Here is a 115,343-nt window from a genome sequence, read left to right as displayed (position 1 = left end):
GCCGGTGCAGAACGCCTGCCGGTCCGCCGCGCGCGCCTCGGACATGCCCGTGGCCGGGGCGAGCGAGGGGTGGCCGAGGGCGAGGCGGTGCAGGACGCCGAGCGGGAGGCGCTGCTCGTCGGCGTAGCAGACCGCGCTCAGCGCGAGGGCGCCCGCCGCGGCGGCGCGTTCGGCGACGGTGTCGGCGAGGGCGCTCTTGCCCAGGCCCGCGGCCGCCTCGATCAGAACGGTGCCGGAGGTGCCGGCCGCGCAGTCCGCGAGGGCCTGGTCCAAGGCGTCGAGCACCGCCGTCCTGCCAACGAACCTCATGGTCCCCCCGTTCCGGGCCGTAAAGGTCACCCCTGACGTCGGTCAGCGTGGTGGGGACCCCTACACGGGTGGTCGAGCCGGGCCGGAGGAGCGGTGGGGAGGGGGCCGGGGGTCGGCGCGCAGTACGCCCGCGTCGCGCAGCTCCTCCACCCAGAGCTCCAGGTCGGCGCGGGCGTTGGCGGGGTCGGTCGGCCACAGCGCGGCGAGCTGGCGGGCGGCCCGCGCGATGTCGCCGTCGCAGCGGCGCAGCGTGATCCACATCAGGGTGCCGGTGGGTGGGCAGCGCAGTCGGCGGTCCGGGCGGCCCGGGGTCCGCGTCACCAGCTCCAGGTATCCGTCGGCGTCGACCCGGACGCTGATCCCGGGCACCGGTCGCACACGCACACCCACCTCCCGACCACGGGCCGTCCCGGGCCCGCACCCGCCTCGCGCCGCGCGCCGGGGCCCGGCCCCCGGGAGACCGACACGGAAAGGAGCAGGAGAGCGGACGGCACCGGGGGTGGGGGGACCGGAGGGCGCGTACGGCGCGGCGGGCCTGACGCGGATATTCCGCCCTCATCGTCCTGCGGCGGATTCGCGGGAGGCAACACACCCGGCCCCCTACAACCCTGGCGCCCCCCACGCGCGGTAGGGGTGGCGCGCCCGTTTTGCCTGCACAACCCGGGTTGCGGGCCGGCCGAGCGGTGGGTTCCGGCCGGATGCGGGCGCGTGGGGGCCACCGATTCGGCCGGAATCGGCCCGGCGCACGGACCGCGTCGGCCGCGCGCCCGCGACCGTACGGGCGTGTGGCGCCGTGAGCTCGGGGGTGGAGCCGCTCTCCAACCGGGCTCCAGGGCCGTCGAGATGATGGGAGGCGCCGCCCGCCGTACGGTCCGGCGGGGGCCGAACGCGGAAGCAGAAGGGGGCGCCACGACGATGACACTGGCCCTGGGCACCGATCTGAGCGGGATGCTGCACCGACTGCTGACCCGCCACGCCCACCAGACGCGCAACAAGGAAGTCGCCCGCCGCCTGGTGGAGTCGGCCGGCGCGGGACGCTGCGACAGCGTGCTGGCCGAGGACGACCGCGTCACCGTGCGCGTGGCCGATCCGGACGGCGGCGAGCCGGCCTGGCGGCTGGTGGAACTGCGCTTCGACCCCGAGGGCAGGGTGGTGGAGCAGCGCGACTTCCCGCTGGCACGGCGTGGAGCGGCGGGCACGGAGCGGTCCCGCTAGCGGCCGGCGGACCGGCCCTCGGGGCCGCGCGGTCGTACGGCCCTGTGGATTGTCCGTGTGGCCGTGCCGCCGTCGGTGAAGCTCGCCGGGTGCCGGTGCCGGTGCCGGTGCCGGTGCGGGTGCGGGTGCGGAGTGTTCGGGGCGCGCGGGTTCAGCGGGTCGGCCAGCCGATGTCGTCCTCCGGCACCGGCACCGACAGCGACAGCGGTACGGGCGCGGCCGCGGACGACGGCACCGGCCCGGAAGCCGAAGCGGGCTCGGCTCCCGACGCGGACCCGGATGCGGACCCGGATGCGGGTCCAGACACGGGCCCGAGCGCCGGCCCCGACGCGGGGGCGGGCACGCGGCGCGGCTCGCCTGTCCCGGTGCCGCGATCGGCGTCGGGGTGGCGGGTGGGAAGCGGCTGCTGCATGGTCGGCTCCTGGACGCGGCTAACAGCGTGGCGGCGCGGTCGGCTTGACGCTCAAGACCTTGCCCGGATCCGCTCGAGGAACGTTCGTGGAATCCTCGCGCCCCGCTCGAACCGCGCGTGAACCGGCCCGGCTCCGGCGTCCCGCGAGCACGGCTCCGGCGCGGCTGCGGCCGGTCCGGGCACGCTGCGCGTTCCGCAGGCCATTGCCGTCAGAGAGCCAAGGTCAACTCCTCGGCCGCGGCCAGCACTTCCCCGTCGTACGCCGCCCGCGCCTCCGCGACGGACCGGCCGCGCTCGGCGCCGGGCCAGAAATGCGTGAGCAGCAGGCGCCTCGCCCCCGCGCGGGCGGCCCACCGGCCCGCCTGCGCCGCGCTGAGCAGATACGGGTCGGTGGCCGGACCTTGGAGGGTGACCCCCGCGATCAACAGGTCGGCCCCGGCCGCCAGTTCGCCGAGCGCGCGATCGGGGCCGGCGTCGCCGCTGTAGGCCAGGGTCAGTCCGGGAGCCGTCAACCGCACGCCCGCGTGCGGCACATGGTGGGGGAGCGGCCGCGAGTCCAGCCGGAACGGCCCCACCTCGTGGCTGCCCGGCAGCGGACGCGGGTCGAAGACGTCGCGCAGCCCTTCGGTCGGCTCCATAGCCTGCACCCGTACGAGCACGCCCGGCAGGCAGTACAGGGGCACGCGCCGATCCCGCTCCCCGCCGAACCGCAGCGCTCGACAGAGGGCGCTCAAGTCGGCGCAGTGATCGGGGTGTTCGTGCGTGATGACGACGGCGTCCAGCTCGCTCGCCGCGCGTAGGCACAGCAGCCGCGGCAGGGTGGCGTAGCCGAGGTCCAGGACCAGCCGGAAGCCGTCGGCCTCCAGCAGGAAGCCACTCGCCGCCCGCCCCGCTTCCGGCCAGGCGCCGCACGTACCCAGCAAGGTCAGCTCGCGCACCGGCGCATGGTCCCACACGCGGTGACCGGCGCTGGAGTCCGCGGTCGTGCGCTTCGGTGCGCCTGGATCGCGCAGCGCCGCCCCGCCCGCGGGGGACGCGGACGGGGCGGCGGGTTCGCGCCCGGTTCGGTGGGCGCGGATGGTCATGTCGGCCGTGCCGGACCGAGCCGGTCGCGGTCGGCCGTGCCGGACCCAGTAGGTGGTGGTCGCCGGACCGGAGCGGATCGGTCGGGATCGGCCCGTACCGGCCGGGTCAGGCCGACCGATGGTCGTTCAGGTGGTCCAGGCACAGCTCGTAGTGGTCCTCGGTGTGCGTGGCGTCCCAGCCCTCCGGGACGGCGGCCGAGGCCGGCCACAGGGCGCGGTGACCGGTCGCGTCGGCGACGACCACGAAGGTGGCGAACTCGTCGGCGAAGGGGTCGTCCTCCGCCGGGTGGTCCAGGACATGGAGGTTGCCGTCGGCGCTGACGCGGGCGGCGTGCCCCGTGCGCCACATGCGCGCGGTGTCCCCGTCGGGGCCGCCGAAGGGGTCGGGCAGGAAGCGCTCGCCGGTGGCTCCGGGGGCGTCGGCGTAGCCGCGGGCGACACCGGCGCCGGAGATGTAGAGGGCTCCGGTCGCGCCGGGGGCGACCGGGTGCAGGTGGGCGTCGAGGACGTAGGCGCGGTAGCCGGGTGCGGGCCGCACGGGGCCGCCGGGGGTGAGGTCGACGACGAGCCGGCCCTCGGGCCAGCCGCCGCTGACGGTCAGCGCGGTGTCCTCGGCGAGCGCGAGGGCGGCCAGGGCGCGCAGGACCTCGTCGCTGCCGCCCAGCACGGTGCTCGCCCCCGCCTCGCGCAGCCAGCGCAGGGTCTCCTGCGGCACGGTCAGGGTGAGGTCGTCCGCCGGGACGTGCACCCGGGCGCCGCTGACCAGGGCGGCGAGCAGGCCGAGGGCGTCCTCGGCGTCCGGGTAGCCCTCGACCAGCCAGGCGGCGTCGGCGGGCGGTGCGAGCAGGGCGGCGGCGACGCTCTCGGCGCCGATGACGACGGTGCCGTCCTCGCTGGGGGCGAGCACCACGGCGTCGTCGGGGTCGACCGGCCGCACCAGGTCGCTCTCCTCCACCGGCCAGCAACCGGCGGCCGGCAGTCGGTCGGCGGCCGCGTCGCGCACCAGGCGGGCGGCGCCGCGCACGGCGGGCAGGCGCAGGTCGGCGGTCTCGTCCAGCAGCAGGACGGCCGCACGGAGCGGTTCGAGGGTCTCCGGCAGCGGATCGGCGGGGTCGACGGGCAGCAGCGCGGCGCCGGTCTTGGCGACGGCGAGCGCGGCGACCGCGAACCCGGTGGGGTCGGACAGCGCGGTGACGACGGTGGTGCCGGGGCCGGCGTCGTGCGCGAGCAGGACATGGGCCAACAGGTCGGAGCGGGCGTCCAGTTCGGCGTAGTCCATGCCGGTGACGGCGGTCGAGCGGGGCGTGCGGGCTGCCTGCGCGGCGAAGAACCCGGCCGCGGTGCCGTCGGGCAGTGCGGCGCTCTCGCCCGCCCACACCCCGCCCCCGGCCTCCGCGGCGGCACGCAGCCGCAGCCGGCTCAGCGGGGCGGACGGATCGGTCAGGGCGGTCTCCAGTACGGCGGTGAGCCGGGCGGTGAAGGAGGCGGCGGCGTCCTCGCCGACGCCGCGGGTGCGGTAGGCGGTGTGCAGGGTGAGTCCGGCGGGGGCGCCGGTCGGCTCGTGGTGTTCGATCAGGGTCAGCGCCAGGTCGGCCGGGGGCACCGGCAGCCGGGGCGGCAGCGGGGTGATGTCCAGACCGGCCGCCTCGACGGTGCCGACCGGCTCCTGGAGGACCGCCAGTGCGACACCGCCGGGCAGTGCGAGGGCGGCCTCACCGTTGCGGTAGGCGCCCAGGTCCACGGCCCGCACCCGGCCCAGCAGCTCACCGAAGGCGGGGTCGCCGGTGGCGTCCACGGACAGCGCGAGCAGCCTGCCGTAGGGGCCGACCGCCTCGCGCAGGGAGGCCGTGTCACGGGCCGGGACGGGCGCGGCGACGGTGACCTCGTCGCCGGGGCCGAGCCGGGCCAGCAGCGCGGTCAGCGCGGCGTGCACCACCATGAACGCGCTCGCCCCGTGTCCGGCGGCGAACCGCACCAGCCGGTCGTGGACCGCCGCGTCCAGGCGGGTCTCCAGGTGGCCGTACGGGCTGTGCCCGGCGTGCGGCAGGGCACTGCCCGGCAGCGGGGTGGGCGGCAGGTCGCCGAAGACCGCGCGGCGCGCCGCGTCGAGCGCGGCGGGACGGCGGTGCGGGACGGAGCCCGCCATCCTGGCGGCGTAGGCGCGGGACAGCTCCGCGGCCAGCGGCAGCTGCGACCACAGATCGATCGTGTCGCCGGGCACGGCGAGCTCCAGCAGGTGCTCGCGGGCGCCCAGCACCCGCAGCCGGGTGCCCGCCGCGCCGAGCCGCGAGTTGCGCAGCGTCTCGTGGCGGCGCCCCAGGTCCTCCAGCGCCGCCTCCAGCGCCCGTACGTCCAGGGGGCCGCGCAGCCGCAGCGGCAGCAGCGCGCTGTCGGTGCCCGAGCCGCAGGGCCCCATCACCGCGACGGGTACGTCGCCGAAGAGCTCGGCGAACATCTGCGGGGTGGGCGCCTCCTCCAGCGCGCGGTCGCCCAGATCGACGCCGAGCACCTCGCGGGCCCGCTCCAGCAGCCGGCCCGCGTCCGCGGCCGGGCCGCCGAGGCGGAAGAAGTCGTCATCGGGGCCGACCTCGTGGCGGGGGAGCCGCAACACCTCGGCGAACAGGTCGCGGACGATCTCCTGCAAGGGGGTGCCGGGCTGGTTGCCCAAGATGGTGGACATGGGGATCGCTCCTTCGACCGCGCCTTCCGGCTTGGCAAAACCTTGCCAAGATGCTGGCAAGTTGTTCCTGAGGCTCCCTCACGAAGCACTGGAGTACGGATCGAAGCGCAGGTCGCGGCGTTGCCAGACGGCAGGCCGGGTAGCCCTCGGAGGGGCGCGCCGGTGGGGTGGGACGGGAGGGCGCCCGGGGCGCGACCGCGTCCGCCACGGTCGTAGGGCATCCCGTCGAGGCCATCCGTGCGGGGGAGTTGACCGCAAGCGGGTCCGGGCGGGCCCGGCGGATTGCAGCCTCGGGAACGCGCCGCGGTACGGAGGTGACGGGGGAGCGCGCACGACGGGAGGGCCTCGGAGGCGCGACGGGGCGCGATCGCTCCGGGAGAGGGCGGGGCGGCACTCGGGGTGTGGCGGCACTTGGGGCTTGGCGGCGCTCGGGGCTTGGCCGTTCGGGACGGCGCCCGGATCATGGCTGTTCGTCGGTCACGCGGGGCAGGCCGCGACCCGGTCGTCCCGCTGCGGCTCGACGACACTCCCGCCCGCCGATGCTGAGCGCGCTGAAGGCTCCGGCCCTGTACGGGCTGGGGGAGGAGGCGGTCCGGCGGGAACTGCCGACGGCGGCGGACGGCACCTCGGGACGCCGCCCGAGCGGCCCGGCTTCCCCGGTGACGGGATCGGAGGCGGGATCGGAGGCGGGGCGCGAGCGGCAACGGCGGCGGTGGTGGCCCGGGGCGGGGCATGCGCACGGGTGCGTCTCCGCGCCGACCGCGCGGCATCGGCGCGGGCGCACTGTCGCCGTGGTGGCCATGGACGGCCGCGGCGAGTGGGCAGGACCCGGCCCGGCCGCCGGGTACGCGCACCGGCTCTGCGGGGCGTACGAAGTCGTCCGGTGGGTGCGTGCGGAGGATCCGGCGCTTGTCCCCTACCAGGTGGCGCCGCCTCGGCACGCTGGATGGCCCTGCTGCCCCACCCACCCGCGAGCGACCCGGCCGACCTGGTCACCGGCGCCGCGGGGGTTGTCGGCCGTCCCGAAGCCCTCCACCGCTCCTTCGAGGCGGGGCCGGGCAGGGACTACGCCCACGCACCTGGTGGGCCGCCAACTACCTGGCGCGGGCCTGCGCTGCCCTCGGCCGGCCGGAGGAGGCGCGGGTGCCGGGAGAGGACCATCCAGGCGCGCGGCTCACCGAGCGTCTGCTCGACTCCCTGCCGGAGGCCGGCCTGGAGTCGAGCCGCTCGCGGGTGGTTCCCGCCGTGTCCGCGCCACCCGTGACCAGCGCGCGTCGGTCCTCGGGCCGGCGGGCAGACCGGTTCGGCCGGGGACGTGCAGGGTGCGGTAGACGCGGGTGAGGCGCCGTTCGACGGTGGAGAGCGCCAGGTTCAGCCGGGTGGCGATCTGGCGGTTGGTCAGGCCTTCGGCGGCGAGCTCGGCGATCTGCCGGTCGGGGCCGTCGAGCAGGTGCAGAGGCAGCCCGCCGTCGGCCGTGCCCGGCGTGCCCGGGACGGCGGTGGGGGCGGCCGGGGAGGTCCGGCGGCGGGCCCCCGGACCGTACGGCGCTCCCGTGGCGAACGCGGTGCCCGGCCCTTCGCCGGTGCTCGGCCCGCCGTCGGGGCCCGCCGCCGCGAGCAGCCGCAGGCACGCCTCCCGCACCTGCGGCCGGTGCCCGTCCGGGCCGGTCAGCTGGGCCTCGGCCAACTCGCGGGCCGCAGCGGTGCGGCCCAGCCGCAGCAGCGCCTCGGCGGCGTCGGTGCGCCACGGCAGCCAGACCGGCCGGTCCGCCTGCCACGCCGCGAGCAGGCGGCCCACCCGGCGGAAGTCCGCGAGCGCGGCCTGCGGCCGGCCGCCGGCGAGATGCGCCAGTCCTCGGGCGCGCAGGTGGTGGGCGGTGTACGCCCCGGCCGACCGTGTCCGCAGCGGTACTGACGCGGCGTGGCGGGCGGCCTCCTGGTGCTCGCCCAGTACGGTGCACGCCTCGACCAGGACCGCCACCGCCGCCGTACGCACACCGCCGGAGCCGCCGGAGCCGCGGGCGAAGCTGCCGGGTCCTCCAGGTCCTCCAGTTCCTCCGGGGCCGGTGAGCGGGCCGGGCGTTCCGAGTGCGTTCCCGGCCGACGCGGCGAGTGCGGCCGCGGCCCGCTTCTTCGCGGCGGTCGCGTCGCCGCCGCGCAGCAGCGCCTCGGCGTGCAGGGCCGTGAACACCGCCCGCCAGCCGGGCGCCTTCCTCGCGGCGGCCTGCCCGGCCAGCCGCCCGGCCGCCTCCGCCGCCTCACGCGGGCGGGCCGCGCAGATCAGGGTGCGCAGGGCCAGGGCGAGCGGGGCGAAGGTGTCGTCCGTGAGCGGCGCGGACCAGAGCAGCTCCACGCTCGCCTGCGGATCGGCGTCCAGTACCCCGTCCCAACCGTGTCCGCCGGCCGTGGCCCAACGGGCCGCCTCCTCGATACGCCCCTGCACGAGCAGGAGCGCGGCCAGCCGACCGCCCCAGCCGGAGTCCCCGCCGACGTCCGCGGTGGCCGAGGTACCTGGGGCGGCGGGGGTGACCGGGGTGTCCGTGCGATGGGTGCCGGTCAGCGCCCGCAGCCGGTGCAGAGCGGTGTCGGGGTCGCGGCGGGCGGCGATCTGAGCCAGCCGCAGGGCCGCCTCCGCGCGGCCGGCCCGGTCCGGGTCGACGGAGTGGGCGAGTTCCAGCAGCGCCTCGGCCTGCTGCGGACGGTGCGCGGCCAACAGCTCCTCGGCGGTGGCCCGCAGCAGGCCGGCGTCCCGCGCGCGGGCCGGGCGCCGTACGCCGACCGCGTGCGGCGTCAACAGGTGCGCGGCGACGACGGCGGCCGGAGCCCCGGCCGTGTGCAGGGCCCGTGCGGCTCGCCGGTGCAGCCGGGCGCACTCGGCGGCCGGGGCGTCCGCGAGGACGGTGGTCCGCACCGCGGGATGCGCGAACCGCAGACCCGTGAGCAGCCCGCAGGAGCGCAGCGCGACCAGGCCCGCCGCGGCCGTCTCCGGGGAGTCGGCCAGCAGACGGGCCAGCAGGGGTTCGGCGGCGTGCTCGTCCAGTACGGCCAGCGCCCGGCCCACGGCCACGGCGGCGGGCCCACTGGAACGCAGGCACGCGAGCACCGCGGCGGCGTAGCGCCCGCCCGGCGCAGGCGCAGGTGCCTGCGCCGGGACAGCGCCGTCGACCGCCGCCGCTCCCGGTCGGCGCTCGTTTTCGCGCAGTTCCTCCTCCAGGGCCCGCAACAGGCGCGGGTTGCCGCCGCTGAGGTGGTGCAGCCGGGCCTGATCTGCGGCGGGCCGGTCGGCCAGCGCGGCGCCGGACTCCTGCCGGGACAGCGGGGCGAGCCGGATCCGGCGCACATGGGTGCGGCGCAGCAACTCGTCCGCGAACACCGGTGTTCCGGCGTGCGCGGCGACGGTGGCGACCACCAGCACCGGGGCCGGATGGGCGTGCCCCACGACGTGCCGCAGCACGGCCAGGGACCGCGCGTCGGCGTGCTGCGCGTCGTCGACGCACACGACCACCGGGCCGTGCTGGGCGAGCGCGGTCAGCTCGGCACAGAAGATGCGGGCCGCCCGCCCCGCCGGGACGGTTCCGGCCGCGGCGGTGGCGGGCAGCGCGAACGCCGGTGCCTGGTCCAGGAGTTGGCGCAGCATGCCCAGGGGTGTGCGCCGGCCGGCCGGGGTGGCGGCGGCGGTGAGCACCAGCGCCCCGGCGTCCCGCGCCCGCTGGGCGACGGTGTCCAGGAGATGGGTCTTGCCGCAGCCGGCCGGGCCCTCGATCAGCACCGTGCGGGAACGCCCCACCGCACAGGTGGCGAGGAGCGTGTCCCGCACGCCGGCCACCGACATCCTGCCCGTCTCCGCCATTGCCGTCCTTCCGTCGCTGGCCCGTTGGTCCGGGCGCCAGCGTGGGAGCAACGGCTCTAAGGCAGGTCGAGCGGGAACGGAGGTGCCTCGCACGCGGGCCGGGGCACCCGCGAGAACGACCGAAGCCCTCACGCGGCCGCGGCGGCCGTGGAGGGCTTCTCGGGTCGAACGACCGGCTGCGGCAGGGAGGTTGCGCGCGCCGGGAGACAAAGTCAGACGGCCAGCGCGGACGGCCAGCCGATGCCGTCGGTGGAGGCGCCGCTCGCGGTGGTCCGGGTGGCGACCGTGGCGGAGGGCCAGCCGATGCCGTCGGTGGAGGCGGTGACGGCGGTGGGCCAGCCGATGCCGTCCGTGGAGGCGGTGACGGCGGTGGGCCAGCCGATGCCGTCGGTGGAGGCGGTGACGGCGGAGGGCCAGCCGATGCCGTCCGTGGAGACGGTGACGGCGGAGGGCCAACCGATCCCGTCCGTCGCGGCGTTGACCACGGACGGCCAGCCGATGCCGTCGGTGGAGGCGTCGACCGCCGTAGGCCAACCGATGCCGTCCGCGGCGGCGTTGACGGCGGTGGGCCACCCGATCCCGTCGGTCGACTCGGCGGAGGCGGAGGCGGAGGCGGAGGACGAGGTGGCCGTGGCGACCGCGCTCGGCCAGCCGATCGCGTCCGTCGTCGTGGCGGCGGAGGACGGCCAGCCGATGCTCTCGACCGCCGAGCCGGTGCCCCCCGCGGTGAGGGCGGCGGTGGCGACGACGGCGCTGACGGCGGCGATGCGGGCGATGTTCCTCATGGCGGGCTCCTCTGTGCCAGATTCGGCGGCCGCTGTTGGCAACCTCTTGCCAAGAAGGTTGGCAACGAATCCTCCAGTATTGGTCGGGAATTAGTTGAAATGTGCTCAACGGATGCGCCAGGAACCGTCCAGAGCGTGCGCGAAGAGAGGCCGCTTGCCAGCCGGAAAGCCGCGTTGAACTGCGGTTACGGCGAGTGCGGGCAGAGCCGAAAACGCTCTGGCAAAAGCTGGCAATCGCTTGAAGGCCAAGCCGGGAAAGGCCGAGTCGGCTGCCACCCGGTTTGCCAGGCAACGGACTTAAGGGCGACCTGAGCGCGCCGATGGCGGCATCCTGCTTCGCTCCTAGCCACGCTTGAGCAGGCACGGCAACCGTGGGAGCCCCGGCCGTCGGCCCAACGACCACGGAGGCGGTCTTGCTCGGTCATCCGGAACCCGCTGCCGATCCCGCTGCGCTCGGGCAGGCTCTCGCCCGCGCCCGGGAAGGGCAGGGATCCGTCGTGCTCGTCGGCGGCCCGCCCGGCTGTGCGGACCCGTCGCTGATGAAGGCGTACGCCCGTGCCGCAGGCGCCGTCCTGCTGGACGCGCCGGCCTCCCCGGCGGAGACCGGCATCCCCCTCGGGGTGGTGGGCCAGCTCTTCCAACGGGCAGCCGGCGCAGGCGTCTCCGGCGCGGTGGACGACGGCCTGCCCGCCGTGATCCGTCAGGAGGGCGCCCGACTCGCCGCCGCCACGAACGACGACGCAGCGGGCGAGGGCGGGGAGGTCGGGTTCGCGGTGCTGCACCGACTGCACGCGGCGCTGCTGCGGCTGAGCGAGTCCGCCCCGGTGCTGGTCGTCGTCGACGAGGCGCGCCACGCCGATGAGGCGTCCTTGCGCTTCCTGCTCTTCCTCGCCCGCCGGGTCCGCGAGGCGCGGGTGGTGGTCGTGCTCGCCGAGTCCGACGCCCACACCGCATCCGCCTCGACCGCGCCGGCCGGCTTCCACGCGGAACTGCTGCGTCTCCCGCACTGCGCGCACCTGCGGCTCGGTGCGCTGCCCCCGTACGCGGTGGCGGGCGCCCTGGCCGAGGTGCTGCCGCCCGCGCAGGCCGAGGTGCTGGCCGCGGACGCCCACCGCATCTCGGGCGGCAACCCCCTCCTCGTGCGCGCCCTGGCCCTGGACCACCTCGCGGGGCGCCCCGGGAACGCCGTGCCGTACGGCCGGGATGCCTCGTACGGCGACGAGGTGCCGTACGGCGACCAGGTGCCGTACGGCCAAGGGTCGTACGGCGGTCATCTGTCCTACGGCGATGAGCCGTTGCCGCACGACGACGGCTCACCCTCCCCTTCCGGCGACCCGGTCCTGGCCCCGGGCGAGCGGTTCCGCCTCGCCGTGACGGGGCTGCTGCGGCGCGGGGATCCGGCCGTGCTGCGGCTGGCGCAGGTGCTGGCGCTGGCCGGTGCGGACGCGCCCGCGGCGGTGCTGGGCCGGGCCGCCGTACTGCCCGCCCCGGCCGTGTCGCGGGCGCTGCACGCGCTGACGGAGGCCGGGCTGCTGCGCGGGGAGCGCTTCGGCCACCCGGAGATGGCACGTGCCCTGCGCGAGGACCTGTCCGCGGCGGAGACCGCCGAGCTGAGCCGGTCGGTCGCGCACCTGCTGTACGAGGAGGGCTGGCCGGCCGCGACGGTGGCCCGGCACCTGTTGGCCGCGGACACCGGACCCGTTGGCGAGGCCGAAACGGCCGGGTGGAGCGGCGAGCGGGTGGGGTGGGCGGCCGGGGTGCTGCGGGAGGCCGCGGAGGAGGCCGGCGCCCGCCACCGTCACGACCTGGCGCTCCGCTGTCTCGAGGCCGCCTGCGCGCTGGTCCCGGAGGAGCGCCGCGCCGCCCTGGAGGTGCGCGCGGCGGACGCCGCCTGGCACGTACGTCCGGCGGGCGTGGTACGTCATCTGCCCCGCCTGCTGCGGGCCGCGCAGGACGGACGGCTCGCCACGGGTGACACGACGGCGGTGGCGTGGCACCTGCTGTGGCACGGCCGCTTCGAGGAGGTGGCCGACCTGCTGACCGGCTGCCCCGGCACCGACCGGCGCACGGCGGACGAACTCGCCGTACTGCGACTGGCGCTCGCGACCGTGGGGCCCGAACCGCAGACCGTCGACCACCCGGCGCCCCGGACACCTCCCGGCGGGACCCTCGCACCCACCGCTCCCCTGACGGCCGGGACCACGACTCCCGCCCCACGCCGGCCCCCCGCGACCCCTGCCGGGGTCACGACATCCGTCCCGCGCCGGCCGACCCCGACACCTGCCGAGACCGCCACACTTACTCCGCCCCGGCCCACCGGGACCCCCGCGGCGACCGCTGTCGACCCAGCCCCCGCCGAGCCGCGCTCGCAGTGCCTCGCGGTCCTGGACGACGTGCTGCGGGATCGCATCGGGGCCGCCGAGGCGGAGGTGTCGGCCGGGCAGGCGCTGGAACGGGTCCGGCTCGGCGAGGGCGGAGCGGCGACCGCCGAGCCCGTGCTGTCCGCGCTGCTCGCCCTCGTCTACGCCGACCGTCCGCGAAGCGCCGACGCGTGGTGCGAGCGGTTGCTGGCGGACCCGGGGGTGACGGCCGGTCCCGCCTGGCGCGCCCGCCTGGAGGCGGTCCGGGCGGAGAGCGCGCTGCGCCGGGGCGACCTGCCCGCGGCCCGCCGCCTCGCGGGAAGCGCGCTCGGCCTGCTGCCGGAACCGGCGTGGGGGGTGGGCGCCGGTCTGGTGCTGGGTGCCGCGGTGCTGGCCGCCACCCACACCGGCCGACTCGACGAGGCGGCCGCGCTGCTGGCCAGGCCACTGCCCGAAGCGGTTCTGCGCTCCCGTTACGGGCTGCACTACCTCCACGCCCGTGGCCACCATCACCTGGCCGCCGGCCGCCCCTACGCGGCGTACGCCGACTTCGCCGCGTGCGGACAGCCCATGACCGCCCGAGGCATCGACGTGCCGGGCCTCGTGCCCTGGCGCACCGGAGCCGCGGAGGCGTCGCTGCGCCTGGGCGAGGACGACCGGGCGCGGCGGCTCGCCGCCGAGCAACTCGACCGGCTGGCGGGCCCGGCCGGGAAGGACCGGGCCCGCAGCCGCGGCCTCACCCTGCGGGTCCTGGCCGCGGCGAGCGAACCGGGCTGCCGCGTGGCCCTGCTCGGCGAGGCCGTCGACCTTCTGGATGACGACGGCGGCGGCGATCATCTCGAACTCGCCCGCGCACTGGCCGCCTTGAGCCATGCCCTCAACCGGGCCGGGCAGCTGGGCCGGGCCCGGATGGTGGCCCGCCGGGCCCACCGGGCGGCTCAGGAGTGCGAGGCCGCCGGGCTGTCGGAGGAGCTCCAGGCCGGCAAGGACGACCCGCGTCCGGCGGGCCCCGCCGCGTCCGGCGGCGACACCGCGCGCCTGAGCGACGCCGAACTCCGGGTGGCCGCGCTCGCCGCGCAGGGCATGACCAACCGGGAGATCGCGGGACGGCTGTTCGTCACCGTCAGCACCGTCGAACAGCACCTCACCCAGGTCTACCGCAAACTGAACGTCCGCCACCGCAAGGAGCTCCCCTACGACCTCAACACGGGCCTGCACGAACCGGCCTGAGGTCGAGCCGTCCTGAGGCCGAACCGGCTTGTGGCCGAACCGGCCTGAGGCCCGGGAAGGCCGATCCGTCCACGGTGGAACGGGAGTTGTCACGAACGGGCGAGGGCGCCCCGAGTGCTCATGTGCCGGTCCATTCGGGCGGCCGCTTCTCCACGAAGGCGCGGGGCCCCTCGATCGCGTCGAGGCTGTGCATGCGGCGCTCCTCCCACACGTAACGGGTGGCGAAGGCCTGTTCCAGGGGGAGGGCGGCGGACGTGGCCGCAGCCTCCTTCAGCGCGCGCAGCGACAGCGGGGCGCAGGCCAGCAGGTCGGCGAGCCATTCCTCCACGCGGTCGTCGAGCTGGGCGGCGGGGACGACGTCGTTGACGAGCCCGAGGTCGAACGCGCGGGGCGCGGTCATACGGCGGCCGGTGAGGAGGTAGCCCATGGCGGCGCGGTAGGGGGCCTGGCGGGTGAGGCGGAAGACGCCGCCGGCGCCCGCCATCAGGCCGAGGCGGGCCTCGGTGAGGGCGAACTCGGCGTGCTCGGCGGCCACGACGATGTCACAGGCCAGGGCGAGTTCGAAGCCGCCGCCCAGCGCGAGGCCGTTGACCCGGGCGACGAGCGGCTTGGCGAGGCGGAAGCGTTCGGTCAGCCGCGGCCAGCCGGGCTTGCCACGGCTGCCGAAGGTGGACGGTGCCGCGGTGCCGGCCTCGGTGCGGGCGACCAGCTCCTTGAGGTCCTGCCCGACGCTGAAGGCGCGTTCGCCCGCGCCGGTGAGGACGCCCACCCACAGGTCGTCGTCGGCTTCGAAGTCGTCCCAGACGGCGGCGAGTTCGCGGTGCATGCGCAGGTCCATCGCGTTCAGCACGCGCGGCCGGTCAAGGGTGATGCGGGCGACGCGGCCGTCCTTGACGTACCGCACGTGCCGCAAGTCGTCGAGCACGCCGGGTTCCTAATTCGTGAGTAGGCGGTTCCAGGCCGGCCCTGTGAGGGGCGGCCGGAAGGGTGGAGGGGTCAGAAGGGGTAGGGGCGGGCCTGCGCGCGCACCGTCAGCCACTGCCACTGGGTGAACTCGTCCCAGCTGTGCTCGGAGCCGAAGCGGGTGCCGTTGCCGGACGCGCCGCGCCCCCCGAACGGCACGTGCGCCTCGTCGTTGACCGTCTGGTCGTTGACGTGGACCAGGCCGGTGCGCAGCCGGCCGGCCAGCGCCAGGCCGCGTTCGGCGTTGCCCGTCTGGATCGCGGCGGACAGCCCGTACTCCGTGTCGTTGGCGACTGCCGCGGCCTCCTCGTCGTCGGCCACGACCGTGACCGGGGCGACGGGTCCGAAGATCTCCTCGCGGAACGCGGGCATGTCACGGGTGACGCCGGCCAGGACGGTCGGCCGGAAGAAGGTGCCGGTGCGGGTGCCGCCCGCCAGCAGGGTCGCGCCGGCGGCGAGCGTGCGGGCGACGATCGACTCGACCCGCTCGGCCTGGACGCCGTCGATGAGCGGTCCGAGGTCGGCGTCGGTGCGGAACGGGTCGCCCACGCGCAGCTGTTCGGCCCGTTTGGCGAGGCGTTCGAGGTAGGCGTCGGCGACGGCGGCGTGCACGATGTGCCGGCCGGCCGACATGCAGATCTGCCCGGAGTGGAAGAACGACGCCCACGCCCCCGCCGAGGCGGCGACGTCCAGATCGGCGTCGTCGAGGACGATCAGCGCGTTGTTGCCGCCCAGTTCGAGCGAGGCCCGCTTCAGCAGCCGCCCCGTCGTCTCGCCGACCGCCCGGCCGACCGCGGTGGAACCGGTGAACGCGATCATCGCCACGTCCTCGTCCGCGGCGAGCGCCGCACCCGGTTCGGCGTCGCCGGGCAGTACGTGCAGCACCCCGTCGGGCAGGCCCGCCTCCTCGAACAGGCGGGCGGCCACCCAGCCGCCGCTGACCGCGGTGTGCAGATCGGGCTTGAGGACCACGGCGTTGCCCAGCGCGAGCGCGGGCGCGACGGCCCGCATTCCCAGCAGCAGGGGTACGTTCCACGGGCTGATCACCCCGACCACGCCCAGAGGGACGCGTCGGCCGATGCTGTGCCGGCCGGGCTCGGAGGGCAGCAGACTGCCGTGCGGGCGCATCGGCAGCGCGGCCGCCGCCCACAACTCGTCGGTGACGGCGCCCACTTCGTAGGCGGCCTTGCCACGCACCGCGCCGCCCTCGCGGATCAGCCACTCCGCGACCTCGTCGGCGTGCGCCTCCAGCGTCTGCGCGGCGCGGCGCAGCACGGCGGCGCGCTCGGCCGGGGGCGTGTCGGCCCAGGCGGGCTGCGCGGCGGCCGCGGCGCTCGCCGCGGTCCGCACGTCGCCCGCGTCGGCGACACCTGTCTCGGCCAGCACCTCGCCGGTGGCGGCCTCGACGCTGTCGGCGCGGCCGCCCGCGGCAGGGCGCCAGCCGCGGCTGAACACCCGCCCGCGCAGGGCGCCGGGATCCACCAGAGGGGACATCGTTCGCTCTCCTTGGAACAGGCCGTGCGCAGGGCCACGGCGACTACGGTGCGGGCGGTCCGGGTGCGGGCGGGTGCGTATGCGGGCGGTGTGGCCGTGCCGCTCGACGGCCGCCGGGCGACAGCCGCCGAGCGGCACCCGCCGCACGGCACGGCCACCCGTCACCCGTGCCCGGTGATCGGCACGTCGACGAGCAACGGGCCGTCGGACACGACGGACTTGGCGAGGATCTCGGTCAGGTGGCCGGGGCTCGTGGCGCGGACGGCGTCGATGCCGAAGAAGCCGGCGGCCTTCGTGAAGTCCAGGCGTGGATGGTCCAGATCGAGGCCGAGGTAGCGGCCCTGACGGGTGGAGGCGCTGTCCCAGGAGTCGAGGGTCTCCTTCAGCGTGCGGTACTCGCCGTTGTTCATGACGACGAAGGTGACCGGCACGCCGTAGCGGGCGGCGCTCCACAGGCCCTGGAGGCCGAACAGGGAGCAGCCGTCGCCCAGGACGGCGACCACGGGCCGGTCGGGGTTGCCCAGCCGGCTGCCGATCGCGGCGCCGATGCCCCAGCCGAGACCGCCGCCCACGGTGTGCACATAGGAGTCGGGGCGTTCCAGGTCGAGGACCTGACGCAGCCGGATGCCGGTGGTGATGGCCTCCTCGACGACCACGGCGTCCCGCGGGAGCGCGCCGGCGACCGCGTGCGCGGCGGCCAGCGGGTCCAGGGGCGCCGGTCCGGCCGACGCCGCGCGGGCCGCCGTGAGGATCTCCGCGCGGCGCGCGGTGTGCGCCCGCCCGGCCCGTTCCCTCCGTTCGGCGGCCTCGGGCACGCGCCCGGCCAGCAGGCCGGTCAGCGCGGTGAGGGTGGCGGCCAGGCCGCCGTGCAGGCCGAGGTCGACGGGGAAGGTCCGGCCCAACTCAGCCGGGTCGGTGTCCAGTTGCAGCACCCGGACACCGGCCGGCAGGGGCGGTCCCGGGGTGTAGTGGTGGGCCATGAAGGCATGGGTGCCGATGATGAACACCACGTCGGCCTCGGCGAGTTGCTCGCGGATCCCGGAGTAGGTGGCGGGCAGCATCCCGGCGTGCAGGGGGTGGGTGGTCGGGAAGTCCACCCGGTCGTGCATCGGCTGGTGGTGCACGACCGCGCCGACCGCCTCGGCGAGCGCGACGAGTTCAGCCACCGCGCCGTCGCGGCCGACGCCGTCCCCGGCGACGATCGCCGGACGTGCCGCCGAGGCGAGCAGCGCCGCCGCCTCGTCGAGCCGGGTGGCGGCGCCGAGCGGGGCGCGCACCGAGCGGGCGGGCACCTCGACCGGGGTGTCCTCCTGGAGCAGGTCCATCGGCAGCGACAGGAACACCGGACCGGCCGGCGGCTGCTGGGCGAGCGCGAACGCGCGCCGCAGCAGCAGCGGCAGATCGTGGGCGTGCTGCACGTCGAAGGTGTGCTTGACCGCCGCCCGCGCGAGTCCGACCAGGTCGCCGGAGAGCATCGGGTCGGCGGCCAGATGACGACGGTCCTGCTGCCCGGCGGTGACCACCAGCGGGGTCCGCGAGCGGGACGCGTTGAGCAGTCCCACCAGGCCGTTGGCGAGTCCGGCGGCGATGTGCAGGCTGACGAAGGCCGGGCGGCGGGTGGCACGGGCGTAGCCGTCCGCCATCGCCACCACCGGGCCCTCGTGCACGCCGAGCACGTACGGGATGTCGCCGGCCGCCACCAGGGCGTCGGTGAAGGGCAGTTCACTGGTGCCGGGGTTGCCGAAGACGCGGTCGACGCCCTCGTCCCGCAGGATGTCCAGCACCGCGTCGACGGGCCTCATGCCACAGCCGCCCCGGCCGGCCGGGGACGGGCCTTGCCCGCGAAGCGGTGCACCTTGCCCAGCACGTCGTCGGCGTACAGACGTACCGCCTGCTGGAGGGCGAACTCCGCCATGTACAGGCGGAAGTGGCCGGGCGGCTCCTCCGCCAGGTTCAGCATCCGCTTGTTGCCCGGCACCGCGGGACCCGACAGCCGTACGGCCGCGCGCTCGGCGCTCTCGCCGACCTCGCTCGGGTCGACGACCTCGTCGAACAGCAGGTGTCCGTCGGGCTCGCTGGCGAAGATCCGCCGGCCCCACAGGATCACCTGGCGCGACACCCGGCCGTTGGCGATCCGGCCCAGCCGCAGGTTGCCCGCGCCGGGCACGATGCCCTCCTGCGCGGCGGGCAGGCTGAAGTAGCTGTCCGCCGCGCCCACCACGTGGTCGAAGGCGAGCAGCAGCTGCGCGCCGCCGCCGATGGCGAAGGTGTCCACCGCGGCGACCCACGGCTTGTCCGGGAGCTGCGGCGGCCAACTGGACGGGGCGTCGACCGACAGCCCGCGCAGCAGCTTGGCGATGTAGCCGGTCTCCCGGCGCAGCAGGAAGTCGACGTAGGAGATCAGCCCGTCGTGCAGATGGGCGAGGTTGATGCCGGCGCTGAAGACGCGCCGGCCCCGGTAGCGGGGGTGGTCCATCACGCAGCCGCGCACCAGGCCCGCCTTGACCTGCGGGTCGAGCAGGGCCAGGTCGACGGCCGTCTCCATGTCGGCGACGTGCTGGTTGTCCTCGGCGTTGAGGCAGTGCTTGTTGACGATGGTCAGCCGGGCGGTGCCGTTGGCGTCCCGCTCCACCTCCACCGCGTCCAGGTGCACGCGCCCCTCGCGCTGGAAGGACTCCAGCAGCTCCAGGGCGCGCGGGGTGGGCCGGCGCATGCTCTCCAGCAGGTGCTCGCCGACGGCCGGGACGCGGAGCAGCTCGTGGAAGAAGATGCCCTGGTCGATCTCCCGGCCCTCCTTGGACGCCTGCGGCCACCGCCGCTCCGCGTCCAGCTGCGCCGGGGTCGGCACCAGCCCGGGGAAGGCCTCCGCGGCGCCCGCGGCGAGCTCCTCGATCCGCAGCGGCAGGGTGCGGTCCGCGGTCAGCTCGTCGTAGACCCGCTCGGCGTGCCGCCGCAGGAACCACGCGCGCGCCCGCCGGGCGGCCTCGTGGGCCTGGGCGGCCCGCTGCTGCTGGCCCGGCTCGCGCTCGGGCGCGCTCGGCAGCCCGGCGAGCACCGCCTGCGTGGCGGCGGCCGCCTCCGCGACGACGGCGGCGTCCCGGCCCAGATCGGCGGCGGTGACGGAGGGCGAGGCGGTGGCGGAGGAGGAGGGCGAGGTGGTGGCAGAGGCCGTGCCGTGGGTGCCCGAAGGCGCGGTGCCGGGGAGGGGCGCGGCCGCGGTGGTGGTGGCGCCCGAGGCCGCGGTGGTGGCGGTCATCAGGCCGCGCTCCTCTCGCCCGCCCGGCCCTCCGCACGCTCACGGCGCAGCACCCGGTCGCACGCCGACAGGTGCGCCCCGAGGGACTCCTCGAAGCTCGTCGTCGTCGCGTCCAGCACCAGCCGGCGGCGGATCGCCAACTCCTTGCCCGCGACCTCGCCGGCCGCCTCGACGACCGTCTGCAGCGCGGCTGCCAGCTCCCCGGCGTCCACGACCTCGTCGACGATCCCGGTCGACAGCGCGCGCTCGGCGGGGATGTCCGCGCCGAACAGCGCGATCCGGCGGGTGGCGGCGGCGCCGGCCTGCTGCGCGAGCCGGTGCAGCAGCATCCCCGGCCACGGCTCGCCGCCGAGGAACGGCGGGCGGATCACCGTCTGCGGCGTGGCGATGCGGTAGTCCGCGGCCAGCAGCAGTTCCAGGGCCGGTCCGTCCACCGGGCCGTCGACGGCGGCGATCACCGCGGCGGGCAGGCGTTCCAGGCGGCGCAGCACCCGCTCCCACTTGTTCACGTCGTGCACCCCCGCCCCCTGCGGCCAGCCGCCGGGCACCTCCGGCAGCGCACCGCCGGCGAGCTTGAGGAGCACGACCGAACCGGGGGCGTCCTCCGCGCGGTCCGCCGCCTGGGTCAGCTGCCGCAGCGGCAGGGCGTCGGCCGAGGTGTCGAGATCGAGGACGATTGCGGCCCCGCCTGCGAGCTTGATGATGTCGGTGGTCACTTCGATGTTCTCGCTTTCCTTGTGAACCGCGCCGCACCGCGCCGAAAAACCATTCGCAGCGGCCGCGCCGGATCGCGTCAGTACCGGACGAGGGCCGTCTCTATCTGTGAGCCAGGTCCCATGGTCATGAAGATTCCGTGCTCGCCCCTGCGGGCGACGCCCTCCTCCAGCAGCCGCTGGTAGGAGAAAAGGAAGGAGCCGCTGGAGAGATTTCCGTAGTCCCGCAGCACGCTGATCGTGTGGCGCACGTCGTGCCGGGTGAGTCCGAGGTTGACGTTCACCGAGTCGATGACCTTCTTCCCGCCGGAGTGGACGATCCAGTGGGCGATGTCGCTGCGGCGCAGCCCGGTGCCCTCCAGCAGGCGGTCGATGACGATCTCGGCGTGCGCGCCCACGGCGTAGGGGACCTCGCGGTCGAGGAAGAAGCTGAACTTGCCCGCCTCGTCGTCCCAGTCGTAGCGCATCGCGTCGATCGCGTCGGCGATCATGTAGCTGGCGAACTTCAGCACCGTGGCGCCCGGTTGGGGCCGCTCGGGCTCACCGGCCACCATGGCCACCGCCGCCGCGCCGTCGCCGAAGAGGCTGTTGACGACCGCGGTGCGCATGGTGCCGTCGAAGACATAGGCGGCCGAGCAGGACTCCGAGCACACCATCATCGCCAGCCGGCCGGGGTTGGCGGCGGCCCAGTCGGCCGTCGCCGTCAGCCCGTTGAGGCCGGCGTTGCAGCCCATCCCGACCACGTCCAGGCGCCGGGTGTGCGGCGTCAGTCCCAGCTCCCGGATCAGTTTGGCGCTGAAGCCGGGGGTCAGGAAGCCGGTGGTGGTCACGCAGGCCAGATAGCCGATGTCCGCCCGCTTCGCGCCGATGTCGTCCAGGCACGTCAGCAGCGCCCGGGACCCCATGTCGACGCCCCAGCGGGCGTGCTTGGCGAGCAGCTCGCCCTGCGTCTCCATCCGCCGCCGGCCGTAGCCGTCCACCGGCGGGAGATTCAGGAAGCGCCGTTCGATCGCACTGTTCTGGAAGACGGAAATGATTTTCTCGTCCTCGATCCCGAAAGCGTCGAGAACGTCCTGCTGCGAATAGCTGTGCGGCGGGGTCGCCGTTCCGACACCGAGTATTCGAGGCTGCGGCGATACTGCCGTCGTCATGTGACGATCCCTTTCTGCACCGCGTGTACAGACTGGTCTGATGGTCGCACTGTGGAACATACATGGCGGCTCGCGGAATTCGCCACAATGGTTTTCCGTATCGCTTTACGGGTGCGGAACAGGGGTCGATAGGGGTTTTCCAGGGGAGGGAATTCCGGGGAGGGCGGGCCATGGTGGACGCGCGGAGGTGCGCCCGCGGATGCGCCCGCGGCGCGCGGGCCGTGACCGACGGCTCGGGCGGCTCCGGAGCGAGTGGCCGGGGAGGGGCGCGGGAGGCGGCGCGGGTGGCTCCGGTGGGCCGCCGGCCCGGGCTGTTGACTCCACCCGCGAAAGTGATAGAGTCTCTCAACATGAAAGGTCCTCTCGGAGTGAGAGTCCCTCTCGGTATACTGACGGGAAGAGGTGATGGACATGGGACTGCGTGAGGCCAACCGGCAGCGCGTGCAGAACGAGGTGCGCAGCCAGGCGCTGGCACTGTTCGTCGAGCACGGCTTCGAGGCGACCACCGTCGAGCAGATCGCCGCTGCCGCGGACATCTCCCCGGCCACCTTCTACCGCCACTTCCGCGGCAAGGAGGACGTCCTCTTCCACGAGGGCTACGACCCCTTCCTGGAGCAGACGTTCGCCGCCCGCCCGGCCGACGAGCCGCTCGCGCGCACCGTCCGCACCGTCTACGAGGAGTTCGCCGCCCGACTGCTGGCCGCCGACCACGCCACCCTGCTGCTGCGCCACCGGCTCATGAGCAGCGTGCCCGCGCTGCGCGACCGGCTGGCCAGGGAGGAACGCACCAACCTCGACCAACTGGTCAAGCTGCTCGCCGACCGCGTCGACCGCAGCCCGGACGACTTCGAGGTGCGGCTCGCCGCCGCCGCCGTCAACACCGCCTTCGCGCAGGCCGCCCAGCACTGGCTGGAGGGCGACTGCGCACCGGATCTGCCCGCGCTCGTCGGGCTCGCCATGGACCGCATCAAGGGAGCCCTGGAGCTTTAGCGCCCCTCGCGAAGGGAGTTCGCCCTCGCACCGGGAACTCGGCTCCCACACCGGGAGCTCCACCCCCGGAACGGGAGTCCGGACCCCACGCAGGGCGCTTGTCGGCCCCACTTCGGGGGGCGCGTGCGTACCGCCCGCACCACCCGCTCAAGTCGGGCTCAAGTCGTACGACAGTGACGTACGGGATGACCGAGTCATGCGCTCGGGGTGTGCCGCGCCCGCGGCACCGCCGGGTGCACAGCCGGCCCGCACCAGACGCATGCACCTGTCCGGCCCGCTTAAGCACTTTGGAGGCATCACCATGTACGCAGCCGTAGTCCACACCATCGGCGAGGCCCCGCGGTACGCGGAGTTCGAGGAGCCGACCGCCGGCGACGGCGAGGTCCTGATCGACGTGAGGGCCAGCGCCCTGACCAACCTGACCCGCATGGTCACCCGAGACCCCGACTACTCGGAGGGCCGCACCCCGCCGTTCGTCGCCGGTGTCGAGGGCGTCGGCACGCTGCCCGACGGCCGCCGGGTCGTCTTCGGCGCCCGCCGCGCCCCGTTCGGCTCGCTGGCCCAGCGCAGCGTCTCGCCGGGCATCCTGCTCTTCGACGTGCCGGACGAGGTCGACGACATCACCGCCGCCGCCCTGGTCAACCCGGCGCTGTCGTCCTGGCTGCCGCTCGCCTCCCATGTCCACCTGGAGCAGGGCGAGTCGGTGCTCGTGCTGGGCGCCACCGGCGTCGCCGGCCAGCTGGCCGTCCAGGTCGCCAAGGCCCTCGGCGCCTCCCGCGTCGTGGCCGCCGGCCGCAACGAGGACGTGCTGAAGGAACTGCTCAACCGCGGCGCCGACGCCATCGTGCCGATCGGCGGCAGCGACGAGGAGGTCGCCGCCGCCTACGCCGAGGCCATCGGCGGCGGCTTCAACGTCGTCCTCGACTACCTGTGGGGCCACCCGGCCGAGCAGTTCCTCGGCGCCCTGCCCCGCGAGCTCGTCGTCAAGTCCGGCGTGCGCTACGTCCAGATCGGCAACAGCGCCGGCCGGCTCGCCTCGCTCGACGGCAACGCGCTGCGCCGCACCGGCGTGAACATCATCAGCTCCGGCTCCCTGCCGGACCTGGACGAGGTCAAGGCGATCTGGGGCCGCATCATGAGCGAGTCCGCCGCCGGCAACCTGAAGATCGACGTGGTGACGGCCCCGATCACCGAGATCGACCAGCACTGGGACAAGGACGTCCCGGGCAAGCGGACCGTCATCACCATCTGACCCGCCGGAATCCCCCGCGGCGGGGCGTGAAGGGGCAGGCGGCATCCGTGCCGCCTACCCCGGCCTCGCCACGCCCCCCGCCGCCCTTCCCGGCCCCCTACGGCACCCCGCACTCCGCACCCGGCACCCCGCACCCCCCGCACCGGAAATGGAGGGGAGAGACCCCCCATGAACCAGCCCGTGATCGAGGCCGTGGGCCTCACCAAGACCTACGGCACGACCACCGTCCTCGACCACGTCGGTGTGGAGGTGCCCCGCGGCACCGTCCTCGGCCTGCTCGGCCACAACGGCGCCGGAAAGACCACCCTGGTCAACATCCTCACCACCACCCTGCCCGCGACCTCCGGCACCGCCCGCGTCGCCGGCCACGACGTCGCCGCCCGCCCCGCCGAGGTGCGCCGACGCATCGGCGTCACCGGCCAGTTCGCCTCCGTGGACGAGGGCCTCTCCGCGATCGACAACCTCGTCCTGATCGCCCGGCTGCTGGGCGCGGGCCGCCGCCAGGCCGCCGCCCGCGCCACCGAACTCGTCGAGCTGTTCGACCTCGTCCAGGCCGCCCGCAAACCCGCCCGCACCTACTCCGGCGGTATGCGCCGACGCCTGGACCTGGCCGCCGGACTCGTCGGCAACCCCGAGGTCATCTTCCTCGACGAGCCCACCACCGGCCTCGACCCGGCCGCCCGGCTCGGCCTGTGGGAGGTGATCGAGGACCACGTCCGCCAGGGCGCCACCGTCCTGCTGACCACCCAGTACCTCGAAGAGGCCGACCGGCTCGCCGACTCCATCACCCTGCTCTCCGCGGGCCGGGTCGTCGCCAGCGGCACCCCCGACGAACTGAAGTCCCGCGCCGGCAAGCGCTCCGTCACCGTCACCCTCGATGCCCCCGACCTGGTCCCCGCCGCCGTCGCCGCGCTGCGCGCCGCCCGCCTGGCCCCGGCCCACGACGAGCGCACGACCAGCGTCACCGTCCCCGTCGAGGCCGCCCGCGACGTCGCCACCGTCGTCCGCGCCCTGGACGAGCACGGCATCGACTTCACCGGCCTGTCGGTGGCCGAACCCACCCTCGACGACGTCTACCTCACCTACGCCCACCGCCCGTCGGCGGCCGCGGCCTGACCCATCGCGAAGGCGAGCCCATGACCACCACCGCCGCCGAACACCCCGCCACCACCGACGACATCGATGTCCCCCGCGGCCCGGAACGCTGGAGCGGCACCTCCGTCGCCTCCCAGATCGCCGTGCTCAGCGCCAAGTCGCTGCGCCGCCTGGTCACCGACCCCAAGCTGCTGCTGTTCAGCGTCCTTCAACCGCTGATCCTGCTCCTGCTGTTCGGGCAGATCTTCAACAGCATCTCCGACACCCCCGACTTCCCCAAGGGCGTCAGCTACATCGACTTCCTCGTCCCCGCCATCATGGTCAACACCGCGCTCCAGTCCGCGCTGATGTCCGGCACCGGACTCAACGAGGAGATCAAGAACGGCATGGTGGCCCGCTTCCGCACCCTGCCCATCTGGCTCGGCTCCGTCCTGTTCGCCCGCAGCGTCTTCGACCTCGCCCGCGGCGCCATCCGCCTGACCCTGATGGTCGCCCTCGCCGCCGCCCTGTTCGGCTTCTCGCCCGACGGCGGACCGCTCGGCGTCCTCGGCGCGTTCGGGCTGGCGCTGGCCATCGGCTGGGGACTGGGCTGGGTCTTCCTCGCCCTCGCCGTCTGGCTGCGCAACGGCGAGTCCATGCAGGCGGTCGGCTTCCTCGCGATGCTGCCGCTGATGTTCGCGTCCAACGCCTTCGTGCCCGTCGACGGACTGCCCGGCTGGCTCGGCGCCGTCGCCAAGGTCAACCCGATGACCTACGGTGTCCAGGCCGCCCGCGACCTCGCCCTCGGCAACCCGGCCGGCTACGACGCCCTCCTCGCCGTCGGCATCTCCTTCGCGATCGGCGCCCTGGCGATCCCGCTGGCCGTCCGCGGCTTCCGCCGCCCGGCCTGACCGTCGCAACACGCGCGCTCACGACTGCGGCCCCCAACCCGAACGGGTTGGGGGCCGCAGTCGTGTCACCGGCCCCGCGGCCGGCGGTCACCGGCACCGCGCCGGTGGGGAGTTCACGCCACCGACACCAGCCGGGAAGGCAACGGGGGAGCGTCGTCGTTGAGGTAGTTGCTCAGGCTGCGCAACTGCGCCTTCTGGTACGACGTCATCGGCAGCAGGCCGCCCACCACCCGCAGCAGTCCGGGCGGCAACGGCAGGTTGCGCCGCCCCATCATCGTGGCGATCGAGTGCATCTTGCGCATCCGCGGCCAGCGCAGCGCCTCGTACTGCCGCAGCGCCTGCGTCCCGCCCACACCGCGCTGGGCCAGCACCCGGCCCAGCACCCACGCGTCCTCGAGCGCCTGGCACAGGCCCATGCCCAGCCGCGGCGGCACCGCGTGCGCCGCGTCCCCGAGCAGGGTCACCGCACCGTCCGACCAGTTCTCCCGGACCCCGTGCAGGATGTGCGGGAAGACACCGACGTCCGCGTCGGTGATGGTCTCCAGCAGGGTCGGCATCGGAGTGGACGTCCAATGCCCGAACCGCTCCCGCAGGTTGGCCACCGCGGAGTCGCCCGGCCGGGCGGGGGAGCCGTCGGCACGCGGCGGCACCGTCTCGCCGTCCTTGAACGGCAGCTCGAACGCCCAGTAGATCTCCCCGCCGCCGACGGGGTGCACCACGCAGATGCCCTCCTTGCCGTACAGCGAGTGGATGCGCGAGCCGCCGGCGAACTCGTGCGGCAGCGCCGTGATGCCGTGCCAGGTCGCGTCGCCCAGATAGGCGGCCGGCTTCTCGCCGACCACCAGCCGCCGCACCGCCGAACGGTGCCCGTCCGCGCCCAGCACCACGTCGCCCTCGGCGCGGGTGCCGTCCTCGAACACCACAGCGGCACCGTCGGCGGACTGCTCCACCGCGACGGCCCGCTTGCCGAAACGCACCATCCCCTCGGGCAACTTGGCCGCCAGCAGCGCCAGCACGTGCCCGCGCTTGGTGACCAGGATCGGTGCGTCGAAGGCCCGCGCGAGGCGGGAGAGGTCCAGTCGCATCAGCCGGCTGTCGCCGTCCGCGACCAGGTCCAGGGTCTGCATCCGCGCGCCGTCGACGTCGTGGGCGCTGACGCCCAACTCGCCCAGGATTCCTGTGGCGTTGGGGTAGAGCAGCACGCCGTTGCCGTCCGTGCGCAGCCGGTCCGCTCCCTCGTACACCTCCACCTCGTGCCGCTGCGACAGTGTCACGGCCGCGGCCACACCGCCGACTCCTGCACCCACAATGATGATCTTCATGGAGTTTCTCCCTGGTTCCCTTCGGTCGTGAGCCCGCCGGTGAGCGCCCGCAGCCATTGCTCGGCCGCCTCGGCGGTGGAGTGCGAGAAGTCCTCGAGAATCGTGAAGTGGTTGCCCGGCACGTCCAGCCGTGCGTCGGCGAACTCCCAGTCGGCCCGCCAGTCGGCCGCCGCTGATCGGCGGGCGTCGGCCGGGGCGGCGGCCGCCGACTCGGTGTCATGGTGCTGGTCGCTCTCGGCCCCGCCGGGCGGGTCGCTCTCCGCGCCGAAGTGCTCCGACGCGCGGATCAGCAGAGTCGACGTGGCCAGCGCCTCCGGCTGCCAGCCCTCGAACACGCGGATGTAGCCGCCCATCGCCGACAGCCGCTCGTCGCTGAGCAGGTCGAACGTGTTCTCCCGGTCGAGCATGGCCTTCGCCATGTCGTTGCCCGCGGGCGACTTCTGCATGGCCGCCGGCGAGGAACTGTCCAGCAGCACCAACGCCTTGGCCGGCGAACCCAGTTCCTCCAGCAGCCGGCCCACCGCATGGGCGACCCAGCCGCCCGCGGACCGGCCGACCAGCACGAACGGCCGCCCGGCCGCCACCCGGAGGACGCCTTCGGCATGTGCCCGGGCAAGCGCGGCGACGGTGGCCGGCAGACTCTCCCCGCCGACGAACCCCGGCTGCGGCAACGCCCACACGTCCCGCACCCCGCGGAACCAGGCCGCGAACCGTGCGTATTCGTGCGGCCCGGCCACCGGCGAGAACGACGGGAAGCACACCAGCACGGGCTCGTCGTCCGCACCGCCGGAAGCGTCCACGCCTTCCGCGCCGACCGGACCGGAGGCCAGCCGCACCGGAGCGGGCAGCACCCCCTCCTCGGGCGCGGCGAACTGCGCCTGGAGCAGCGACGCGGCCTTGAGCACCTCCTGCGCCTCGTCGAACTTGCCGAGCTCGCAGGCGCGCCAGTACAGCGTGCCGATCGGCCCCGGGCCCTCCCCGCCCGCCGACCCGGCCACCGGCTCCCGGGCGTCCAGCTGTTCGGCCAGATGGCCGGCCAGCAACTGCGGCGACGGGTGGTCGAAGAGGAGCGTCGCGCCCAGCTTCAGCCCCGTCAGCGCCTTCAGCCGGTCCCGCAGCTCCACCGCGGTCAGCGAGTCGAACCCGGCTTCCAGGAACGACGGTTCGGCGCCGACCTGATCGGCCTCCGCATGTCCGAGCACGGCCGCGGCCTGCTCCCGCACATGCTCCAGCAGCGCGGCCGCCCGCTCCCCGGGCTCTAGTGCCGCGAGCCGGGCCGCCTCGCCGGAGTCGGCCACCGTACGGGCCGCGCCGTCACCCAGCGAGGACAGGACGTTCTGGAGCGAACTCTCCAGCCAGTAGTGCGACCGCTGGAAGGCATACGTCGGCAGCTCCTCCAGCCGCGCCCCGCCGACCGCCGGCAGCGCCGCCCAGTCCACCCCGGCCCCGGCCACATGCAGCCGGGCCAGCGCCTGCACCAGGCCCGCCGGACCGCCCGCGGTACGGGTCTGCGCCGCCGCGGTGACCGGTTCACGCTCCTCCAGTGTCTTGTTCACCAGCGCGGTGAGGGTGGCGTCCGGGCCGAGTTCGAGGAATCGGCGGATGCCGAGTCCCGCGAGGGTGTTGATGCCGTCGTGGAAGCGGACGGCTTCGCGGACGTGGCGTACCCAGTAGGCGGGTGAGGTCAGTTCAGCCGGGTCGGCCACCTCACCCGTCAGGTTGGAGACGATCGTCAGCTGTGGCGCGCTGAACTCGACGGATTCCAGGACGGCTTGGAAGTCGTCGAGCATGGGGTCCATCAGGGGTGAGTGGAAGGCGTGGCTGACGGTGAGCCGTTTGGTCCGGCCGGTGAGCTGCGCGGCGACGGTCTCGACTGCTTCGGCTTCGCCGGAGATGACGACGGAGTGGGAGCCGTTGACGGCGGCGATGGACACGCCGTCGCCGAGCAGTGGTCGTACGTCGTCCTCGGTGGCTTCTACGGCGATCATGGCGCCGCCGGCCGGGAGGGCCTGCATGAGCCGTCCGCGGGCGGCGACCACGCGGGCCGCGTCCTCCAGCGACCAGACACCTGCGAGGTATGCGGCGGTGACCTCGCCGATCGAGTGCCCGGCGAGCGCGTCAGCCGTCACGCCGAGGCTGCTGACCAGCCGGTACAGCGCGCTCTCGTGCGCGAACAGCGCGGCTTGCGTGTACTGCGTCTGGTGAAGGAGCCCGGCCAGTTCACTGCCCGGGTCCGCGAACAGGATGTCCTTCAAGGGGTGTTCGGAGCCCAGTTCCGTGTCCAGTGCGGTGCAGGCGTCGTCCAGGGCGTCGGCGAAGACGGGGAAGGCGTCGTACAACTCCCGTCCCATCCCTGGCCGCTGGGCGCCCTGCCCGGTGAACAGGAACGCCGTACGTCCGGTGCGTGCCGTGCCGGTGATGGTGCCGGGTCGGCCCTCGGCGACGGCCGCGAGCCCGTCCAGCAGCTGGTCGCGGTCGTCACCGACCACCACGGCGCGCCGCTCCAGCCGGGAGCGGGAGACGGCCAGCGACCGTGCGATGTCGGCCGGCGCGGCACCGGTGGCGCCGACATGGGCGGCAAGCCGCTCGGCCTGCGCCCGCAGCGCCGCGTCGCTCTTGGCGGACAGCACCCACGGCACCACGACCGACCGGTGCCCGGCCGGAGCCTCGTCGTCCCTGACATCGCCGTCGGGTCCGGCGGTCGGCGCCGGGGCCTCTTCGACGATCACATGCGCGTTGGTGCCGGAGATGCCGAAGGACGACACCCCGGCGCGGCGCGGTCGTTCGGCGGCGGGCGGCCAGGCGCGGGGCTCGGTGAGCAGTTCCACCGCCCCGGCCGTCCAGTCCACGTGCGGGGTGGGCTCGTCCACGTGCAGGGTGCGGGGCAGGACGTCGTACCGCATCGCCTGCACCATCTTGATCACGCCGCCGACCCCGGCGGCGGCCAGCGTGTGCCCGAGGTTGGACTTCAACGAACCGAGCCACAGGGGCTGTTCGGTGCCGCGGTCCTGGCCGTAGGTGGCGAGCAGGGCCTGTGCCTCGATGGGGTCGCCGAGCTTGGTGCCGGTGCCGTGCGCCTCGACCGCGTCGACCTCGCTCGCGGAGAGGCGGGCGTTGGCGAGGGCGGCGCGGATGACGCGTTGCTGGGAGGGGCCGTTGGGGGCGGAGAGGCCGTTGCTCGCGCCGTCCTGGTTGACGGCCGAGCCACGGATCACGCCGAGCACCTGGTGGCCGTTGCGGCGGGCGTCGGAGAGCCGTTCGAGCAGCAGCACCCCGATGCCCTCGGACCAGATCGTGCCGTCCGCGCCCGCCGCGAAGGACTTGCAGCGCCCGTCGGGCGCGAGCCCGCGCTGGCGGCTGAAGTCGAGGAAGGCGCCCGGAGTCGCCATCACCGTCACACCGCCGGCCAGCGCCATCGAGCACTCGCCGGTGCGCAGCGCCTGCACGGCGAGGTGGATGGCGACCAGGGAGGAGGAGCAGGCGGTGTCGACGGTGACGGCGGGACCCTCCAGGCCGAAGGTGTACGACACCCGCCCCGAGACCACGCTGGCCGCGCCGCCGCTGGAGAGGTAGCCCTCCAGCTCCTCGGGCACGTTCTCCAGCCGGGTGCCGTAGTCGTGGGCGACGACGCCCGCGTACACGCCGGTCTGGCTGCCGCGCAGGGTGGCCGGGTCGATCCCGGCCCGCTCGAACACCTCCCAGGAGGTCTCCAGGAGCAGACGCTGCTGGGGGTCCATGGCGAGGGCTTCGCGGGGGCTGATGCCGAAGAAGGACGCGTCGAACCGGGCCGCGTCGTGCAGGAAGCCCGCCTCGCGCACGTACGTCCGTCCGGACACGCCGGGGTCGGGGTCGTAGAGGCTGTCGATGTCCCAGCCGCGGTCGACGGGGAAGGGACCGATGGCGTCGGTGCCCTCGGCGACCAGCCGCCACAGCGCCTCGGGCGAGTCGACCCCGCCGGGGTAGCGGCAGCCCATGGAGACGATGGCGACCGGTTCGTCCAGGGCGGCGGCCATCACCGGTGCGGCGGCCGCCTCCGCGGCGGACCCGGACAGTTCCTGCCGCAGCTGGGCGGCCAGCCGTTCCGGGGTGGGGTAGTCGAAGGCGAGCGTGGTCGGCAGCTCCAGGCCGGTCTGCGCGCGCAGCCGGTTGCGGAACTCGACGGAGGTCAGCGAGTCGAAGCCCAGTTCCTTGAACGGGCCGTCGGGCTCGATGTCGTCGGTGCCGGTGTGCCCCAGCACCCCGGCCGCCTCGTCGCGCACCAGCTCCACCAGAAGGCGTTCCTGCTCCGCGGCGGACAGCCCGGCCAGCCGTCCGGCGAGCGGCGACCCCTCTGGCGTCCCGGCCCGCGTTTCCTCCTCCGCCGCGGGCCGGGCGGCGACCGCCGGGCGGTCGACGGCGACGGGTTCGAGCCAGTAGTGCGCGTGCTGGAAGGGGTAGGTCGGCAGGTCCACCAGGCCCGCCCTGCTGTCTTCCACCAAAGTGGCCCACTCGACGTGGGCCCCGTGGACGTACAGCTGGGCCAGCGCGGTGAGGAAGGTGGTGGCCTGGTCGCGGTCGCGGCGCTGGGCGGCGGCGGTGACCGGCTCGGTGTCCTCCAGCGTCTTGTTCACCAGTGCGGTGAGGGTGGCGTCCGGGCCGAGTTCGAGGAATCGGCGGATGCCGAGTCCCGCGAGGGTGTTGATGCCGTCGTGGAAGCGGACGGCTTCGCGGACGTGGCGTACCCAGTAGGCGGGGGAGGTGAGTTCGGCAGGGTCGGCCACCTCGCCGCTCAGGTTCGACACGATGGTGAGGTGGGGCTCGGCGAACTCCACTGTTTCGAGGACCCTTTGGAAGTCGTCGAGCATGGGGTCCATGAGGGGCGAGTGGAAGGCGTGGCTGACGGTGAGCCGCTTGGTCCGGCCCGTGAGCTGCGCGGCGACGGTCTCGACTGCTTCGGCTTCGCCGGAGATGACGACGGAGTGGGAGCCGTTGACGGCGGCGATGGACACGCCGTCGTCGAGCAGTGGTCGTACGTCGTCTTCGGTGGCTTCTACGGCGATCATGGCGCCGCCGGCCGGGAGGGCCTGCATGAGCCGTCCGCGGGCGGCGACCACGCGGGCCGCGTCCTCCAGTGACCAGACACCTGCGAGGTAGGCGGCGGTGACTTCGCCGATGGAGTGTCCGGCGAGTGCGTCGGCGGTGACGCCGAGGCTGGTGACCAGCCGGTACAGCGCGCTCTCGTGTGCGAACAGCGCGGCTTGCGTGTACTGCGTCTGGTTGAGGAGCCCGGCGAGTTCACTGCCCGGGTCCGCGAACAGGATGTCCTTCAAGGGGTGTTCGCAGCGCAGTTCCGTGTCCAGTGCGGTGCAGGCGGCGTCCAGGGCGTCGGCGAAGACGGGGAAGGCGTCGTACAACTCCCTTCCCATGCCGGGCCGCTGGGCGCCCTGCCCGGTGAACAGGAACGCCGTACGACCGGGCTTGGCCACCCCGGTGACCGCCCCCGGGCGGCCCTCCGCGACCGCGCCCAGTCCGGCGAGCAGGTGCCCGCGGTCGGTGCCGACGACGACCGCGCGGCGGTCGAAGCGGGCGCGCGAGGTGAGCAGCGACAGCGCGACGTCCGCCGGGGCCGGGTCGTGGGCGGTGACGTGGGCGGCGAGGCGGGCGGCCTGTTCGCGCAGGGCGCCCGTGCTCTTGGCGGACAGTACCCAGGAGAACGCGGCGGGCTCGCGCACCGGTGCGACCGGAGTGGCCGTCGCGTCCGCGCTGGTCTCCCCTTCGGTGTCCGTGCCGGGGTCGGCGTTGTCGCCGTCCGTCGAGGCTCCCTCGGCGGGAGCCTGTTCGAGGATCACGTGGGCGTTGGTGCCGGAGATGCCGAAGGAGGAGACACCGGCCCGGCGGGGGTGTTCCGCGTCGGGCCAGTCCCGGGCCTGGGTGAGGAGTTCGACCGCGCCGGCCTCCCAGTCGACGTGGGGGGTGGGCTCGTCGGCGTGGAGAGTCTTCGGCAGCAGCCCGTGGCGCATGGCCTGCACCATCTTGATGACGCCCGCGACCCCGGCCGCGGCCTGGGCATGGCCGATGTTGGACTTCAACGAGCCCAGCCAGAGAGGAGGTTCGGTGCCGCGGTCCTGGCCGTAGGTGGCGAGCAGGGCCTGCGCCTCGATGGGGTCGCCGAGGCTGGTGCCGGTGCCGTGGGCCTCGACGGTGTCGACGTCGGCCGTCTTGAGGCGGGCGTCGGCGAGGGCGGCGCGGATGACGCGCTGCTGGGAGGGTCCGTTGGGGGCGGTCAGGCCGTTGCTGGCGCCGTCCTGGTTGACGGCGGAGCCGCGGATGACGGCGTGCACGGTGTGGCCGAGGCGGCGGGCGTCGGAGAGCTTCTCCAGCAGCAGCACCCCGACGCCCTCGGCGTAGCCGAAGCCGTCGGCCGAGGCCGCGAAGGCCTTGCAGCGGCCGTCGGCGGCGAGACCGCGCTGACGGCTGAAGGCGACCAGGCCCTCGGGTGTGGAGACGACGGCGACCCCGCCGGCGAGCGCGAGGTCGCACTCGCCGAGCCGCAGGGACTGCGCGGCGAGGTGGATGGCGACCAGGGAGGAGGAGCAGGCGGTGTCGATGGTGACGGCCGGCCCCTCCAGGCCGAGGGTGTAGGAGATGCGCCCGGAGACGACGCTGGCGGCGTTGCCGATGGCCAGATAGCCGTCGTCCCCGGGGGCGTTGGCGGCGAGCAGGGAGTAGTCCTGGCCGCTGGTGCCCGCGAAGACGCCGACGCGGCCGCCGCGCACGCTGTGCGGGTCGATGCCGGCGCGTTCCAGCGCCTCCCAGGAGGTTTCCAGGAGCAGGCGCTGCTGGGGGTCCATGGCGAGGGCCTCGCGGGGGCTGATCCCGAAGAAGGAGGCGTCGAAGCCGCCGGCGTCCTCGAGGAAGCCGCCGCCCTGGGCGTAGATGCGGCCCGGGGCGTCGGGGTCGGGGTCGTAGAGGGCGTCGAGGTCCCAGCCGCGGTCGGCGGGGAAGGGGCCGACCGCGTCGGTGCCGGACTCGACGAGGTGCCACAGGTCCTCGGGTGAGCGGACCCCGCCGGGCAGGCGGCAGCTCATCGACACGATCGCGATGGGCTCGTGGCGCTGGTGTTCGACCTCGCGGAGCCTGCGGTGGGCCTGGCGGGCATCGGTGATGGCCCGCTTGAGGTATTCGCGGAGCTTGTCTTCGTTGGTCGTCATCCCGGTTCTCTCTCTAGGCCCTTCGGGCTGGGGGTCAGCCTTCGAGCCGGCCGTCGATGAGGTCGAACAGCTCGTCGTCGGTGGCCGCGTCGAGGTCGTCGCCGTCGCCGGCCGCGCCGTCGGCGGGCCCGTGCCAGGCGGCCAGCAGCGCCTGGAGCCGCTGGGTGACGGTGGTGCGGTCGCCGTCGTCGGCGGGGACGGCGGCCAGCGCCGCCTCCAGCTGGTCCAGGTCGGCCAGCAGGGAGTTGACGGCGGAGGCCTCCGGCTCGTCGGGCAGCAGCTGCTCGCGCAGGTGCGTGGCGAGGGTCTGCGGGGTGGGGTAGTCGAAGACGAGGGTGGCGGGCAGCCGTACCCCGGCGGCGGCCATGAGCCGGTTGCGCAGTTCGACGGCGGTCAGGGAGTCGAAGCCCAGTTCCTTGAAGGCGCGTTCGGGCTGGACGGCGTCCGCGGTGGCGTGGCCGAGGACGGTCGCGGCGTGGGTGCGGACGAGGTCGACGAGGACCGCGTCGCGGTCGGTGGAACCGAGCGCCGCGAGCCGTTCGGCCAGTGTGGCGGAGCCCTGCTGCGGTGTCGCCGCTCCCGCCCTCGCCCGGCCGCCGGGGGTGCGCACCAGGTTGCTGAGGAACGGCGGCACGGTTCCGGAGGGGCCGGCCAGGCGGCCGGTGTCCAGCCGGGCGGGGACCAGGACCGCGTCGGCGTGGCCGCGGCCCGCGTCGAACAGGGCCAGGCCGTCGGCGGTGGACAGCGGGGCCATCCCGCCGCGGGTGAGGCGGGCGAGGTCGGCCTCGTCGAGGGCGCTGGTCAGTTCGCTGCGCTCGGCCCAGAACCCCCACGCCAGTGACGTACCGGTCAGCCCGGCGGTGCGGCGGCGCTGCGCGAGCGCGTCCAGGAAGGCGTTGGCGGCCGCGTAGTTGCCCTGTCCGGGACCGCCGAAGGTGGCCGCGGACGAGGAGAACAGCACGAACGCGTCGAGATCCTGATCGCGTGTCAGCTCGTGCAGGTGGAGGGCGGCGTCGACCTTGGGCCGCATCACGCGGTCCACGCGCGCCGGGTCGAGGGCGGCGATCACGCCGTCGTCGACATCGCCGGCCGAGTGCACGATCGCGGTCAGCGGATGCGCGGGGTCGATGGAGGCGAGCAGCGCGGCCACCGCCTCGCGGTCGGTGACGTCGCACGCGGCGACCGTGGCCTCCGCGCCCAACCCGGCCAGTTCGGCGACGAGTTCGGCCGCCCCCGGAGCATCGGGGCCGCGGCGGCTGGTCAGCAGCAGCCGCCGTACCCCGTGCACGCCCGCCAGTTGACGGGCGACCAGGGCACCGAGGGTGCCGGTGCCGCCGGTGACCAGAACCGTGCCGTCGGGGTCCACATGGCGCGGCAGGGTGAGGACCATCTTGCCGATGTGCCGGGCCTGGCTGAGGTAGCGGAAGGCGTCCTTCGCGTGCCGTACGTCGAACGCCCGCAGCGGCAGCGGGGACAGCACCCCGCGCTCGAACAGGTCCAGCACCTCGTGCAGCATCTGCTGGATCCGTTCGGGCCCGGCCTCGACGAGGTCGTAGGCGCGGTAGGCGACCCCGGGGAAGGCGTCGGCGACCTCGGCGGCGTCACGGACGTCCGTCTTGCCCATCTCCACGAAGCGGCCGCCGCGCGGCAGCAGCCGCAGCGACGCGTCGACGAACTCCCGGGCCAGGGAGTTCAGTACGACGTCCACGCCCTCGCCGCCCGTCGCCTGCGCGAACTTCGCCTCGTAACCGGTGTCACGCGAGGACGCGAGGTGGGCGTCGTCGAAGCCGAGCGCGCGCAGCACCGGCCACTTGCCGACGCTCGCCGTGCCGTACACCTCGGCGCCCAGGTGGCGGGCGATCTGGGTGGCCGCCATGCCGACACCACCGGCCGCGGCATGGACGAGCACCTTCTCGCCGCGCCGCAGCCCGGCCAGGTCCACCAGGCCGTAGTAGGCGGTGAGGAACACCACCGGCACGGTCGCGGCCTGCGCGAACGTCCAACCCCGCGGCATCCGCACCACGGTGCGGAAGTCGGAGACGGCCTCGGTGCCGATGGCGCCGGGGAACAGGCCCATCACCTTGTCGCCGGGCGCGAGTCCGGTCACCTCGCTGCCGGTCTCCAGCACGACGCCCGCGCCCTCGCTGCCGACGATCGCGCCGCTGCCCGGGTACATGCCCAGCGCGATCAGCGCGTCGCGGAAGTTCAGGCCGGCGGCCCGCATGGAGATGCGCACCTCGTGCGGGGCCAGCTCGTCGGTGGCCGGTTCGACGCGCTCCACCAGGCCGAGCGTGTCGAGGGTGCCCTCGGCGGTGGACTCCAGCCGCCAGTGGGCGGCCCCGGCGGGCACGTCGAGGGCGGTGCCGGTGGTGGCGCGGGCGAGCCGGAAGGCGCGCGCCTGGCCGCCGCGCAGGGCCAGTTGCGGCTCCCCGGTGGCCAGCGCCCGGGGCAGGTCGGCCGGAGCGGCGGCGTCGACGTCGACGAGGGTGATGCGGTCGGGGTTCTCCGACTGCGCCGAGCGGACCAGTCCCCACACCGGGGCGCACACCGCGTCGGGCACCTCCTCCCCGTCGCGCACGGCGACCGCGCCACGGGTGACGATCACCAGCCGCACCGCGTCCAGCGCGGGGTCGGCCAGCCACCGCTGCAACAGCGCCAGCACCCGGCAGGTCACCTCACGGACCGCGCCCGGCACGTCCGGCAGCGTCCCCTCGGGCGTGTCGCCGTTTGGACCGGTGGGCGCGGTGACGGGCACCAGCACCGCCTCCGGCACACGGCCGGCTGCCACGCTCTCGCGCAGCGCGTCGAGATCGGTGTGCACCTCGAGCTCGGGAATCGCCTCGGTGAGGCCGAGCGTGTCGGTGCCCAGCACCGCCCATCCCTCGGCGTCGGCCGCGTCCTGGGGGAGGGGGACATCGCTCCAGTCGATGCGGAACAGCGCCTCCTGCGCGGCGCCGCGGCCCGCCTCCAGCAGCTGGGCCGAGGCCGGGCGCAGCACCAGCGACTCCACGCTCGCGACGGGCGCCCCGGTCGGGTCGGCGACCGCGACCCGCACCCCGCCCGCCCCGTCCGGGGCCAGCCGTACGCGCAGCGCGGTCGCGGCGGCCGCGTGCACGGTGACGCCGCTCCACGTGAACGGCAGCAGGTTCCTGCCCTCCCCGGCACCCGGCACCAGCGGCGCGATGCCCAGGGTGTGCAGGGCGGCGTCCAGCAGCGCGGGGTGCAGGGCGTAGGCGGCGGCCTGGGAGTGGTGTTCCTCGGGCAGGCGGACCTCGGCGAACACCTCGTCGCCGCGCCGCCAGGCGGCGTGCAGGCCGGTGAACGCGGGCCCGTAGTGGATGCCGCCGGCGGCGAAACGGTCGTACAGCCCGGAGACGTCGACGCTCTCGGCGTCCCGCGGCGGCCACAGCGTCAGTCCGTCGTCGGTGGCCGGGGCCGGGGCGGCGGTCAGGGTGCCGGTGGCGTGCCGGGTCCACGGGGTGTCGGGGGTGGCCTGCTCGGGCCGGGAGTGCACGGTGAAGCCGCGACTGCCGTCGGCGCTCTCACCGGTGAGGGCGACCTGAATGCTGACGGCGCTCTGGGCGGGCAGCACCAGCGGCATCTCCAGGGTGAGTTCCTCGATGCCGGTGCAGCCGGCCAAGTCACCGGCACGGGTGGCCAGTTCCACGAAGCCGGTACCCGGCAGCAGCGCCGTGCCGTCGATGGCGTGGTCCGCCAGCCAGGGCAGGCTCGCCACCGACAGCCGTCCGGTGGCGAGCAGACCCTCGCCGTCGGGCAGCGTCAGGACCGCGCCCAGCAGCGGGTGCCCGCCCGGCTGGAGACCGGCGGAGGTCACATCGCCGGCCCCGGCGCCCGCGCCGTCCAGCCAGAAGCGGCGGCGCTGGAACGCGTAGGTGGGCAACTCCACCGTCCGACCCGAGCGTTCGGGCAGCAGTGCCGTCCAGTCGAGTACGACACCACGGGTGTGGGCCTCGGCCAGGGAGCGCACGAAGCGGTCCCGGCCGCCCTGGTCGCGGCGGAGCGAGCCGAGCACGGCCACCTCCGCCGTCCCCGTCGCCTCGGCGTTCTCCTGCACCGAGTTGCCCAGCACCGGGTGCGGGCTGAGTTCGACGAACGTGCGGAATCCGTCGGCGAGCAGGGCCTCGACGGTGCCGCGGAAGTCGACGGTCTCGCGGACGTTGCGGTACCAGTACCCGGCATCCAGCTGGCTTCCGGGCAGTGCGCCGCCGGTCACGGTGGAGTAGAAGGCCACCCCGGCGTGACCGTCGCCGGCCGACACCGTGTCCAGCGCGGCGAGCAGGCGCTCGCGCAACTGGTCGACCTGGGGGGAGTGCCCGGCGGTGTCGACGCCGGGGATCTGCCGCGACCGGATCCCGGCCGCGTCGCAGTGGGCGAGGATCTCGGCGATGGCTTCCGGGTCGCCGGAAACGGTCACTGTGGAGGGTCCGTTGACGGCGGCGATGCCGAGTCGTCCGGGCCAGCCCTCGATGAGGGTGGCGGCCTGGTCGGCGGGCAGGGACAGGGAGGCCATGGCGCCGCGCCCGGACAGGGTGGCCCAGGCGCGGGAGCGTTCGACGATGATGCGGGCGCCGTCCTCGAGGCTCAGTGCTCCGGCCAGGACGGCGGCGCAGACCTCTCCCTGGGAGTGGCCGACGACGGCGTCGGGGGTGACGCCGTGTGTCTTCCACAGGGCGGCGAGGGAGAGCATGACGGTGAACAGCACGGGCTGCACGACGTCGATCCGCTCCAACGACGGCGCCCCGTCGCGCTGTTCGAGCACGTCCCGCACCGACCAGTCCAGGAGTGGATCGAGTACGGCGGTGATCTCGTCGACGGAGGCCGCGAAGACCGGGGACTCCTGGAGGAGCCGGGTGGCCATGGCGGGCCACTGCGAGCCCTGCCCGGGGAAGACGAACACCACACCGCCCTCGGCGGCGGGCCGGCCGCTCACCACGGCGAGGGACTCCTGCTCGTGCGCCAACGCGCGCAGTGCCTCGGTCAGTTCACCGCGGTCCTCGCCGACGACCACCGCGCGGTGCTCGAACGGGGTGCGGGTCGTGGCCAGCGCGAACGCGATGTCGGTGAGGGGGAGTCCGGGCCGCTCGGCCAGGAACGAGGCCAGCGCGTCGGCCTGGGCGCGCAGCCCGGCCTCGGACTTCGCCGAGAGCGCCAGCGGGACGACACCGGCCGGGGCGGCGGAGACGTCCGCGTTCGGTGCGTCGGTCGGCTCGGGGGCCGACGTCTCCTCCGCGGGGGCCTGTTCGAGGATCACGTGCGCGTTGGTGCCGGAGATCCCGAAGGACGACACCGCCGCGCGCGCGGCCCGGCCCGTCTCGGGCCACGGCCGGGCCTCGGTGAGCAGCTCCACCGCGCCCTCGGACCAGTCGACCTGCGTGGTCGGCGCGTCCACGTGCAGCGTCCTCGGCAGCACGCGGTGGCGCAGCGCCTGCACCATCTTGATCACGCCCGCGACACCCGCCGCGGACTGCGCGTGCCCGATGTTCGACTTCAACGACCCGAGCCACAGCGGGTGTTCGCGACTGGAGTCCTGCCCGTAGGTGGCGAGCAAGGCCTGTGCCTCGATCGGGTCGCCGAGCTTGGTGCCGGTGCCGTGCGCCTCGACGGTGTCGACGTCGGCGGTGCCCAGCCCGGCGGCGTCCAGCGCGGCCCGGATCACGCGCTGCTGGGAGGGCCCGTTGGGGGCGGTCAGCCCGTTGCTGGCGCCGTCCTGGTTGACCGCCGAGCCCCGCACGACCGCGAGCACGGTGTGGCCGTTGCGCCGGGCGTCGGAGAGCCGCTCCAGCAGCAGCAGGCCGACGCCCTCGGCGAACGCGGTGCCGTCCGCGCCGTCGGCGAACGCCTTGCACCGGTTGTCCGGGGACAGCGCCTGCTGCTTGCTGTACTCGGCGAACAGATCGGCCGTGGACATCACCGCGACCCCGCCGGCCAGCGCCATCTCGCACTCGCCCGACCGCAGGGCCTGCGCGGCGAGGTGCAGGGCGACCAGGGAGGAGGAGCAGGCCGTGTCGATGGTGACGGCCGGGCCCTCCAGGCCGAAGGTGTAGGAGATCCGGCCGGTCACCACGCTGCTGGCGCTGCCGGTGCCGACGTAGCCCTCGGCCTCCTCGGGCACCGAGTGCAGCCGCAGCAGATAGTCCTGGTACATCGAACCGACGAACACGCCGGTACGGCTGCCACGGACGGTCTCGGGATCGATGCCGGCCCGCTCGAACGCCTCCCACGCCGTCTCCAGCAGCAGGCGCTGCTGCGGGTCCATGGCGAGGGCCTCGCGCGGGCTGATCCCGAAGAACTCGGCGTCGAAGTCGGCGGCGTCGTACAGGAATCCGCCCTCGCGGGCGTAGCTCGTGCCCTGTCCGTCGGCGCCGAACAGGGCGCCCAGGTCCCAGCCGCGGTCCTCGGGGAACACCGACAGCGCGTCGCGCTCCTCGGCGACCAGCCGCCACAGCCCCTCCGGGTCGCGCACCCCACCGGGCAGGCGGCAGCTCATGGACACGATGACGACCGGGTCGTCCTCGGCCGGCCCGGACGGGCGGGCGACGGCGGCCGGGGCGGGCACGGCACATCCGCCGAGCAGCTGCTCGCCGAGGTGCCCCGCGAGCACGGCCGGGGTGGGGTAGTCGAAGACCAGGGTGGCGGGCAGCCGCAGCCCGGTGGCGGCGGCGAGCCGGTTGCGGAACTCCACCGCCGTCAGCGACTCGAAGCCCAGCTCCTTGAAGGACCGCTTGGCGCCGATCGGCGCGGGGTCCTCGTAGCCGAGCACGGTCGCGGCGTGCGCGCGCACCAGGTCGGTGAGGGTGGCGCGGCGCTCGGGCTCGGCGAGCGACGCGAGGCGCCGTACCAGCTCCGAACCGCCGTCCTGTGCGCCCGTACCGCCGGCCGCCGCGCGGCGCACCGGGGCCGGGCGGACCAGGCCGCGCAGCAGGGAGTGCACCTGCTCGGGCCGGGCCCGCAGCGAGGCGGGGTCGACCGGGCTCGGCACCAGCAGCGCCTCGTCCAGCGCGAGGCAGGCGTCGAACAGGGCCAGGCCCTGCGCGGCGGTGAGCGCACCCGCTCCCGAGCGGGCCATGCGTGCCACGTCCGCGGCATCCAAGTGCCCCGACATGTCGGAGCGTTGCTCCCAGAAGCCCCACGCGAGCGACTGGGCGGGCAGGCCGTGCGCGCGCCGGTGCGCGGCGAGGGCGTCGAGGAAGGCGTTGGCGGCGGCGTAGTTGCCCTGTCCGGGACCGCCGAAGGTGGAGGCCGAGGAGGAGAACAGCACGAACGCGGAGAGGCCGAGGTCGCGGGTCAGTTCGTGGAGGTGGACCGCCGCGTCGGCCTTCGGGCGCAGTACCCGCTCCATATGGCCGGGGGTGAGCGAGGTGATCACCCCGTCGTCCAGGGCGCCCGCGGTGTGCACCACCGCGGTCAGCGGGTGCGCGGGGTCGATCCCCGCCAGCAGCGCGGCGAGGGCCCCGCGGTCGGCGACGTCACAGGCGGCGAAGACCGCCTCGGCCCCCAGTTCCGCCAGTTCGGCGATCAGTTCGCTCGCGCCGGGCGCGTCCGCGCCGCGGCGGCTGGCCAGCACCAGGCGGCGTACGCCGTGCGTGGTCACCAGATGCCGGGCGAGCAGCCCGCCCAGTGTCCCGGCGCCGGTGACCAGCACCGTGCCGTCGGGGTCCAGCACCTGGTCGGGCGCCGTCTGCTGCGGTGGGGTCGGGCGGGCCAGCCGCGGGGCGAGCAACCGCTCACCCCGCGCGGCGAGTTGTGGCTCAGCGCTCGCGAGCGCCGCGGCCAGCAGTTCCGCGTTCGGCGGGCCGTCGCTCGCCGGGTCGAGGTCGAGCAGCACGAACCGGTCGGGGTTCTCCGACTGCGCCGAGCGGACCAGACCCCACACCGCGGCGAGCGCCAGATCGTCCACGTCCTCGCCGTCCACGGCGACGGCACCCCGCGTGAGCACCACCAGGCGGCTGTCGGCGTAGCGCTGCTCGGACAGCCACCGCTGGAGCACGCCCAGCGTGTCGACGGTGACCGTCCGGACGGCGTCGGCCAGCTCGACCGCGTCCTCGGCGGCAGCGGACCCGGGTGCGAACAGCACCACCTGCGGGGCCTGTTCGGTCACGTCGTCGAGCGAGGGCAACCCGGTGCCGAACCGGTCGGCACCCATCACGGCACCCGCTTCGGCACCCAGCACGTCACCCGCTTCGGCACCCATCACGGCACCTGCCTCGGCACCCATCACGGCAGCCGCTTCGGCGCCCGCTGCCGTTCCTTCCGCGAGGGGCGTCCAGGCGATCCGGAACAGAGCGTCGGCGGTCGGGTCGACGGCCGCCCGCAGCTGCTCGCGCGGCACGGGCCGCAGCACCAGGGACCCGACCGTGGCGACCGGGCTTCCGGCCGCGTCGGCCACCTCCAGGGCGACACCCTCGCCGGCCGGAGACAGCCGTACGCGCAGCGCGGGCGCGCCCGCCGCATGCAGGGTGACCCCGCTCCACAGGAACGGCACCAGGCCGTCCCCGGTGTCGGTCAGGGTGCCCAGGCCCACCGCGTGCAGGGCGGCGTCCAGCAGCGCCGGGTGCAGGGTGTGCCGCGCGGCCTCCGCGTGCTGTTCCTCGGGCAGGCGCACCTCGGCGAACACGTCCGTCCCGCGCCGCCAGGCGGCGCGCAGCCCCTGGAACACGGGCCCGTAGTGGATGCCGGTCGCCGCGATCCGCCCGTACAGCCCGCCGATGTCGACCGGTTCGGCGCCCTCGGGCGGCCACACCGTGAGGGTGCCGCTCGGCGCGGGCGCCGCGGCCTGCGGCAGCAGGGTGCCGGTGGCGTGCCGGGTCCAAGGGGCGTCGGAGTCGGCGTCGTCGCCGCGCGCGTACACCCCGAAGGCGCGCGCGCCCGAGCCGTCCGGACCGGCCACCGTCAGTTGCAGACGTACGGCGCCCCGCGCGGGCAGCACCAGCGGCTGTTCCAGGGCGAGTTCCTCGATGCCGGAGCACCCCGCCGCGTCACCGGCGCGGGTGGCCAGCTCCACGAAGGCCGTGCCGGGCAGCAGGACGGCCTCGTCGATGGCGTGGTCGGCCAGCCACGGGAAGGCCGCGAGCGACAGCCGCCCGGTCAGCACCAGCCCGTCGTTGTCGGCGAGCGCCACGACCGCGCCGAGCAGCGGGTGGCCGGCCGCGTCCAGGCCCGCCGCCGCGACGTCGGCGCCGCCCGCGTTCCCGCCCTCCAGCCAGAAGCGGCGCCGCTGGAACGCGTAGGTGGGAAGTTCCACGTCGGCGCCGGTGCGCCCAGGGAACACGGACGCCCAGTCGAGTACGACGCCACGGGTGTGGGCCTCGGCCAGGGACTGCACGAAGCGGTCCCGGCCGCCCTGGTCGCGGCGGAGCGAGCCGAGCACGGCCACCTCCGCCGAACCGGCCGCCTCCGCGGTCTCCTGGAGGGCACCCGCGAGCACCGGGTGCGGGCCGAGTTCGACGAACGTGCGGAATCCGTCGGCGAGCAGGGCCTCGACGGTGCCGCGGAAGTCGACGGTCTCGCGGACGTTGCGGTACCAGTATCCGGCGTCCAGTTCGCGTCCGGGCAGCGCCCCGCCCGTCACGGTCGAGTAGAAGGTGACCCCCTCACCGCCGTCGCGGGCGGCCACACCGTCGAGCACGGTCAGGAGACGTGCGCGCAGCTGGTCGACCTGGGGCGAGTGCCCGGCGGTGTCGACGCCGGGGATCTGCCGGCAGCGGATGCCGTCGGCCTCGGCGGTCGCGAGGATCTCGGCGATGGCTTCCGGGTCGCCGGAAACGGTCACTGTGGAGGGTCCGTTGACGGCGGCGATGCCGAGTCGTGCGGGCCAGCCGTCGATGAGGGTGGCGGCCTGGTCGGCGGGCAGGGACAGCGAGGCCATGGCGCCGCGTCCGGAGAGGGTGGCCCAGGCGCGGGAGCGTTCGACGATGATCCGGGCGCCGTCCTCCAGGCTCAGTGCTCCGGCCAGGACGGCGGCGCAGACCTCTCCCTGGGAGTGACCGACGACCGCGTCGGGGGTGACGCCGTGTGCCTTCCACAGGGCGGCGAGGGAGAGCATGACGGTGAACAGCACGGGCTGCACGACATCGATCCGCTCCAACGACGGCGCCCCGTCGCGCTGTTCGAGCACATCCCGCACCGACCAGTCCAGGAGTGGATCGAGCACGGCGGTGATCTCGTCGACGGAGGCCGCGAAGACCGGGGACTCCTGGAGGAGCCGGGTGGCCATGGCGGGCCACTGCGAGCCCTGCCCGGGGAACACGAACACCACACCGCCGGCCGGGGCCGTCGTCGCCCGCACCACCTCCGGCCGCGGCTCGTCGCGCGCCAGCGACCGCAGCCCCTGCACCAGCTCCTCCCGGCGGGTGCCGAGGACCGCGGCGCGGTGGGCGAAGTGGGTGCGGGCCGTGGCCAGCGCGAACCCGGCGTCGGCGAGCGGCAGTTCGGGCCGCTCGGCCAGGAACGAGGCCAGCGCGTCGGCCTGGGCGTGCAGCGCGGCCTCGGACTTCGCCGACACCACCAGCGGTACGACGGTCTCCGCACCCTCCGAACGCTCCGAACCCTCCGAATGCTCGGGCGACTCCGGCTGCCGCGGCTCCCCCTCCGGCAGAGGCGCCTCCTCGACGATCACGTGGGCGTTGGTGCCGGAGATCCCGAAGGACGACACGCCCGCTCGGCGCACACGCTCGCCGCGCGGCCACTCCACCGCGCCGGTCGCCAGCCGGACCGACCCCGACGACCAGTCCACGTACGGCGAGGGCTGCTCGGCGTGCAGGGTGGGCGGCAACTGCCCGTGGGCCATGCCCAGCACCATCTTCATCACGCTGGCGACGCCCGCGGCGGCCTGCGTGTGCCCGATGTTGGACTTCACCGACCCCAGCCACAGCGGGTGTTCGGCGTCGTGCTCCTTGCCGTAGGTGGCGAGCAGGGCCTGCGCCTCGATCGGGTCGCCGAGCTTGGTGCCGGTGCCGTGCGCGTCGACGGCGTCGACATCGGCCGCGCTGAGCCGGGAGTTGGCGAGCGCGGCCCGGATCACCCGCTGCTGGGAGGGCCCGTTGGGGGCGGTCAGACCGCTGCTCGCGCCGTCCTGGTTGACCGCGGAACCCCGGATCACGGCGAGCACGGTGTGCCCGTTGCGGCGGGCGTCGGAGAGCTTCTCCAGCAGCAGGACGCCCACGCCCTCGGCCCACCCGGCGCCGTCCGCGCCGTCGGCGAACGCCTTGCACCGGCCGTCCGGCGACAGCGCGCCCTGCCGGGAGAGCTCCACGAACGGCGCCGTGTTCGGCAGCAGTGTCACACCGCCGGCCAGCGCAAGCTCGCACTCGCCGTTGCGCAGCGACTGCGCGGCCAGGTGGATCGCCACGAGCGACGAGGAGCAGGCCGTGTCGATCGTGACGGCCGGACCCTCCAGGCCGAAGGTGTACGAGATCCGGCCCGAGGCGATGCTCGCCGCGCTGCCGGTGCCCAGATGCCCCTCCAGGCCCTCGGGCGGGTTGTCCCCGGCGAGGGAGGCGTACTCCTGGGTGTTGCTGCCGATGAACACCCCGGCCTTCAGCGGGCGTCGGCCCGGCACGATCCCGGCCCGCTCGAACACCTCCCAGGAGGTCTCCAGCAGCAGCCGCTGCTGCGGGTCCATCGCGAGCGCCTCGCGCGGGCTGATGCCGAAGAACTCGGCGTCGAAGTCGCCCGCGTCGTGCAGGAACCCGCCCTGCCGCACATAGCTGGTGCCGGTGTGGTCGGGGTCGGGGTGGTAGAGGGCCTCGACGTCCCAGCCGCGGTCGGCGGGCATGTCCCCGATGGCGTCACGGCCCTCGGCCAGCAGCCGCCAGAAATCTTCCGGAGTGCTCGCCCCGCCGGGGAAGCGGCAGCCCATGGAGACGATCGCGATCGGCTCGTGTGCGGCGGAGGCCAGCTGCTGGTTGTGCTGCCGCAGCCGGCCGATCTCCTTCAAGGAGTCCCGCAGAGCCTCAACGACGGCCTCAGGAGAGGTGTTCGGCTTGTTCGTCATTAGCTTTACAGCTCCCGCGATGAAGAGGATTTCCAAGGCGCTTGCGTGTCGGGCGGTGACGCGTGGTGCAGGTCGGGGCGCAGACGGTGCGCCTTGTCGAGACCGGCGCCGACGCGCGGGGCGCGTCGGCGGCCGGCTTCTACTTCTCGTTCAGTGCGCTTGTCTTTGACTCGGCTGTGACTCAAAGGCTTTTGCGGGTGAGGCGGATGAGTTCCGCCACGTCCAGGGCGTCCAGGTCGGCGTCGAGCAGCACCCCGTCCGCCTCCGCCACCACGGCGTCGGCGAGTCCGTCGGCGGTCTCCTCCTCGGTGGCGGGGAACAGCTCGGTGAGCAGGTGCTCCACCAGTGCCGAGGACGTCGGGTGGTCGTAGATGACGGTGTGCGGCAGCCGCAGGCCGGTCTCGGCGCCCAGCCGGTTGCGCAGGCGCACCGCGAGCAGGGAGTCGAAGCCGAGCTCGACGAAGCCGCGTTCGGGGTCGACCGCGTCCGCCGAGGCGAAGCCGAGGACCTCGGCCGTGACCCCCCGCACCAGGCCGCCCACGACCCGGCGCCGCTCCGGCCCGGCGGCCGCCGCGAGCCGCGCCACGAGGGCGTCCGCCGGCTCCTGCCGGCCGGTGTCGGCGCCGGCGGTGTCCGCCGTGACCGCCCGGACCTCGGGCAGCGCGGTGAACAGCGGGTTGGGCCGGTCGGCGCCCGACTCCCTCACGAAGCGGTCCCATTGGATGTCCGCGACGACCACACCGCCGCTCCGCCCGGCGGTGGCCCGCGCGAGCTGTGCGACCGCGTCCTGCGGGTCCATGGGCCTGACGCCGCTCAGTTCCAGGCGCCGGGCCGCCGCTCCGCCCGCCGCCATGCCGCCCTCGGCCCAGGCGCCCCACGCGAGGGAGGTGGCGGGCAGTCCGAGGGAGCGGCGGTGTTCGGCGAGGCCGTCGAGATAGGCGTTGGCGGCCGCGTAGTTGCCCTGCCCCGCCGCACCGAACGCCCCCGCCACGGACGAGAACAGTACGAACGCGTCGAGTTGCCGGTCGCGGGTGAGTTCGTGCAGGTGGTGGGCGGATTCGGCCTTGGCGGCGAGGACGGTGTGCAGGCGGGCGGGGTCGAGGGCGTCGAGGACGCCGTCGTCGAGTACGCCCGCGGTGTGCACGACCGCGTCCACCGGATGGTCGGCGAGGAGGGCGGCGAGGGCGTCTCGGTCGGCGGCGTCGCACGCGGCGACCGTCACCCTGACACCCAGGGCGTCGAGTTCGGCGGCGAGTTGGTCGGCGCCTGGGGCGTCGGGGCCGCGGCGGCTGGTGAGCAGCAGGTGTTCGGCGCCGTTGTGGGCCAGCCAGCGGGCGACGTGGGCGCCGAGGGCGCCGGTGCCGCCGGTGACCAGAACGGTGCCGCGCGGCTGCCATGCGGCGTTCTCCACGCCGGTGTCGCGCACGAGCCGCCGGTTGTGAACTCCGTTGGCCCGTACGGCGATCTGGTTCTCGCCCTGCGCGTCGGCCAGCACCGAGGCCAGGTGCCGCCAGGTGCGCGGGTCCGGCTCGGACGGGAGGTCGATCAGCCCGCCCCACCGGTCCGGCGCCTCGGCGCCCAGCGTCTGTCCCAGGCCCCACACCTGTGTCTGCACCGGGTGCGTCACCGTGTCGGTGCCGCCCGTGGCGACGGCGCCGGTGGTGACCACCCACAGCGGCACCTGCCATCCGCTGTCGCCCAGCGCCTGGGCGAGGGTGAGCGTCGCCGCCAGCCCCGACGGCACCGCGGCGAAGCCGGGCAACGGCTGCTCGTCCAGCGCGAGCAGCGACAGCACCCCTGCGAACTCGCCCCCGTCCGCCGCCACTTCGTTCAACGCGTCGGCCACGGCACGTCGGCCGGCCCCGGCCGGCAGACCCAGCACCACCGGCACGAGGCCACGGCCGTCCAGCAGCTCCGTCCGGGTGTACGGCGACGCGCTCGCCGACTCCTCCGGCAGCACCACCAGCCAGCGCCGCGCGGCCCCGACCGGGGGCCGGCTCGTGGCCAGCCGCTGCCAGGTCACCCGGTAGCGCCAGTCGTCGGTGGCGTCCTCGCGTCGCGCCGCTCGGCGGTAGGCCGCCAGCAGCGGCAGCAGCTCGCGCAGCCGCTCGTCGGCCTCGGTGCCCAGGAGCGTCGCGAGCGACTCCACGTCCCGGCCTTCGACGGCCTCCCAGAGCCGTGCGTCGGCCGTGTCACCCGCGGGGGTCTCGGCGGTGGTGGACTCCAGCCAGTAGTGGGTGTGCTGGAAGGGATAGGTGGGCAGGTCGACGATCCGCGCGGACGCGCCGTCGAGCAGCGCCGCCCAGTCGACACGCGCGCCATGGACGTGCAGGTGGGCGAGGGCCTCGACCAACCCCGTGGGCCCGCCCGAGACACGGGTCTGCGCCGCGGCCGCGACCGGCTCGTCCCCGTCGAGGGCCTTCTCCACCAGCGCGGTGAGGGTGGCGTCCGGGCCGAGTTCGAGGAATCGGCGGATGCCGAGTCCCGCGAGGGTGTTGATGCCGTCGTGGAAGCGGACGGCTTCGCGGACGTGGCGTACCCAGTAGGCGGGGGAGGTCAGTTCGGCGGGGTCGGCCACTTCACCGGTCAGGTTCGACACGACGGTGAGGTGGGGCTCGGTGAACTCCACTGTTTCGAGGACCCTTTGGAAGTCGTCGAGCATGGGGTCCATGAGGGGCGAGTGGAAGGCATGGCTGACGGTCAGCCGCTTCGTCTTGCGGCCCTGCGCGGCCAGCAGGGCCGTGACCTCCTCCACTGCTGCCTCCGCACCGGAGACGACCACCGAGTCGGCCGCGTTGACGGCGGCGATGGACACGCCGTCGTCGAGCAGCGGTCGTACGTCGTCTTCGGTGGCTTCTACGGCGATCATGGCGCCGCCGGCGGGCAGGGCCTGCATGAGCCGTCCGCGGGCGGCGACCACGCGGGCCGCGTCCTCCAGTGACCAGACACCTGCGAGGTACGCGGCGGTGACCTCGCCGATCGAGTGCCCGGCGAGCGCGTCAGCCGTCACGCCGAGGCTGGCGACCAGCCGGTACAGCGCGCTCTCGTGCGCGAACAGCGCGGCCTGGGTGTACTGCGTCTGGTCGAGCAGGGCGGCGAGTTCACTGCCCGCCTCGGCGAACAAGATGTCCTTCAGCGGGTGTTCGGAGCCCAGCTCCGCGTCCAAGGCCGCGCAGGCGGCGTCCAGGGCGTCGGCGAAGACGGGGTAGGCGTCGTACAACTCCCGTCCCATGCCGGGCCGCTGGGCGCCCTGCCCGGTGAACAGGAACGCGGTCCGGCCGGGCTTGGCGGTGCCGGTGAGCGTCCCCGGCCTGCCCTCCGCGATCGCGCCGAGCCCCGCGAGGAGTCGCTCGTGGTCGGTGCCGGTGACCACGGCGCGCTCCTCGAAGGCGGAGCGTGCCGCGGCCAGGGAGAGCGCGATGTCGGCCGGTGCGAGGTCGCTGCCGGTGACGTGGGCGGCGAGCCGGGCGGCCTGCGCGCGCAGCGCCTCGGGGCTGCGCGCGGAGAACGACCAGGCGAGGACGGGCGCGGCCGATTCCGCCCCGGGCGCGGACCTGTCGACGGCCGGCGTCGGCTTCTCGACGGCCGGTGTCGACGTCTCGTCGGTGGGGGCCTGTTCGAGGATGACGTGGGCGTTGGTGCCGGAGATGCCGAACGCGGAGACCGCCGCCCGGCGCGGCCGCTCGGCCTCGGGCCACGGGCGCGTGTCGGTGAGGAGTTCCACGGCGCCGGCCGTCCAGTCGACGTGCGGGGTGGGCTCGTCGACGTGGAGGGTCTTGGGCAGCAGCCCGTGCCCCAGCGCCTGCACCATCTTGATCACACCGGCGACGCCGGCCGCGGCCTGCGTGTGCCCGATGTTGGACTTGATCGAGCCCAGCCACAGTGGGTGTTCGGCGTCGTGCTCCTTGCCGTAGGTGGCGAGCAGGGCCTGCGCCTCGATGGGGTCGCCGAGCTTGGTGCCGGTGCCGTGCGCCTCGACGGCGTCCACGTCGCCCGCCCCGAGTCCCGCACTGGCGAGCGCGGCCCGGATCACCCGCTGCTGGGACGGCCCGTTGGGCGCGGTCAGACCGTTGCTCGCGCCGTCCTGGTTGACGGCGGAACCGCGCACGACCGCGAGCACGCTGTGCCCGTTGCGGCGGGCGTCGGACAGCCGCTCCAGCAGCAGCACGCCCACACCCTCGCCCCAGCCGGTGCCGTCGGCGGCGGCCGCGAACGCCTTCACGCGCCCGTCGGGGGCGAGCCCGCGCTGGCGGCTGAACTCCACGAACGCGTTGGGGCTGGACATGATGGTGACACCCGCCGCCAGCGCCATCGAGCATTCCCCGCCGCGCAGCGCCTGCGCGGCGAGGTGCAGGGCGACCAGCGAGGACGAGCAGGCGGTGTCGACCGTGAAGGCCGGACCCTCCAGCCCGAAGACATAGCTGATCCGCCCGGACACCACGCTCGCGGAGTTGCCCAGGCCCAGGTGGCCCTCCAACTCCTCCGGCACCTCGCGCAGATCCTTGGTGTAGTCGAGGTTGCTGGTGCCCGCGAAGACACCGACCCGGGCGCCGCGCAGGCCGTGCGGATCGATCCCGGCCCGCTCGAACACCTCCCACGACGTCTCCAGCAGCAGCCGTTGCTGCGGGTCCATCGCGAGGGCCTCGCGCGGGCTGATCCCGAAGAAGGAAGCGTCGAACCCGCCCGCGTCGTAGACGAATCCGCCCTCACGCACATAGGTGCGCCCCGACGCGTCCGGGTCCGGGTCGTACAGGCCGTCCGTGTCCCAGCCGCGGTCGGTGGGCAGCGCGCCCACCGCGTCGACGCCGTCGGCGACCAGCCTCCACAGGTCTTCCGGCGCGTCGACGCCGCCAGGGTAGCGGCAGCTCATCGCGACGATCGCGATCGGGTCGTCCTCCGCGGCCACCCCCGCCGGGCCCTGGAGGGAGTCCTCCTGCGGGTCGTCGGCGCCGGCCAGTTCGGCGCGCAGGTGCGCGGCGAGCACGGCCGGGCTGGGGTAGTCGAAGATCGCGGTGGCGGGGAGCCGCAGACCGGTGGCTGCGGTCAGCCGGTTGCGCAGCTCGACCGCGGTGAGCGAGTCCAGACCGAGGGTCTTGAACTCCCGCTCGGCGTCCACCGCTTCGCCCGAGGCGTGGCCCAGGACCCCGGCGACCTCGGCGCGCACCAGCTCCAGCGCCAGCCGCTCCCGCTCGACTCCGGCGGCGGCCTTGAGACGTCGTACGAAGCCGTCGGGAGAGTCGGCGGCGGGCAGGGCCCGCTCCGGCGTCTCGGGGCGCGGGGCGACGAGTTCGTCGTAGAACCGGTCGGGCCGTACGAGGCCGGCGGTGAAGGTCTCCCAGTCGATGGCCGCCACGGACCGGCAGCCCGGCACGGTCCGTGCGATCGCCTCGACCGCCCGGCCGGGCGCCATCGCGGCCAGCCCGATCCGGCGCATCCGCTCGTCCAGCTCCGGTCCGGCCGCCATGCCGCCCTCGGCCCAGGCGCCCCACGCGAGGGAGGTGGCGGGCAGTCCGAGGGAGCGGCGGTGTTCGGCGAGGCCGTCGAGATAAGCGTTGGCGGCCGCGTAGTTGGCCTGGCCGGGGGAGCCGGTGAGGCTCGCGAACGACGAGAACAGGACGAACGCGTCGAGTTGCCGGTCGCGGGTGAGTTCGTGCAGGTGGTGGGCGGATTCGGCCTTGGCGGCGAGGACGGTGTGCAGGCGGGCGGGGTCGAGGGCGTCGAGGACGCCGTCGTCGAGGACGCCCGCGGTGTGCACGACCGCGTCGACCGCGTGCGTCTCCAACAGCGCGGCGAGGGCGTCTCGGTCGGCGGCGTCGCACGCGGCGACCGTCACCCTGACGCCCAGGGCGTCGAGTTCGGCGGTGAGTTGGTCGGCGCCGGGGGCGTCGGGGCCGCGGCGGCTGGTGAGCAGCAGGTGTTCGGCGCCGTTGCGGGCCAGCCAGCGGGCGACGTGGGCGCCGAGGGCGCCGGTGCCGCCGGTGACCAGAACGGTGCCGCGAGGCTGCCACGTGGAGTTCTCCACGCCGGTGTCGCGCACGAGCCGCCGGTTGTGAACTCCGTTGGCCCGTACGGCGATCTGGTTCTCCCCCTGCGCGTCGGCCAGCACCGAGGCCAGGTGCCGCCAGGTGCGCGGGTCCGGCTCGGACGGGAGGTCGATCAGGCCGCCGAAGCGGTCGGGGTGCTCCAGGGCGACGACCCGGCCCAGACCCCACCACGACGTCTGCACCGGCCGGGTGACCGCCTCGGCGGCGCCGATGGCGACCGCGCCGGTGGTGGCCAGCCACAGCGGCGCGGTGAGCCCGCTGTCGCCGAGCGCCTGGGTGAGGGCGAGGGTGGCGGCCAGCCCGGCGGGCACGGCCGCGAAGCCGGCCAGCGGCCCCTCGTCCAGGGCGAGCAGCGACAGCACCCCGGCCAACTCCTCACCTCCGGCGCTCGCTTCGCGCAGGGCCGCCGCCACGGAGTGCCGGTCGGCCCCGGAGGGCAGCAGCACGACGGACGCGTCCAAGGCTTGGGCGGCACCGGTCACCAACGGGTGCCCGGCGTCCTGCACGGCCGCCACCAGCAGCCAGCGCCCGCCCGGCGCCCGTACCGTCGTCGGGTCCGACCGCCGCGGCCGCCACACCACTCGGTAGCGCCAGCCGTCGGCCGCGGACTGCTCCAGCAGTTCCCTTCGCCAGCCGGACAGTGCGGGCAGCACCTCGCTGAAGGGCGCCTCCGGGTCGACGGCGAGCGACTCGGCGAGAGCGGTGAGATCCTCGCGCTCGACGGTCTCCCAGAACCGGGCGTCGACCGAGTCGGCGGCGGAGGAGGGGAGTTCGGGTGCGGAGGGCGCGAGCCAGTAGTGGGCGTGCTGGAAGGGGTAGGTCGGCAGGTCCACCAGGCTCGCCCCGCTGCCCTCCACCAGGGTGGCCCACTCGACGTGGGCCCCGTGGACGTACAGCTGGGCCAGCGCGGTGAGCAGGGTGGTGGCCTGGTCGCGGTCGCGGCGCTGGGCGGCGGCGGTGACCGGCTCGGTGTCCTCCAGCGTCTTGTTCACCAGTGCGGTGAGGGTGGCGTCCGGCCCGAGTTCGAGGAACCGGGTGACTCCCTCACCTGCGAGAGCGCGCACGCCGTCGTGGAAGCGGACGGCTTCGCGGACGTGGCGTACCCAGTAGGCGGGGGAGGTCAGCTCGGCGGGGTCGCCCACTTCGCCGGTCAGGTTGGAGACGAGGGTCAGCTGTGGCGCGCTGAACTCGACGGATTCCAGGACGGCTTGGAAGTCGTCGAGCATGGGGTCCATCAGGGGTGAGTGGAAGGCGTGGCTGACGGTGAGCCGTTTGGTCCGGCCCGTGAGCTGCGCGGCGACGGTCTCGACTGCTTCGGCTTCGCCGGAGATGACGATGGAGTGGGAGCCGTTGACGGCGGCGATGGACACGCCGTCGCCGAGCAGTGGTCGTACGTCGTCCTCGGTGGCTTCTACGGCGATCATGGCGCCGCCGGCGGGGAGGGCCTGCATGAGCCGTCCGCGGGCGGCGACCACGCGGGCCGCGTCCTCCAGTGACCAGACACCTGCGAGGTACGCGGCGGTGACCTCGCCGATCGAGTGCCCGGCGAGCGCGTCAGCCGTCACGCCGAGGCTGCTGACCAGCCGGTACAGCGCGCTCTCGTGCGCGAACAGCGCGGCTTGCGTGTACTGCGTCTGGTGAAGGAGCCCGGCCAGTTCACTGCCCGGGTCCGCGAACAGGATGTCCTTCAAGGGGTGTTCGCAGCGCAGTTCCGTGTCCAGTGCGGTGCAGGCGTCGTCCAGGGCGTCGGCGAAGACGGGGAAGGCGTCGTACAACTCCCGTCCCATGCCTGGCCGCTGGGCGCCCTGCCCGGTGAACAGTAAGGCGGTCCGACCCGGCTTCGGGGTTCCGGTGACGTTGCCCGTGCGGCCCTCGGCGAGGGACGCGAGTCCGGTGAGGAGATGCTCGCGGTCGGTGCCGACGACGACGGCGCGGCGGTCGAAGTCGGAGCGGGCCGTGAGCAGGGACAGGGACACGTCCGCCGGGAGCAGGTCGTGGGCGGTGACGTGGGCGGCGAGGCGGGCGGCCTGCTCGCGCAGCGCCTGCGGCTCCTTGGCGGAGAGCACCCATGCCGTGGCGGGCAGGTCCCGCGCCGGAGTGTCCGCGTCCTCGCGCGCGGGCTCGGTGGCGGGGGCCTGTTCGAGGATGACGTGCGCGTTGGTGCCGGAGATGCCGAAGGAGGACACTCCGGCCCGGCGCGGGCGGTCCGCCTGGGGCCATTCCCGGGCCTGGGCGAGCAGGGTGACGGCGCCGGTCTCCCAGTCGACGTGCGGGGTGGGCTCGTCGGCGTGGAGGGTCTTGGGCAGCAGCCCGTGGCGCATCGCCAGGACCATCTTGATGACGCCCGCGACGCCGGCGGCGGCCTGCGTGTGGCCGATGTTGGACTTGATCGACCCGAGCCACAGCGGGTGTTCGGCGTCGCGGTCCCGCCCGTAGGTGGCGAGCAGGGCTTGTGCCTCGATGGGGTCGCCGAGCTTGGTGCCGGTGCCGTGCGCCTCGACCGCGTCGACGTCGGCGGGGGTGAGACCGCCGTTGCCGAGGGCGGCGCGGATGACGCGTTCCTGGGAGGGTCCGTTGGGGGCGGTGAGTCCGTTGCTGGCGCCGTCCTGGTTGATCGCGGAGCCGCGGACCAGGGCGTGCACGGTGTGTCCGTGGCGGCGGGCGTCGGAGAGGCGTTCCAGCAGCAGTACGCCCACGCCCTCCGCGAAGCCGAAGCCGTCCGCGTCGGCGGAGAAGGCCTTGCAGCGGCCGTCGGGGGCGAGCCCGCGCTGCCGGCTGAAGGAGACCAGGCCCTCGGAGGTGGCGATGACCGCGACCGCCCCGGCGAGGGCGAGGTCGCACTCGCCGGAGCGCAGCGCTTGCGCGGCGAGGTGCAGGGCGACCAGGGAGGAGGAGCAGGCGGTGTCGACGGTGACGGCCGGGCCCTCCAGGCCGAGGGCGTAGGAGATGCGGCCGGACACGACGCTGGCCGCGCCCGCGGTGACCCGGTAGCCCTCCAGCTCCTGGGGGGCGCCGGGCAGCAGGGTGGCGTAGTCCTGGCCGTGGGTACCGGCGAACACGCCCACACGGCCGCCGCGCACCGACTCGGGGTCGATGCCGGCCCGCTCCAGGGCCTCCCAGGAGGTCTCCAGGAGCAGCCGTTGCTGCGGGTCCATGGCGAGGGCCTCGCGCGGGCTGATGCCGAAGAACTCGGCGTCGAAGCCGCCGGCGTCGTAGAGGAAGCCGCCCTCGCGGACGTAGGTGCGGCCGGGCGCGTCGGGGTCGGGGTCGTAGAGGTGGTCGACGTCCCAGCCGCGGTCGGCGGGGAAGGCGCCGATGGCGTCGGTGCCGGTCGCCAGGAGCTGCCACAGGTCCTCGGGGGAGCGCACTCCGCCGGGCAGGCGGCAGCTCATCGACACGATCGCGATCGGGTCGTCCGTGGTGGTGTCGTGGCCGGTGGCCGGCGTCCGGGCGCCCACCGCCGCGGTGGTGGTGGTGTCGTCTCCGACGAGTTCGGTGTGCAGGTGGGCGGCGAGTGCGGTCGGGGTGGGGTAGTTGAAGATGAGGGTGGCGGGCAGTCGCAGACCGGTGGCGGTCGTCAGCCGGTTGCGCAGTTCGACCGCGGTCAGGGAGTCGAAGCCGAGTTCCTTGAAGGTGCGTTGGGCGGCGAGCGAGCTGCCCGAGCCGTGTCCGAGGACGGTGGCGGCGTGGCCGCGCACCAGGTCGAGGAGTGCCTCGTGGCGTTCCTTGGCGTCCAGCCCGGCGAGCCGGTCGGTGAGCGGCGAACCGCCGCCCGACCGCGCCTCGGCGGCGGCCGCGGCGGAGCGGCGGCGCGGCACCCGGACCAACGACCGCAGCAGCGGCGGCAGTTCGCCCGAGGCGGCCTGGGCACGCAGCGCGGCCGTCTCCAGCCGCATCGGGACCAGCGCCGCCGCACCGTCCTCCGCGCCGGCGGCGGTGACGGCGGCGTCGAAGAGGGCCAGGCCCTGGGCTGCGGTCATGGCGGCGGCGCCGGCGCGGGCGAGGCGCTTGAGGTCGCCTTCGTCGAGCCGCCCGGCCATGCCGCCGCTCTCCGCCCACACGCCCCAGGCGAGCGACACGGCGGGCAGGCCCGCGGCGCGCCGTTGGTGGGCGAGGGCGTCGAGGAAGGCGTTGGCGGCGGCGTAGTTGGCCTGCCCCGGGGAGCCGAAGACCGTGGCGGCGGAGGAGAACAGGACGAACGCGTCCAGGTCGTGTTCGGCCGTCAGTTCGTGCAGGTTCAGGGCGCCGTCGAGCTTGGGGCGGAGGACGTCGTCGAGATGGTCGGGGGTGAGCGAGGGGACGACACCGTCGGCGACGGTTCCGGCGGTGTGCACCACCGCCGTCAGCGGGTGGGCCGGGTCGATCCCGGCCAGCAGGTCCGCGAGGGCCGCGCGGTCGGCCACGTCACAGGCGGCGATCGTCGCCCGTGCGCCCAGCTCGCCCAGTTCCGCGGCGAGTTCGGCGGCGCCGGGGGCGTCGGGGCCGCGGCGGCTGGTCAGCAGCAGGTGCCGTACGCCGTGCACGGTGGCGAGATGGCGGGCGACCAGCGCGCCGAGGCCGCCGGTGCCGCCGGTGACCAGGACCGTGCCGTCCGCGCTCCAGGAGGCGGGTTCGGCGCCGGTTTCCGTCGGGGGCAGCGCGGTGAGGCGGGCCGCACGGATCTCGCCGTCGTACAGGGCGAGTTGTGGCTCCTCGGTGGCGACGGCCCGGCGCAGCGCGCCGGTGACGGTGGGCCATGCGGCGGCGGGATCGACGTCGACGAGGACGAACCGGCCGGGGTTCTCCGACTCCGCCGAGCGGACCAGCCCCCACACCGCGGCGGCGGCCGGATCGGGGACCCGGCCGTCCAGCGGCAGCGCGCCGCGGGTGACGAGCACCAGCCGGGCGTCCGCATGGCGGTCGTCGGCCAGCCACTGCTGGACCAGCGCCAGAGCGTGGCCGGTGGCGTCGCGGACGGCCGCCCGGGGATCGCCGGACGCGCTCGGTGCCAGGGCGGCGACCAGGCCGGGCCGGGCGTCCGTGGCCGGGTGCGCCAGATCGGGCCAGGCGGGGCCCGCGCCGAGCGCGTCGGCCAGGCCCTCGTCGCCGAGGACCGCCCACGCCTCGCCGTCGCCGCCGTCGTCGGGGGCGGCTTCGACCGGGGTCCACTCGACGTGCAACAGGGGGTCTCGGCGGCTCGCGGAGATCTGGTCGCGGGCCACGGGCCGGGTCACCAGGGACTCGGCGTCGAGCACGGGCGTGCCGGCGCTGTCCGCGGCCTGCAACGTGATCGCGTCCGGCCCCGCCGCGGCCAGCCGCACCCGCAGGGCGGCCGCGCCCGAGGCGTGCAGGGTGACGCCGCTCCACGAGAACGCCAGCCGCCCCTCGCTCAGGTCGCGGTCGACGGCGCCCAGGTCCATGGCGTGCAGCGCCGCGTCCAGCAGGGCCGGGTGCAGGCCGAAGTCGCGTGCCTGAGGAATGAGTTCCTCGTCCAGGGCGACTTCCGCGAACACCTCGGCGCCACGCCGCCAGGCGCGGCGCAGGCCCTGGAAGGCGGGGCCGTAGCCGAGACCGCCCACCGCGAGACGGTCGTAGAAGCCGTCGACGTCGACCGGTTCGGCGCCCGGCGGCGGCCAGGCGGTGAAGTCGTACGGCGCGGCGGTGCGGGCGGTGGCCAGAGTGCCGCTGACGTGGCGGACGAAGGGGGCCTCGGTGTCGTCCTCGGGCCGGGAGTGCACGGTCAGCGGCCGTCGGCCGCTCTCGTCGGGTTCGCCGACGGTGGTCTGCACCTGGATGCCGCCCCGTTCGGGCAGCACCAGTGGTGCCTCCATCACGAGTTCCTCGACGTGGTCGCAGCCGGCCAGGTCCGCGGCCTGCACGGCGAGTTCCACGAACGCCGCCCCTGGCATGATCACCGAGTCCATGATCAGGTGGTCGGCGAGCCAGGGGTGGGTGCGCGCCGAGATCCGTCCGGTCAGCAGGAGCGCCTCGCTGCCGGCCAGGGCGAGTTGCGCGCCGATCAGCGGATGGCCGCCGGTGCCGAGCCCGGCGGCGGCGACGTCGCCCGTGGCCGGGGTGCCCGTCAGCCAGAACCGGCGGTGCTGGAAGGCGTACGTCGGCAGGCCCGTGAACGGGCGCTCCGCGGAGGGGAGCATGGCGTCGAAGTCCAGTCGGGCGCCGCGGGTGTGGGCCTCGGCGAGCGACAGCGCGAAGCGCAGCGGGCCGCCCTCGCCGCGGCGCAGCGAGCCGACGACCGCGGCCGGCGCGCCGGTGTCCTCCACCGTCTCCTGCACCCCGAAGGAGACCACCGGGTGCGGGCTGCACTCGACGAACAGGCCGTGGCCGCTGTCGGCGAGGGCCCTGACGGCGTCCTCGAAGCGGACGGTCCGGCGCAGGTTGCGGTACCAGTACTCGGCGCCCATGGCGGTGGTGTCGAGCCACTCGCCGTCGACCGTGGAGAAGAGGGGCACCTCGGAGGTGCGGGGGGTCACCGGGGCGAGCAGGTCGAGGAGTTCGTCGTGGATCTCCTCGACGTGCGCGGAGTGCGAGGCGTAGTCGACGTTGATACGACGGGCGCGGATCTCCCGCTCCGCGCAGGTCTCGATCATGGCGTCCAGGTCCGCGGTGCCGCCCGCGACGACCACGGAGGCCGGGCTGTTGACCGCTGCCACCGACAACCCCGGCCACGGCTCGATCAGTTCGCGGGCCCGCTCGGCACTCAGGGCGACGGAGACCATCCCGCCGCGCCCGGCCAGCGCGATGATGGCGCGCGAGCGCAGGGCGACCACGCGGGCCGCGTCCTCCAGGCTGAGTGCGCCGGCGACGGCCGCGGCGGCGATCTCGCCCTGCGAGTGGCCGATCACCGCGGCCGGGTGGACGCCGTAGGACCGCCACAGCGCCGCGAGGGACACGTTGATCGCCCACAGGGCGGGCTGGACGACGTCGACCCGGTCGAAGCCGGGCGCGCCCGGCGTCTCGCGCAGTACGTCGAGCAGCGACCAGTCGGTGAACGGCGCGAGCGCCTCTGCGCATTCGGTCAGCCGGGCGGCGAACACGGGGGAGGAGTCGAGGAGTTCGACGCCCATCTGCGGCCACTGCGAGCCCTGGCCGGGGAAGACGAACACCGCCCGGCTCGCGTCCGTGCCCACGTTCGTGCCCTGCACGACGTGCGCGCCGGCCTCGCCGTCGGCCAGTGCGCGCAGGCCGTCGGTGAGCTGGGCGCGGTCGGTGCCGACGACCACCGCCCGCTGGTCGAAGGCGGCCCGGGTGGTCACCAACGCCCGTGCGACGGAAGCGGGTTCGGCCTCGGGCTCCGCCTCCAGGCGGGTCAGCAGGCGGGCGGCCTGCTCGCGCAGGGCTTCGTCGCCGCGGGCGGACAGCGGCCACAGGACGGGGGGTCCGGCGGGCGGCTCGGCGGTGGGGGAGCCGGGGGATTCCTCGATCGGTGCCGGGGCCGCTGCCGCGTCGGCGGGCGCCTGTTCCAGCACCACGTGCGCGTTGGTGCCGCTGACGCCGAACGACGACACCGCCGCCCGCCGCGGCCGGTCGGCCGTGGGCCAGGGCCGGGCCTCGGTGAGCAGTTCCACCGCGCCCGCGCTCCAGTCGACATGACTCGTCGGCGCGTCCACGTGCAGGGTCTTCGGCAGCAGGCCGTGCCGCATGGCCTGCACCATCTTGATCACACCGGCGACACCGGCCGCGGACTGCGCGTGCCCGATGTTCGACTTCAGCGAGCCCAGCCACAGCGGCTCACCACCCTCGCCACGGTCCTGCCCGTAGGTGGCGAGTACCGCCTGCGCCTCGATGGGGTCGCCGAGCCGGGTGCCGGTCCCGTGCGCCTCGACGGTGTCGACGGCGGACGGCGTCAACCGGGCGTCGGCCAGGGCCTCTTCGATGACACGCTGCTGGGAGGGCCCGCTGGGCGCGGTGAGGCCGTTGCTGGCGCCGTCCTGGTTGACCGCCGAACCGCGCACCACCGCCAGCACGTCGTGGCCGTGGCGGCGGGCGTCCGAGAGCCGCTCCAGCAGCAGCATGCCCACGCCCTCGGCCCAGCCCGTGCCGTCGGCGGCCGCGGCGAAGGCCTTGCAGCGGCCGTCGGGGGCGAGCCCGCGCTGCCTGCTGAACTCGACGAAGACCTCGGGCGTCGCCATCACCGCGACGCCGCCGGCCAGCGCGAGGTCGCACTCGCCGGAGCGCAGCGCCTGGGCGGCGAGGTGCAGGGCGACCAGGGAGGAGGAGCAGGCGGTGTCGACGGTGACGGCCGGACCCTCCAGGCCCAGGACGTAGCTGATCCGTCCGGACATCACGCTGCCGGCCCGGCCGGTGCCGAGATACCCCTCCAGGCCCTCGGGCGCCTGCTCCAGACCGGCGGCGTAGTCGTGGAACATCACGCCCGCGTACACGCCGGTGCGGCTGCCGCGCAGGGTGCCGGGGTCGATCCCGGCGCGCTCGAACGCCTCCCACGACGATTCGAGCAGGAGCCGCTGCTGGGGGTCCATCGCGAGGGCCTCGCGCGGGCTGATCCCGAAGAACTCGGCGTCGAAGTCCCCGGCGTCGTAGAGGAATCCGGCCTCGCGGACGTAGCTGGTGCCGGGGTGGTCGGGGTCGGGGTGGTAAAGGACGTCCAGGTCCCAGCCGCGGTCGTCGGGGAACGCGGCGACGGCGTCCCGCCCGGCGGCGACCAGGTCCCACAGGTCGTCGGGGCCACGCACCCCGCCGGGCAGCCGGCAGCTCATGCCGACGATCACGACCGGGTCGTCCCCGTCGGCCGTACGGCGCCGGGTCCTGGCCGGTGTCACGGCCGGGCCGCCGAGCAGCGTGTGCAGCAGGTGCCCGGCGACGGCCTGGCAGGTGGGCCGGTCGAAGGCCAGTGAGGCGGGCAGCACCAGGCCGGTGGCGCCGGCCAGTCGGTTGCGCAGCCGGACCGCGCCGGCCGAGTCCAGGCCGAGGTCCTTGAACGAACGGTCGACGGGCACCGCGTGCGGCCCCGCCAGCCCGAGCACCTCGGCGGCGGCCTGACGCACCAGCGCCGCCAGCACGCCCGGCCGGGCGTCCGCGCCGGTGCCCAGCAGTTCCTGGCGGAGCCGTTCGGCGCGGGCGGGGTCCTCCGGCGGGGCGGCCTCGGCCAGTCCGGAGGCATCCACGGGACGGGCGGCCAGCAAGGTGGCCCCGGCGGGATCCAGGCGGTGGCGGATCGCCTTGCCCGACCCGGTGCGCGGTACGGCGTCGGTCACGTACAGCGTCTCCGGCACCTTGATCCGCGACAGCCGCTCCTGGCAGGCCGCGAACACCGCGTCGCCGTCCAGTTCGGCACCGGGCGCGGGCACGAGGAACGCCACCGGCACCTCGCCGAGCACCTCGTGCGGCACCCCGGTCACGCAGGCGTCGGCGACCCCGGCCAGACCGCGCAGCACGTCCTCGATCTCGCCGGGGTGGATGTTCTCCCCACCCCGGATGATGAGTTCCTTCACCCGCCCGGTCAGGGTCAGGCGGCCGTCCGGGTCCAGACGGCCCAGGTCGCCGGTGCGGTAGTGGCCGTCGACCAGCGTCGCCGCGGTCTCCTCGGGACGGCCGTAATAGCCCAGCATCAGGTTGGGGCCCGCCACCCACACCTCGCCCTCGGCGCCCGCGGCGACGTCGTCGCCCGTGTCCGGGTCCACGAGCCGCAGGGCCAGTCCGGGCACCGCCCGGCCGCAGGAGCCCGCCACCCGTTCCTCGCCCGGCTCGGCGACCGTGATCGCGCCGCACGTCTCGGTGGATCCGTAGGTGTCGATCAGCGGCACCCCGAAGGCGTCCTCGAACGCGGCGGCCAGCGATCCACCCGCGGGGGCGCCGGAGGTCAGGCACAGCCGCAGCCCCTCCAGGCCTCCGGGTTCCTGGCCGCGGGCGGCCTCGATCAACTGGTGGTAGAGGGTGGGCACCCCGGCGAGCAGGGTGTGCCCGCCGGTGCGCAGCTGACGCAGGACGTCACTGGCCGACAGCCCCGGCATCAGATGGGCCGACGCGCCCGTCACGGTCACGCCGAGCACACAGAACACGTGGGCCAGGCTGTGGAACAGCGGCAGCGGCCACAGCACCCGGTCGCTCTCCGACAGCCCCACCAGGGGCGCGTAGCAGGCGGCCACCGACCACAGGCACGAACGCTGCGTGGACAGCACGCCCTTGGGACGGCCGGTGGTGCCGGAGGTGTAGAGCAGGAACGCCGGATCGTCCAGTGACAGTCCGTCACGCGCCGGGCTGTGGGCCTCCGTCGAGGCGAGCACCTCGAAGCCGGCCACGGCGGCGAACACCCCGGTCTCGGCCTCGGCCCCGGAGTCGGGGCCGTCGGGGCCGGCGACGATCAGAGTGAGGGCGCGTTCCCCGGCGAGTTCGGCGAACCGTTCGGCGCCGGCCGTATCGGTGAGCACCACACGGGCACCGGAGTCGTCCAGCAGATGCGCCAGTTCCGCCGTCGTCGAACGTGGCGAGGCCGGGACACCGATACCGTCGGCGCGCAGTACGGCGAGATACGCCTCCACCGTCTCCACGGTGTCGCCGAGATGGATCAGGGCCCGGTCACCGGCGGACAGCCCGAACGTCGCCAGATGCCCGGCCAGTCGCCCGGTGCGGGTGAGCAGCTCCGCGTACGTCACGCTGCGCCGGGCGTCGCTGAACGCGGTCTTGGCACAGTGACGGTCGCCCTGCATCCGCAGCATCTCCGGCAGCGGCCGCACCAGTTCGGAACGCAGCATGGACAGACTCCTTGGGCACGTGAAGACGGAGCGGATTGCTCGAAGAGAAAACCGGCGGAAGGCTGTCCCCCCAGCCGAATGGAGCAGTGGCGTAGGGCTGTTGCCTCAGCCGAATGGAACAGTGGCGAAAGGCTGTCGCCCCCGCCGGACAGAAGAACCGTGAAGGCTGTCGCCTCATCGGAAAGCCATGGACGAATGCCACGCTATGGACGCCCCCTCGGGTCGACCAACCCCTAAATGCCGTTGGGGGGCCGCCCGGCGGCTCCGCGCCGGCTTCTAGGGGGCGGGCCGGGCGATTAGGGGCCGCGGTCCGGGGGAGGTCCCGCCGCCGGGGTGGCAGCCGTGCTTGCCGTGCCCTGCCCGCCCCTCCCGGCCGTTGCGTCACCTATCGAAAAACGATAGATTCCCATCGTGAGTCGATGGAGGGATGAGTCGTGGGGAAGCTGACCGTGCGCGCGCTGCGCGCCGTGCTCGCAGGGGTGCTCGCCGGCACCGTGCTCGTGCAGGGAGGGCTGTTGTACGTGCTGGTCAGCGGGAGCGACCCGGAGGACGGCTCGGTCCCGCTGACCGCGTTTCGCGTGATCGCCCTCCTGGGCATGGTGTGCGTCCAGGTCGCCGTGGTCTGCGTATGGCGGCTGGTGACGATGGTGCGGCGCGGAACCGTGTTCTCCTTCGCCGCCTTCCGGTACGTGAACGGGGTGATCGGCGCCATCGTGGCCGCCGCCCTCCTGTGGTTCGCGGTCACGGCCGTCAACGCGCCCGGCCAGCGGGAGGACCCGGGGGTCACCTTGATCATGGGCGGGATCGGCGTGGCCATCCTGGGGGTCGCCCTCATCGTGCTCGTGCTGCGGATGCTGCTCGCCCAGGCGGTCGCACGCGACGTCGAAGCGGCCCGGATGCAGGCCGAGTTGGACGAGGTGATCTGATGGCGATCGTCGTCGACATCGACGTGATGCTGGCCAGGCGGAAGATGTCCGTGGGCGAGCTCGCGGAGCGCGTCGGCATCACCCCCGCCAACCTGGCCGTGCTCAAGAACGGCCGCGCCAAGGCGGTGCGCTTCGCGACACTCGCCGCGCTCTGCGAGGCCCTCGCCTGCCAGCCGGGCGACCTGCTGCGCTGGGAGGCCGAGACGGACGCGGAGGCCGGGGCGGAGACGGGGACGACGGCAGGAGCGGAGGCGTAGGCGGCCGTCGGGACGGAGGCGTGGAGCTGGTCGGGGCCTCAGCTCCCCCGAAGGGCACCGCTCAGCCGGCCGCCCGCGACACGCCCACCACCCCCGGCTCCAGCCGCGCCGCCACCGTGCGCAGGACGTCCGCCGCGTGGTCGTTGAGGTAGAAGTGGCCGCCGGAGAACACCTGGGCGGTGAACCCGCCGGTGGTGTGCCGTTCCCAGCGCAGCACGTGTTCGACGGCCGCCTTCGGGTCGTGGTCCCCGGTCAGCGCCGTCACCGGGCAGGCCAGCCGCGGCGCGGCCGGGTCCGCGCGGTAGGTCTCCACCGCCCGGTAGTCGGCCCGGATCACCGGCAGCACCATCTCCAGGAGCTCGGGATCGTCCAGGAACGCCGTGTCGGTCCCGGCGAGCGACTTCACCTCGCGGACCAGACCGGCGTCGGTGGCCAGGTGCCAGCGCTCCTCGACGACGACCGAGGGCGCACGCCGCCCTGACACGAACAGATGCGCCGGACCGCGCCCGGCCGCTTCGAGCCGCAGCGCCACCTCGTAGCCGACGGTGGCGCCCATGCTGTGCCCGAACAGGGCCAACGGCCGGTCGGCGTACGGCGCGAGGCGCTCGGCGACGGCGTCCGCGAGCAGCCGTACATCGGTGAAGGGCGCCTCGTGGCGGCGGTCTTGGCGGCCGGGATACTGCACGGCCAGCACCTCCACCCGGGGCGCCAGCGCCCGTGCGACGGGCACGTAGTACCCGGCCGAGCCCCCGGCGTGCGGCAGGCACACCAGACGGACCGGTGCCTGGGGAGCGGGTGCGAAATTGCGGAACCAGTCGGCTTGCCCGTTCGCTGTCACCGGGCCGCCTCCTCACTCCCACACAAGGGATAGACGCGGGAAGGATCTTCAGCATGGCACGCGGTGGCGGCACACCGAACCCCGGTGTTCTGCGGCCCCCGTGGACCGCGCAGGAGAGGGGTCGCGCGGGGCCGGTTAGGGGTTACCCGGGCCGATGGACACTTCCTATGCTCGCCGTCAGGACCCTGCCCTCGCGCCGCCCGCCCGCCGCCGTACGCCGGCCGCGTCGGGACCGTACGCCGGGGCGGGCCGCGGCCGCCGACGGCCGATCGCCGAAGATCCCACGGGAAGTTGAGACATGGACGAGATCATCAGCGCCGTGCTCGCCGGGGACGCCTCGCCCCGGGACATCGCGGGGCTGCCGCTGCCGCAGTCCTACCGAGGGGCGGTGGTGCGCCGCGAGGACGCCACGATGTTCGAGGGGCTGCCGTCCCGCGAGAAGGACCCCCGCAAGTCTCTGCACGTGCAGGAAGTCCCGGTGCCCGAACTGGGTCCGGGTGAGGCCCTGGTGGCCGTGATGGCCTCCTCGGTCAACTACAACTCGGTGTGGACCTCGATCTTCGAGCCGCTGTCCACCTTCGGGTTCCTGGAGCGCTACGGCAAGCTCTCCGAGCTGACCAAGCGCCACGACCTGCCGTACCACATCATCGGCTCCGACCTCGCGGGCGTCGTCCTGCGCACCGGCCCCGGCGTCAACGCCTGGAAGCCCGGTGACGAGGTCGTCGCGCACTGCCTCTCCGTCGAGCTGGAGTCCTCCGACGGCCACAACGACACGATGCTCGACCCCGAGCAGCGGATCTGGGGCTTCGAGACCAACTTCGGCGGCCTGGCAGAGCTCGCACTTGTCAAGTCGAACCAGCTCATGCCCAAGCCGCAGCACCTCAGCTGGGAGGAAGCCGCCGCTCCCGGCCTGGTCAACTCCACCGCCTACCGGCAGCTGGTCTCGCGCAACGGTGCCGGCATGAAGCAGGGCGACAACGTCCTGATCTGGGGCGCGAGCGGTGGACTGGGCTCCTACGCCACCCAGTTCGCCCTCGCGGGCGGCGCCAACCCGATCTGTGTGGTCTCCAGCCCGGAGAAGGCCGACATCTGCCGCGCGATGGGCGCGCGGAACGTCATCGACCGCAACGCTGAGGGCTACCGGTTCTGGAAGGACGAGCAGACCCAGGACCCGCGCGAGTGGAAGCGGTTCGGCAAGCGCATCCGTGAGCTGACCGGCGGCGAGGACATCGACATCGTCTTCGAGCACCCCGGCCGCGAGACCTTCGGCGCCTCGGTGTTCGTCACCCGCAAGGGCGGCACCATCACCACCTGCGCCTCCACCTCGGGCTACATGCACGAGTACGACAACCGCTACCTGTGGATGTCGCTGAAGCGGATCATCGGCTCGCACTTCGCGAACTACCGCGAGGCGTGGGAGGCCAACCGCGTGATCGCCAAGGGCAAGATCCACCCGACCCTCTCCAAGGTCTACTCCCTGGAGGACACCGGGCAGGCCGCCCACGACGTCCACCGCAACCTCCACCAGGGCAAGGTCGGCGTCCTGTGCCTCGCCCCCGAGGAAGGCCTCGGCGTCCGCAACCACGAACTGCGCGCCGAACACCTCGACGCCATCAACCGCTTCCGCCGGATCGAGGGGCAGGAGAAGTGAGCACCCACACCAGCCACACGGCCAAGAGCACCGACACGACCCACCACGCCCCCGCGACCCACGGCACCCCCACGGCATCCCGGCCCGTCACTGCCGTGGTCGGCCTCGGCACGGTGGGCGAGGCGTTCCTGCGCCTCGCGCACGCGGCCGGGCACCGCGTCATCGGCGTCGACACCGACCCGGACGCCGTCGCCCGCGCCGACCGGAGGCTGAAGGCGTCGGCGGGCGCCGACACGGCGGGCGAGACGCACCTCACCGACGACCTGGCGGCGCTGTCCGGCGCCGACGTCGTCATCGAGGCCGTCGGCGACGACCTCGCGGACAAGGCCCGACTGCTGCGCCGTATCGGCGGGTTGAGCCCCGCACCGGTCGTCACCACCACCGCGGGCCTCTCGCTCGCCGAACTCGCCATCGCCTCCGGCCGCCCCGGCACCCTCGCCGGCCTGCGCTTCCTGGTGCCGCCGGGCCCCGGAGGCACCGTCGAGGCGGTCACCACCACGCTGACCGCCCCCGCCACCACGACCGCCGTCCAGTCGCTGATCGCCTCCCTGGGGCTGAAGCCCGTGAGCAGCCTCGGCGTCCAGCCGGCCACCGACGCCACCGCCCTGGTCCTCGCCCAGCTGAACCGGGCGGTGTCCTTCCTGGAGGCCGGTCACGCCACCCGCGACGACATCGACACCGCGATGCGGCTGGGCTGCGGCCTGCCCGCCGGACCGCTGCGCCTGCTGGACACCTTCGGCCTGGACACCGCGCACTCCCTGCTCACGGGGCTGCACCACGCCACCGGACAGGCCTGCTTCCGGCCCGCCCCGCTGCTGAGCAGGCTGGTGGCGACCGGGCGGCTGGGCCGCAAGAGCGGCGAGGGCTTCCACACCTGGGACGACGAGGGCCGTACCGTCCACGACACCACCGCCCTCGCCCCCGCCGGGACCGCCACCCGGCACGTACGCACCGTCGCCGTCGTCGGCTCGGGCACGATGGCCCGCGGGATCGCCGAGGTCTGCGCGACCGCCGGCCACCCCACCGTGCTCGTCGCCCGCAGCGACGACAAGGCCGCCGCCGCCCTCGCGGCGATCGAGCAGTCCCTGACCCGCTCCGTGCGGCGCGGCCGCGTCACCGCCCAGCAGAAGGCCGCCGCGCTCGCCGCGCTCACCCCGGCGGCCACCGTCGACGCGGTGAGCGGCCGGGACCTGGTGATCGAGGCGGTCGCCGAGGATCTCGCCGTCAAGCGCGACCTGTTCGCCCGCCTGGGCCGGCTCACCGCCGCGCACGGCACGATCCTGGCCACCACCACCTCCAGCCTGCCCGTCGCCACCTGCGCCGAGGCGTCCGGGCGCGCGGCCGACACCATCGGACTGCACTTCTTCAATCCGGCCCCGGCCCTCAGGCTCGTGGAGGTCGTGCGCACCCCCGACACCACCGACGCCGTGCACGCCGCCGCGAACGCCTTCGTCGGCGGGCTCGGCAAGACCGCGGTCACCTGCCCCGACCGGGCCGGGTTCATCGTCAACTGCCTGCTCTTCCCCTACCTTGGCCAGGCCGTGCGCCTGCTGCACCGCCCCGGCACGTCCATCGACGCCATCGACGCGGCCGTACGCGACGGATTCGGTTACCCCATGGGCCCGTTCGAGCTGCTCGACACCATCGGCCTGGACGTCTCCCTCGCGATCCAGCAGCGGCTCTACGACGACCTCGCCGACCCCGACCAGGAACCGGCCCCGCTGCTGGCGGCGCTGGCCGGCACCGGCGCCCTGGGGCGCAAGAACGGCCGCGGCTTCCGCACGGCGACGGCCGCCTGAACAGCCGCCCGGAAGGCCGCGGCCCGAAAGCGGACCACTCAATTCCCGCCACCCCTAAGGGGTTTCCCGACCCGCGGTGAGTGGGGCCGCTCAGGGGGAGTTAGGGGTATTTGGACAAACCCGAACCTGCTTATCGTAATTGCCAGTTCACACCTCCCCGCACTACAGAGCGAACCAGAAATCCGAGCATTCCGAATTCCACCCCACTGCACGGCCCGTACAGGGCGACTTCCACAGATTGGGTGCACGATGACGCGGAAAGTCCTAGTAATCGGCGGCGGCCCCGGCGGGTCCACCGCCGCGACGCTCCTGGCCCGGGCCGGTGTGTCGGTGACGCTTCTGGAGCGCGACACGTTCCCGAGGTACCACATCGGCGAGTCCATCGCCTCTTCCTGCCGCAGCATTCTCGACTTCGGCGGCGCGCTGGAGAAGATCGAGGAGCGCGGCTACACCGTCAAGACCGGCGTCCTGCTGCGCTGGGGCCAGGAGAAGGACTGGAAGATCGACTGGTCCGAGCTGTTCGGCCCGGACGTCCGGTCCTGGCAGGTGGACCGCGACGACTTCGACACCATCCTCCTCGACCACGCCGCCGAGCAGGGCGTCGAGGTCATCCAGGGCGCCTCCGTCAAGCGCGTGATCTTCGACGGCGACCGCGCCGTGGGCGCCGAGTGGACCGACCCGCAGGACCGCGGCACGGTGCACACCGGCGAGTTCGACTTCGTCGTCGACGCCTCCGGGCGGGCCGGCGTCATCGGCGGCCAGCACTTCAAGAACCGCCGCCCGCACGAGGTGTTCCGCAACGTCGCCATCTGGGGCTACTGGAAGGGCGGCGACCTGCTCCCGGGCACCCCCTCCGGCGGCATCAACGTCGTCTCCTCGCCCGACGGCTGGTACTGGATCATCCCGCTGCGCGACGACCGCTACAGCGTGGGCTTCGTCTCCCACCAGTCGCGCTTCCTGGAGCGGCGTGCCGACTACTCCTCCACCGAGGAGATGCTGCACGCCCTCATCGCGGAGTCCGCGACCGTCACCGACCTGCTGGCCGGCGGCGAGTTCCAGCCCGGCGTCCGCGTGGAGAAGGACTTCTCCTACGTCGCCGACTCCTTCTGCGGCCCCGGCTACTTCCTCGTCGGCGACGCCGCCTGCTTCCTGGACCCGCTGCTGTCGACCGGTGTCCACCTCGCCATGTACAGCGGCATGCTCTCGGCCGCGTCCATCCTGTCCACCATCAACGGCGACGTCGACGAGAGCCAGGCACTGGGCTTCTACGAGTCCCTCTTCCGCAACGCCTACCAGCGCCTGTTCACCCTCGTCTCGGGCGTCTACCAGCAGTACATGGGCAGCGACACCTACTTCGACCTGGCCGAGTCCCTGGTGCGCGAGTCCAGCGACGGCACCACCGCGGGCGACGGCAAGGACGCCGCCTTCGGTGAACTCGTCGCGGGCGTCACCGACCTGCGCGAGGCCAGCGACGTCGCGGGCCTCGGCACCGCCCCCATCCAGACGATGATCGACGAGGCCGGTCACGACGGCACCCCGGTCGGCCAGCTGCTCAGCGCCGCCGAGCAGGCCCGCCAGGCCGCCATCGCCGCCAGCCCCAACGCCCCCATCAGCATGGCGCCGATGAAGATGGACGCCACCGACCTCTACGACGCGGCCAGCGGTCTGTACCTGACCACCACGCCGACCCTCGGCATCCGGCGGGCCACCGCCGACGCCGTCGTCGCCTGAACCACCCAGGAGCGCACCGGCCGCCGGCCGGTGCGCTCCTGGGGCCTGTCGTCACCTTCCGGTCTGCCAGGCGAATGTGACGACAGGCCCCAGGTCGTCCCCAGGGGCCGGGCGGCCACCCGCGCGCGCCGCTCGCGCGGTGGGTCGCCGCCCGGCCCGCGAGAAACGGACCCCCAGACATGACTTCCCACCAGAACGTGGAACTCCTTCTCGGCCTGGCCGTCGTCGTCGTCCTCGCGCGGCTGCTCGGCGCCCTGGCCCGCCGGCTCGACCAGCCCCCGGTGATCGGCGAGGTGCTGGCCGGCATCCTGATGGGACCCACCCTCTTCCACGGGGCCATCTCCGACCACCTCTTCCCGACCGACATCCGGCCCTTCCTCAGCGCCCTGGCCACCGTCGGCGTCGCGGTGTTCATGTTCATCGTCGGACTCGACCTGGACTCCACCCTCGCCCGCGGCACCGGCGGCTTCGCCGTGTCGGTCTCCCTCAGCTCGGTGCTGCTGCCCTTCGGCCTGGGCAGCGCTCTCGCCTTCTACCTGATGGGACATCACACCACCCCCGACAAGACGGCGTTCGTGCTGTTCTGCGGCATCGCCATGTCGATCACGGCGTTCCCGGTGCTGGCCCGCATCCTCACCGAACGCGGGATGCACCGCACCACCCTCGGCACCGTCGCCCTCGCCTGCGCCTCCATCGACGACGTCCTGGCCTGGACGGCCCTGGCCGGCGTGGTCGCCGTCACCGGCGCCGGCGGCCACGACCAGTGGCACATCCTGCTGCTCGTGCCGTACGCGCTGGGCATGGTCTTCGTGCTGCGGCCGCTGCTGCGCCGCCTGATCGCCACCCGCACCAGCCCCCGGCTGACCCCCACCGCCTTCGCCTTCGTCGTCGCCGGACTGCTCGTCTCCGCCGGTGCCACCGAGTGGATGGGCCTGCACTTCATCTTCGGCGCGTTCCTTCTCGGCGCGGTCATCCCGCGCGAGCACACCACCGCGCTGCGCTCCGACATCCACGACCACCTCGGCCGGCTCGGCGGGGTCCTGCTGCTGCCGGTGTTCTTCCTCGTCGCCGGACTCAAGGTCGACCTCTCGCACCTCGGCACCGACGGGCTGGGCGACCTCGCCCTGATCCTGCTCGTCGCCATCGGCGGCAAGTTCGCCGGCGCCTTCCTCGCGGCCCGCGCCCAGGGGATGCCGCAGCGCCAGTCCGCGGCCCTGGCCACCCTGATGAACACCCGCGGTCTGACCGAACTGATCGTCCTCAGCGTCGGGTTGAGCATGGGCATCATCGACCAGGAGCTGTACTCCCTCATGGTCGTCATGGCCGTCGTCACCACCGCGATGGCCGGCCCCCTGCTGCGCTGGATCATGCCCCGCCGCCTCATCGAGGACGAGGCCGCCCGCGGTGCCGTGTCCGGTCCCGCCGACGGTGCCGCGGCCGCGGCGGCCCTCGACGAGGACGAACCCGACGCGGTCCGGCCCGCGTCGTGACCCCACCGGCCCGCACGGCACGAACAGGAGAGTCGACAGGCGATGGCTGCGAGTAGTGCGGATACGTCCGCGGCGGATACCCCGGACGCGGATACGGCCGAGGCGGATACCCCGGAAGCGGATACCCGCGACGCCGATACCCCGGACGCCGATGCCAAGGACGTCCGCCGGCTGGACCGGGTGGTCATCCGGTTCGCGGGGGACTCGGGTGACGGGATGCAGCTCACGGGTGACCGGTTCACCTCGGAGACGGCGTCGTTCGGCAACGATCTGTCGACCCTGCCGAACTTCCCCGCCGAGATCCGCGCGCCCGCAGGCACCCTGCCGGGGGTGTCGTCGTTCCAGCTGCACTTCGCCGACCACGACATCCTCACCCCCGGGGACGCACCCGACGTGCTCGTCGCGATGAACCCGGCCGCCCTGAAGGCGAACATCGGCGATCTGCCACGCGGCGCGGAGATCATCGTCAACACCGACGAGTTCACCAAACGCGCGCTGGCGAAGGTCGGATACGCGGCCTCCCCGCTGGAGGACGAGTCACTGGAGGCCTACCGGGTCCATCCGGTGCCCTTGACGACACTGACGGTCACCGCGCTCAAGGAGTTCGACCTCTCCCGCAAGGAGGCCGAGCGCAGCAAGAACATGTTCGCGCTGGGCCTGCTGTCGTGGATGTATCACCGGCCGACCGAGGGCACGGAGAAGTTCCTGCGGTCGAAGTTCGCGAAGAAGCCGCAGATCGCGGAGGCGAACCTGGCGGCGTTCAGGGCGGGCTGGAACTTCGGGGAGACCACGGAGGACTTCGCGGTCTCCTACGAGATCGCCCCCGCCTCCTCGGCGTTCGCGCCGGGCCTGTACCGCAACATCTCCGGCAACCTGGCCCTCGCCTACGGTCTGATCGCCGCGTCCCGGCAGGCGGACCTGCCGCTGTTCCTGGGCTCCTACCCCATCACCCCGGCCTCCGACATCCTGCACGAACTGTCCCGGCACAAGAACTTCGGGGTGCGCACCTTCCAGGCGGAGGACGAGATCGCCGGGATCGGCGCCGCCCTGGGTGCCGCGTTCGGCGGCTCCCTGGCGGTGACGACCACCAGCGGGCCGGGGGTGGCGCTGAAGTCGGAGACGATCGGGCTGGCGGTCTCGATGGAGCTGCCGCTGGTGGTCGTGGACATCCAGCGCGGCGGGCCCTCCACCGGCCTGCCGACCAAGACCGAGCAGGCCGACCTGCTGCAGGCGATGTACGGCCGCAACGGCGAGGCGCCGGTGCCGGTGATCGCGCCGATGACGCCGGGCGACTGCTTCGACGCGGTCCTGGAGGCGGCGCGCATCGCCCTGGTCTACCGCACCCCCGTCTTCGTCCTCTCCGACGGCTACCTCGCCAACGGCTCCGAACCCTGGCGGGTGCGCCAGCTGGAGGAACTCCCGGATCTGCGCGTGCAGTTCGCCACCGCACCCAACCACACCACCGCCGACGGCGGCGAGGAGTTCTGGCCCTACCTGCGTGACCCGCAGACCCTGGCCCGCCCCTGGGCGGTGCCCGGCACTCCCGGCCTGGAACACCGCATCGGCGGCATCGAGAAACAGGACGGCACCGGCAACATCTCCTACGCGCCCGCCAACCACGACCTGATGGTCCGCACCCGCCAGGCCAAGATCGACGGCATCGACGTCCCCGACCTGAGCGTCGACGACCCCCACGACGCCCGCACCCTGGTGCTGGGCTGGGGCTCCACCTACGGCCCGATCACCGCCGCGGTACGCCGGCTGCGCGCGGCCGGCGCGTCGATCGCACAGGCCCACCTGCGCCACCTCAACCCCTTCCCGCGCAACCTCGGCACCGTCCTCGCCGGCTACGACAAGGTCGTCGTCCCCGAGATGAACCTCGGCCAGCTCGCCACCCTCATCCGCGCGAAGTACCTGGTCGACGCCCACTCCTACAACCACGTCACCGGCACACCCTTCACCTCCGGCCAACTCGCCGACGCCCTGCGGGAGACGCTCGATGACCACCACCGTTGAACTCCGCCTCACCGCAAGGGATCTGAAGACCGATCAGGAAGTGCGCTGGTGCCCCGGCTGCGGTGACTACGCGATCCTCGCCGCCGTCCAGGGCTTCCTGCCGGAACTCGGCCTCGCACGCGAGAACATCGTCTTCGTCTCCGGAATCGGCTGCTCCTCACGCTTCCCGTACTACATGAACACCTACGGAATGCACTCCATCCACGGCCGCGCCCCCGCCATCGCCACCGGGCTGGCGGCCTCCCGCCGCGACCTGTCCGTCTGGGTCGTCACCGGCGACGGCGACGCCCTCTCCATCGGCGGCAACCACCTCATCCACGCCCTGCGCCGCAACGTCAACCTCAAGATCCTGCTGTTCAACAACCGCATCTACGGCCTCACCAAGGGCCAGTACTCACCCACCTCCGAGACCGGCAAGATCACCAAGTCGACGCCGATGGGCTCCCTGGACGCCCCCTTCAACCCGGTCTCCCTGGCGATCGGGGCGGAGGCGTCGTTCGTCGCCCGCACCATCGACTCCGACCGCACCCACCTCACCGAGGTCCTGCGCGCCGCCGCCGCCCACCCCGGCACCGCCCTGGTCGAGATCTACCAGAACTGCAACATCTTCAACGACGGCGCCTTCGACGCCCTCAAGGACCGCCACCAGGCCGAGAACACCCTCATCCGCCTGCACCACGGCGAACCCATCCGCTTCGGCACCGACAAAACCCGCGGCGTGGTCCGCGACCACACCACCGGCGACCTGCGCGTGGTCACCGTCACCGACGACAACGAGGCCGACCTCGTCGTCCACGACGCCCACGCCGCCTCCCCGACCACCGCGTTCGCGCTGTCCCGGCTCGCCGACCCCGACGCCCTGCACCACACCCCCATCGGCGTCTTCCGCGCCGTCGAACGCCCCGTCTACGACACCCAGATGTCCGACCAACTGGCGGAAGCGGTGATTCGCCACGGCAGGGGAGACCTGCCCGGACTGCTGGCGTCGGGCGACACGTGGACGGTCCTTCCCTGAGGGCCGAGGCCTTCGTGCCGCCGCGATCGCATCCATCGCGATGTATCGATCCTGATGTAACATGGGGACCGTGAACGGAGTGGATCTCTTCCTGCTGGGCCGCGCGCTGATGAAGATCGGCGAGGCGGCCATGCCCGAGCCGGAGGGTGGGAGCGGCCGCCACGGCGGCAGCACCCGCTCCGTGCTGATCGTCGCGGGCGACGTCTCCGCCCATCCCGCCAGCGCGGTGGGCGAGATCGCGGAGCGCACCGGCCTGCCGCAGAGTCAGGTCTCCACGGCCGTGGCCCGGCTGAAGGAGGCCGGCGCGGTCACCGCCGCTCCTGACCCCGCCGACCGCCGCCGCCTCCTGGTCAGTCCCGCCGCCGAGGCGTCCGCCCGGGTGGCCGCGGTGCGCGAGACGAGCGTCGACTCCGCCCTCGCCGCCGCCCTGGACGGCCCGGGGGAGGCCGAACTCGCCGAGGTGGCGGCGGCGTTGGACCTCTTGGCGCGCCGCCTGACCCCGCGCACGTTCACCGGCTGACCGGCCGCCCCCTCATCGCGCGGCGCGGCGTCTGCGGTACGCCACGCCGGCCACGAGGACGGCGACGGCGGCGAACCCGGCGGCCGCGACCCCGGCCCAGCCGAACCGGCCACCCAGGCCCGCTTCCGCGCCGGCGACGGTGATCTCGGCCGTGTTGTTGCCGGGCCGGGAGTCGTGTGAGGCGTAGCCGTTCCTGAGGACGGCCGTGACCTTGCCGGTCCCGGCGTAGGCGCTGTCGATGCGGAACCGCAGCACCTGCGTCACGGCCTTGCCCGGCGGCAGGTTCCCGCCGTCGCAGCTGTAGTGGGCGGCACCCGCCTTCCACGGGGAGCAGGACCAGTAGGACCCCTCGTCCTCGTCCGGGTCCGGGGAGGGCTTGTCGGGCGGGATCAGGGTGGTGCCGTCCGGCGGGGTGATCTCGTAGCGCACGTAGCGGGCGTCGATGCGGCCGGGCCCGGCGTTGCGCACCCCCACCGTCAACTCGACGGTGTCGCCGGGCCGTCCGTCGAGCGAACCGGCGACGGCCTGTACATCGATGTGCTGGTCGGTCTCGACGGGGATGAGGTCCGCGAGGTGCGCGAAGCCGGTGGGTTCGGTGGGCGTGAGGCCGAGCGCGGGTCCCTCGCCCGGGATGGTGTAGACGGCCTCGTCGAAGTACGGTCCCGCGTCCTGTCCAGGGGCGAAGACGGTCAACACCGCGGTGCCCCGCGTCAGTTCGGATTCCCCTTCCAGGATGAACGGCGCGTCGAACAGGTAGGCCCGGCCCGGTTCGAGGGGGGTGTCGAAGACGCAGTAGGCCCGGGACCCGCCAGTCTCGCTGTAGCGGCAGTTGCTGTAGCTGTGCCGAAGGTGCGTGTCGGTGAGCGCGGACACCGTCACCCGGAACCCGCTCGCGGTGAAGGGGCCGTGGTTGAGGACGCCGCCCCGGATCTTCAGGGGCTTTCCGGCGGGGGCGTCGTGGAAGGCGAGCTTCCTGCCCCACAGCTCCGGAGATCCGGCCGTCATCTCGGTCCGGGCTTCCGCCCGCTGCCCGCCCGCGGTGGCGAGCCGGAAGAACACGGTGCCGTGCGTGCCGGGTGCGGCCTTCTTGTCGGCGCCCAGGACGACCAGGTCCCTCAGCCGGAACTCCCCCTGGGAGGAGGTGAGACGGCAGGTGAAGACGTAGCCCGCGCCCTCGGTGCAGACCCTTTTGGCCTGGAGCCGCACCAGTCCCCGTACGCGGGAGGCGTCGACGGTCAGCACGGCGCCGCGGACGTTCGCCCCGCTGCCGGCGTTGATGGTGACCGGCAGTTCGACCCGGGTGGGGTCGTCGGCCTGGGTGTAGTACGTCGCGGGAGCCTCGACGGCGGCACTCGCCGCCGCCCGGTCCGGTGCCGCGCCGGCCGCCGTGCCCGGAGCCGAGGCCCCCGCCATCACGGCGACGGCCGCGAGAAGTCGTATCCACCGTCTCATCCCTCGATCATTGATGGCACAGGACACGAAGGGATCACGCGACCGCCCCAGGTCTGCTCCGGTGAGCCGGGGTCAGATGATGAGCGGGGTGTAGGGCTCGTTCTCGGGGGCGTAGAGCAGGACGTAGTCGTCGCCGGCGCCGCGGGCGACCTGCTGGAGCCGGGCGAGCACCTCTGCCTCGCCGGGCAGGACGAGGCCGAGGGCGGCCGCGGCCCGTTCGCGCCGCTGAGGCAGGTCGGGCATGTCCTCCAGATACTCCTGCGCGAGCTCCCGGCTCTCGCTGACGGTGAAGTCCTGGCAGTCGCGCCACCACGGGACGGTCAGCAGCAGGCGCAGCAACTCGGCCAGGCCGATCGCGACGAGCGCGGCGCCGCCCTCGGAGTCGGCGTAGAGCACGGGGCGTTCCTCGCCGCCGTCGCCGCAGAAGAAGAAGGTGCCGCCGGCCCCGTCACCCCCGAACGCCTCCAGCTCGGCCCCGGAGGCGAGTCGGACCTCCTCGACGTGATCGGCCCTGTCGAGTTCGAAGTCACCGGGCCACGACAGGAATCGGGCGGCCTCGTCGTCTGCACGCAAAGCGGCGATCAGTGAGCGCATGTCCGGCACCCTAACGGCCCGCTGCGCATGACAAAGGCCCCGCTCCCGAATTCGCTTCGGATGCGGGGCCTCTGTGCTGGGAGCGCCGGGCAGGCCTTGCACCTGCATTTCCCCGCAGGAAGCGGGGCGTCTTTCCTTGGACCACCAACGCACTGCCTGCCACCCGGATGTGGGCGGCGAGCTCAAGATCGATCTTACAGTGCGGAGAGCTCGGCGTCGAACAGCAGCACGGGATCGAAGCCCATGCCGGTGAAATGTCCGGCGAGTTCGAGCGAGAGCACGCCGTGCAGCCGGGTCCAGGCGGTCAGGGCCCGCCGCAGGACGGGTTCGGAGGCGCCGTGTCCGCCGTCCCATGCCCGGTGGCCGGCGAGGTGGGCGTCGAGGTCCGGCGCGGGGGCCGGGGCCGGTCCGGTGGCGCAGGCGTCGAGGAGGACGGCCATGATCTCGGCGGCGATGGCGGTGACGTCGTCGGGGGCGTGGTAGCCGGGCACGGGGGTGCCGTAGACGAGGAAGTAGCGCTGCGGGTCGGCGAGCGCCCAACCGCGCAGGGCGTGGCCGAGTCCGGTGAGCCCCTCGCCGGAGGCGGCGCGGAAGGTGTCGGCGAGGCTGCGGTAGGCATCGGTGACCAGTTCGGTGAGCAGGTCGTCCCTGCTGCCGAAGTAGCGGTACAGGGCCGGCCCGGTCATGCCCATGTTCTTGGCGATGGCGTTCAGGGAGAGCGCGGAGGCGCCGGCCCCGGCGATCTGCCGCCAGGCGTGCTCCTTGATCTCGGTGCGGACCTGGGCGCGGTACCGGGCGCGGGGTGACGTCGCATCCTCCATGAGTGAGAAGGTATCACGGAAATCACACCCACTAAAAAAATCTTCGGCCAGCCCTTGACGTGAGTCTGTCGACACCCCACTCTGGAGATGAGAGTTACAGCCTCTAACAAACCAGATAAGCCATAACAAACCATCAAGGGGACCGGCGATGACGACGACGAACAGCACCCACGAGCGCCTCGAGGTGGTCCTGCCGGGTACGGTCGAGCCGGAGGGGCTCCAGGTGCGCCGGGTCCCGCTGCCCGAGCCCGGCCCCGGGCAGGTGCTCGTCCGCATGGAGGCGACCGGGGTGTCCTTCGCGGAGCAGCAGATGCGCCGCGGCCGCTACTACGACCAGCCGCCCTTCCCCTTCGTCCCTGGCTACGACCTCGTCGGCACCGTGCAGGCGACCGGCCCCGGCGCCGACGCGGCCCTGGCCGGCCGGCGGGTGGCGGCGCTGACCAAGACCGGCGGCTGGGCCACCCATGTCGTCCTCGACGCCGCCGACGTCGTCGAGGTCCCGGACGGTGTCAGCGCCGCGGCGGCGGAGACCGCGGTCGTCAACGGCGTCACCGCCTGGCAGATGCTCCACCGCAAGGCCCGTATCCGGTCCGGCCAGACGATCCTGGTCCACGGCGCGAACGGCGGCGTCGGCTCGCTCCTGGTCCAACTCGCCCGCGCCGCCGGGGTGAAGGTGATCGGGACCGCCTCTCCCCGCCATCACGACGCCCTGCGCGCCCAGGGGGTCACCCCCGTCGACTACCGCACGGCCGACCTCTGCGCCCGCGTACGCGAACTGGCCCCGGCCGGCGCCGACGCCGTCTTCGACCACGTCGGCGGCCCCGGCCTGACCGGTTCCTGGCGCTTGCTCGCGCCCGGCGGCACCCTCGTCTCCTACGGCAGCGCGGCCACCCGGGACGCCACCGGCTCGAAGCAGTTGCCGGTCCTCAAGCTGCTGGGCCGCGTGTGGCTGTGGAACGCACTGCCCAACGGCCGCCACGCCTGCTTCTTCAACGTCTGGGCGGGCAAGGCGCTCTCCGCCACCCGCTTCCGTGCCCGCCTGCGCGCCGACCTCACCGAGGTGTTCACCGCGTTGCAGCGCGGCGACATCCAGGCCGCCATCGCCGCCGAACTCCCTCTGGCCGAGGCCGCGAAGGCACTGCGTCTGGCGGAGTCGGGCACGATCGGCGGGAAGGTGGTCCTGGTTCCCTGAGAGATTCCCGCGCAACCGCAAAGGAGGGCGTCCCGTGCAGCGCACGTGAGGGCGTCGGGTGCGGCGCACGTCAGGTGATCGCGCGCGCGTAACGCAAAGGTCCCCGCCTCGAAACCGAGACGGGGACCTTCCTGGAGCGCCGGGCAGGCCTTGCACCTGCATCTCCCCGCAGGAAGCGGGGCGTCTTTCCTTGGACCACCAACGCACGAACCGTCTCCCGGATGTCCGGGCGGCGGCTTCAAGAGGAACACTACAACACGCTTGTCCCACGCGCCTCACCCCGCCCCCGTCCGGCGGGGCGAGGCGTCGGGCGCGGGCGGGGTGCCGGCCCGGGGGCCCGCCGCCCTCCACCCCGGTCGCGGTACCGTCGGCGTCCCGGATCGGTTCGCGTGCGAGAGGACGGGTGGATGGACGTCCTGGGTGTCGACGCCTGCGGCAAGCGGGGGTGGGTGGGGATCAGGCTGACGGACGGTGCGTACGCCGGCAGCCTGGTGGACACGCGGCTGGCGTCGCTGATCGCGCGCGGCGCCGGGGTGTCGGCGGTAGGGGTGGACATGCCGCTGGGCCTCGTCGAGAAGGGCTGGCGTGCGGCGGACCTCGCGGCGCGGGCGGTCCTCGGCCCGCGCCGCAACAGCGTCTTCCTCGTCGCGCCGCGCTCCGCATGGCAGCAGCCGGACCACGGCACCGCGGCCGACCGCTGCCAGGAACTGACCGGCAGTCGGCTGACCGTGCAGGCGTGGGCGCTCAAGCCGAAGCTCCTGGAGGCGAGGGAGTGCTGGCTCGCCGACGGGAGGCTCCACGAGGTACACCCCGAGGTCTCCTTCCGTGCCCTCGCCGGCGGCGTGCCGCTGACGTACGCCAAGAAGACCTGGCGCGGCCAGAACCGGCGTCGCGCGCTGCTGACGGATGCCGGACTGGTGCTCCCGGACGAACTGGGGGAGGCGGACCACGTCCCGGTGGACGACGTGCTCGACGCCGCGGCCGCCGCCTGGTCGGCCCACCGGATCGCACTCGGCACGGCCGAGCGGCTCCCCGGGGTCCCGGAACGCGACGCGACGGGCCGCCCGGTCGAGATCCGCTGCTGAGGAACCGGCCGGGCGGCCGCCACTGCATCCGGGGACGTCGTCAGGACGGAAGTGTCACTGCGGGTCTTCGTCCCGGGTCCCCCCCCGAGACGGGGCGGAGGCCCGCTTGCCTGGGCCGACCTCGACGACCTCACCGGACGGTGGGAAGGCTCCACGCCCCCGGGCCTGCCCCCGTGCTCCGAAGGCCGTACGCAAAAATCCCCCGCCTCGGTCATCGAGGCGGGGGATCTTCGTCTGGAGCGCCGGGCAGGCCTTGCACCTGCATTTCCCCGCAGGAAGCGGGGCGTCTTTCCTTGGACCACCAACGCAGCGCGCACCGACCGTGGTTACGGCGGCGAGCTCAAGATCGAGCCTACCGTATGACCGGCCGTGCGCCGAACACGCGTGTCCCGGCAGTGGTCGAGGTCAGGCGATGACCGTGAACAGCCCGCTGGCGGCGCCGAGTTTGACGAGGGACGTCCGGCCGGGGATGCCGTTGGCCGCCGCGCCGGTGTAGCCGAGGTGGCGCTGCCACCTGGCGTAGGCGGTGACGGTGGCGGAGCCGAAGGAGCCGTCGCCCGCGTAGGTCCGCGCGAGGTGGCCGAGTTCGACCAGCGCGGCCTCGGTGAGGTTCGTGCCGGTCAGGTAGCTGACGTGGCCCTGCTTGGCCTCGGGGTCGGTCTTCGCCGCGTCGATGAGGCGGGACAGGTCGACCCTCGGCTTGGACGCCTTGCCCGCGGGCTTGCCGCCGGTGCCGGTGGGTCCGGCCGCGAGCTGCTTCCGTACGTCGGCGCGGAAGTCGTCCATGTCGAAACTGGGGTCGATCTTGCCGGGCTGGACCTCCTTGTGGCCGGCGACCGACCGCTCCGACCAGCCGTGGGCCCGGCAGAGCGCGGCGGCCCACAGCACGGCCTGCCGGTACTGGGCGTCGGGGTAGGGGTCCTTGCCGTTGCCGAGGTTCTCGATCTCCAGGCCGTACAGGCAGTCGTTGCCGTCGGCGTGGGCGTGGTCGTCGTGGGGGAGCGGGGCCTGCTTGCGCAGCGCGTCGAGGACGTCGTGGTCGACCAGGCCGGCGTGGTTGGCGCGGCCGTGGCCGATCAGCCACAGCCCTTCCGTGCGGCCGAGCCAGGCGTGGCAGAGCGGGCCGGGCAGGTCGTAGCGGCCGTCGAAGCAGAGTTCGCGGTCGCCGTGTCCGGCGGTGTGGTGGATCAGCACGCCGATGACCGGCCCGAACGCCTTGCCGGTCGCCTTGTCGCGGTTGTGGGTGGTCCAGCCGACGTGCTCGTGGACGCCGAGGCCCTCGGTCTTCAGCGCGGAGAGCATCTCGGCGGCGCTCAGTGGTGTGGCCATGACTCGGTCCTTCCGGGACTTCGCGGGCTGGGCAGGAGCGGTGGATCGCCACGCGAGGCGGGCGGTCGTGGAAACGCGCTGATCCTCGGGGCCGGGCACGGGCGGGCGGCCGCCGCCCGCAGTCGCACACCTGCGGCAGGGCCCGCCGTCGTACGCCCGTGTCGCGGACCGGGCCCGAGCCCGACTCCCCGCCGGACGCCCGGCTCTTTCGTGGGCACCAGCGTGGCCGCGCCGGGGCGCGGCGGCATGAGCACGCGTACTCAGCCCCGAAGTGGGTCCCACTCAGCCGTCAGGTGCGTCCGACCCGCCGCCCGACACGTCACCGGGCGTTCGTCGCTGTTACTCACTTTCGGGTGAAGGCCCTCGCCGTGGGGGCGTGGCGCGCACGGCGGCATGGTCGTCTGGGGGCAGTGCCCCCAAGGGAGTTGATCACCGACGCGGCGTCAATTCCGTGCATTCAGGACATGAATGGCTATTACATGTGAGTGTCACAGAAACCTGTGTGAACTGTAAGTTTCCACGTATGTCGCCCACATTGATCCGCCATCACGGGCAGGGTGTGCGTGTGCGGTCGACCGGCCGCACACCAGCACCACACATCCGCCCCGACCGGGTTCTTTTCCCTGGTCGGAACGGATGTGGGCCTTCGTGAAGGGGGACACTCGTGTCCGTTGCTTCTTCCGTCCGCCGTCTGACCGCTGCCGGCGCCGTGGCCGCCGCCGTCGTGGGCGCGGCCGCGCTGCCCGCCTCCGCCGCCCCGGCCCGCCCGCACGCCCCGGTCGAGATCAGCAGTGTCCAGCACGCCGCGCAGGGCAGCCACGACCGTTCCAACCGTGCGCTGAACCAGGAGTGGGTGAACGTCACCAACACCACCCGCCAGGCGATCGACCTGAACGGCTGGACCCTCTCGGACCGGCAGGGCAACACGTACACCTTCCGCCACGTGCGCCTGGCCCCCCGTGCCACCGTCCGCGTGCACACCGGCGTCGGCCGCGACTCGCGCAGCGATCTCTACCAGGACCGTCACAACAAGGTCTGGGACAGCGTCGACACCGCGACCCTGCGCAACGACCACCGTCGCCTCGTGGACAGCGTCTCGTGGGGCGGCCGCGACCACCGCAGCGGTGACTTCCGCCGCTGACGGCCGTATGACGCGGCAGTACGACGCGGTAGACGCGGTAGTACCGCGACCGGCCGGATGACCTGACACCGGCCGGACGCCACAGGCGGGCCGCCCCCGGCACGGGGGGTGGCCCGCCGCCTTTTGACGTCGTGTGCCACGGCCGTTGCTGCCAGGGTGGGTCCATGACCACGACACCCGACGGACGGCCGATCCCGCCCGCCTTCGCCGACGAGCGCACCATGCTGGACGCCTGGCTGGACTTTCACCGGGAGACCCTCGCCCTGAAGTGCGCGGGCCTCGAGGACGATCAGCTACGGCTGGCCGCCGCGGCCCCCTCGTCCCTGACGCTGCTCGGTCTCCTCCAGCACATGGCCGAGGTGGAGCGCAACTGGTTCCAGCGCATCTTCGGGGGGCAGGACATGCCGCCGGTCTTCGGGGAACACAACCCCGACGGATTCGCCCTCCAGGCGGAACGGGGGCTCGACGACGCGACGGCGGCCTGGCGGGCGGAGATCGCCCGGGGCCGCGAGCTGACCGCCGACGCGTCGCTGGACGACCCCGGCCGGCTGCCCGAGCACGAGGCGGGCCATGTCGGTGGCCAGGGCGTCAGCCTGCGCTGGATGCTGGTGCACATGATCGAGGAGTACGCACGCCACAACGGTCACGCCGACCTTGTGCGCGAACAGATCGACGGGGCCGTGGGGGCGTGACGGGAGCGGGCTCGGCGGTTGTCCGTCGGCGGGCGGGTCCGCATGCTGTGTCGGGGGCCGTGTTCGTGTCTCGTGCCCGTGTTGCCGGTGTTGCCCGTGTCGCCCGTGTGCCGTGCCCGTGCCCGCGTCCGTGTTCCGCGGGCCCTGGCCGCGCGCCGTGCCGGGCCGGGTTCAGCCTTCCGAGGGCGATGTCTCGGCGGAAGGCCCATCGCCGAGCACTCTGATCATCGTGTCCGCGTCCGGTCCCGAAGCCACCGTCGTGAAGCCCTCGGCGACATAGAGATCGCGTGCGCGGTTCGCCCGTTCGACGCTCAGGCAGATCCGGGCGATGCCTCGCTCGGTGGCGTGCCGGGCGACGTCCGTCAGCAGGGCGCGCCCCACGCCCTTCCCGCGCCACGCCGCCACGACGCCGACGGACAGTTCCGGTACGTCCCCGGCGACGAACCCGTAGCCGGGGTCGTCGTGGCCGAACTGGCGCAGCCACGCGGCGCCGATCGGACGGCCGCCCGCCTCGACGGCGACCACCCCGAGGTCGCCCGGCCGTGGCCAGCCCTCGACGTAGTGGGCGGACAGGCAGTCCTCCAGCACGCGGTCACGGCTCACCGCGGTCTGGGCGGGGTTCCAGTTCACGGCGGCCACGAGCATGTCCGTGAGGAAGTCCGCGTCGTCAGCCGTCGCCATCCGTAGCGAGAAACCACTGTCAGCCATGGGGCGCATCCTGCCATCCGCCCCACCTGCGCCGACCGTCGAACCCGCCGCTTTCACAGCATCGGCGAACCCGGTCGGAATGCCCCGACCGTGACCGGCCCGGACATGAACGCACCGCCGGGGCAGTGCTGTCGGAGGCTCCGACATCGAACGAACCTCCTCGTGTACGGCGTTGACGGCACCGTCCGTGGCCGGTGTCAGGCGGGCCCGTCCGCCCCCTCGGCGAGGAGGGTGCGGGTGAGGCCGGCGCGGTTGGTGACCCCGAGCTTCCGGTAGATCTGGCCGAGATGGGTCTCCACCGTCCGCACGCTCAGGAACAGTGCCTGCGCCACCTGGTGGTTGGTCCTGCCCTCGCTGACCAGGCCGGCGACCTCGCGCTCGCGTTCCGTCAGCAGCGCGCGGGCGCCGGTGGCGGCGGGCGGGGCGAGACGGCGGGCGAGGTCCTCGCGCCGACGGCCGGACTCGTCGGCGAGGTGCGCCGATCCGCACTGCTCGGCAAGGGCCCCGGCCCGCTCCAGCCGGTCGGCGACCTGCTCGGTGCGCCCCGCGTCCAGCGCGAGTCCCGCCGCGTCGAGCAGCGTGCGGGCGGTCTCGAGGCGCTCGCCGCTGGCCGAGAACCGCGCGACGGCCTCGTCCGCGCTGCCCAGCGCGCCGTCGATGTCGCCGGTGGCCGAGCGGGCCCACATGCGTGCCCGGTGGGCGAAGCCCTGCCGGCTCGCCGAGGGCAGGACGTTCGCGCAGGACTCGGCCAACTCCGCCCAGTGCGTGGCGCCGTCGGGGTCCGAGGCCCCGGCGGCGGCGCGGGCCAGCGCCTCGCACCAGCGGGGCTTGCGCCAACTCGCCACCGAGGACAGTTGCTCGCCCCCGGCCGCGTCCAGCAACAGCCAGCGTGCGGAGGGCGACTCGCCCGCGCGGACGGCGAGTTCGGCGTGGAAGCAGCGCACCGACACCGCCCAGGCGCCCTGCGAACCGTCGGCCAGCTCCACCGCGCGGGCGGCCGACTCCCGCCACGCCGCACCGTGGGAGGCGCTGTCCTGCCAGAACAGGGCCTCCGCACGGACCATCGCGGCGATCGCCGCGGTCGTGGGCGCGCCGTCGGGGTCGAGGGTGATGGTGAGGGTGTCGAGCGTGGTGAGGACGCGGCGCAGTTTCCCCGACCGGAGCTGCGTGTTGGCCAGCACGGTGAGGATGCTGGGGGCGATGTACGCCTGTCCGGTCCGTCTGCTCAGCGCGGCGGCCCGGGTCAGGTGCCGCTCGGAGTCCTCCAGCCGCTCCAGCATCCCTTCCGTCATGCCCAGCTGGAGCAGCGCGTCCAGGTTCGTGGACAGTGCGAAGTCGCCTGCGGAGTCGACCAGTTGGGCGGCACGGGTGGCGCATGGGCGGGCGGTTTCCTGGTCGCCGGTGAACAGGGAGGCGAGGGCGGCCTGGGCCAGCGCGTGGGCCTCGCCGACCGAGTCCTGGTGCGAGCGCGCCAGTTCGGCGGCCTTCTCGGCGTGATGGCGCGAGGTGTCGTAGTCCCGCACGGTGTAAGCGTGATCGGCGAGTTCGGTGTGCAGCGCAGCGGCGAGAGCGAAGTCCTGCGCGGCCGTCGCGTCGGTCAGCGCCGCGAGGCCGGCCCGTGCCATGGCGCCGGCCTCGGTGTACTGGCCGCGATGGCGTTCCAGCCTGCTGGACTCGGCGAGCGCGGCCGCCTCGCCGGGCCCGGCGATGGACGAGCGAAGGGTGTCCAACAGGGCGCGTGCCTCACGGGCGTTGCCGCTGAGCATCCGGGCGCGGGCCAGCAGGACATGGGCCTCGTGCCAGTGCGGGCCGTCCTCGCGCAGCAGCGTCAGCGCCGTCTCCAGGTGCCCGACCGCCACCGACGGTGCACCGAACAGCTCACTGCGCGCGGCGGCGATCAGCGTCGCGACGTGGTCGGGCCGCTCCGGGTCGGCGGCCCGCGCGACATGCCGGGCCCGCCGGGTGACCGCGGCGGCCCGCCCCGCCAGTGCCGACTCCGCCCTGCGGTGCATGGCGTGCCGCAGGCTCGGCTCGGTACGGGCGTAGACGACCTCGGCGAGCGCGCGGTGCCGCAGGGTCAGATACGGCGCCGGCTCGGCGGGACGCACCAGGTCGAGGCGGGTGAGCTCGTCCAGCAGGCACAGGGTGCCCGGTACGTCGAACCCGGCGACCGCGGCCAGCAGTTCGGCTTCGAAGGGACCCTCCAGAACGGCCGCGGCCCGCATCAGGGTGAGTGCGGCCGTGTCGAGTCCGGCCAGTTCCCCGAGGATCGCGGTCACGGCCCGGTCGCGGGCGGCGCCCTGTGGCCCGAGCGCCGTCAGATACAGCGGATTGCCCGCCGTGTCCGCGTGCAGCGCGTCTGTGTCGACGTGCAACGCGTTCGCGTCGATGTGCATCGCGTTCGCGTCGATGTGCATCGCGTTCGCTTCGACTTGCGAGGCGTCCGCGTCGGTGCCGGCTTCGCCGTATCCGCCGAGCAGCAGTTCCTTCGCCTCCGCGGGCGACAGCGGCCCGAGCGACCACGGGTCCAACAGCCCGCCGGAGACGGCCAGTGACACCGACTGGGCCATCTCCGCGCTGAGCTGGCGCTGCCGATAAGCCAGCAGGCACAGCGTCGGACGGGCGGCGCACCCCCGTACCGCCTGCTCCACCAGGCGCAGCCGCTCCGCCGGGAGGCGGTGCAGATCGTCCGCGACGACGACCACGGGCCCCTGCGGCAACGCGCCGCCGCCACCGCTGTCCGGGGAGTCCGCGAGGGAGACCACCGGGATGCCCCTGCCGCGGGCCCGCGCCACGACCGCCGCGATCAGCGCGCTTTTGCCGATGCCCGGTTCCCCGGTCAGCGCCACCGCCCGCCCACGGCCGGTGGCCAGGTCGTCCAGGGCATCGGTGAGCGCTGCCGTCTCTTGACGGCGCCCGACGAGCGAACGCCCCTCGTCGGCCGCCTGACGCGGTACGGGCCTGCCGAGGTCCCGGGGATCGTCGTGCATATGACGGCACAGTAGCGGCGCGGACGGGCGGAGGACGGGCGGGGTGAGCGGAATTACACAGCCGAGCCACAGCCGTGCGAGGACGGGTCCTGGGCCTGCCGACCCGACCAGCCGGACTTGGCTCGCCCCGCCCCGCCTCGTTCCCCCCGCTCCAGTGCGGGTGCGGGTGCGGGTGCGGTGTCGGTCCGCGGGACGTGAACGCGGTGCGGCGACGGCCCGGACGGGGACCGCCGCCGCTCACCCCTGCGCCAGGGGTACGGGCCTGCGTCAGGATCAGGGTCAGGAGCAGGATCAGGACCAGACCGCAGTCGAGGGGTTCTAGCCGCGCACGATGTTCTGCGCCTGCGGACCCTTCTGGCCCTGCCCGATCTGGAACGTGACGTGCTCACCCTCCGTGAGCTCACGGAATCCACCGTTGCTCTGGATCTCGGAGTAGTGCGCGAAGACGTCCGGGCCCCCGCCGTCCTGGGCGATGAAGCCGTAGCCCTTTTCGGAGTTGAACCACTTCACGGTACCGCTGGCCATGCGTGAATCCTTTGTCTCATGCCCTGGAACAGCCCTGCTTCCGGGCATGCTCCGGCCCCTGGTCGTCAGGCGCCGAGAGTTGTTCTACCCCGACCTGCCCCGATCATCCGAGTGGCGACACGGCCTCACTTCGTCCGCCCGGGGTCGCGGCGCTCTCACATGGGCCCGAGGTCGCGCTTTTCCGGTACGGCGTCCCTCTGACGTGTCTGCCTCGAAAAACCATGCGAGTGCCGACAGCGCCGATCCCTGCCGCGTCCGGGCCCGGCCGGACGACGTCGGTGGCCGGGCCACCGCCTCGGGCCGACGCGCCGGACTCCCGTGACGGGCCCGCCGCCCCGGTCAGTCCGCAGGAGGGCGCGCCGGCCCGCCGAGGACCCTGCGGCAGTCGAGCCACGCCCGCGCGCTCAGCAGGTTGTGCCAGCGGCCGAACAGGGCGAACAGCGAAGGGCCCCACCGGTCGCGGAAGGCCGGATCGATGTCGGCGAGGTCGAGTTCGTTGGCGGCGGAGAGTTCCGCGAAGTCGTGGCGCGCCTGCGCTCCCGGACGGGACGCCAGGCCCGTGAACCGGTCGTGGAAGGCGGCCTCGGCCCGGTCCAGCAGCGGACAGGTGGCCTTGCGGTCGCAGGACGCGTACAGGTACACCAGTGCCTCGGCCTCGATGCCGATCACCGCGGCCAGGTCCGCGCGGCGGTCCACGGACAGCAGCGCGGCGGGAAAGCCGTCCGTGCCGTAGAACGCGTGGCACAGTCCGGCGAGTTGCAGGGCCGGTCGAGCCTGCCAGCCGGCCAGCCTCGCCTGCACGCGCCGCAGGTGGGCCAGGAGTGTGCCGCCGGGGTGGGCGAGTTCTTCGGCGCCGAGGTCGCGCAGCAACGCGAGGGCACGGTCGGGGGCGGTGGGGGGAGCGGCCACGGTGTGCGCCTCCTTTCGGCGGCCCGTCGGTCGGCACCCGTACGGCACCCTCGCCGGTCCGGATCCGTGCGAAGGCGCCGTACGGGTTGCCGCCTGGGCCCTGCGACGATCTTCCTGCGGCCCCAACTCCCAGTCAATCCTGGCTATTTCTCATCAGACCCCAGCGATATCTTGGGTCTCATGACACTGGAGGACCTGCGGGTGTTCGTGGCGGTGTGCCGCGCCGGGAGTCTCAGCGCCGTCGCGCGGGACCTGTCGTGCACGCAGTCCGCGGTCAGCCAGCACGTCAAGCGCCTCGAACGGGAGATCGGGGTGAGCCTGTTGGAGCGTCAGCCGCGCGGGGTCGTGCCCACGGCGGCGGGACGGATCCTGCGCGACGCCGCCGCCGACGGCATCGGCGGCATCGATCTCGCGCTGCGCCGCCTGGGCGACCTCGTCAGCGGCGAGAGCGGCGCCGTACGGATCATGACCGGCGGTACGACCGTCCGCCACTTCATGGCCGATGCGGTCGTCACCTTCCGCCGGCGCCACCCGAAGGTGAACCTGGAGTTCCGCACCGAGACCTCCAGACGCAGCTGCTTCGACGCGCTCCTCGCCACCGATCTCGACCTGGCCTGGATCACCCTCGGCGCGCCGGTCCGCGGCATCGAGCAGCGACGCGTGCTCGACCTGCCCTGGGTCCTCGCCGTACGGTCCGACGACCCGCTCGCGGACCGGGCCCGGGTCGACGCGTCGGACCTCACGGACATCCGCCTCGTCCGGCTGCCGCCGAACTCCTCCTCGGGAGCCCATCTGAACACGGCTTTCGACGAGTTGGGCGTCCGCCCCGGCTCCCACACCAGCGTCGCCGACTGGGACACCGCACTCGTCCTCGCCGAACTCGGCCTGGGCCACGCCGCGATACCCGCCCTGCCCGGCCTCCCGCCGTCCGGCGGCCTGCGCCTGATCCCCCTCCCCGAGATCCCCCCGCTCCCGGTCGGCTGGGCCGTCCGCCGCTGGGACGCCCTGACCCCGCTGGCCCGGACGTTCGCGGACACGGTCAGCTCATCCTGCACCCGCACGCGCCCCGCGCCCGGCGGCGAGCCCTGACCGGGCCCCTCCCGCCTTGCGCCCAGTGTCCTGTCCGGCGGATGTTCAGGTTTGACGTCCATTCCGCACAGGGCCTCGTGTTGTCGCCGGGGTGCAGAACCGGCGGACGCCGCGCAGCACGGTCCGCAGCCCCTGCTGGGTGGCGCGACTGTCGAGCCGTACGTCCAGGGCGCCGGGCAGCGCGCCCCCGGCCCGCAGGCCTGTGGGTAGCCGGGAGGCTTCGAGGCCGTCCCGCCGTGCGATGAGAACGCCGAGTTCATGACGGCTGACGGCGTCCGCCCCCGCGAGATGGTGGATGCCGACCGAATCCTGCGAGGCCAGTTCCAGCAGGCCGGCGGCCAGGTCGGCCACATGCACGGGGCAGCGGATGTCGTCGGTGAACAGAACGCCCACCCGGGTTCCGGCGGCGAGTTCGTGCACGGCACGCTCGTGCGCGGAACGTACAGAATGCCCGTCCCCGATAATGAGCGACGTCCGGGCGACGACGGCCTCCGGCTGCACGAGCAGCACCCCGCTCTCCGCTGCCGCCTTCGCCGCGCCGTACGGGGTCACGGGATCGGGGTGGCAGGACTCGTCGTAGTGGCCCCGAGCGCCCGAGAACACGGCGTCCGAGGAGACATGGACCAGACGGCACCCGCGCTTCGCGGCTGCCATCGCCAGCCGGACCGGGCCTTCGGCCGTCACGGTCCAGTCGGCGCCGCCGCTCGAGCAGTCGACGACGAGGCTCGGGTCAACCTCGGCCAGTACCGCGTCCACGCGCGCCCCGTCCCGTAGATCGAGTGGATGCCAAGGGACTTCGGAGCAGTCGCCGGGCCGGGTGGCGTAGGTCGCGGCTGTCACGTGCCCGGCCGCCACCGCCTGTCGGACCACTTCGCCGCCCAGGAAGCCGCTGCCGCCGACGATCAGAACGGTCATGACATGCCACGGTATCCGCCTGGGCGCGGGTGGGGGCTTCACTCCGTGACGAAGTCCGCCATCATGGCCATGTCCTCGTGCTCCAGGTTGTGGCAGTGCAGCATGAACCGGCCCGGGTAGTCCGTGAAGCGGGTGATGATCTCCACGGATTCGGCGGGTCGCAGGTCCACCGTGTCCTTCCAGCCGGCGTCGTACGGGCCGGGGGAGCGGCCGTTGCGGGCCAGTACCTGGAAGTGGTCGAGGTGGAGATGCACCGGGTGGTGGAAGTCGGTGACGAAGCGCCATCGTTCGGTGGTGCCGAGACGGACGGTGGCCAGGGGGCTGCCGGGCTCGTAGGCGCGGCCGTTGATGGTCCAGCCGGTGGACCCGGCCCGCCGCTGGAAGTGGAACGTGCGGGTCGCCACGGCTCGTTCGGGCCGCGGCGCGGGGATCGTCGAGAGGCGGTGCGGTATGCGTGAGTCGTCGGCGGGCGGCTGGGCGGCCGCGGAGACGTCGAAGCGCATGACCTCGGCCGTACCGCCGCTGCCGAGCCGGTTCACCAGCCGTACGCGCGTGCCGGGCCGGTAGCGGGAGAAGTCGACGACGACGTCGAAGCGTTCGGCCGGGGCGATGTCCAACGTGTCGTGCGCGAGCGGGTGTTCGAGCAGGCCGCCGTCGCCGCCGATCTGCACCAGGGCGCCGCCGCCCGGCGGCGGGGGATCGAGCGCCAGTCGGTAGCGGCGGGCGTTGGAGGCGTTGAGCAGACGCAGCCGGTAGCGCAGCCGCCGGGTCTCGAGGACCGGCCACGGCGCCCCGTTGACCAGGATGACGTCGCCGAGCACGCCGTCCATGTACGGGTCGGTGACACCGGGTGTGTGCTGCGCGGCGTCCAGGGCCGGATAGCGGAAGGAGCCGTCGGCCTCGAAGGCCCGGTCGGCGATCATCAGGGGGATGTCCCGGTCGCCCCGGGGCAGCGGTAGCGCCTCCTCCTCGTCGTCGTGGACCAGATGGAAACCGGCCAGTCCGTGCCACACGTTCGGGCCGGTGAAGCCCATGCGGTGGTCGTGGTACCAGAGGGTGGCGGCCCGCTGCTCCATCGGATAGGTGTACGTCCGCGAGGTCGGGGTGTGGTCCTGAGTGGTGGCCGTTCCGGTCATGCCCGCCATCCCGGTCATGCCCGCCATGCCTGCCATGTCGTCGGCCGAGGAGGTCGCTCCGCCCGTGCCGGTGCCTGTGCCGGAGCCCGCGCCGCCCCGTGGCACGATCAGCGCGGTCGGGTAGCCGTCGCTGCCGGCGGGCGTGTGCCCACCGTGCAGGTGGACCACGGTCGGGTGCGGCAGTTCGTTGCGGTGGCGTACCACCGTCCGGCGCCCGGAACGGGAGTCGAGGGTCGGCCCGGGGAAAGTCCCGCCGTAGGTCCAGGCGTTGGTCTCCAGGCCGGGCAGGATGCGCAGACGCGCCGTGCGCTGGACGATCTCGTAGACGTCCGCGGTCCCGTCGGACCGTGTGGGCGCGAGGACGGGCGGGACCGGCAGCGGTACGGCGTACGGCCGCGGGAGGGGGGCCCGGCTGCGCAGCAGCAGCCCCGGCTGCCCCGGCGTCAACGCCCCTCCCGCCAGGGCCCATCCGCCCACGGCGAGCGCGCCTCCGCCCAGTGCGGTCGCGGCCAGCAGGCGGCGCCTGGCGATGCCCCCGGTCATGCGTCCGCCCCGGCGGCGCGCTCGGGGCCCGCCGCCGGGCGCCACGCCCAGACCAGCATGAGCAGGGTGCCGGCGATGATCGCCACGCCGAGCGGGACATGGACGGCGAGCGCGCGCCCGTACCCCATGGCGATCTGTCCCGCCTCCACGGCGAAGAGCGCGATGCCGGCCAGTACCGGCCAGCCCGGTCCGCCGCCGGGCCGCCACAGCAGCAGCGCGGCCACGATCTGGGCGAGTGCGGTCAGCCCCGTGGCGGTCGCGTTGAGGGCGTGCAGGTCGAGGGCCTCGTAGTGGCCGGACAGGAAACTGCCCGCCAGGACCGCCTGCCCGAGCGCGAGGACGGCCTCGCAGGTCACCACGGTCCGGAAGACCACGAGGGTCCACGGCCGCACCGTCGAAAGCCGCGCGGACGAAGGCCGCACGGGCGAAGGCGGCCGTACAGTCGAATTAGGCATGAACAAGATAGTGCCACATGAGACTATCTCGCTGTAACCAATCTCGGGCTGGCCTATGCTGGGCGGCGATGAAGCCGCCCGAGTCCCCTTCGCCGACGCCCGAGTCCGCCTCGCCCGTGCCCGGGCCCTCCGCGCCTTCCCCCGCCCTCGGCGCGGGCGCGGTCCGCATCGGCCCGCTGCTGCGCCTCGCCCAGCGCCGCGCCGCGCGCACGTTCACCGAGGCTCTGCGCCCGCTGGGCATCGAGGGCCGGCACCACGGCGTGCTGCTCAACCTGCGCAAGCACGGGCCGCTCAGCCAGCGACAGCTCATCGATCTCACCGGCAGCGACAAGTCCGCGATGGTGCGCACGGTCGACGACCTGGAGTCCCGTGGCCTGGCCGTACGGCGTCCGTCCCCCGCCGACCGGCGCGCCTACGCGGTGGAGATGACCGACGAGGGCCGGGCGCTGTTCGCCGAGGCCGCGCGGATCAGCGAGGACGTGGCCGCCCGGCTCCTGGACGGCATGGACGAGGGCGACCAGGAACTCCTGATCGCCCTGCTGGAACGCTTCGTCGCCGCCCCGGAGGGCTGATCGGCCCCTGGCCGGTCGGTGGGCGGCGCGTCAGGCCGGACCCTTGCCCGCGCCCTCGTCCGCGCCCGTGTCCGCGTCCGAGTCCGCGCCCGCGTCGCGCGCGGCGTCGTAGGAGCGGCGGCTGCGCTCGATGTCGGGGTTGTGCTCGGCGGCCCACTCGGCGAGCGCGACGGCGGGCCCGATCAGGGTGCGGCCGGTCTCCGTCAGCTCGTACTCGACGCGGGGCGGCACCTCGGGATAGGAGGTGCGGGCCACCAGCCCGTCGCGCTCCAGATGCCGCAGCGTGAGGGTGAGCATCCGCTGCGAGACGCCCGGGACCCGGCGCAGGAGTTCCGTGAAGCGCAGGCCGTCGCCGTGCAGCGTGGCGACCACCAGCAGCGACCACCGGTCGCCGATGCGGTCGAGGACATGGCGGACCGTACGGCCCGCGTCGCCCCGGATGAGGCAGGCCCCCTCGGGCCGGGGCTGGGACATCGCACTCCTTCGGGGCTTCGGGCACACGGGTGTGCCTTTTGTACGCCGTCCGGCGCTGTTCCATGATGACGCCTCCCACCGCCACACGTCGTCGAAGGGGCATGTCATGGCCGTCACCTACTGGATACTCGCCGCGCTTCTCGGGCTGCTCTACCTGTACTCCGGCGGCAGGAAGGCCGTGCAGAGCAAGGAGCAGCTGGCCCCGATGATGGGCTGGGTCGACACCGTGCCGATGCCGGTGGTGCGTGCGATCGGGGCCGTGGAAGTGCTCGGCGTCGCCGGACTCGTGCTGCCCCCGGCCACCGGGATCGCGCCGGGCCTCGCGGTCGCGGCGGCCGTGGGCTTCGTGGTGCTCCAGGTCCTCGCGGCCGCGCTCCACCTCTCCCGGGGCGAGGTGAAGGAGACCGGTCTCAACGCGGCCCTGCTGGTCATGGCGGCCGTCGCCGCGTGGGCGGCGACCACCTTCTGACGCGCCCGGCCCTGCCGGTCGCCGTGCGGGCGCGGATGTCGTCGGGGGGCGTCCCTGTGACGCCACGCCCCGCTCGCGGATCCGCGCGGCCGCGCCTTCCGCGAACCGGTCCCTCCCGCGCTGACGCGGAGGCATTCTGAAGGCTGGGCCCGTCGGCGGGAGGTGGCTCATGCGGTGGAGGGGCGCGGGGTGGATCGGCGCCGGGACCGTGGTCGCCCTGGCGGCTTGCGGTGGTCCGGCGGGAGGGGGAGCGGGGGCCGGGCCGTCCGGGAGCCGGCCTGCGGAGTCGGCGAGGAGTTCCGCGTCGTCGCGTCCGCCCACGGCCGCCTCGGCGGTGCCCACCCGAGCCCCCGGCCCGTCCGCGTCCGCCTCCTCGTCCCCGGCTTCGGGCGGCGGCTGTCTCGCGGGGCGGACGCAGGTCACCGTCGCCCCGGGCGATCCGCCGCGGCGGCGGTTGTGCGTGCGGCCCGGCACCGTGGTGACCCTCGTCCTGCGGCCTCGCACGGACGACAAGCGGTGGACGGCCGTACGGAGTTCCGCACCGGCCCTGGTCGTCGTCTCGGGGTGGCGTCTGGACTCCGACGGCACCGCGCACGCCTCGCTGCGCTGTGCCGGTGCACGCGGCGGCGCAGCCGGCATCACCGCGCAGGCGAAGGCGCCGGACGTGGCGGGCGCGGCACGCGGCGTCTTCCTGCTGGAGATGACGGTGACGCCGTACCCGGGGCAGGGGTGATCCCGGGTCCTTCGCCGGGACCACCCCTGTGCGGTCGGCCGGTGTCAGCCGCAGTCGCGCACCTTGATGGTGTAGATGCCGCGGCCGTGCGTGGCCGCGTACAACGTGCTTCCGTCGGGGCTGAGCTTCAACTGGAGTACGGCGACGGCCGGGAGGTTGCCGACGCGCCGCCAGGTGGTGCGGCCGGCGGCGCGGTACACGACACCGAGGTCCGTGGCGACGGCGAGCCCGCCGTTCGGCGTGACGACGGCCGAGTCGGCGGGTACGTCGGGCAGGTTGGCCGAGATGTCCTTCCAACTGGTGCCGCCGTCGGTGGACTCGAAGACGTGGCCGACGCCGGCGCCGGGGCCCTCGGTCCAGTGCCGGGAGAAGCCGTTCACGACGAGGTAGACGTGGTCGGCGTTCTTCGGGTCGATGGCGAAGCCGGAGAGGTAGCGGTTGGGCACCGTGCCGTCCACCGGCAGGGAGATGTCGTGCCAACCCGTTCCTCCCCCAGACTTCGTCCGGGAGGTGCCCCCAGCGTTGCCGACGGAGATTCCGCGCGCGAAGCCCTGGTTGTTGCAGGGGCCGCACCAGGCCGCGTAGACCTTCCCGCCGGAGGCCGCGACGGCGGTCGCGGTGCGGCCGGCGCCGAGGTCGTACACGCTCTTCCACTCGTCACCGCTGCGGATGGCGTAGCCGTGGGTCTGCACCCACACGTGACGGCCGCCCGCGATCCAGGTCGTGCTGCTCTTCAGGTCGGTGGCGAGCGGGGCGATGAAGCGGGCCTCGCCGGTGGCGTTGTCGGCCGGGGCGACGCCGTACGAGGTCGCCTTGCTGGGGTCGGTGATCCAACTGCCGTCGTTGACAGCGCAGTTCTGGGTCACCTGCACGGAGAGGTAGACATACTCCTCGGCGATGTTGCAGCCGTTGGCGGGGTCGGTGAGGGTGTCGCCGCCGTCGCCGCCGAAGTCGGAGCCCATCACCTTGTCGTTGCTGCGCAGGATCGACTGGCCGTTGTCCTGGAGGCCGCCGGTGACGGAGACGCCGCCGTGGTCGAGGTCCTGGCCGACGCCGACGGAGTAGTACTGGAGGGTGTCGATGGTGCCGTCGTTGAGGGAGGTCCAGTCGGTGGCGTGGCCGGAGGCGTCCTGGGAGCCGTGCACCGGGCGCCGGTAGACGCCGCCGTCGTTGCCGACGTACACGACGCTCTTGCCGTGGTAGCGGCCGATGGCGACGCCGTGCTGGTCGGAGTGGATGGTCTGGTGGCAGTCACCGGTCTGCTTCGCCGGATCGATGGACCAGCAGGGGAAGTTGAAGTTCCAGTACGGCCCCACGGTCGACCAGGTGCCGCCGCCGTCGGTGGTTTCGTAGACCTCTTCGAGCCCGGCGTAGACGTGGTCGGCGTCGCTCGGGTCGACGGTGAGGAACTGGTTGTACCAGGCCTGCACGCCCGGCATGTAGCCGGAGGTGGTCAGCGCGGAGCCCGAGGCCGCCAGCCCCTGATAGTCGGCGATCTTCGTCCAGGGTCCGGTCGGCGAGCCGGACTTGGAGACGTAGATGCCTTCGAGCCCGCTGTCGGGGTTGGTGTTGAGCTCCTCGGGCGACTGGTCGATGGCGTAGTAGCGCGAGCCGTCGGCGGAGCGGGCGAAGGTGACGTTGCCGACCTGGTCCGGGTCGCTGGGCAGGTCGCCCAGGCCGCTGCTGATCCGGTTCCAGGTGCCGCCGGTGCCCTTGGTGTAGAAGCCGTTGTAGTCGTCACCGCTGCGCCAGCCCACCGCCAGGACCACCTTGGACGGGTCCTTGGGGTCGATCGCGATGTCGTTCGCGATGTTCTTGTACGCCGCGTCGGGGTCGTCGGCCTTCGAACCACCCGGCAGGTAGTCGGGGTTGGGCGCGAACTCCAGCTTCCAGGAGCCGGTCAGCGTCTTGGTGGAGTGGCTCCAGACGCCTTCGCTGGTCGCCGCCCACACCTTGGCGCCGGCGAAGCGCAGTTCGTGGATGGTGGTGGACTCGAGCTCGTCACCGCCGACCCGGCTGCGGGTGGAGAAGGTGCCGTGCTGCGGGTGGGCCAGGACGTAGACTCCACTGCCCAGGTAGGCGTCGGCGTTGGTCGTCGCCTCGCCGGTGCCCAGCCACAGCCGCCCGGAGCCGTCCAGCGCCAGTGCCCCGGTGGACTGGGACGGCAGCCGGTCGCTGATGGGCGTCCAGCGCCCACCGCCCTGCGCGGACCGCCACACGCCGCCGCCCGCGCTGCCCGCGTAGACGTAGCCGTCGTCGTCAGCGGCGATCGCGGCCATCCGGCCGGTGACATCGCCCGACCCGCCGCTGGAGTTGGAGTCGATGTCGCGGTAGCGGGAGTCGTCGGAGTCGTACCGCAGGTCGGTGACGTTGCGCCAACTGCCGCCGGTGTCGGCGAGGTTGTTCAGGCTGGTCCACGCGGCGCCGTACGCGCCGGGGGAGACGATGCCGGGCGAGGTGCGGGCCTCGGCGTACTGCTCGGCCCCCTCGGCGATCTCGTCCGCCTCGTTGCCGTCGTCGTCCTCGGCCGCCACCCGGGGGCTGACCGCGCCCACGGACTGCGCGCGGCCGTCGGCGAGTCGGTCGAGCGCGCGCACACCGAAGGGCGTGCCGCCCGCACCGGGCGCGGCGCCTGCGGGGATCGCGACGAGCGCGGCCGAGGCCGTGAGCGCGCAGATCGTGAACCATCGTCTCTTGCGGGTCGGTGCTGACACCAGAGCCTCCGAAGCGCGTGGTCGTACTGCCGTCGGGAAGAACCCGAGCACTGGAGGCGGGAGGTGTCCGGCATTTGGGCGACGCTTGACCGGAACCTGCCAATATGACGATCCGGCGGACGTCGACGACGGAACCGGGTCCGGATCGCCCTCGCCGGGCTTTTGGTACCGCCACCCGAGTTGCGACGGATCGATCTTCAATGCCCGTTACGTGCGGCGATGGGGGCTCGTCACTACAGTTGCCGGATGCGAGTTGATCCCGCGGTGGGGTCGGCCGTGTTTCCGGGAGCACTATGGGATCGCGTTTCGACCTGTCCGCCTCCGCCGTCGTGGCTCATCTGCTGGCAACGGATCGGGAGCCGCGCCGCCTGGAGGGCTACGGGATGAGCGACTTCCTGGGCGCCGTGAGCCGCGGCAACCTGTTCACCTCGTCCTCGCGGAGCTTCGGCGACGACCTGAGGGACCGGGCGAACGACTCGATGCGACGTCTCCAGCGCGAGCAGAACACGTCCGCCGTGCTGTCCGGATCCTCCGTCCGCCGGGTGCTGGAACCACTCACCGAAGTGCTCAGCCGCTACCAGGTCGTGGTCCTGCCGATCGGATCCGCGGATCATCAGCGACAGCTGAACGAGCTGGCCCGCGAAGCTGCGCGCGGTCCGGGGCGAGGTCACCTCGTCCTCATGCCGACACTGTACGAGCCGAAGGCGAACGCGCGGGTGCTGGACCCCGACGAGGGTGTGAGCGACGCCCTGAAGCGCCGCGACGAATGGCCCGGCGCGATCTTCGCGGTCCGTGGTGAGGCGTCGTTCTTTCTCCCCTTGGAGGCCGCCTGTCGCACCGTCACCGAACTGAGCGCGCGGGACGGCGAAGTGCGATCGGTGGTCCGCCAGGCACGGGTCGAGTCCGAGCACGGCGCGGCGGCGGCCCGGCGCGGCCGCCGACGTCTGCTGCACCTCAGTGACCTGCACCTCGGGGCCCGGCAGCCGAACGGGCTCGGGCAGTTCCTGCAGTACGCGGTGGCCCGCTTCGAGCCGCTGGACCGGGTCGTCATCACGGGGGATCTCTTCCATCAGCCACGGCGTGAACACCGGCAGCAGTACACCCAGTTCGAGAGCCAGCTGCGCAAGCTGACCCCGGTCGACCCGATCGTGGTGCCCGGCAACCACGACCAGCGGATTCTGGGCACCCGCATCGGACTGCTGGGGAGATGGCGCAATCAACTGGCGGACCTCCGATGGAACTCAGGGCACGTGTACGACCAGAACGCCGGCATCGTCTTCCTGTGTTTCGACTCGTCCAGGACCGGCTCGGCGGCGCGCGGCGGCATCGGCAACGACCAGTTCGTGGACGTCGCCACCGGCTACGACGCGGCCCAGCAGGGCGCTTCGTTCGACGACTGCCTGCGGATCGCGGTCCTGCACCACCATCCGTACCCGTACCCGTTGGCGGGCGAAGTCCCGGTGATCGACTCGGGCTCCGACCGGAGACGGTGGTCCGCGGTGCGCGAGCGGCTGCTGGAGATGGTGGACGCGGAGCAGTTCCTCGCCTGGTGTGCCGCTCGCGACGTGAGTCTTGTCCTGCACGGCCACCGCCACCGGCCCCGGCTGGTGAACGACCGGATCGCCACCGGCGACAGGACCCGGCCCGAGCACTCCCTGCTGACCGTGGGCTGCGGGGCCTCGCTCGGGGCGGGTGGCGGACCGCTGTCCTTCAACGTGATCGACTGGAACCAGGCGACGGGCAGTTGGTCCGTCGACTTCCAGATCAGCGAGAACGACGCCCGCGGATTCCGGTCGGTCGCGGTGCAGGCGGCGAGCGGCCGGGACGTCCGGGACGGTCGGATCAGGCGAGCGGGGCGACGGGAGGAAGGTCGACCGTACGGCTGACGCGCGCCCACCGCAGCCGGGGCGGGTGCGCCGCGCCCACGTCCTCGGCGAGCTGGTGGCGCAACTCGCTGGCGAGATGCCGGATCAGCCGGGACTCGGCCTCCGTGAGCGGAACCGCGGAGGCGAGGCCCGTGGCGTCCTCCCGGCCCTGCTCCAGCAGCGCGTTCTGAAGGGCCAGGTAACACGTCTTCGAGGCGGGCGTGAGGAACATGCCGCCCGCCGCCGCGCCGAAGTACCAGTTGTGGAAGGTCTCCCAGTACTCCAGCAGGCGCGCCCGGTCCGGTTCGCAGCCAGAGCGCCAGCGCCTGGGGATGCACTCGGTCAGGTGGAAGAGCGCCGCGTAGTGCTCCAGCCGGCGATCGCGCAGGGCGACGTCGTAGGAGTGGCTCAGTTGCATCAACATGCCCGCGCGATTGGTCACATAGCCGGCCACGGCGCCCGCGAGCCCGCCGAACACCGCGCCGAGCAGACCGATGAGAACGGTCATGACCACCCCCGTCACCGGCCGCGGCACCCTCCCCCGAGCAACCGCGAGGCGGCCGGTCGGCTCCAGGCTGCCACAGCAGCCCTCCCGCCAGGAACGGTGCCTCGACGGCCCGAAGACGGCGAGGGACGGCCTGACGGCAGGGGCGGCGGTTAAGCTGGCGGTGCATCACGTGTGAGGGGCGGCCGGGGCGGGGGCGACATGGCGCAGCGGATGGAACTGGTGCTGACGGGCGAGGCGGACAGCGACCCGGAGGAACAGGAAGCGCTCACTCTCCAGCTGCGGGCCAGGCTCCTCGAACTCAGCGTCGAGCGCGTGGAGTTGCAGCGGTCCGGCGTTGTGCCCCGTGGGGCCAAACCCGGCGACGTCGTGGCCGTGGGGGCCCTGGTGGTGACCGTGGCCCCGATCGCCCTGCGGTCCGTGATCCGGTTGCTGGAGACCTGGATCCGGCATCGGCCCGTCCGCACGGTGAGTGTGAGAATCGGCGAGGACAGCCTGGAGATGCAGGGTGTCTCCTCGGCGGAGCAGTCGCGGCTGATCGACGTGTTCATCGCCTCCCATGAGCCGGCGGCCCGGCCCGGCGCGCGCAACGGGTCCGGACCGCCCGAGGCGGTCCCGTCCGCCCAGGACGCCGAGGAAGCCTGAGGCGGTCGTCTTGTCCGAAGGACGATTCGCTCTGCTCGTCGCCACCGGCCGCTATGACAACTCCTCGCTGCGGCGCCTGCGTTCGCCCGCTCGAGACGCCAAGGGGCTGGCCGCGGTCCTCGCGGACCCGAGGATCGGCGACTTCGCCGTACGGAAGGTCACCGATGGCCGCAACGGCGAAGTGAGCCGTGCCATCGAGTCGTTCTTCCACGACCGCGGCACCCGGGATCTGCTCCTCCTGCACATGTCGTGCCACGGAATCAAGAACGATGACGGCGAACTCTACTTCGCGGCCCGGGACACCGAACCGGAACTCCTCGACTCCACCGCGGTCTCAGCCGCGTTTCTGCGGACGCAGATGCACCGCTGCCGCGCCAGGTCCATCGTGGTGCTGCTCGACTGCTGCTACAGCGGAGCCTTCCTGCCGGACTTCAAAGGCGACACCGCGGTGCACGTGACCGAACGGCTCCGCGGATCGGGCCGGGTCGTGCTCACGGCCACCAACCGCTTCGAGTACGCCTGGGAGGGCAACCGCCCCAACGAACTGGCGCCGGAGTCGTCCTGGTTCACGCGCGCCGTCATCGAAGGACTGCGCACGGGACGGGCTGACCGGGACGGGGACGGCTTCGTGAGCGTGGACGAGCTCTACGCCTACGTGTACGAGCACATGCTCGCCTCACGGGTCAAACAGCGGCCGCAACGCTGGTCGGCGCTGGAGTACCAGGTCCTGATCGCGCGTTCCGCCGCGCAGGCACCGGCACCGGCGAGGCCGTGGCCGGCGTGGCTTGAGACGGCCGGGCCGGTACCGGTCCTCCGGGACGAGCACCTTCGCGTCGATCCGTACGACCGAGCGCTTCCCTCTTCGGTCGTACGGACCGAACCGCCTGGGCCGATTCCGCCCGCGGGCGAACGGGGCGGCCGGGACCGCGCGACTCCGTCCGGGGTCGTACGGGGCGACCGTGGCCCTGCGGCCGCGCCCGCGGCCGCACCACCGGTGTGGGGCCGGGTTCCGCGCCGCAACGCGCGTTTCACGGGCCGCGAGTTGCTGCTGGACGATCTCCGGCGGCTGCTGGAGGACGCCGGACCGTCCGGGACGCCGGTGACGCTGCCCGGCATGGTGGGCGTCGGCAAGACGCAGTTGGCGCTGGAGTACGCGCACCGCTTCCAGAGCGCGTACGACGTGGTGTGGTGGGTCTCCGCAGAGACGAGAACCGTCTGTCGGGAGGGGCTGGCCGGACTCGCTCCGGCGCTCGGCCTGGCGACGGGTGCGGAGCTGGGCGAGCGGCTGCGGGCGGTGCACGACGCGCTGCGGCGCGGTGACCCGTACACACGCTGGCTGCTGGTGTTCGACGGCGCGGACGAACCGGACGAGATCGCGGAACTGGTACCGGCCGGGGCGGGCCATGTGCTGATCACCTCGCGGAACCCCGAGTGGGCCGAGCACGGCAGCCGCCTGCTGGAGGTCCCCCAGTACGGACGCGAGGAGTCCGTCACCTTCGTCCATGGCCGGGCACCCAGACTCACCGAGAGTGAAGCCGACCGGCTCGCGGGGCTGTGCCATGACCTTCCACTGCTGCTGGACCAGACGGCGGGCTGGCTCAACGACGTCCCGCTCTCACTGGACGAGTACGCCGCGCACGTCCGGAACGGCTTCGATCCGGATGCGGTCAAAGTGTCGGCCGACTACCCGTCCGACTTCCGGACCGCAGGGCTGCGGCTGCTGCTGCGCCTGAAGGAATCGGCACCCGAAGCCCTGGAGCTGCTGCGGCTGTTCACCTTCTTCGCTCCCGGGTCCGTCTTCGCCGAGTTGGTCAGAGGCGTCCGGGGTTCAGGTCTTCCGTCGTGGATCGAGGCCATGCTCGTCGATCCGCTGAAATGGCATCGGACCGTCAACATCCTGCGTAAGCACGCTGTGGTCAGCGTGGCGACTGACGGAAAGTCGCTGTACCTGCATCCGCTGCTGCACCAGGTGGTCCACACGGAGATGCCGGAGCCGGATCGCCTGTTGCTCAGGGACGCGGTGCACCGAGGGCTGGCCGCGGCCGACCCCCGCGAGCCGTCCGACGCGCGTACCTGGCCCGATTACGCGCGCATCCTGCCGCACCTGCGCTCCGCCGACGTGTGCACCAGCGGCGACCCCGACGTGCAGGGTCTGATCCTCAACTGCCTGCGCTACCTGCGCTTCTCGGGTGGGTCCACGGCCGGCCTGAGCCTCGCTGACGAAACGCTGCGCATCTGGCGGCGGCTGTTCGGGGAGGGACACTGGCAGGTCTGGGCGTTGACCCACCAGTACGCCGGCCTCCTGCGTGCGACCGGGAACTACAGCGGTGCCGTGGCGATCGAGCAGTCCGCAGCCGACGGTCTGATGGCCCAACTCGACCCCGAGAACCCGGAGTACCTGCACGCGGTCTTGGGACAAACCGCCGATCTGCGTAATATGGCCCGCTACTCGGAGGCGGTCGAAGTCTCGCAGAAGGTCCTGACGACCTGCCGCCGAGTCCTCGGCGACGCGGACGCCCTCAGCCTCGCCGCCGCAAGCGGCGTCGGGTCCGGACTGGCGCTGCTCGGCCTCTACAACGAGGCCCTGGAGGTCGACCACGCCACGTTGGCCGCACGGCGGGGTTTGGTGGGGGAGCGGCATCCCTCGACCCTGTTCTCGGAGCTGTCGTACGCCACCGATCTGCGGCTGCTCGGCCGCTACGGCCAGGCCGCTCAGGTCCAGGAGCGGAACCTGCGCGAGCATCATCTCGTGCTGGGCGCCGACCACCCGCAGAGTCTGTGGGCCGGGTACCACCTCGCGCTGTGCCACTACCGCAACGGCCACCCGGACCAGGCGCGGGAGGCCCTCACGGAGGTGGTGGAGCGGTCAGCACGCATTCTGGGGGACGGCCATCCCCACACGCTGGCCTTCGCCTCCTGCCAGAGCTGCTTCAGCCGCGAGTACGGAGACATCGACCGAGCCCTTGAACTCGGCGAGTCCGTCATCGCCGGCTACGCGGCCGTCCACGACGAGGGACACCCCTGCCTCGCCGGATGCCGCGCCAACCACGCCCTGAGCCTCGACAGGCTCGGCGATCGCGAGAGGGCCCATGCCCTCGCCGAACAGGCGCTGCGGGAGATGAGCGCGGCCGTGGGCGAGAACCATCCCTGGACGCTGGGCTGCGCGATCAACGCGTCCACCCTGCGCGGTCTCGTGGGCGACGAGGAGTCGGCGGCCGAGCTGGGCAGGGACACGGTCGAACGGGCCTCCGCGGCGCTGGGCACCCTGCACCCCCTGACCTTGTCCGCGCGCATCGCTCTGGCCGGCGACCTGCGTGCCCTACGAGACGGAGAGCAGGCGGACAGGGTGGAGGAGGAGGCACTCCGCGGGTTCACCGCAGGCCTCGGCCCACAGCACCCGCTGACCGTCGCGGCCCGTTCCCGGCGACGCCTCTTCTGGGATTTCGATCCCCCGCTGACGTGACGTGACGTGACGTGATCAGACCGGACCAGACCTTCACTGGGCTGGACCGTCACGTCCTTTCCGGGGCCGCGGGCACGCAGCGCCACGCCAGGCACGCCGCCGTCACATACGCGAGCGCGCCGATGGCCATGCTGGTGCGCAGGCCGGTGCCGTGGTCGGTGGCCGAGGCCAGGAGGCTGCCGCCGACCGCGACGCCGGTGGCGCTGCCGATCTGGCGGGTGGTGTTGAACAGGGCGGACGCGGCGCCCGAGTACGCCGGCGGGGCGGCTCCCATGACGGTGGCGGTCGAGCCGGTGAGGGCGAAGGAGGTACCGAAGCCCGCGGCCATCATCGGTGCCACCAGCAGCGGGTAGGCGGCCTCCGCGCCCGCCACGGCCCACCCGGCCAGACCCAGGGCCGCCAGCGTCATGCCGGAGACCACCAGGGGACGGTCACCCGTGCGGCGGCTGAGCCGTCCGGACAGGACGGACGCGAACATCGTCATCGCCACCGCCGGGAACAACGCCAGCCCGGTACCGAGGGCGCTGAAGCCGCGCGTGTGCTGGAAGTCGAGGCTCGCGGTGAACACCATGCCGTAGAAGCCGAAGTTGAACAGCAGGCCGATGACGGCCCCGCCGCTCATCGCACGGGAGCGCAGCATGCTCGGCGGCAGGACGGGGGAGCGGGCCAGCCGCTCGCGCACCCAGAAGCCTGCGGCGGCGAGCACGGCCAGGCCCACGCCCGCGAGCACGGCGGGGTCCGTCCAGCCGCGCCGGCCCGCCTCGTTGAGTGCCGCGGTCAGCAACGCCACCGCCGCCACCACCGCGCACTGCGCCGGCCAGTCCAGGGACCGCGCGGCGCGCCGGGGCGAGGGCGCCACCTGCCGCAGGGTCAGCGCGAGGCAGACCGCGCCGACGGGCAGGTTGATCAGGAACACCCAGCGCCAGCCCACCGTGGAGACCAGCAGCCCACCCAGCAGCGGGCCGGCCGCCGCCGCGATGCCCGCCATCGAACCCCACAGGCCGAACGCCCTTGAGCGTGCCGCCGATTCCGGGTAGGCCTGCTGGAGCAGCGCGAGGGAACCGGGCACGATCAGAGCCGCGCCGAGCCCCTCCACCAGCCGGGCCGCCACCAGGACGGGTGCGCTCGGCGCGAGCGCGCACGCGGCCGACGCGACGGTGAACACCGCCACGCCCGAACAGAAGACGCGGCGGTTGCCCAGCCGGTCACCCAGTGCGCCACCGGTCAGCAGGAACCCCGCGAAGACCAGGGTGTATCCGTCGGTGATCCACTGGATGCCGGTGAGCGACGCCGACAGCTCCCGGCCGATCACCGGTACGGCGACGTTGATGGCCGTGACGTCCAGGATCACCATGAAGTACCCGGCGCACACCGCCAACAGCGGCCCCCAGGAGCGCTGTTCGCGCACGGACGACCCGGCGGAGGGGGTGGACCCCTCACCATCGGTCGACTTCGCGGACGTCACGGTCCAACTCCCTCCCGAACGCCGGGACATGGCTCATCGGCGGGGTGCGAGAGGACGGCGGAGCCAGGGAACGTGCAGACCAGGGCTCGCACGCCCGCACGCTCCCGTGGACTCAGCGCGTCGGCCCGACCGGGGCCATCTGGTGGTGGCCGGCCGGGGCCGGCAGCTGTTGGGCGGTGGGGGCCGTCTCCTGGGCGCCGGTGGGGGCCGTCAGCTGGTGTTCGGCCGTGGCGACCTGACGGTTGTCGACCGGACGGAAGCCCGGGTTCGTGACACAGCCCAGGTTCTGGTAGATGTTCGCGTTCGTCTCCGGGTCCTGACCGGCCCAGTGGTACTGGCACGCGCCCTCGATGAACCTGCCCTGCACCCCGCCCGGGAAGTCGATCTCCTTGTTCCACAGGTACTGCGAGTAGATGCCGGTCTGGCGGGCGGTGGCGTTCACGTCGATACCGCCCGGCGCCTGGATGGCGTACACCCAGCCGTCCTTCCCGCCGCCGGTGGCGAAGCCCTGCGCGACCCACCGGTCGCAGGTCGTGCTGACGTGCGCGGAGTTCTGACCGCCACCGCCGATGATCCACTTCGACAGCGGGGTGAGGTCGGTGCCCAGGGGCGTGAACCCGCTGCGGAAGATGGCCTGCGGGTCCGGGCGGGTGTCGCCGCGCCACAGGGTGTTCACGTCGTGGCGCCAGTACCAGTCCTCGCGCACCGCGGCCAGGTCCACCTGAGGTCTGAGCGACCGGTCGGTGGTCGTGAGCGACCAGTCCGACGACTTGTAGCCGCCGGTCGGGCCGCACGGACCGGTGTCGCGGATCTGCTCCGGGGTTCCCGGGTACGGGTCGGTCGCGGCGCCGGCGGTGGAGGCGAAGGTCAGCGGAGCGATGACGAGGGAGGCGGCGGAAGCGATCCGCAGCACGGTTTTGAACATGGTCGGGCCAGCCCCTTCTCTGGAGACGAACGGCCCACGTTTCCTAGCCCGAACGCCGTCGGCGATCCGATGGCCTCCGCATCGATCACTCGCCGGGACCACCGCCTTCACTCACCCGGCACGGCAGATGGCGCAGCTTGGCGTAGGTGTCGCCCTCGCCGTCGCTGCCGCCGTCGCCGACCTCGGGGGAGCGATGGCGGGGCGTGGCCACGATCAGGTGGACGTGATCACCGGAGGGGCGGAAAACCGCTGGGGGCCCGTCGCCCCGGCGGCGTACTGTCGGCTCCGTGCCCCGCAAGTCGAAGAAGGCCCGCCGTCTGGTCGCCGACGGACACACGTATCTGTGGAGGCTGCGCCACCGCCACAGCGTGACGGAGAGCGGCCGGTCGTGCGTCCAGACACTCACGCTGTTCCCCGAACCGGCCGGTACCGGCGGGGGGCTGCGCATCGTCTTCGCGGAGGGTCCTGGCCGGTACGTACCGGGCGGGGCTCCGCTGGGCTCCGGCGACGTGGGCTACACCCACGGCGCCTCTCTCAACCTGCACGAACCCGGTGCCGTACGGGCCCTCCTGGACGCGGCGGCGGCGCACGGCCGGCGGCCGGAGGAGCGGGGGGTGCGGGAGATCGACGGCTGGACCCTGCTGGAGGCGGCAGCCGCCGCGCGGGAGGCCGGCCCGGACGGGGGCCTCCGGGCCCGCGGGCGACTGACCGGCTGACCTGCCCGCCGTACCGCCCGTGCAGCGGTCCCCGGCCCCCGACCGCTGCGCGCCGGGGCCGAGGTCCTGGGGCGACGACGGGAAGGTGACGGCAGGCCCTGGCTAGTCGGCTTCGCGGTCCATGACGCGGCGCGCCGCCTCGGCCTCCGCCGCCGGCGGGGACAGTTCGTCCAGGGTGTCCAACTCGTCGTCCGTCGCCAGTTCCTGTTCCCAGGCGGCCGCGAGTCGTTCCTGTTCCGCCGGGGGCTTGGCGCTGAAGGCCTCGCGCTGGTCGGTGTCCAGGGCCGCAAGCAGACGTCGTACCGAGTCGTCGGGCATGGGCGTGCTCCTCGTCGCCGAAGGGGTGCGGTTCACCGGCCAGGATGGCCAGGCGTGCGCGCCCGTGCCGCCCGACGCGGCCGACGACCACCCTGATGGCCGTCGGCCCTGCCCGACCGCGGTCAGGCTCAGCGCTCCGCGAGGGCCTTGAGCGTCGCCTCGGCCGTGGCGGTGCTGGACTGGGGGTTCTGCCCGGTGATCAGGTTGCCGTCCACGACGACCGTGTCGCTCCACGGCGCGCCGGTCTCGACCGTGGCGCCGCGCTCGCGCAGCAGGCTCTCCAGGTAGAACGGGGTGTTCTCGCCCAGCCCGCCCTGGTTCTCCTCCTCGTCGGCGAACGACGTGAGGGTACGGCCCGCGAAGGTGAAGGCGCCGTCCGGCGTGGTGGCGCTGAGCAGGGCGGCGACACCGTGGCACAGCGCGGCGACGGTCGTGCCGCGGGCGTCGGCCTCGTTGAGCAGCCGCCCGAGATCCGCGTCGTGCGCGAGGTCGGCCATCGGGGCGTGACCACCGGGGAGGTACAGGGCGTCGTAGTCGCTCGGACGGACCTCCGCCAGCGGCAGCGGGTGGGCGAGCTGGTCGTCGATGCTGTCGAGGTAGGCGCGGAACTCCTGGGCGTCCTCCTCGGAGACACCGCCCCGCGCGTCGAGGCTGAGAGCGTCGACCGTCGGGCGGACGGCGCCGGGAGTGGCGATGTCCACCTGCGCGCCGCCGGCTCGCAGCGCCTTGTGGGAGGCCGCGACCTCCTCGGCCCAGAAGCCGGTCGGATGGGCGGAGCCGTCGGCCAGTTCCAGGCTGGTGGCGGCGGAGACGATCATCAAAATCTTCGACATGGAATGCCTGCTCTTGTCTGTGGGACGAGTGGGGAAGGCGGTGCCCTTGCGCCGCGGACCGGAGCGCCGCGGTGATCGGGGCAACGCCAGGATTCATCACACCCATGCCCGGTCCCGCCTTCATGATCATAAGAACTGTTATGGCACCGAGGTGGCCGTGGCTCTACGAATGTGCCTTCTCCTGCGCACGGTTGACGTCAGGCGGCCGCCTCGCGCCTTGCCTGTCCGGATGTGGTCGACTGAGGCCATCCATAAGCTCTGTGATGGAGGAGACGCCCTTGCCCAGCCTGGACCTCCTGGCGACATTCCTTGAGATCTACCGCACCGGATCGTTGTCCGCGGCGGCCGCGCGCCTGGGCGTGAGCCAGCCCGCCGTCACCGGGCAGCTGGCCCGCCTCGAGGAACAACTGGGCGAACCGCTGTTCGTCCGGTCCAGCAAGGGTGCCCGGCCGACGCCCCGGGCGGCGGCGCTGGCCGCGCGCGTCGGCATGCACGTCGACGGACTGCGCACCGCCCTCGTTCCCACCGAGGAGTCAGGCGCCCTGGAGGGCGAGGTCCATCTCGGGGGAGCGGCCGAGGTGATGTCCGTGCGGGTGCTGCCCGCCCTGGCGCCGCTCTCGGCCCGCGGGCTCCGGATCCGGGTGACGCTCGGGCTCGCGGGGGATCTGCTGGCGGCGCTGACGGCCGGACGCTTCGACCTGGTGGTCTCCGCGGTGCGCCCGCACCAGGAGGAGCTCACGGTGACACCGTTGGTCGACGAGGAGTTCCTGCTGGTGGGGGCGCCGGAGCTGGCGCACGCCGTCGACCGGGAGCGGCTGGCCGCCGACCCGGTCGCGGCGCTGTCCCACCTCCCGCTCGTGGCGTACGCGGACGATCTGCCGATCATCCGGCGGTACTGGCGCACCGAGTTCGGGCGTCGGCCGCCCAATCGGGTCGCGGTCGTCGTCCCGGACCTGCGCGCCGTGCTGGCCGCGGTGGCGTCCGGCATGGGCGTCTCCGTACTGCCCCGCTACCTCGTCGCTCCGGCGCTGGCCGCGGGTGACGTCACGCAGTTGCACCGGCCGGAGGTGGAGCCGTTGAACACCCTCTACCTGGCCTCCCGGCGCGATCAGCCACCGAGCCGCGCGCCGGCCGCCGTATGGGAGCGGCTGGCGCGGGCCGCGCAGGAGTGGGGGAGCCTGTGAGACGCGGGGGCGGCCGCCCGCTGCCCTGGCGAAACCCGTGTGCCGGGGCTCGGAACCTCTGCGATGCTGCCTGCCGTGACCGCGCGCAACCGCAGACTTCCCAGACACCGTTCCTGGCCGCTGACCCGGGCCGACCTCGGCGAAGGGCTCGGCGGGTGCCTGAGCCGGGTCACGGATCTGCGGTTCCTCGAAGGCGACGACAGCGGGACGATCGTCCTGGGAGCGGAGTGGATCGCGCCGGCTCCGACCTCGTACGGCCGCGGTGTCCACCCCGACATGGTCGGCTTCCGGGTGGATGTCCACCCGGTCGCCACGGCCGATCGGGCGGCGACCCGCGTCATCCTGCGCGAGCGGGCGCTGCCGCGACTCCGCGCGTGGATCGCGGGGGCGGACGAGGCCACGGAGACCTGGCTCCTGACCCCGCATCGACGCCTTTGGCGACTTGTCGACGGTCGGCTCGTGTGCGAGGACGACACGGACGGTTGAGACGGTCGGCCGGTCGGTCAACTGGTCAATCGCTGAGCCGCTGAGCCGCTGAGCCGGTCAGTTGGTCAGCCGGTGAGCCGGTCAGTTGGTCAGCCGGTGAGCTGGTAGATGCTCTTGCCCACCAGCCACAGTCCGATGAACAGCACCAGGCACACGATGGCCTGGTCCTGGTGCCCCTCCAGCCAGGTGCGCAGCCGCTCCAGCCGGGCGCCGGCCGAGCGGGGCGCGAAGGTGGCGTACAGCTCCATCGTCAGCAGGCTGGAACTGGCCAGCAGGCAGTAGCCCATGAGGGCGACGTAGGACGAGAAGTGCGAGAGGTTCGCATCGACGACCGTGGCGGCGCCGGCCGCGACCATCCCCCACGGCTGGAGCAGTAGGGCGAGACCGGCCGACGTCCACGGGGAGATGTGCTTGACGTGCGACATGAAGCCGGCGGACTTCGGGCGCGTGCCGATCCGGCGTCGGGTGCGTTCGGCGTAGGCGACGAGTCCGACGCCGATGGCCAGCTTGACGGCCAGGGCGGCCGTGGACGGCGTGGAGTTGGCGGCTGGTGGCTTGCCGCCGGTCATGGTCAGGACCACGGCGATGATGGCGACGAAGGTGGCCAGCCAGGTGAGGATGAAGGCGAGGCCCTTCCAGATGCCCCTGTCGGACGACAGCACCAGCACGAAGCCCGTGACCGGTAGCGGGTTCAGGGCGATCGCCAGGCCGATGAGGACAAGGTCGAGGACCATCTGCGCTCCCGAGTGGGCGTGCGCGGCTCACCACCCGGCATCGCGCGTGCCTTCATGGTCACCGCTTCCGTGCGCCGCCACAATTCCGGCGGCCGGTCCGGTCCGGTCCGGTCCGGTCCGCTCCGCTCCGGGTCGGGACGGCACCGCCCGGTCTCGGACGGCATCGCCCCGTCTCGGGCGGCACCGCCCGGTCCCGGACGGCACCGCCCGGCCCGGGACCGCCCCGCCCGGCCCGGGCCCGCGCCGCGCGGCCCGGGGAGTTCAGCCGCCGGCTGTCCCCGCCGCGGCGGGCGCCACCCCGTGCCGGTCGACGACCGCACGCTCGATCACGGCGTCCGCACCGGCAAGCGTGTCCTTCGTGATCCCCCTGGCCGCGTCGTGCGTGACGTACGAGCGGGAACCGAGATAGGCGAGGCTGTCCCGGTCGAAGATCCACTCGTCCCGGGTCGCGGAGGAGGGGTCGTCGCGGGTGATGCCGATGCCGTGTCTGCCCGCGGCGTCCACGGCGTCGGCGATCACGGTGATGCCGGGGATGCGCTTGACCGCCTCGTAGAGGGCGGCGGCGTTCGCCGGAGGCATGACGGTGGAGCCGAGCAGGTCGCCGACCGTGCGGAACACCGCCTGGTCCTTCGACTCGCCCTCACTCACCGTGGCCCTCGCGTACAGCAGCCGGAGCAGGGCGTCGGGGTCGGTGGGCAGCGAGGCCAGCCACTGGTAGGTGGGTCGGTCGATGCCCGCGGCGGTCGCGTCGGAGAACTCGATCGGGATCTCCTCGCCGGGCATCACCGCGTCCTTCCCGCTGTCGCGCATCCATCCGCCCCGGGTGACCGGGCGGGGGTTCTGCACGCTCCAGACCTCCCGCCGGTGCAGCGCGCCGAGACGCACGGGTCCGTCGAAGGTGCCGGTGTTCTCGCGGATCAGACTCTTCACGTACACGTACTGGCCGTCCTTGACCGGGGTCGCGTCGGTTGCCATGGCGGCTGCCGCGATCCGGTCGAGGGTGACGGAGACGCTGCCCGCCCGCACACCCACGGACCCGGTCCGCGCGGCCGGGTCCGAGCCGGGACGACCGCCGCCGGAGGCGGTGATCACGAGCGTTCCGGCGAGCGCCAGGGACGCCACGGGCACCCACACGGCGGGGCGCGGCGCCCAGCGCCGGCGAGGTACCGGCTTCGTCAGGGCGGCCGGGGCGCTGTCGTGGTCGATCTGCTGCATCAGGACTTCCCTGTGATGGAGATGACGCTCCGACGGGAGGTCCCAGTCACCGGCGGTCGCCAGCAACTCCTCGCCCTCGCTGGGAGGGGCGTCGGCGGTGGATCGGCGGTCGCCGTTCATGGGGTGTCCTCCTGAAGGAACAGGGCCGCGAACGCGGCCTCACTCTCTTCCGCTCCGCGCAGTGCGGGTCGTTCCGCCCGGTTCCGGTCCGTGCCGCCCGCGCGGGTTCTCGGGTCGGTACGGCTGCCGCGGTCCGACGGCTGGGAACTGAGCCGGGCCAGTCGCGCACGCGCCCGCGAGAGCCGCGAGCGCACCGTTCCGACGGGGATGCCCAGGGCTTCGGCGGCCGCCGCGTAGTCCAGTCCGGCCCCCACACACAGGGCGATCACCTCCCGGTCCTGACGGCGCAGCTGGCGCAGGGCGTCATGGACGGCCGCGAGGCGACGGGCGTCGTCGATCCGGCCCGCCGCGTCGTCGGCGAAGTCCCGCACCGGGGGCGGCGGCGGGTGGCCGGCCAGGAAGGCGAGCCGGCGGCGCACTCCGCGGTTGGCGTTGTGCGCCTTGTGGGTGGCTATGCCGAGCAGCCAGGGCTTGAGCGATCCGCCCTCCGGGTCCACCGTCTCCCGGGTACGCCAGGCGGCGAGGAACGTCTCGGACATGGCTTCCTCGGCCTCCGCCCAGTTGCCGGTCAGCCGCAGGGCATGGCTGTAGACGGCCCGCGCGTGCTCGTCGTAGAGCTGGGCGAACGCCGCGCGGTCCCCGGCCCGTACGCGGGCGCGCAACGACTCCGTCGGTTCTGTCTGTCTCACACTCGGTACGCTCCGCATGTCCTACGGCCGTTCCCGTGACGCTCACCACATGTCACGGAGTCCGGAGGTGCCGGACCGCCCTCGACGATCCTCGCAAGCGCACCATGGCCGGTCCGCCACGACCCCGTCCGGCCGCCGCGGCCGTCACCGGGGACGGCCGCGGGCGAGCCGCGGGCTCAGACGTCGCCGAGGGGCAGGCGGTCGGCAACAGGACCGGGCACGCCGTCGGTTGGGACCCGGCCGGTCCATGGCGCCGCTCCGGGCAGGCCGTTCGGGACCAGGACGGCGAGGGTGCTGCGTGCCTCTCGCCGTAGCGTGCGGCGGCGGGCGAAGGTGGCTGTCAGAGCGAGGACGCAGACCGTGCCGCCGTAGAGCACCGCGGCGATCGTGGACAGGAGCCCGATCAGCATCGGGCACGCACCTTTCTTCCCCCGTCCGGCCGCCCCTGGCGCCTTGCGCGGGGCGGGCGTTGATGCGTTCGTGCCTCCACCATACGGGCGCCGTCAACAGGCCCTGTGGCCCGAGGACGCGTCAACCGGTCGGCGCGTTGCGTTGTGAGCGCGTGGGGCCGGATCCGGTGCCACGGGCCGTCTGCCTGGCCGTACGGCACGAACCCGCGAGGTCGGCCCTGCAATGGTTGAATCCTCACCCGGTCCGTGGGGCTGTCGACGCCGCGTTTGCGCAGGTCACCGCCGCCTGCCGTTGCAAGCGGGTCGATGACCGAAAACGAGTCATGGGGTTGCCGGGCGTCGCGAGCCGCTGACACCTTCACTTCCTGAACATGTCAACTGCCTTGAGAAAGCGGAGTGTTCAACTTCCTTACGCGCTTGCCGCTGCGGAACCACTCCCGCAACACTCCGGGAACATCCCCGGATCCACTCGAAGCATGTGCGGAAGAACCCGTCACAGAACCGGAGATGAAATCGTGCGGTATCGGATGCGTTGCTCCCTGGTGGCGGCGGGGTCCGTCACGGCCCTTGCACTTGCGCTCCCGCTCGCACTGTCGGCAACGGCGTCCGCCGCGCCCGCGGCGGCGGGGCCGGCGCCCTCGTGCGTGGCGATGTACCAGAGCTGGCGTTACTTGGACGCGGCGAACAACTGCGCCGACGCCGTGACGGTGATGGCCGTCTACAAGGACGGTGCGACAGGGCTGTGTTACACCCTCGCGCCGGGAGCCATGACCACGGTCGGCGCCGGTTACATCGGTGAGCACGGGTACGCCGACCATCTCGAACTGTGCGGCGACGCGTGACGGTGTCCACGGGCGCCACACCGTCCGAACCGGCGCTTCAGGCCGGGGAGTCGGGGCCGACCGGCGGAAGGTGGACGGTCATGACCACGTGGCAGGTTCCGGTGCCCGAGCCGCGGTAGGTGTGCGGGGCGTCGCCGTCGAAGGCGGCGGTCTGCCCCGCCGCGACCGGATGCTCGGCGCCGTCGACGACGAGCGTCATCTGCCCTGCGGTGACGCTCACGGTCTCCACAACCCCGGGCCGGTGCGGGTGGCTGGGGTACTCCTCGCCCGGCTCCAGCTGCCAGCGCCAGACCTCGACCGGGGCCGGACCGGAGGTGGTCAGCATCAGCCGCGCCTCGCCGCCCTGCTCCCCGACCCACAGGGGTGTAACGGCGTCGGCGGACACGACCCGGACACGGCTCCCGGTCGGCCCCTCCATCAGCGCGGACACGGAGACCCCGAGGGTGTCGGCGAGGCGAACCAGGGTGGCGAAGTTCGGGTTGCCCTGGGCCTTCTCCAGCCCGACCAGGGCGCCCTTGCTGACCTTGGCCCGACGGCCGAGTTCGTCGAGGGACAGCCCGGCGCGGGTGCGCGCCGCGCGGACGTTGTGCGCGAGCGTCCGCAGCGCCGCCTCGGTCTCGGCCATGGCTCCATCCCTTCAAGGCAGTGGACCAGTGCACTGCACCGTGCGGTCGTTCGGTTGACGTCGAGCGGTCGGTGCGATGTACGGTGTGGTCGTTTCATTGATCGTAAGGGATGTACGCCCGAGGCGTACGCGAGAGGTGTAGGCAAGAGGCGTAGGCAGCACGTGACCATCAGGGCTTCAGCCGGGGCGGGAAAACGGAACGGTGCGGAGCACCGTTGTTCGGTGATGTCAGGACAAAGGGCGACGCTGTTCCTCGATGTACTGACGGACGATCGACAGCGGCGCTCCGCCACAGGAGGCCGCGAAGTACGAGCGTGACCAGAAGGCCGAGCCCATACCAGTCCGGTTGACGCGGCCGGTGTACTCGGCGCGCAGGTACCGGGAGCTGACCCCTTTAAGGCTGTTGACCAGCTTGGAGAGTGCGAGCTTGGACGGGTAGTGCACCAGGAGATGCACGTGGTCGGCCTCGCCGTTGAACTCCCGCGGAGCCTCCCCCTGAGTGGTGGACACGCTG

Annotated in this window: 72 protein-coding genes and 3 pseudogenes (1 of these 75 running past the window's edge); 30 read left to right on the top strand and 45 right to left on the bottom strand. The window is 73.6% G+C overall.

Annotated elements, in window-relative coordinates:
- Both WN71_RS09295 and WN71_RS09290 read right to left on the bottom strand, forming a co-directional pair.
- Positions 1 to 309, bottom strand: partial view of a helix-turn-helix transcriptional regulator gene (locus WN71_RS09295; protein WP_079177757.1) — the 5' portion only. The gene continues 3,072 nt to the left of window position 1, outside the view; only the first 309 of its 3,381 coding nucleotides appear in the window; its start codon is at positions 307 to 309; its stop codon lies off the left edge, out of view.
- 60 nt (positions 310 to 369) lie between these two features.
- Complete coding sequence (locus tag WN71_RS09290; protein WP_046583978.1) at positions 370 to 693, bottom strand: hypothetical protein; 324 nt, start codon at positions 691 to 693, stop codon at positions 370 to 372.
- 531 nt (positions 694 to 1,224) lie between these two features.
- Between WN71_RS09290 and WN71_RS09285 the strand changes: the two genes are divergently transcribed.
- Positions 1,225 to 1,524 carry a hypothetical protein gene (locus tag WN71_RS09285; protein ID WP_046583977.1) on the top strand — a complete coding sequence of 100 codons (300 nt, stop codon included), beginning with the start codon at positions 1,225 to 1,227 and terminating at the stop codon, positions 1,522 to 1,524.
- 621 nt (positions 1,525 to 2,145) lie between these two features.
- Here WN71_RS09285 and WN71_RS09280 read toward each other — a convergent pair.
- From WN71_RS09280 to WN71_RS09265, 4 genes are all read right to left on the bottom strand, one after another.
- Positions 2,146 to 2,874 carry an MBL fold metallo-hydrolase gene (locus tag WN71_RS09280; protein ID WP_046583976.1) on the bottom strand — a complete coding sequence of 243 codons (729 nt, stop codon included), beginning with the start codon at positions 2,872 to 2,874 and terminating at the stop codon, positions 2,146 to 2,148.
- Positions 2,875 to 3,127: 253 nt separating this feature from the next.
- Positions 3,128 to 5,701, bottom strand: coding sequence for an AMP-binding protein (locus WN71_RS43215; protein ID WP_046583975.1), 2,574 nt, complete (start codon positions 5,699 to 5,701; stop codon positions 3,128 to 3,130).
- A gap of 1,174 nt (positions 5,702 to 6,875) precedes the next feature.
- Positions 6,876 to 9,551, bottom strand: coding sequence for an AAA family ATPase (locus tag WN71_RS09270; protein WP_046583974.1), 2,676 nt, complete (start codon positions 9,549 to 9,551; stop codon positions 6,876 to 6,878).
- Positions 9,552 to 9,763: 212 nt separating this feature from the next.
- On the bottom strand, positions 9,764 to 10,336 hold the full coding sequence (locus tag WN71_RS09265) for a hypothetical protein (protein ID WP_046583973.1): 573 nt from the start codon (positions 10,334 to 10,336) through the stop codon (positions 9,764 to 9,766).
- A 413-nt stretch (positions 10,337 to 10,749) separates the two neighbouring features.
- On the opposite strand from WN71_RS09265, the gene WN71_RS09260 reads away from it, so the two are divergent.
- Positions 10,750 to 13,926: a helix-turn-helix transcriptional regulator gene (locus WN71_RS09260; RefSeq protein ID WP_167382910.1), complete on the top strand. Its 3,177-nt coding sequence runs from the start codon at positions 10,750 to 10,752 to the stop codon at positions 13,924 to 13,926.
- Between the two features lie 118 nt (positions 13,927 to 14,044).
- On the opposite strand, the gene dpgD is transcribed toward WN71_RS09260, so the two are convergent.
- From dpgD to dpgA, 6 genes are all read right to left on the bottom strand, one after another.
- Entirely contained in the window at positions 14,045 to 14,851 is an 807-nt protein-coding gene (gene dpgD, locus WN71_RS09255) for an enoyl-CoA-hydratase DpgD (RefSeq protein WP_046583971.1), read from the bottom strand.
- Between the two features lie 71 nt (positions 14,852 to 14,922).
- A complete protein-coding gene (locus WN71_RS09250; RefSeq protein WP_046583970.1) occupies positions 14,923 to 16,383 on the bottom strand; it encodes a benzaldehyde dehydrogenase in 1,461 nt (486 codons plus the stop codon).
- Positions 16,384 to 16,544: 161 nt separating this feature from the next.
- Positions 16,545 to 18,185 carry a thiamine pyrophosphate-binding protein gene (locus tag WN71_RS09245; protein WP_046583969.1) on the bottom strand — a complete coding sequence of 547 codons (1,641 nt, stop codon included), beginning with the start codon at positions 18,183 to 18,185 and terminating at the stop codon, positions 16,545 to 16,547.
- Positions 18,182 to 19,639: a (3,5-dihydroxyphenyl)acetyl-CoA 1,2-dioxygenase DpgC gene (gene dpgC / locus WN71_RS09240; protein ID WP_107469608.1), complete on the bottom strand. Its 1,458-nt coding sequence runs from the start codon at positions 19,637 to 19,639 to the stop codon at positions 18,182 to 18,184. The genes WN71_RS09245 and dpgC overlap by 4 nt, the downstream gene beginning before the upstream one ends.
- Positions 19,639 to 20,355 (bottom strand): enoyl-CoA-hydratase DpgB, encoded by a 717-nt coding sequence (gene dpgB, locus WN71_RS09235; protein WP_052742960.1) that lies wholly within the window; start codon positions 20,353 to 20,355, stop codon positions 19,639 to 19,641. Before dpgB ends, dpgC begins: the two co-directional genes overlap by 1 nt.
- 77 nt (positions 20,356 to 20,432) lie before the next feature.
- Positions 20,433 to 21,503, bottom strand: a complete 1,071-nt coding sequence (gene dpgA / locus WN71_RS09230) for a 3,5-dihydroxyphenylacetyl-CoA synthase DpgA (RefSeq protein WP_046583967.1) — start codon at positions 21,501 to 21,503, stop codon at positions 20,433 to 20,435.
- 411 nt (positions 21,504 to 21,914) lie between these two features.
- Here dpgA and WN71_RS09225 point away from each other — a divergent pair, with 411 nt between their 5' ends.
- The 4 genes from WN71_RS09225 (at position 21,915) to WN71_RS09210 (ending at position 25,730) form a co-directional block, all read left to right on the top strand.
- A complete protein-coding gene (locus tag WN71_RS09225) occupies positions 21,915 to 22,493 on the top strand; it encodes a TetR/AcrR family transcriptional regulator (RefSeq protein ID WP_167382909.1) in 579 nt (192 codons plus the stop codon).
- A gap of 301 nt (positions 22,494 to 22,794) precedes the next feature.
- Positions 22,795 to 23,745, top strand: a complete 951-nt coding sequence (locus WN71_RS09220; protein WP_046583965.1) for a quinone oxidoreductase family protein — start codon at positions 22,795 to 22,797, stop codon at positions 23,743 to 23,745.
- 168 nt (positions 23,746 to 23,913) lie between these two features.
- Positions 23,914 to 24,861 (top strand): ATP-binding cassette domain-containing protein, encoded by a 948-nt coding sequence (locus tag WN71_RS09215; protein WP_046583964.1) that lies wholly within the window; start codon positions 23,914 to 23,916, stop codon positions 24,859 to 24,861.
- A 20-nt stretch (positions 24,862 to 24,881) separates the two neighbouring features.
- Positions 24,882 to 25,730, top strand: coding sequence for an ABC transporter permease (locus tag WN71_RS09210; RefSeq protein ID WP_046583963.1), 849 nt, complete (start codon positions 24,882 to 24,884; stop codon positions 25,728 to 25,730).
- Positions 25,731 to 25,843: 113 nt separating this feature from the next.
- On the opposite strand, the gene WN71_RS09205 is transcribed toward WN71_RS09210, so the two are convergent.
- The 7 genes and pseudogenes from WN71_RS09205 to WN71_RS43560 all read right to left on the bottom strand — a co-directional run.
- Entirely contained in the window at positions 25,844 to 27,052 is a 1,209-nt protein-coding gene (locus WN71_RS09205; protein WP_167382908.1) for an FAD-dependent monooxygenase, read from the bottom strand.
- Positions 27,049 to 34,125, bottom strand: coding sequence for a type I polyketide synthase (locus WN71_RS09200; RefSeq protein ID WP_420856478.1), 7,077 nt, complete (start codon positions 34,123 to 34,125; stop codon positions 27,049 to 27,051). Before WN71_RS09200 ends, WN71_RS09205 begins: the two co-directional genes overlap by 4 nt.
- Before the next feature lie 66 nt (positions 34,126 to 34,191).
- A pseudogene (locus WN71_RS43425) lies at positions 34,192 to 34,242 on the bottom strand (polyketide synthase docking domain-containing protein); the annotation flags it as partial.
- Positions 34,243 to 34,276: 34 nt separating this feature from the next.
- Positions 34,277 to 46,198, bottom strand: coding sequence for an SDR family NAD(P)-dependent oxidoreductase (locus WN71_RS09195; protein ID WP_420856477.1), 11,922 nt, complete (start codon positions 46,196 to 46,198; stop codon positions 34,277 to 34,279).
- Between the two features lie 238 nt (positions 46,199 to 46,436).
- Positions 46,437 to 58,016 (bottom strand): type I polyketide synthase, encoded by an 11,580-nt coding sequence (locus tag WN71_RS42630; protein ID WP_476756012.1) that lies wholly within the window; start codon positions 58,014 to 58,016, stop codon positions 46,437 to 46,439.
- A gap of 48 nt (positions 58,017 to 58,064) precedes the next feature.
- Positions 58,065 to 59,342: pseudogene (locus WN71_RS43565) on the bottom strand (acyltransferase domain-containing protein); the annotation flags it as partial.
- A gap of 174 nt (positions 59,343 to 59,516) precedes the next feature.
- Positions 59,517 to 62,963, bottom strand: a pseudogene (locus tag WN71_RS43560) (type I polyketide synthase); the annotation flags it as partial.
- Positions 62,964 to 63,442: 479 nt separating this feature from the next.
- Here WN71_RS43560 and WN71_RS09185 point away from each other — a divergent pair.
- Together WN71_RS09185 and WN71_RS09180 are read left to right on the top strand one after the other, a co-directional pair.
- The gene (locus WN71_RS09185; RefSeq protein WP_046591491.1) at positions 63,443 to 63,934 is read left to right on the top strand and encodes a DUF2975 domain-containing protein; all 492 of its coding nucleotides are present in this window, start codon (positions 63,443 to 63,445) and stop codon (positions 63,932 to 63,934) included.
- Complete coding sequence (locus WN71_RS09180) at positions 63,934 to 64,191, top strand: helix-turn-helix domain-containing protein (RefSeq protein ID WP_046591492.1); 258 nt, start codon at positions 63,934 to 63,936, stop codon at positions 64,189 to 64,191. The genes WN71_RS09185 and WN71_RS09180 overlap by 1 nt, the downstream gene beginning before the upstream one ends.
- Positions 64,192 to 64,252: 61 nt before the next feature.
- Here WN71_RS09180 and WN71_RS09175 read toward each other — a convergent pair whose 3' ends face one another.
- Positions 64,253 to 65,029 (bottom strand): thioesterase II family protein, encoded by a 777-nt coding sequence (locus WN71_RS09175; protein ID WP_046591493.1) that lies wholly within the window; start codon positions 65,027 to 65,029, stop codon positions 64,253 to 64,255.
- A gap of 298 nt (positions 65,030 to 65,327) precedes the next feature.
- Here WN71_RS09175 and ccrA point away from each other — a divergent pair, with 298 nt between their 5' ends.
- The 7 genes from ccrA (at position 65,328) to WN71_RS09140 (ending at position 75,251) form a co-directional block, all read left to right on the top strand.
- Positions 65,328 to 66,680 carry a crotonyl-CoA carboxylase/reductase gene (gene ccrA, locus WN71_RS09170; RefSeq protein ID WP_046591494.1) on the top strand — a complete coding sequence of 451 codons (1,353 nt, stop codon included), beginning with the start codon at positions 65,328 to 65,330 and terminating at the stop codon, positions 66,678 to 66,680.
- Complete coding sequence (locus tag WN71_RS09165) at positions 66,677 to 68,479, top strand: 3-hydroxyacyl-CoA dehydrogenase family protein (protein WP_107469607.1); 1,803 nt, start codon at positions 66,677 to 66,679, stop codon at positions 68,477 to 68,479. Before ccrA ends, WN71_RS09165 begins: the two co-directional genes overlap by 4 nt.
- A 249-nt stretch (positions 68,480 to 68,728) precedes the next feature.
- The gene (locus WN71_RS09160) at positions 68,729 to 70,210 is read left to right on the top strand and encodes an NAD(P)/FAD-dependent oxidoreductase (RefSeq protein WP_046591495.1); all 1,482 of its coding nucleotides are present in this window, start codon (positions 68,729 to 68,731) and stop codon (positions 70,208 to 70,210) included.
- A 179-nt stretch (positions 70,211 to 70,389) separates the two neighbouring features.
- A complete protein-coding gene (locus WN71_RS09155; RefSeq protein ID WP_063777733.1) occupies positions 70,390 to 71,700 on the top strand; it encodes a cation:proton antiporter in 1,311 nt (436 codons plus the stop codon).
- Positions 71,701 to 71,742: 42 nt separating this feature from the next.
- Positions 71,743 to 73,716, top strand: coding sequence for a 2-oxoacid:acceptor oxidoreductase subunit alpha (locus WN71_RS09150; RefSeq protein ID WP_079177752.1), 1,974 nt, complete (start codon positions 71,743 to 71,745; stop codon positions 73,714 to 73,716).
- Complete coding sequence (locus WN71_RS09145) at positions 73,700 to 74,731, top strand: 2-oxoacid:ferredoxin oxidoreductase subunit beta (protein ID WP_046591497.1); 1,032 nt, start codon at positions 73,700 to 73,702, stop codon at positions 74,729 to 74,731. Before WN71_RS09150 ends, WN71_RS09145 begins: the two co-directional genes overlap by 17 nt.
- A gap of 61 nt (positions 74,732 to 74,792) precedes the next feature.
- Complete coding sequence (locus tag WN71_RS09140; protein ID WP_046591498.1) at positions 74,793 to 75,251, top strand: MarR family transcriptional regulator; 459 nt, start codon at positions 74,793 to 74,795, stop codon at positions 75,249 to 75,251.
- A gap of 12 nt (positions 75,252 to 75,263) precedes the next feature.
- On the opposite strand, the gene WN71_RS09135 is transcribed toward WN71_RS09140, so the two are convergent.
- The 3 genes from WN71_RS09135 to WN71_RS09125 form a co-directional block, all read right to left on the bottom strand.
- Positions 75,264 to 76,703, bottom strand: a complete 1,440-nt coding sequence (locus WN71_RS09135) for a DUF11 domain-containing protein (protein ID WP_071369811.1) — start codon at positions 76,701 to 76,703, stop codon at positions 75,264 to 75,266.
- A 72-nt stretch (positions 76,704 to 76,775) separates the two neighbouring features.
- On the bottom strand, positions 76,776 to 77,297 hold the full coding sequence (locus tag WN71_RS09130; protein ID WP_046591529.1) for a hypothetical protein: 522 nt from the start codon (positions 77,295 to 77,297) through the stop codon (positions 76,776 to 76,778).
- Between the two features lie 194 nt (positions 77,298 to 77,491).
- Positions 77,492 to 78,118 (bottom strand): TetR/AcrR family transcriptional regulator, encoded by a 627-nt coding sequence (locus tag WN71_RS09125; protein WP_046591500.1) that lies wholly within the window; start codon positions 78,116 to 78,118, stop codon positions 77,492 to 77,494.
- 148 nt (positions 78,119 to 78,266) lie between these two features.
- Between WN71_RS09125 and WN71_RS09120 the strand changes: the two genes are divergently transcribed.
- Positions 78,267 to 79,310, top strand: a complete 1,044-nt coding sequence (locus WN71_RS09120; RefSeq protein ID WP_046591501.1) for a medium chain dehydrogenase/reductase family protein — start codon at positions 78,267 to 78,269, stop codon at positions 79,308 to 79,310.
- 407 nt (positions 79,311 to 79,717) lie between these two features.
- Positions 79,718 to 80,395 carry a DUF429 domain-containing protein gene (locus WN71_RS09110; RefSeq protein ID WP_046591502.1) on the top strand — a complete coding sequence of 226 codons (678 nt, stop codon included), beginning with the start codon at positions 79,718 to 79,720 and terminating at the stop codon, positions 80,393 to 80,395.
- A 405-nt stretch (positions 80,396 to 80,800) separates the two neighbouring features.
- On the opposite strand, the gene WN71_RS09105 is transcribed toward WN71_RS09110, so the two are convergent.
- Complete coding sequence (locus tag WN71_RS09105; protein WP_046591503.1) at positions 80,801 to 81,724, bottom strand: N-acetylmuramoyl-L-alanine amidase; 924 nt, start codon at positions 81,722 to 81,724, stop codon at positions 80,801 to 80,803.
- A gap of 664 nt (positions 81,725 to 82,388) precedes the next feature.
- Between WN71_RS09105 and WN71_RS09100 the strand changes: the two genes are divergently transcribed.
- Complete coding sequence (locus WN71_RS09100) at positions 82,389 to 82,865, top strand: lamin tail domain-containing protein (RefSeq protein ID WP_079177751.1); 477 nt, start codon at positions 82,389 to 82,391, stop codon at positions 82,863 to 82,865.
- A 164-nt stretch (positions 82,866 to 83,029) separates the two neighbouring features.
- Positions 83,030 to 83,557 carry a DinB family protein gene (locus WN71_RS09095; RefSeq protein ID WP_107469606.1) on the top strand — a complete coding sequence of 176 codons (528 nt, stop codon included), beginning with the start codon at positions 83,030 to 83,032 and terminating at the stop codon, positions 83,555 to 83,557.
- Positions 83,558 to 83,728: 171 nt separating this feature from the next.
- Here the strand turns inward: WN71_RS09095 and WN71_RS09090 are convergent, their stop codons facing one another.
- The 4 genes from WN71_RS09090 to WN71_RS09075 form a co-directional block, all read right to left on the bottom strand.
- A complete protein-coding gene (locus tag WN71_RS09090; protein WP_046591505.1) occupies positions 83,729 to 84,265 on the bottom strand; it encodes a GNAT family N-acetyltransferase in 537 nt (178 codons plus the stop codon).
- A gap of 197 nt (positions 84,266 to 84,462) precedes the next feature.
- A complete protein-coding gene (locus WN71_RS09085; RefSeq protein WP_046591506.1) occupies positions 84,463 to 87,255 on the bottom strand; it encodes a helix-turn-helix transcriptional regulator in 2,793 nt (930 codons plus the stop codon).
- A gap of 318 nt (positions 87,256 to 87,573) precedes the next feature.
- Entirely contained in the window at positions 87,574 to 87,780 is a 207-nt protein-coding gene (locus WN71_RS09080; protein ID WP_046591507.1) for a cold-shock protein, read from the bottom strand.
- 339 nt (positions 87,781 to 88,119) lie between these two features.
- Entirely contained in the window at positions 88,120 to 88,689 is a 570-nt protein-coding gene (locus WN71_RS09075) for a DUF6817 domain-containing protein (protein WP_046591508.1), read from the bottom strand.
- Between the two features lie 180 nt (positions 88,690 to 88,869).
- On the opposite strand from WN71_RS09075, the gene WN71_RS09070 reads away from it, so the two are divergent.
- Positions 88,870 to 89,778, top strand: coding sequence for a LysR family transcriptional regulator (locus WN71_RS09070; RefSeq protein WP_046591509.1), 909 nt, complete (start codon positions 88,870 to 88,872; stop codon positions 89,776 to 89,778).
- A 45-nt stretch (positions 89,779 to 89,823) separates the two neighbouring features.
- Here WN71_RS09070 and WN71_RS09065 read toward each other — a convergent pair whose 3' ends face one another.
- The 3 genes from WN71_RS09065 to WN71_RS09055 are packed head-to-tail and all read right to left on the bottom strand — an operon-like array spanning position 89,824 to position 92,827.
- The gene (locus tag WN71_RS09065; protein ID WP_046591510.1) at positions 89,824 to 90,693 is read right to left on the bottom strand and encodes an SDR family oxidoreductase; all 870 of its coding nucleotides are present in this window, start codon (positions 90,691 to 90,693) and stop codon (positions 89,824 to 89,826) included.
- 38 nt (positions 90,694 to 90,731) lie between these two features.
- Positions 90,732 to 92,372, bottom strand: a complete 1,641-nt coding sequence (locus WN71_RS09060) for a multicopper oxidase family protein (protein WP_107469609.1) — start codon at positions 92,370 to 92,372, stop codon at positions 90,732 to 90,734.
- Complete coding sequence (locus WN71_RS09055) at positions 92,369 to 92,827, bottom strand: hypothetical protein (protein WP_143074819.1); 459 nt, start codon at positions 92,825 to 92,827, stop codon at positions 92,369 to 92,371. Before WN71_RS09055 ends, WN71_RS09060 begins: the two co-directional genes overlap by 4 nt.
- Positions 92,828 to 92,895: 68 nt before the next feature.
- Here WN71_RS09055 and WN71_RS09050 point away from each other — a divergent pair, with 68 nt between their 5' ends.
- Complete coding sequence (locus tag WN71_RS09050; RefSeq protein WP_206300048.1) at positions 92,896 to 93,399, top strand: MarR family winged helix-turn-helix transcriptional regulator; 504 nt, start codon at positions 92,896 to 92,898, stop codon at positions 93,397 to 93,399.
- 30 nt (positions 93,400 to 93,429) lie between these two features.
- Here WN71_RS09050 and WN71_RS09045 read toward each other — a convergent pair whose 3' ends face one another.
- Positions 93,430 to 93,873, bottom strand: coding sequence for a winged helix-turn-helix transcriptional regulator (locus WN71_RS09045; protein WP_079177750.1), 444 nt, complete (start codon positions 93,871 to 93,873; stop codon positions 93,430 to 93,432).
- A gap of 106 nt (positions 93,874 to 93,979) precedes the next feature.
- Between WN71_RS09045 and WN71_RS09040 the strand changes: the two genes are divergently transcribed.
- Positions 93,980 to 94,342, top strand: coding sequence for a DoxX family protein (locus WN71_RS09040; RefSeq protein WP_046591512.1), 363 nt, complete (start codon positions 93,980 to 93,982; stop codon positions 94,340 to 94,342).
- Positions 94,343 to 94,676: 334 nt separating this feature from the next.
- Positions 94,677 to 95,075, top strand: coding sequence for an acetyl-CoA synthetase (locus WN71_RS09035; protein WP_240529604.1), 399 nt, complete (start codon positions 94,677 to 94,679; stop codon positions 95,073 to 95,075).
- A gap of 44 nt (positions 95,076 to 95,119) precedes the next feature.
- Here the strand turns inward: WN71_RS09035 and WN71_RS09030 are convergent, their stop codons facing one another.
- Entirely contained in the window at positions 95,120 to 97,789 is a 2,670-nt protein-coding gene (locus WN71_RS09030; protein ID WP_046591514.1) for a WD40/YVTN/BNR-like repeat-containing protein, read from the bottom strand.
- A 293-nt stretch (positions 97,790 to 98,082) separates the two neighbouring features.
- Between WN71_RS09030 and WN71_RS09025 the strand changes: the two genes are divergently transcribed.
- Positions 98,083 to 99,675 carry a metallophosphoesterase family protein gene (locus tag WN71_RS09025; RefSeq protein WP_046591515.1) on the top strand — a complete coding sequence of 531 codons (1,593 nt, stop codon included), beginning with the start codon at positions 98,083 to 98,085 and terminating at the stop codon, positions 99,673 to 99,675.
- Here the strand turns inward: WN71_RS09025 and WN71_RS09020 are convergent.
- A complete protein-coding gene (locus tag WN71_RS09020) occupies positions 99,632 to 100,162 on the bottom strand; it encodes a hypothetical protein (protein WP_046591516.1) in 531 nt (176 codons plus the stop codon). The genes WN71_RS09025 and WN71_RS09020 overlap by 44 nt on opposite strands.
- 198 nt (positions 100,163 to 100,360) lie before the next feature.
- Here WN71_RS09020 and WN71_RS09015 point away from each other — a divergent pair, with 198 nt between their 5' ends.
- Together WN71_RS09015 and fxsT are read left to right on the top strand one after the other, a co-directional pair.
- Positions 100,361 to 100,804: a hypothetical protein gene (locus WN71_RS09015; protein WP_143074818.1), complete on the top strand. Its 444-nt coding sequence runs from the start codon at positions 100,361 to 100,363 to the stop codon at positions 100,802 to 100,804.
- Between the two features lie 10 nt (positions 100,805 to 100,814).
- A complete protein-coding gene (fxsT, locus tag WN71_RS09010; RefSeq protein ID WP_052743179.1) occupies positions 100,815 to 104,267 on the top strand; it encodes an FxSxx-COOH system tetratricopeptide repeat protein in 3,453 nt (1,150 codons plus the stop codon).
- A gap of 49 nt (positions 104,268 to 104,316) precedes the next feature.
- Here the strand turns inward: fxsT and WN71_RS09005 are convergent, their stop codons facing one another.
- The 3 genes from WN71_RS09005 to WN71_RS43210 all read right to left on the bottom strand — a co-directional run bounded on the left by WN71_RS09005 (position 104,317) and on the right by WN71_RS43210 (position 106,868).
- Positions 104,317 to 105,675 (bottom strand): MFS transporter, encoded by a 1,359-nt coding sequence (locus WN71_RS09005; protein ID WP_276208093.1) that lies wholly within the window; start codon positions 105,673 to 105,675, stop codon positions 104,317 to 104,319.
- A gap of 169 nt (positions 105,676 to 105,844) precedes the next feature.
- On the bottom strand, positions 105,845 to 106,657 hold the full coding sequence (locus tag WN71_RS09000; RefSeq protein WP_063777734.1) for a scabin-related ADP-ribosyltransferase: 813 nt from the start codon (positions 106,655 to 106,657) through the stop codon (positions 105,845 to 105,847).
- A gap of 85 nt (positions 106,658 to 106,742) precedes the next feature.
- Positions 106,743 to 106,868, bottom strand: coding sequence for a hypothetical protein (locus WN71_RS43210; protein ID WP_276208092.1), 126 nt, complete (start codon positions 106,866 to 106,868; stop codon positions 106,743 to 106,745).
- A 76-nt stretch (positions 106,869 to 106,944) separates the two neighbouring features.
- On the opposite strand from WN71_RS43210, the gene WN71_RS08995 reads away from it, so the two are divergent.
- On the top strand, positions 106,945 to 107,373 hold the full coding sequence (locus WN71_RS08995) for a hypothetical protein (RefSeq protein ID WP_046591517.1): 429 nt from the start codon (positions 106,945 to 106,947) through the stop codon (positions 107,371 to 107,373).
- A gap of 102 nt (positions 107,374 to 107,475) precedes the next feature.
- On the opposite strand, the gene WN71_RS08990 is transcribed toward WN71_RS08995, so the two are convergent.
- Together WN71_RS08990 and WN71_RS08985 are read right to left on the bottom strand one after the other, a co-directional pair.
- A complete protein-coding gene (locus WN71_RS08990) occupies positions 107,476 to 107,691 on the bottom strand; it encodes a hypothetical protein (protein WP_046591518.1) in 216 nt (71 codons plus the stop codon).
- Positions 107,692 to 107,819: 128 nt separating this feature from the next.
- Complete coding sequence (locus WN71_RS08985) at positions 107,820 to 108,524, bottom strand: type 1 glutamine amidotransferase domain-containing protein (protein ID WP_046591519.1); 705 nt, start codon at positions 108,522 to 108,524, stop codon at positions 107,820 to 107,822.
- 278 nt (positions 108,525 to 108,802) lie between these two features.
- Here WN71_RS08985 and WN71_RS08980 point away from each other — a divergent pair, with 278 nt between their 5' ends.
- The gene (locus WN71_RS08980; RefSeq protein WP_052743182.1) at positions 108,803 to 109,708 is read left to right on the top strand and encodes a LysR family transcriptional regulator; all 906 of its coding nucleotides are present in this window, start codon (positions 108,803 to 108,805) and stop codon (positions 109,706 to 109,708) included.
- A 75-nt stretch (positions 109,709 to 109,783) separates the two neighbouring features.
- The gene (locus WN71_RS08975) at positions 109,784 to 110,194 is read left to right on the top strand and encodes a hypothetical protein (RefSeq protein WP_046591538.1); all 411 of its coding nucleotides are present in this window, start codon (positions 109,784 to 109,786) and stop codon (positions 110,192 to 110,194) included.
- An 89-nt stretch (positions 110,195 to 110,283) separates the two neighbouring features.
- Here the strand turns inward: WN71_RS08975 and WN71_RS08970 are convergent, their stop codons facing one another.
- The 4 genes from WN71_RS08970 to WN71_RS08955 form a co-directional block, all read right to left on the bottom strand.
- A complete protein-coding gene (locus tag WN71_RS08970) occupies positions 110,284 to 110,928 on the bottom strand; it encodes a GAP family protein (protein WP_046591521.1) in 645 nt (214 codons plus the stop codon).
- A 261-nt stretch (positions 110,929 to 111,189) separates the two neighbouring features.
- Entirely contained in the window at positions 111,190 to 112,263 is a 1,074-nt protein-coding gene (locus WN71_RS08965) for a CU044_5270 family protein (RefSeq protein ID WP_052743180.1), read from the bottom strand.
- On the bottom strand, positions 112,260 to 112,925 hold the full coding sequence (locus tag WN71_RS08960) for an RNA polymerase sigma factor (protein ID WP_046591522.1): 666 nt from the start codon (positions 112,923 to 112,925) through the stop codon (positions 112,260 to 112,262). Before WN71_RS08960 ends, WN71_RS08965 begins: the two co-directional genes overlap by 4 nt.
- A 203-nt stretch (positions 112,926 to 113,128) precedes the next feature.
- Entirely contained in the window at positions 113,129 to 113,362 is a 234-nt protein-coding gene (locus WN71_RS08955; RefSeq protein ID WP_046591523.1) for a hypothetical protein, read from the bottom strand.
- A gap of 371 nt (positions 113,363 to 113,733) precedes the next feature.
- On the opposite strand from WN71_RS08955, the gene WN71_RS43205 reads away from it, so the two are divergent.
- Positions 113,734 to 114,204 carry a hypothetical protein gene (locus WN71_RS43205; RefSeq protein ID WP_079177746.1) on the top strand — a complete coding sequence of 157 codons (471 nt, stop codon included), beginning with the start codon at positions 113,734 to 113,736 and terminating at the stop codon, positions 114,202 to 114,204.
- A 37-nt stretch (positions 114,205 to 114,241) separates the two neighbouring features.
- Here WN71_RS43205 and WN71_RS08945 read toward each other — a convergent pair whose 3' ends face one another.
- Both WN71_RS08945 and tnpA read right to left on the bottom strand, forming a co-directional pair.
- Entirely contained in the window at positions 114,242 to 114,829 is a 588-nt protein-coding gene (locus WN71_RS08945; RefSeq protein WP_046591525.1) for a helix-turn-helix domain-containing protein, read from the bottom strand.
- Positions 114,830 to 115,057: 228 nt separating this feature from the next.
- The coding region (gene tnpA, locus WN71_RS08940; protein ID WP_107469604.1) for an IS200/IS605 family transposase at positions 115,058 to 115,343 on the bottom strand (286 nt) is incomplete at its 5' end.

Source organism: Streptomyces mangrovisoli (assembly GCF_000974985.2).
Lineage (GTDB): Bacteria > Actinomycetota > Actinomycetes > Streptomycetales > Streptomycetaceae > Streptomyces > Streptomyces mangrovisoli.
The sequence above is the reverse complement of the archived record's forward strand: the minus strand, read 5'-3'. Positions and strand labels throughout refer to the sequence as shown.

Excerpts from the sequence above, each read along its gene's own strand:
- WN71_RS09130 (WP_046591529.1), bottom strand. The coding sequence starts at position 77,297 with ATGCGCTCACTGATCGCCGCTTTGCGTGCAGACGACGAGGCCGCCCGA.
- WN71_RS43205 (WP_079177746.1), top strand. The coding sequence starts at position 113,734 with ATGTCAACTGCCTTGAGAAAGCGGAGTGTTCAACTTCCTTACGCGCTT.
- WN71_RS09125 (WP_046591500.1), bottom strand. The coding sequence starts at position 78,118 with ATGGAGGATGCGACGTCACCCCGCGCCCGGTACCGCGCCCAGGTCCGC.
- WN71_RS08990 (WP_046591518.1), bottom strand. The coding sequence starts at position 107,691 with ATGCCCGACGACTCGGTACGACGTCTGCTTGCGGCCCTGGACACCGAC.
- WN71_RS09085 (WP_046591506.1), bottom strand. The coding sequence starts at position 87,255 with ATGCACGACGATCCCCGGGACCTCGGCAGGCCCGTACCGCGTCAGGCG.
- WN71_RS09215 (WP_046583964.1), top strand. The coding sequence starts at position 23,914 with ATGAACCAGCCCGTGATCGAGGCCGTGGGCCTCACCAAGACCTACGGC.
- WN71_RS08945 (WP_046591525.1), bottom strand. The coding sequence starts at position 114,829 with ATGGCCGAGACCGAGGCGGCGCTGCGGACGCTCGCGCACAACGTCCGC.
- WN71_RS09020 (WP_046591516.1), bottom strand. The coding sequence starts at position 100,162 with ATGACCGTTCTCATCGGTCTGCTCGGCGCGGTGTTCGGCGGGCTCGCG.
- WN71_RS09060 (WP_107469609.1), bottom strand. The coding sequence starts at position 92,372 with ATGACCGGGGGCATCGCCAGGCGCCGCCTGCTGGCCGCGACCGCACTG.
- WN71_RS09220 (WP_046583965.1), top strand. The coding sequence starts at position 22,795 with ATGTACGCAGCCGTAGTCCACACCATCGGCGAGGCCCCGCGGTACGCG.
- dpgC (WP_107469608.1), bottom strand. The coding sequence starts at position 19,639 with ATGACCGCCACCACCGCGGCCTCGGGCGCCACCACCACCGCGGCCGCG.
- WN71_RS09050 (WP_206300048.1), top strand. The coding sequence starts at position 92,896 with ATGAAGCCGCCCGAGTCCCCTTCGCCGACGCCCGAGTCCGCCTCGCCC.
- WN71_RS08970 (WP_046591521.1), bottom strand. The coding sequence starts at position 110,928 with ATGGTCCTCGACCTTGTCCTCATCGGCCTGGCGATCGCCCTGAACCCG.
- WN71_RS08965 (WP_052743180.1), bottom strand. The coding sequence starts at position 112,263 with ATGAACGGCGACCGCCGATCCACCGCCGACGCCCCTCCCAGCGAGGGC.
- WN71_RS09140 (WP_046591498.1), top strand. The coding sequence starts at position 74,793 with ATGGGGACCGTGAACGGAGTGGATCTCTTCCTGCTGGGCCGCGCGCTG.
- WN71_RS09105 (WP_046591503.1), bottom strand. The coding sequence starts at position 81,724 with ATGGCCACACCACTGAGCGCCGCCGAGATGCTCTCCGCGCTGAAGACC.
- WN71_RS09080 (WP_046591507.1), bottom strand. The coding sequence starts at position 87,780 with ATGGCCAGCGGTACCGTGAAGTGGTTCAACTCCGAAAAGGGCTACGGC.
- WN71_RS09285 (WP_046583977.1), top strand. The coding sequence starts at position 1,225 with ATGACACTGGCCCTGGGCACCGATCTGAGCGGGATGCTGCACCGACTG.
- WN71_RS09250 (WP_046583970.1), bottom strand. The coding sequence starts at position 16,383 with ATGTCCCCTCTGGTGGATCCCGGCGCCCTGCGCGGGCGGGTGTTCAGC.
- WN71_RS09245 (WP_046583969.1), bottom strand. The coding sequence starts at position 18,185 with ATGAGGCCCGTCGACGCGGTGCTGGACATCCTGCGGGACGAGGGCGTC.
- dpgA (WP_046583967.1), bottom strand. The coding sequence starts at position 21,503 with ATGACGACGGCAGTATCGCCGCAGCCTCGAATACTCGGTGTCGGAACG.
- WN71_RS09040 (WP_046591512.1), top strand. The coding sequence starts at position 93,980 with ATGGCCGTCACCTACTGGATACTCGCCGCGCTTCTCGGGCTGCTCTAC.
- WN71_RS09135 (WP_071369811.1), bottom strand. The coding sequence starts at position 76,703 with ATGAGACGGTGGATACGACTTCTCGCGGCCGTCGCCGTGATGGCGGGG.
- WN71_RS09025 (WP_046591515.1), top strand. The coding sequence starts at position 98,083 with ATGGGATCGCGTTTCGACCTGTCCGCCTCCGCCGTCGTGGCTCATCTG.
- WN71_RS09055 (WP_143074819.1), bottom strand. The coding sequence starts at position 92,827 with ATGCCTAATTCGACTGTACGGCCGCCTTCGCCCGTGCGGCCTTCGTCC.
- WN71_RS09065 (WP_046591510.1), bottom strand. The coding sequence starts at position 90,693 with ATGACCGTTCTGATCGTCGGCGGCAGCGGCTTCCTGGGCGGCGAAGTG.
- WN71_RS09270 (WP_046583974.1), bottom strand. The coding sequence starts at position 9,551 with ATGGCGGAGACGGGCAGGATGTCGGTGGCCGGCGTGCGGGACACGCTC.
- WN71_RS43215 (WP_046583975.1), bottom strand. The coding sequence starts at position 5,701 with ATGTCCACCATCTTGGGCAACCAGCCCGGCACCCCCTTGCAGGAGATC.
- WN71_RS09070 (WP_046591509.1), top strand. The coding sequence starts at position 88,870 with ATGACACTGGAGGACCTGCGGGTGTTCGTGGCGGTGTGCCGCGCCGGG.
- WN71_RS09265 (WP_046583973.1), bottom strand. The coding sequence starts at position 10,336 with ATGAGGAACATCGCCCGCATCGCCGCCGTCAGCGCCGTCGTCGCCACC.
- WN71_RS09160 (WP_046591495.1), top strand. The coding sequence starts at position 68,729 with ATGACGCGGAAAGTCCTAGTAATCGGCGGCGGCCCCGGCGGGTCCACC.
- WN71_RS09210 (WP_046583963.1), top strand. The coding sequence starts at position 24,882 with ATGACCACCACCGCCGCCGAACACCCCGCCACCACCGACGACATCGAT.
- WN71_RS09155 (WP_063777733.1), top strand. The coding sequence starts at position 70,390 with ATGACTTCCCACCAGAACGTGGAACTCCTTCTCGGCCTGGCCGTCGTC.
- WN71_RS09090 (WP_046591505.1), bottom strand. The coding sequence starts at position 84,265 with ATGGCTGACAGTGGTTTCTCGCTACGGATGGCGACGGCTGACGACGCG.
- WN71_RS09205 (WP_167382908.1), bottom strand. The coding sequence starts at position 27,052 with ATGAAGATCATCATTGTGGGTGCAGGAGTCGGCGGTGTGGCCGCGGCC.
- WN71_RS09145 (WP_046591497.1), top strand. The coding sequence starts at position 73,700 with ATGACCACCACCGTTGAACTCCGCCTCACCGCAAGGGATCTGAAGACC.
- WN71_RS09110 (WP_046591502.1), top strand. The coding sequence starts at position 79,718 with ATGGACGTCCTGGGTGTCGACGCCTGCGGCAAGCGGGGGTGGGTGGGG.
- WN71_RS08985 (WP_046591519.1), bottom strand. The coding sequence starts at position 108,524 with ATGTCGAAGATTTTGATGATCGTCTCCGCCGCCACCAGCCTGGAACTG.
- WN71_RS09015 (WP_143074818.1), top strand. The coding sequence starts at position 100,361 with ATGGCGCAGCGGATGGAACTGGTGCTGACGGGCGAGGCGGACAGCGAC.
- WN71_RS09120 (WP_046591501.1), top strand. The coding sequence starts at position 78,267 with ATGACGACGACGAACAGCACCCACGAGCGCCTCGAGGTGGTCCTGCCG.
- ccrA (WP_046591494.1), top strand. The coding sequence starts at position 65,328 with ATGGACGAGATCATCAGCGCCGTGCTCGCCGGGGACGCCTCGCCCCGG.
- WN71_RS09045 (WP_079177750.1), bottom strand. The coding sequence starts at position 93,873 with ATGTCCCAGCCCCGGCCCGAGGGGGCCTGCCTCATCCGGGGCGACGCG.
- WN71_RS09150 (WP_079177752.1), top strand. The coding sequence starts at position 71,743 with ATGGCTGCGAGTAGTGCGGATACGTCCGCGGCGGATACCCCGGACGCG.
- WN71_RS09000 (WP_063777734.1), bottom strand. The coding sequence starts at position 106,657 with ATGTTCAAAACCGTGCTGCGGATCGCTTCCGCCGCCTCCCTCGTCATC.
- WN71_RS09180 (WP_046591492.1), top strand. The coding sequence starts at position 63,934 with ATGGCGATCGTCGTCGACATCGACGTGATGCTGGCCAGGCGGAAGATG.
- WN71_RS09225 (WP_167382909.1), top strand. The coding sequence starts at position 21,915 with ATGGGACTGCGTGAGGCCAACCGGCAGCGCGTGCAGAACGAGGTGCGC.
- WN71_RS08955 (WP_046591523.1), bottom strand. The coding sequence starts at position 113,362 with ATGCTGATCGGGCTCCTGTCCACGATCGCCGCGGTGCTCTACGGCGGC.
- WN71_RS09095 (WP_107469606.1), top strand. The coding sequence starts at position 83,030 with ATGACCACGACACCCGACGGACGGCCGATCCCGCCCGCCTTCGCCGAC.